This is a genomic window from Providencia sp. M-27 (assembly GCF_011077905.1).
Classification (GTDB): domain Bacteria; phylum Pseudomonadota; class Gammaproteobacteria; order Enterobacterales; family Enterobacteriaceae; genus Providencia; species Providencia huaxiensis.
Genome location: NZ_JAALBT010000005.1, coordinates 173,014 through 288,356 on the forward strand (window position 1 = coordinate 173,014; position 115,343 = coordinate 288,356).

At 39.4% G+C, this 115,343-nt stretch carries 99 protein-coding genes, 1 tRNA gene and 4 pseudogenes; 42 read left to right on the forward strand and 62 right to left on the reverse strand.

From position 1 onward, the window contains the following. Nucleotides 1-139 precede the first annotated feature (139 nt). Genes G6Q48_RS09530 through G6Q48_RS09555 form a run of 6 tightly spaced genes read right to left on the reverse strand, consistent with a single transcriptional unit; the run spans nucleotide 140 to nucleotide 5,942 of the window. Complete coding sequence (locus G6Q48_RS09530) at nucleotides 140-1,390, reverse strand: ATP-grasp domain-containing protein (protein WP_166266059.1); 1,251 nt, start codon at nucleotides 1,388-1,390, stop codon at nucleotides 140-142. A gap of 23 nt (nucleotides 1,391-1,413) precedes the next feature. After that, on the reverse strand, nucleotides 1,414-2,439 hold the full coding sequence (locus G6Q48_RS09535) for a 2Fe-2S iron-sulfur cluster-binding protein (protein WP_102138788.1): 1,026 nt from the start codon (nucleotides 2,437-2,439) through the stop codon (nucleotides 1,414-1,416). Between the two features lie 19 nt (nucleotides 2,440-2,458). Next, a complete protein-coding gene (locus G6Q48_RS09540; protein ID WP_102138787.1) occupies nucleotides 2,459-3,364 on the reverse strand; it encodes a diiron oxygenase in 906 nt (301 codons plus the stop codon). A 31-nt stretch (nucleotides 3,365-3,395) separates the two neighbouring features. Continuing rightward, nucleotides 3,396-4,577: an MFS transporter gene (locus G6Q48_RS09545; RefSeq protein ID WP_102138786.1), complete on the reverse strand. Its 1,182-nt coding sequence runs from the start codon at nucleotides 4,575-4,577 to the stop codon at nucleotides 3,396-3,398. After that, entirely contained in the window at nucleotides 4,570-5,142 is a 573-nt protein-coding gene (locus G6Q48_RS09550; RefSeq protein ID WP_102138785.1) for an RBBP9/YdeN family alpha/beta hydrolase, read from the reverse strand. Before G6Q48_RS09550 ends, G6Q48_RS09545 begins: the two co-directional genes overlap by 8 nt. Before the next feature lie 14 nt (nucleotides 5,143-5,156). Further along, nucleotides 5,157-5,942 (reverse strand): arylamine N-acetyltransferase family protein, encoded by a 786-nt coding sequence (locus tag G6Q48_RS09555; RefSeq protein ID WP_102138784.1) that lies wholly within the window; start codon nucleotides 5,940-5,942, stop codon nucleotides 5,157-5,159. 539 nt (nucleotides 5,943-6,481) lie between these two features. Here G6Q48_RS09555 and G6Q48_RS23185 point away from each other — a divergent pair. From G6Q48_RS23185 to paaY, 3 genes are all read left to right on the forward strand, one after another. Beyond that, a complete protein-coding gene (locus tag G6Q48_RS23185; RefSeq protein WP_114365406.1) occupies nucleotides 6,482-6,610 on the forward strand; it encodes an IS3 family transposase in 129 nt (42 codons plus the stop codon). A 103-nt stretch (nucleotides 6,611-6,713) separates the two neighbouring features. Then, nucleotides 6,714-7,652, forward strand: a complete 939-nt coding sequence (gene paaX / locus G6Q48_RS09565; RefSeq protein WP_102138783.1) for a phenylacetic acid degradation operon negative regulatory protein PaaX — start codon at nucleotides 6,714-6,716, stop codon at nucleotides 7,650-7,652. 22 nt (nucleotides 7,653-7,674) lie between these two features. Beyond that, nucleotides 7,675-8,268, forward strand: coding sequence for a phenylacetic acid degradation protein PaaY (gene paaY, locus G6Q48_RS09570; protein ID WP_166266062.1), 594 nt, complete (start codon nucleotides 7,675-7,677; stop codon nucleotides 8,266-8,268). 37 nt (nucleotides 8,269-8,305) lie between these two features. Here the strand turns inward: paaY and G6Q48_RS09575 are convergent, their stop codons facing one another. The 4 genes from G6Q48_RS09575 to G6Q48_RS09590 all read right to left on the reverse strand — a co-directional run bounded on the left by G6Q48_RS09575 (nucleotide 8,306) and on the right by G6Q48_RS09590 (nucleotide 15,687). Continuing rightward, nucleotides 8,306-9,829: a DHA2 family efflux MFS transporter permease subunit gene (locus G6Q48_RS09575; RefSeq protein ID WP_102138781.1), complete on the reverse strand. Its 1,524-nt coding sequence runs from the start codon at nucleotides 9,827-9,829 to the stop codon at nucleotides 8,306-8,308. A 16-nt stretch (nucleotides 9,830-9,845) separates the two neighbouring features. Further along, nucleotides 9,846-11,018, reverse strand: coding sequence for a multidrug efflux MFS transporter periplasmic adaptor subunit EmrA (emrA, locus tag G6Q48_RS09580; protein WP_166266065.1), 1,173 nt, complete (start codon nucleotides 11,016-11,018; stop codon nucleotides 9,846-9,848). 491 nt (nucleotides 11,019-11,509) lie between these two features. Beyond that, the gene (locus tag G6Q48_RS09585) at nucleotides 11,510-14,596 is read right to left on the reverse strand and encodes an efflux RND transporter permease subunit (RefSeq protein WP_166266068.1); all 3,087 of its coding nucleotides are present in this window, start codon (nucleotides 14,594-14,596) and stop codon (nucleotides 11,510-11,512) included. After that, a complete protein-coding gene (locus G6Q48_RS09590; RefSeq protein WP_166266071.1) occupies nucleotides 14,593-15,687 on the reverse strand; it encodes an efflux RND transporter periplasmic adaptor subunit in 1,095 nt (364 codons plus the stop codon). The genes G6Q48_RS09585 and G6Q48_RS09590 overlap by 4 nt, the downstream gene beginning before the upstream one ends. Nucleotides 15,688-15,950: 263 nt before the next feature. On the opposite strand from G6Q48_RS09590, the pseudogene G6Q48_RS09595 reads away from it, so the two are divergent. Together G6Q48_RS09595 and G6Q48_RS09600 are read left to right on the forward strand one after the other, a co-directional pair. Then, nucleotides 15,951-18,005 (forward strand): annotated as a pseudogene (locus G6Q48_RS09595) (TonB-dependent receptor domain-containing protein). Between the two features lie 101 nt (nucleotides 18,006-18,106). Continuing rightward, on the forward strand, nucleotides 18,107-18,964 hold the full coding sequence (locus tag G6Q48_RS09600; protein WP_232368215.1) for an alpha/beta hydrolase: 858 nt from the start codon (nucleotides 18,107-18,109) through the stop codon (nucleotides 18,962-18,964). Nucleotides 18,965-18,966: 2 nt separating this feature from the next. Here G6Q48_RS09600 and G6Q48_RS09605 read toward each other — a convergent pair whose 3' ends face one another. Then, nucleotides 18,967-19,899 (reverse strand): LysR substrate-binding domain-containing protein, encoded by a 933-nt coding sequence (locus G6Q48_RS09605; RefSeq protein ID WP_166266074.1) that lies wholly within the window; start codon nucleotides 19,897-19,899, stop codon nucleotides 18,967-18,969. Nucleotides 19,900-20,493: 594 nt separating this feature from the next. On the opposite strand from G6Q48_RS09605, the gene G6Q48_RS09610 reads away from it, so the two are divergent. From G6Q48_RS09610 to G6Q48_RS09640, 7 genes are all read left to right on the forward strand, one after another. Further along, nucleotides 20,494-21,099, forward strand: coding sequence for an ankyrin repeat domain-containing protein (locus G6Q48_RS09610; RefSeq protein WP_102138775.1), 606 nt, complete (start codon nucleotides 20,494-20,496; stop codon nucleotides 21,097-21,099). 35 nt (nucleotides 21,100-21,134) lie between these two features. After that, nucleotides 21,135-22,058: a DUF2877 domain-containing protein gene (locus G6Q48_RS09615; protein WP_166266077.1), complete on the forward strand. Its 924-nt coding sequence runs from the start codon at nucleotides 21,135-21,137 to the stop codon at nucleotides 22,056-22,058. Continuing rightward, nucleotides 22,048-23,598 carry an acyl-CoA synthetase FdrA gene (fdrA, locus tag G6Q48_RS09620; RefSeq protein ID WP_166266080.1) on the forward strand — a complete coding sequence of 517 codons (1,551 nt, stop codon included), beginning with the start codon at nucleotides 22,048-22,050 and terminating at the stop codon, nucleotides 23,596-23,598. The genes G6Q48_RS09615 and fdrA overlap by 11 nt, the downstream gene beginning before the upstream one ends. Beyond that, on the forward strand, nucleotides 23,598-25,013 hold the full coding sequence (locus G6Q48_RS09625) for a DUF1116 domain-containing protein (protein WP_166266083.1): 1,416 nt from the start codon (nucleotides 23,598-23,600) through the stop codon (nucleotides 25,011-25,013). The genes fdrA and G6Q48_RS09625 overlap by 1 nt, the downstream gene beginning before the upstream one ends. Before the next feature lie 269 nt (nucleotides 25,014-25,282). Beyond that, nucleotides 25,283-26,845, forward strand: coding sequence for a xanthine permease (locus tag G6Q48_RS09630; RefSeq protein WP_102138771.1), 1,563 nt, complete (start codon nucleotides 25,283-25,285; stop codon nucleotides 26,843-26,845). A gap of 81 nt (nucleotides 26,846-26,926) precedes the next feature. After that, nucleotides 26,927-27,877, forward strand: a complete 951-nt coding sequence (locus tag G6Q48_RS09635; RefSeq protein ID WP_102138770.1) for a carbamate kinase family protein — start codon at nucleotides 26,927-26,929, stop codon at nucleotides 27,875-27,877. A gap of 141 nt (nucleotides 27,878-28,018) precedes the next feature. Then, nucleotides 28,019-29,407 carry an amidohydrolase family protein gene (locus tag G6Q48_RS09640; RefSeq protein WP_102138769.1) on the forward strand — a complete coding sequence of 463 codons (1,389 nt, stop codon included), beginning with the start codon at nucleotides 28,019-28,021 and terminating at the stop codon, nucleotides 29,405-29,407. A 68-nt stretch (nucleotides 29,408-29,475) separates the two neighbouring features. Here the strand turns inward: G6Q48_RS09640 and G6Q48_RS22780 are convergent, their stop codons facing one another. From G6Q48_RS22780 to G6Q48_RS09735, 19 genes and pseudogenes are all read right to left on the reverse strand, one after another. Beyond that, a complete protein-coding gene (locus G6Q48_RS22780) occupies nucleotides 29,476-29,730 on the reverse strand; it encodes a phosphopantetheine-binding protein (protein ID WP_166266086.1) in 255 nt (84 codons plus the stop codon). An 8-nt stretch (nucleotides 29,731-29,738) separates the two neighbouring features. After that, entirely contained in the window at nucleotides 29,739-31,313 is a 1,575-nt protein-coding gene (locus G6Q48_RS09650) for a hypothetical protein (RefSeq protein WP_166266088.1), read from the reverse strand. A gap of 75 nt (nucleotides 31,314-31,388) precedes the next feature. Next, nucleotides 31,389-32,339, reverse strand: a complete 951-nt coding sequence (locus G6Q48_RS09655; RefSeq protein WP_166266091.1) for a hypothetical protein — start codon at nucleotides 32,337-32,339, stop codon at nucleotides 31,389-31,391. A gap of 56 nt (nucleotides 32,340-32,395) precedes the next feature. After that, a complete protein-coding gene (locus G6Q48_RS09660) occupies nucleotides 32,396-33,724 on the reverse strand; it encodes a type III secretion target, IpaC/SipC family protein (protein ID WP_166266093.1) in 1,329 nt (442 codons plus the stop codon). Nucleotides 33,725-33,744: 20 nt separating this feature from the next. Continuing rightward, on the reverse strand, nucleotides 33,745-35,658 hold the full coding sequence (gene sctE, locus G6Q48_RS09665; RefSeq protein ID WP_166266096.1) for a type III secretion system translocon subunit SctE: 1,914 nt from the start codon (nucleotides 35,656-35,658) through the stop codon (nucleotides 33,745-33,747). Between the two features lie 35 nt (nucleotides 35,659-35,693). Next, a complete protein-coding gene (gene sicA / locus G6Q48_RS09670; protein ID WP_102138765.1) occupies nucleotides 35,694-36,188 on the reverse strand; it encodes a type III secretion system translocator chaperone SicA in 495 nt (164 codons plus the stop codon). A 111-nt stretch (nucleotides 36,189-36,299) separates the two neighbouring features. Then, nucleotides 36,300-37,405, reverse strand: a pseudogene (locus tag G6Q48_RS23190) (EscU/YscU/HrcU family type III secretion system export apparatus switch protein). Nucleotides 37,406-37,422: 17 nt separating this feature from the next. Then, nucleotides 37,423-38,217, reverse strand: a complete 795-nt coding sequence (gene sctT / locus G6Q48_RS09680) for a type III secretion system export apparatus subunit SctT (protein ID WP_102138763.1) — start codon at nucleotides 38,215-38,217, stop codon at nucleotides 37,423-37,425. After that, nucleotides 38,214-38,486: a type III secretion system export apparatus subunit SctS gene (sctS, locus tag G6Q48_RS09685; RefSeq protein ID WP_004262998.1), complete on the reverse strand. Its 273-nt coding sequence runs from the start codon at nucleotides 38,484-38,486 to the stop codon at nucleotides 38,214-38,216. The genes sctT and sctS overlap by 4 nt, the downstream gene beginning before the upstream one ends. Before the next feature lie 13 nt (nucleotides 38,487-38,499). Next, nucleotides 38,500-39,156, reverse strand: a pseudogene (locus G6Q48_RS09690) (EscR/YscR/HrcR family type III secretion system export apparatus protein). A 10-nt stretch (nucleotides 39,157-39,166) separates the two neighbouring features. Then, nucleotides 39,167-40,099 carry a FliM/FliN family flagellar motor switch protein gene (locus G6Q48_RS09695; RefSeq protein ID WP_166266098.1) on the reverse strand — a complete coding sequence of 311 codons (933 nt, stop codon included), beginning with the start codon at nucleotides 40,097-40,099 and terminating at the stop codon, nucleotides 39,167-39,169. 2 nt (nucleotides 40,100-40,101) lie between these two features. Further along, nucleotides 40,102-41,451 (reverse strand): SpaN/EivJ family type III secretion system needle length determinant, encoded by a 1,350-nt coding sequence (locus G6Q48_RS09700; RefSeq protein ID WP_166266101.1) that lies wholly within the window; start codon nucleotides 41,449-41,451, stop codon nucleotides 40,102-40,104. Next, the gene (locus tag G6Q48_RS09705; protein ID WP_102138759.1) at nucleotides 41,423-41,878 is read right to left on the reverse strand and encodes a hypothetical protein; all 456 of its coding nucleotides are present in this window, start codon (nucleotides 41,876-41,878) and stop codon (nucleotides 41,423-41,425) included. The genes G6Q48_RS09700 and G6Q48_RS09705 overlap by 29 nt, the downstream gene beginning before the upstream one ends. After that, the gene (gene sctN, locus G6Q48_RS09710) at nucleotides 41,878-43,170 is read right to left on the reverse strand and encodes a type III secretion system ATPase SctN (protein ID WP_102138758.1); all 1,293 of its coding nucleotides are present in this window, start codon (nucleotides 43,168-43,170) and stop codon (nucleotides 41,878-41,880) included. Before sctN ends, G6Q48_RS09705 begins: the two co-directional genes overlap by 1 nt. A gap of 6 nt (nucleotides 43,171-43,176) precedes the next feature. Further along, nucleotides 43,177-43,581, reverse strand: coding sequence for a type III secretion system protein (locus G6Q48_RS09715; RefSeq protein ID WP_102138757.1), 405 nt, complete (start codon nucleotides 43,579-43,581; stop codon nucleotides 43,177-43,179). A 97-nt stretch (nucleotides 43,582-43,678) separates the two neighbouring features. Further along, nucleotides 43,679-45,745 (reverse strand): EscV/YscV/HrcV family type III secretion system export apparatus protein, encoded by a 2,067-nt coding sequence (locus G6Q48_RS09720; protein WP_166266104.1) that lies wholly within the window; start codon nucleotides 45,743-45,745, stop codon nucleotides 43,679-43,681. An 80-nt stretch (nucleotides 45,746-45,825) separates the two neighbouring features. Beyond that, a complete protein-coding gene (gene sctW / locus G6Q48_RS09725; protein ID WP_166266107.1) occupies nucleotides 45,826-46,863 on the reverse strand; it encodes a type III secretion system gatekeeper subunit SctW in 1,038 nt (345 codons plus the stop codon). Further along, nucleotides 46,854-48,557 (reverse strand): type III secretion system outer membrane ring subunit SctC, encoded by a 1,704-nt coding sequence (sctC, locus tag G6Q48_RS09730; RefSeq protein WP_166266110.1) that lies wholly within the window; start codon nucleotides 48,555-48,557, stop codon nucleotides 46,854-46,856. Before sctC ends, sctW begins: the two co-directional genes overlap by 10 nt. Further along, nucleotides 48,547-49,326 (reverse strand): helix-turn-helix domain-containing protein, encoded by a 780-nt coding sequence (locus G6Q48_RS09735; protein WP_166266113.1) that lies wholly within the window; start codon nucleotides 49,324-49,326, stop codon nucleotides 48,547-48,549. Before G6Q48_RS09735 ends, sctC begins: the two co-directional genes overlap by 11 nt. Nucleotides 49,327-49,551: 225 nt before the next feature. On the opposite strand from G6Q48_RS09735, the gene G6Q48_RS09740 reads away from it, so the two are divergent. The 9 genes from G6Q48_RS09740 to G6Q48_RS22785 all read left to right on the forward strand — a co-directional run bounded on the left by G6Q48_RS09740 (nucleotide 49,552) and on the right by G6Q48_RS22785 (nucleotide 55,069). Further along, nucleotides 49,552-50,760: a PrgH/EprH family type III secretion apparatus protein gene (locus G6Q48_RS09740; RefSeq protein WP_166266116.1), complete on the forward strand. Its 1,209-nt coding sequence runs from the start codon at nucleotides 49,552-49,554 to the stop codon at nucleotides 50,758-50,760. Nucleotides 50,761-50,809: 49 nt separating this feature from the next. Further along, entirely contained in the window at nucleotides 50,810-51,115 is a 306-nt protein-coding gene (locus G6Q48_RS09745; RefSeq protein WP_166266119.1) for an EscF/YscF/HrpA family type III secretion system needle major subunit, read from the forward strand. A gap of 52 nt (nucleotides 51,116-51,167) precedes the next feature. After that, on the forward strand, nucleotides 51,168-51,464 hold the full coding sequence (sctI, locus tag G6Q48_RS09750) for a type III secretion system inner rod subunit SctI (RefSeq protein WP_102138750.1): 297 nt from the start codon (nucleotides 51,168-51,170) through the stop codon (nucleotides 51,462-51,464). A 3-nt stretch (nucleotides 51,465-51,467) separates the two neighbouring features. Then, nucleotides 51,468-52,217, forward strand: coding sequence for a type III secretion system inner membrane ring lipoprotein SctJ (gene sctJ, locus G6Q48_RS09755; RefSeq protein ID WP_166266122.1), 750 nt, complete (start codon nucleotides 51,468-51,470; stop codon nucleotides 52,215-52,217). Continuing rightward, nucleotides 52,201-52,758: a hypothetical protein gene (locus G6Q48_RS09760; protein WP_102138748.1), complete on the forward strand. Its 558-nt coding sequence runs from the start codon at nucleotides 52,201-52,203 to the stop codon at nucleotides 52,756-52,758. The genes sctJ and G6Q48_RS09760 overlap by 17 nt, the downstream gene beginning before the upstream one ends. Next, nucleotides 52,730-53,380, forward strand: a complete 651-nt coding sequence (locus tag G6Q48_RS09765; RefSeq protein WP_166266125.1) for a hypothetical protein — start codon at nucleotides 52,730-52,732, stop codon at nucleotides 53,378-53,380. Before G6Q48_RS09760 ends, G6Q48_RS09765 begins: the two co-directional genes overlap by 29 nt. Continuing rightward, nucleotides 53,370-53,849: a hypothetical protein gene (locus G6Q48_RS09770; protein WP_102138746.1), complete on the forward strand. Its 480-nt coding sequence runs from the start codon at nucleotides 53,370-53,372 to the stop codon at nucleotides 53,847-53,849. The genes G6Q48_RS09765 and G6Q48_RS09770 overlap by 11 nt, the downstream gene beginning before the upstream one ends. Before the next feature lie 318 nt (nucleotides 53,850-54,167). Then, a complete protein-coding gene (locus G6Q48_RS09775; RefSeq protein WP_166266229.1) occupies nucleotides 54,168-54,596 on the forward strand; it encodes a winged helix-turn-helix domain-containing protein in 429 nt (142 codons plus the stop codon). Nucleotides 54,597-54,622: 26 nt separating this feature from the next. Beyond that, nucleotides 54,623-55,069 (forward strand): YbaY family lipoprotein, encoded by a 447-nt coding sequence (locus tag G6Q48_RS22785; protein WP_102138745.1) that lies wholly within the window; start codon nucleotides 54,623-54,625, stop codon nucleotides 55,067-55,069. Nucleotides 55,070-55,085: 16 nt separating this feature from the next. Here G6Q48_RS22785 and G6Q48_RS09785 read toward each other — a convergent pair whose 3' ends face one another. Continuing rightward, the gene (locus G6Q48_RS09785; RefSeq protein WP_166266128.1) at nucleotides 55,086-55,547 is read right to left on the reverse strand and encodes a MarR family winged helix-turn-helix transcriptional regulator; all 462 of its coding nucleotides are present in this window, start codon (nucleotides 55,545-55,547) and stop codon (nucleotides 55,086-55,088) included. 108 nt (nucleotides 55,548-55,655) lie between these two features. Here G6Q48_RS09785 and G6Q48_RS09790 point away from each other — a divergent pair, with 108 nt between their 5' ends. Next, entirely contained in the window at nucleotides 55,656-57,479 is a 1,824-nt protein-coding gene (locus G6Q48_RS09790; protein WP_166266131.1) for an FUSC family protein, read from the forward strand. Between the two features lie 44 nt (nucleotides 57,480-57,523). Here G6Q48_RS09790 and norR read toward each other — a convergent pair whose 3' ends face one another. Beyond that, nucleotides 57,524-59,038: a nitric oxide reductase transcriptional regulator NorR gene (gene norR, locus G6Q48_RS09795; protein ID WP_102138742.1), complete on the reverse strand. Its 1,515-nt coding sequence runs from the start codon at nucleotides 59,036-59,038 to the stop codon at nucleotides 57,524-57,526. Between the two features lie 180 nt (nucleotides 59,039-59,218). On the opposite strand from norR, the pseudogene norV reads away from it, so the two are divergent. Together norV and ytfE are read left to right on the forward strand one after the other, a co-directional pair. Continuing rightward, nucleotides 59,219-60,415: pseudogene (gene norV / locus G6Q48_RS09800) on the forward strand (anaerobic nitric oxide reductase flavorubredoxin); the annotation flags it as partial. A 59-nt stretch (nucleotides 60,416-60,474) separates the two neighbouring features. Continuing rightward, on the forward strand, nucleotides 60,475-61,137 hold the full coding sequence (gene ytfE / locus G6Q48_RS09805) for an iron-sulfur cluster repair protein YtfE (protein ID WP_102138741.1): 663 nt from the start codon (nucleotides 60,475-60,477) through the stop codon (nucleotides 61,135-61,137). A 70-nt stretch (nucleotides 61,138-61,207) separates the two neighbouring features. On the opposite strand, the gene G6Q48_RS09810 is transcribed toward ytfE, so the two are convergent. The 7 genes from G6Q48_RS09810 to G6Q48_RS09840 form a co-directional block, all read right to left on the reverse strand. Beyond that, nucleotides 61,208-62,578, reverse strand: a complete 1,371-nt coding sequence (locus tag G6Q48_RS09810; RefSeq protein ID WP_102138740.1) for a class-II fumarase/aspartase family protein — start codon at nucleotides 62,576-62,578, stop codon at nucleotides 61,208-61,210. A gap of 14 nt (nucleotides 62,579-62,592) precedes the next feature. Next, nucleotides 62,593-64,149 carry a PTS transporter subunit EIIC gene (locus G6Q48_RS09815; RefSeq protein WP_102138739.1) on the reverse strand — a complete coding sequence of 519 codons (1,557 nt, stop codon included), beginning with the start codon at nucleotides 64,147-64,149 and terminating at the stop codon, nucleotides 62,593-62,595. A 179-nt stretch (nucleotides 64,150-64,328) separates the two neighbouring features. Further along, nucleotides 64,329-65,069: a MurR/RpiR family transcriptional regulator gene (locus G6Q48_RS09820; RefSeq protein ID WP_102138738.1), complete on the reverse strand. Its 741-nt coding sequence runs from the start codon at nucleotides 65,067-65,069 to the stop codon at nucleotides 64,329-64,331. Nucleotides 65,070-65,366: 297 nt separating this feature from the next. Beyond that, entirely contained in the window at nucleotides 65,367-65,870 is a 504-nt protein-coding gene (locus G6Q48_RS09825; RefSeq protein WP_166266232.1) for a fimbria/pilus outer membrane usher protein, read from the reverse strand. Between the two features lie 8 nt (nucleotides 65,871-65,878). Continuing rightward, complete coding sequence (locus G6Q48_RS09830) at nucleotides 65,879-66,463, reverse strand: FimD/PapC N-terminal domain-containing protein (protein ID WP_166266134.1); 585 nt, start codon at nucleotides 66,461-66,463, stop codon at nucleotides 65,879-65,881. A 282-nt stretch (nucleotides 66,464-66,745) separates the two neighbouring features. Next, on the reverse strand, nucleotides 66,746-67,168 hold the full coding sequence (locus G6Q48_RS09835; protein ID WP_116068799.1) for a hypothetical protein: 423 nt from the start codon (nucleotides 67,166-67,168) through the stop codon (nucleotides 66,746-66,748). A 102-nt stretch (nucleotides 67,169-67,270) separates the two neighbouring features. Further along, nucleotides 67,271-67,753 carry a cold-shock protein gene (locus G6Q48_RS09840; RefSeq protein ID WP_102140602.1) on the reverse strand — a complete coding sequence of 161 codons (483 nt, stop codon included), beginning with the start codon at nucleotides 67,751-67,753 and terminating at the stop codon, nucleotides 67,271-67,273. Between the two features lie 183 nt (nucleotides 67,754-67,936). On the opposite strand from G6Q48_RS09840, the gene G6Q48_RS09845 reads away from it, so the two are divergent. Next, nucleotides 67,937-68,626 (forward strand): RluA family pseudouridine synthase, encoded by a 690-nt coding sequence (locus tag G6Q48_RS09845; protein ID WP_166266137.1) that lies wholly within the window; start codon nucleotides 67,937-67,939, stop codon nucleotides 68,624-68,626. 31 nt (nucleotides 68,627-68,657) lie between these two features. Here G6Q48_RS09845 and G6Q48_RS09850 read toward each other — a convergent pair whose 3' ends face one another. The 10 genes from G6Q48_RS09850 to G6Q48_RS09895 all read right to left on the reverse strand — a co-directional run bounded on the left by G6Q48_RS09850 (nucleotide 68,658) and on the right by G6Q48_RS09895 (nucleotide 78,140). After that, nucleotides 68,658-69,197 (reverse strand): DUF2058 domain-containing protein, encoded by a 540-nt coding sequence (locus G6Q48_RS09850; protein WP_102140600.1) that lies wholly within the window; start codon nucleotides 69,195-69,197, stop codon nucleotides 68,658-68,660. A gap of 228 nt (nucleotides 69,198-69,425) precedes the next feature. Continuing rightward, complete coding sequence (locus G6Q48_RS09855) at nucleotides 69,426-70,427, reverse strand: fimbrial protein (RefSeq protein ID WP_229597502.1); 1,002 nt, start codon at nucleotides 70,425-70,427, stop codon at nucleotides 69,426-69,428. 13 nt (nucleotides 70,428-70,440) lie between these two features. After that, on the reverse strand, nucleotides 70,441-71,007 hold the full coding sequence (locus G6Q48_RS09860) for a fimbrial protein (RefSeq protein ID WP_102140598.1): 567 nt from the start codon (nucleotides 71,005-71,007) through the stop codon (nucleotides 70,441-70,443). Nucleotides 71,008-71,046: 39 nt separating this feature from the next. After that, nucleotides 71,047-71,664, reverse strand: coding sequence for a fimbrial protein (locus G6Q48_RS09865; RefSeq protein WP_102140597.1), 618 nt, complete (start codon nucleotides 71,662-71,664; stop codon nucleotides 71,047-71,049). 8 nt (nucleotides 71,665-71,672) lie between these two features. Beyond that, complete coding sequence (locus G6Q48_RS09870) at nucleotides 71,673-72,422, reverse strand: fimbria/pilus periplasmic chaperone (protein ID WP_102140596.1); 750 nt, start codon at nucleotides 72,420-72,422, stop codon at nucleotides 71,673-71,675. Nucleotides 72,423-72,435: 13 nt separating this feature from the next. Next, nucleotides 72,436-74,967, reverse strand: coding sequence for an outer membrane usher protein (locus G6Q48_RS09875; protein ID WP_166266140.1), 2,532 nt, complete (start codon nucleotides 74,965-74,967; stop codon nucleotides 72,436-72,438). Nucleotides 74,968-74,996: 29 nt separating this feature from the next. Then, nucleotides 74,997-75,524, reverse strand: a complete 528-nt coding sequence (locus G6Q48_RS09880) for a fimbrial protein (RefSeq protein WP_229597500.1) — start codon at nucleotides 75,522-75,524, stop codon at nucleotides 74,997-74,999. 84 nt (nucleotides 75,525-75,608) lie between these two features. Further along, entirely contained in the window at nucleotides 75,609-76,172 is a 564-nt protein-coding gene (locus tag G6Q48_RS09885; RefSeq protein WP_102140594.1) for a fimbrial protein, read from the reverse strand. An 82-nt stretch (nucleotides 76,173-76,254) separates the two neighbouring features. Continuing rightward, nucleotides 76,255-76,644, reverse strand: a complete 390-nt coding sequence (locus tag G6Q48_RS09890) for a helix-turn-helix domain-containing protein (protein WP_102140593.1) — start codon at nucleotides 76,642-76,644, stop codon at nucleotides 76,255-76,257. 938 nt (nucleotides 76,645-77,582) lie between these two features. Then, nucleotides 77,583-78,140 (reverse strand): tyrosine-type DNA invertase, encoded by a 558-nt coding sequence (locus G6Q48_RS09895; RefSeq protein WP_102140592.1) that lies wholly within the window; start codon nucleotides 78,138-78,140, stop codon nucleotides 77,583-77,585. Between the two features lie 335 nt (nucleotides 78,141-78,475). Here G6Q48_RS09895 and G6Q48_RS09900 point away from each other — a divergent pair, with 335 nt between their 5' ends. After that, on the forward strand, nucleotides 78,476-78,838 hold the full coding sequence (locus tag G6Q48_RS09900; RefSeq protein WP_102140591.1) for a YibL family ribosome-associated protein: 363 nt from the start codon (nucleotides 78,476-78,478) through the stop codon (nucleotides 78,836-78,838). A 231-nt stretch (nucleotides 78,839-79,069) separates the two neighbouring features. Here G6Q48_RS09900 and G6Q48_RS09905 read toward each other — a convergent pair whose 3' ends face one another. After that, nucleotides 79,070-80,185, reverse strand: coding sequence for an alpha/beta hydrolase (locus G6Q48_RS09905; protein ID WP_166266143.1), 1,116 nt, complete (start codon nucleotides 80,183-80,185; stop codon nucleotides 79,070-79,072). A 67-nt stretch (nucleotides 80,186-80,252) separates the two neighbouring features. Then, nucleotides 80,253-81,455 carry an MFS transporter gene (locus G6Q48_RS09910; RefSeq protein ID WP_207393028.1) on the reverse strand — a complete coding sequence of 401 codons (1,203 nt, stop codon included), beginning with the start codon at nucleotides 81,453-81,455 and terminating at the stop codon, nucleotides 80,253-80,255. A gap of 111 nt (nucleotides 81,456-81,566) precedes the next feature. On the opposite strand from G6Q48_RS09910, the gene G6Q48_RS09915 reads away from it, so the two are divergent. Further along, the gene (locus tag G6Q48_RS09915) at nucleotides 81,567-82,481 is read left to right on the forward strand and encodes a LysR family transcriptional regulator (protein ID WP_166266146.1); all 915 of its coding nucleotides are present in this window, start codon (nucleotides 81,567-81,569) and stop codon (nucleotides 82,479-82,481) included. A 168-nt stretch (nucleotides 82,482-82,649) separates the two neighbouring features. Here G6Q48_RS09915 and G6Q48_RS09920 read toward each other — a convergent pair whose 3' ends face one another. The 5 genes from G6Q48_RS09920 to G6Q48_RS09940 form a co-directional block, all read right to left on the reverse strand. Beyond that, nucleotides 82,650-84,464 carry a hypothetical protein gene (locus G6Q48_RS09920; protein WP_166266148.1) on the reverse strand — a complete coding sequence of 605 codons (1,815 nt, stop codon included), beginning with the start codon at nucleotides 84,462-84,464 and terminating at the stop codon, nucleotides 82,650-82,652. A 137-nt stretch (nucleotides 84,465-84,601) separates the two neighbouring features. Continuing rightward, complete coding sequence (locus tag G6Q48_RS09925) at nucleotides 84,602-85,636, reverse strand: virulence RhuM family protein (RefSeq protein ID WP_166266151.1); 1,035 nt, start codon at nucleotides 85,634-85,636, stop codon at nucleotides 84,602-84,604. Between the two features lie 158 nt (nucleotides 85,637-85,794). Further along, entirely contained in the window at nucleotides 85,795-86,598 is an 804-nt protein-coding gene (locus G6Q48_RS09930; protein ID WP_229597499.1) for a nucleotidyl transferase AbiEii/AbiGii toxin family protein, read from the reverse strand. Next, complete coding sequence (locus G6Q48_RS09935) at nucleotides 86,567-86,986, reverse strand: DUF6088 family protein (protein ID WP_166266154.1); 420 nt, start codon at nucleotides 86,984-86,986, stop codon at nucleotides 86,567-86,569. Before G6Q48_RS09935 ends, G6Q48_RS09930 begins: the two co-directional genes overlap by 32 nt. Nucleotides 86,987-87,499: 513 nt before the next feature. Beyond that, nucleotides 87,500-87,594, reverse strand: a tRNA-Sec gene (locus G6Q48_RS09940). Between the two features lie 309 nt (nucleotides 87,595-87,903). On the opposite strand from G6Q48_RS09940, the gene prlC reads away from it, so the two are divergent. Then, nucleotides 87,904-89,946, forward strand: a complete 2,043-nt coding sequence (prlC, locus tag G6Q48_RS09945; protein ID WP_102140155.1) for an oligopeptidase A — start codon at nucleotides 87,904-87,906, stop codon at nucleotides 89,944-89,946. Then, a complete protein-coding gene (gene rsmJ, locus G6Q48_RS09950) occupies nucleotides 89,939-90,709 on the forward strand; it encodes a 16S rRNA (guanine(1516)-N(2))-methyltransferase RsmJ (protein WP_102140154.1) in 771 nt (256 codons plus the stop codon). The genes prlC and rsmJ overlap by 8 nt, the downstream gene beginning before the upstream one ends. 83 nt (nucleotides 90,710-90,792) lie before the next feature. On the opposite strand, the gene gdhA is transcribed toward rsmJ, so the two are convergent. Both gdhA and uspA read right to left on the reverse strand, forming a co-directional pair. Continuing rightward, on the reverse strand, nucleotides 90,793-92,127 hold the full coding sequence (gdhA, locus tag G6Q48_RS09955) for an NADP-specific glutamate dehydrogenase (RefSeq protein WP_004263145.1): 1,335 nt from the start codon (nucleotides 92,125-92,127) through the stop codon (nucleotides 90,793-90,795). Between the two features lie 267 nt (nucleotides 92,128-92,394). Then, entirely contained in the window at nucleotides 92,395-92,829 is a 435-nt protein-coding gene (uspA, locus tag G6Q48_RS09960) for a universal stress protein UspA (RefSeq protein ID WP_004263149.1), read from the reverse strand. A gap of 451 nt (nucleotides 92,830-93,280) precedes the next feature. Here uspA and uspB point away from each other — a divergent pair, with 451 nt between their 5' ends. After that, entirely contained in the window at nucleotides 93,281-93,616 is a 336-nt protein-coding gene (gene uspB / locus G6Q48_RS09965) for a universal stress protein UspB (RefSeq protein ID WP_102140153.1), read from the forward strand. Nucleotides 93,617-93,748: 132 nt separating this feature from the next. Here the strand turns inward: uspB and pitA are convergent, their stop codons facing one another. After that, on the reverse strand, nucleotides 93,749-95,239 hold the full coding sequence (gene pitA / locus G6Q48_RS09970) for an inorganic phosphate transporter PitA (protein WP_102140160.1): 1,491 nt from the start codon (nucleotides 95,237-95,239) through the stop codon (nucleotides 93,749-93,751). A 375-nt stretch (nucleotides 95,240-95,614) separates the two neighbouring features. Here pitA and G6Q48_RS09975 point away from each other — a divergent pair, with 375 nt between their 5' ends. The 5 genes from G6Q48_RS09975 (at nucleotide 95,615) to G6Q48_RS09995 (ending at nucleotide 102,768) form a co-directional block, all read left to right on the forward strand. Further along, on the forward strand, nucleotides 95,615-96,808 hold the full coding sequence (locus G6Q48_RS09975; RefSeq protein WP_166266157.1) for an NAD(P)/FAD-dependent oxidoreductase: 1,194 nt from the start codon (nucleotides 95,615-95,617) through the stop codon (nucleotides 96,806-96,808). Nucleotides 96,809-96,996: 188 nt separating this feature from the next. Continuing rightward, nucleotides 96,997-97,752, forward strand: coding sequence for a TnsA endonuclease N-terminal domain-containing protein (locus G6Q48_RS09980; RefSeq protein ID WP_226616996.1), 756 nt, complete (start codon nucleotides 96,997-96,999; stop codon nucleotides 97,750-97,752). Then, nucleotides 97,742-99,889: a DDE-type integrase/transposase/recombinase gene (locus G6Q48_RS09985; RefSeq protein ID WP_144138647.1), complete on the forward strand. Its 2,148-nt coding sequence runs from the start codon at nucleotides 97,742-97,744 to the stop codon at nucleotides 99,887-99,889. Before G6Q48_RS09980 ends, G6Q48_RS09985 begins: the two co-directional genes overlap by 11 nt. Then, complete coding sequence (locus tag G6Q48_RS09990) at nucleotides 99,886-101,346, forward strand: ATP-binding protein (RefSeq protein ID WP_166266163.1); 1,461 nt, start codon at nucleotides 99,886-99,888, stop codon at nucleotides 101,344-101,346. The genes G6Q48_RS09985 and G6Q48_RS09990 overlap by 4 nt, the downstream gene beginning before the upstream one ends. 12 nt (nucleotides 101,347-101,358) lie before the next feature. Next, a complete protein-coding gene (locus G6Q48_RS09995; RefSeq protein WP_166266166.1) occupies nucleotides 101,359-102,768 on the forward strand; it encodes a TnsD family Tn7-like transposition protein in 1,410 nt (469 codons plus the stop codon). A gap of 1 nt (nucleotide 102,769) precedes the next feature. Here the strand turns inward: G6Q48_RS09995 and G6Q48_RS10000 are convergent, their stop codons facing one another. Beyond that, nucleotides 102,770-103,714, reverse strand: a complete 945-nt coding sequence (locus G6Q48_RS10000; protein WP_144138642.1) for an S-4TM family putative pore-forming effector — start codon at nucleotides 103,712-103,714, stop codon at nucleotides 102,770-102,772. Beyond that, complete coding sequence (locus tag G6Q48_RS10005) at nucleotides 103,692-104,681, reverse strand: SMODS domain-containing nucleotidyltransferase (RefSeq protein ID WP_166266169.1); 990 nt, start codon at nucleotides 104,679-104,681, stop codon at nucleotides 103,692-103,694. Before G6Q48_RS10005 ends, G6Q48_RS10000 begins: the two co-directional genes overlap by 23 nt. Nucleotides 104,682-104,804: 123 nt before the next feature. Here G6Q48_RS10005 and G6Q48_RS10010 point away from each other — a divergent pair, with 123 nt between their 5' ends. From G6Q48_RS10010 to G6Q48_RS10040, 7 genes are read left to right on the forward strand one after another with little or no spacing between them, the layout of a single operon-like run. Further along, the gene (locus G6Q48_RS10010) at nucleotides 104,805-105,401 is read left to right on the forward strand and encodes a restriction endonuclease subunit S (RefSeq protein ID WP_226693557.1); all 597 of its coding nucleotides are present in this window, start codon (nucleotides 104,805-104,807) and stop codon (nucleotides 105,399-105,401) included. Nucleotides 105,402-105,411: 10 nt separating this feature from the next. Continuing rightward, a complete protein-coding gene (locus G6Q48_RS10015; RefSeq protein WP_166266175.1) occupies nucleotides 105,412-106,929 on the forward strand; it encodes a type I restriction-modification system subunit M in 1,518 nt (505 codons plus the stop codon). After that, entirely contained in the window at nucleotides 106,919-108,163 is a 1,245-nt protein-coding gene (locus tag G6Q48_RS10020) for a restriction endonuclease subunit S (protein WP_166266180.1), read from the forward strand. The genes G6Q48_RS10015 and G6Q48_RS10020 overlap by 11 nt, the downstream gene beginning before the upstream one ends. Nucleotides 108,164-108,219: 56 nt before the next feature. After that, nucleotides 108,220-109,317 carry a PDDEXK-like family protein gene (locus tag G6Q48_RS10025; RefSeq protein ID WP_166266183.1) on the forward strand — a complete coding sequence of 366 codons (1,098 nt, stop codon included), beginning with the start codon at nucleotides 108,220-108,222 and terminating at the stop codon, nucleotides 109,315-109,317. Beyond that, nucleotides 109,314-112,586: a type I restriction endonuclease subunit R gene (locus G6Q48_RS10030; protein WP_166266186.1), complete on the forward strand. Its 3,273-nt coding sequence runs from the start codon at nucleotides 109,314-109,316 to the stop codon at nucleotides 112,584-112,586. Before G6Q48_RS10025 ends, G6Q48_RS10030 begins: the two co-directional genes overlap by 4 nt. A 2-nt stretch (nucleotides 112,587-112,588) precedes the next feature. Then, nucleotides 112,589-113,380 carry a M48 family metallopeptidase gene (locus tag G6Q48_RS10035; protein WP_144138630.1) on the forward strand — a complete coding sequence of 264 codons (792 nt, stop codon included), beginning with the start codon at nucleotides 112,589-112,591 and terminating at the stop codon, nucleotides 113,378-113,380. Continuing rightward, on the forward strand, nucleotides 113,373-114,572 hold the full coding sequence (locus G6Q48_RS10040) for a hypothetical protein (RefSeq protein WP_166266189.1): 1,200 nt from the start codon (nucleotides 113,373-113,375) through the stop codon (nucleotides 114,570-114,572). The genes G6Q48_RS10035 and G6Q48_RS10040 overlap by 8 nt, the downstream gene beginning before the upstream one ends. A 74-nt stretch (nucleotides 114,573-114,646) precedes the next feature. Here the strand turns inward: G6Q48_RS10040 and G6Q48_RS22790 are convergent, their stop codons facing one another. Next, nucleotides 114,647-115,114, reverse strand: a complete 468-nt coding sequence (locus G6Q48_RS22790; protein WP_144138627.1) for a hypothetical protein — start codon at nucleotides 115,112-115,114, stop codon at nucleotides 114,647-114,649. Between the last annotated feature and the right edge of the window lie 229 nt (nucleotides 115,115-115,343).

The window sequence follows — 115,343 nt, forward strand, 5'->3', positions numbered from 1 at the left end:
ACTTTAGTTACGAAAACATAGCAAAATTTATCGAAGCGTTAGATCATTTAGTTGTATATTACTCTTTAAGAAGAGCATATTGAATTAGTTCCGCTGTTCCCATTGCAAGACGTTTTAATTAACTACATGTTTTCATTAACTACATAAAAGTAATTAATTTCCCAGTTTTCTCTAAATCAACAACAGTTTTAACATCAGATGATAAAATCTCACGGTCGTTATTAAAAAAAACTATTCTTCCGTAGGAAGTAATCAAATCAACCGTTTTCTCTAAATAGTCCTTAGTCTTTAATTTACAAATAGTTAAACCATAACTTTCTAAGGGTCCACAAAGATTTTCTATGTTTATTTCTTTTACATACCCTGCATTGGTTGAACTAAGAAAATACTCTATTCCATAGCAATGTAATGTAGGTGGTATACGTGTTTTCTCTATGAATTTAGCAGGGTCAATCCGTACAATTAAGCTAAGATCAATCAAAGAGTGAGTGTTACATCGTTCGACAATGGTTGGCCCTAACCCTCCATGCATTCTTGCTCCTGATTCAACTAATACAGGCCCCTCAGAAGACAGTATTATTTCATTATGTGATGTACCATTACATATACCAAGAGACGTGAGTATAGACTTTGTATAATTTACCAATTCAAGATGTTCTTCTATTGGTTCCGTTACCATCTGATGATAAATCGGTACACCTTGCACCTCTTGCTTTATATATCTAAATATGTTCACAATAAAGTGAACTCCATTACTTGTTACAGCATCCACTACATACTCAATACCCTCTATTTTTTGTTCAATTAATAATTCATTATTTTTATTACCAGAATAGTCATACGTATTAATTAACAAATTAAATGCTTTCTCAACTTCTTTTTTATCTTTACAGAAAAAAACACCATCAGTTCCAAAAGAGTAAATTGGTTTTACAACATATTCAGCAAAATTATTTTCATCGCACCATGCCAGCATATTTATTAATTTTCTGGCTCTGTAGTGTGGAATGTAACGTATTCCATCAAGCTTTAGTCGATTTTGCATCAAATACTTATTTCGCCTAGTTTGGCTAAGCTTAAATATATTAGGTAATAAGTTCCACCTGTTACTTAATTGATCAAAAATAAGTACACCAGGCTCAGAACCGCATACTATAAAATCAGGGGCTCGACCTAAATATAATTCTATTTGGCGTGCAGCATCATCATGAGAGGTGGAATAAAAAACGAATGAATAGTCCTCTTCCTTGAATGAATTCAAGATTACAGCAGGAAGCTCATTATTAGTTATTAATGCAATCACATCATAACCAAAGTATTTTTTAACTCGCCCAACAAAAGTTGCTCCACTGGAAAACGGATCTACAATCAATACACATTTATTGCTCATTGAATTTCCTTGTATTTGTAATCTCAGACGAGTTCAATATCAATATCAGTTTTAGGAAAAGAACAACAGGCAAGGTGAATATTCTCAGCCTTTTCTTTTTCTGTTAAACAAAAATCAGGATGGTTCAACACCGAACCTCTAATTAATCTATATTTACAGCTACCACAAATCCCCGAATAACAAATATATCTAATAGGGATATTATTCTGTAATAGGTTATCTAACACAGTTCTATTATTATCTATTAACAATGGCGTATCGAAGTCCTTTACTCTTACAATACTTTTATCTTTGTTGAGTTCTTCGGAGTTAGTAAGTTGAACCTGAGTTGAGCCAAAAAATTCCGTAAAAATAGATGCTTGTGGAAAGTTGCATCTAACACCTTTAATCATGGATTCCGTAAACATTCTGCTTCCACAAATAACCACTGTATCTGGAATTCCATTTGTTTTTTCAGTTGCTAAGTCTATTCTGCCCATATTAATAATATCACTGGTCTTTCTTAATTTAGAGCGCGTAATGTTAACGCACAATGTAAACCATTGATATTTCATATGAAAGTCAAGAAGCTCATTTAAATATGGAATATCTCTAAGACTGGGATAACTTATAACTAATTGGATGTTCTTACCTGACATTATGTGGCTATAATATTTAGCGCATTCATAAATTAGAGAAATAGGTAGCGTTATACCAATTCCTCCTGCAAGTAAAAGTACATTTCTACTATTTTTAATAGTATCAAATGTTATTTCACCTCCGATCCCAAAAATGCTAATGCCTACATTATCTAATAACAATTTCCATATTGTTGAAGATTCACTATCGCATCCTCTGTTCTCAATAATAAATTTATAGTGGTTATTTATATCCTGAGATACCAGTGTATAACTACGTTGTTTTAATCGTTTATCTCTTCCAATAAATTGGAAGTTGAAATGTTTTCCAGGAACTGCGTCAGTTAGAATATCTGAATCTAATGTCGGTTTAAGAAGAAACATCCTGATCTTGTCGGTTAACATATGTGACTCTACTAAAGTGAGTTTCATTGCATACTCTCTATTTAAGCTATAAGCCTATTCTGGTAATTACAGCTTCTGCCGATTCTAAATAAATCTGAATTTCATTTAAGTTATCAGTTTCTTCAATAATATCTCTTGCGTGAGGCATACCTGAAAGCTTAAAAGCCTCCTTCCAAGATCCAAGTTCATTATCAGCAAAAAGGTTAACAGTTCTCAGCATTATATCTCTCATATATTTACGCTCACTAAAACCTAAATCACGGACAATATCATAAGCAACATAACTGAAAACACTAGAATGGCTCCACTCATCATGAGCGTGAGTCTTTGTAACCTCATGACAAATATTTTGAATACTGCAATCTTCTGCCATAACCTTTAGATAGTCGGTTATCAAAGTTTCACTAGCGCACGCCACGGCAAAACAAGTTAGTCGTCTTTGCCACTCAGCTGTACAATCCGAAAGCATTACCTGACGAGCTTTAATCAAATTAAAATCAGTATAATTTAGATGCTCTAATTTTCTACGGTCATAAATATAATTACATGCCATAATCGACATTCTTGTATGCAAAGCTTCATCAAGAAGAGCTTCGGACATCACATCCTGTAATCTAGCTCTATTCTTAGAGTTAGTCGGTGGACATTTAATAATATCTTCACAAGCCGGAGTAACTACATCGCATTCTATATAGATTGTCTTTAAATTATAAATTCCCCATGCGTATGATAAGCATCGGCTTTTAACGATTTCAGGAGCTTCCTTCCACGCATCGTGGTTTCTAAATGGTAATAATGATTCACTGAAGTCACTCTTTGTAGCATCGAAAACAAGATCTGCGTAGTCTAAATGTTTATTATTAACTGCGGCTCTATTTGCCCAAAGCATCGAAAGTTTGGATAACATCAATTCAACGCTATGACTATCTGGTATTTCAAAAGCAGTTTTCATTTATACCCCCTACATATTAGATATAGAAATATTATTTGTTTTTTACATGAATAAGACTCATGAAGATAGCTCCGACAAATGCAAGAATAGAAGATATAACTAAAGCTCTCTCCCAATATCCCGCATCTAATAACTTCCCATAAGTTATGGCCGATAGGGCACTCCCTAAATAAAATGCAAGCTGTCGCACACTTGTAGATAAAAGCGTTCTTTCAGTAGAAAAACCGGTAATTGCTAGAGTATCTAAAAGCGGCATCAAACAATAATTTAGCAATAATCTGATAAAATATAGTAAAATAAAAATGACTACCGATATATGGAGTGACTGTAGATAAAGACATAAAGCGGTTAATATTCCAATTATCACTATAGTCGGCTTCAATGTAAGCCTATTAATAAGAAGTGGTGCAAATAACGCACCTACAATACTAATTATTTTATCAATGCTCATTATTAGAGATATTTCACTCACATTCATGGAATAAGCTAAATTAAATAAAACATTAACAAACCTAAATATTAATGTAATAGAAGCACCTAAAAATAAAGATGCTAAGAATAATTTAGAAAAATTCCCCCATTCCATTTTATTTCCCCAGGTAAATTTGCTTTCATCATTCTCAGGTTCAGAAAGCCCGCCAATAGATTTAAAACGAAAATAGATCATCAAAATTGAAGAAATAAAAGAAGTTACAAGAATTAGCTGAAAATTTATTAGAGCCATTGACTTTAGATAATAAGTTATAAAACTAACTATTAGCGAGCCTATCATTGCTGCACCTAAATAAGCAACAAAAAAACAACTGAATAGTGTTGTCCTACTTTCAGATTTAGTATTTGAGCCAGTCAATGAATTACCCAAAGATAATAATGCAATCATACCTGAAAGTATTAATCCAAGTGTAATTGCACTTACCCATACAGAGGAAACTATTGGCAATAGAATGAATGGCACTGCGTAAATGAATGAAAAAATAATAAGTAGTTTTTTTTGAGACATACGTCTGCTTAGATATATCAATGGAATTACAACACCAGCCATTATGCACATTGCAACCGCATAAATGTAACCAATTTCTGTTTTATCCACACCGCGAGCTTCTAGGTAAAAATTATAAACCGTATCAAACATTCCATTACTTAATCCCATTAAGAACGTTGCAATAAGGAAATGGCGCACAGCAGGAGAAAACTGTTTGATATCCTCAAACATCTTCAGCCCCTTCTCTCGAATCTAGTAATAAAAAACCTGTGAATTCTTCAAATAAAGTCTCACCTTCTGTCCATTCTCCGAATCCAGCATTGGTGTGAATATGACCAGCGTTATGAATAAAATGGGTCGTACAACCCCATAATTTTGCTAAATAAATTGCACGAGACTCACTTAAGTATTCATCATTATTGCTAAATATAAGTAACGATTTGGTATTTAGTGAACATAATGGTAATGGCCTCTGATTTTTAATCGGAGTAATCGCTATTTCAGAGTCAACATCTACTGGAGCAACAAGAATTAATGCCTTTATCTTCTCGCAAGCATTTAAGGCAGCCCATTGAGTAATGGCTACCGCTCCACAACTATGACCCAGAAGTACAATGTTTCCCTCAATATCATTAACTGCTTTATCTATTTTTTCGACCCATTCATACCGTGATGGATTATTCCAATCATCTTGTTGCACACGAATGACATTACTATATTTTCTTTCCATGTAGGATTGCCAATGACCCTTACCTGAATTTGTATATCCAGGTACAATGAGATATGTTGCATTCATGGATTTTTATTTCTCTAGTTAGTAAGGAGAGAGGAAGGGATATCAATCCCAAAACGTTCAAACAGCAAATCTGACATCATATGTTTATTCGTAATATTTATGTTTGATGCGCAATGTCCTTTTACTTCTGTAAATACATTATTACGTATGCTAATTCTTCCCATTTCTTTCGGTAAGCTCACTACTACATTTTTATTGAGAAGGCTGTTTGAAGAGTGTAGGATATAAAAATAAGCCATTTCCACATCTTGCTTGAGTACTTCAATATCATGAAAAGAATATATGTTTTCCCAATTTGCATTTGGTTGGCTATTTTCTTTTATTGAAACAATCCAACCATGCTCATTGTGTCTTTCAACTCTTGAGGATAAAAATGGATGCTCATGTAAATAACCATCAGATAATTTAAGTAAAGAGCGAGGACCTTTAGCTCCATAACCAACATCGAATATCCATTTATCTCCATCTATATTTACAATAAAAAATTGGTGTGTTGCGGGTGTTATTTTAGGCGTTAAAACTCTCCCTAATCTAATCCCGTAATTATAACCGAAATGCTTAAATACGAATTTTATTAAAATGGAAAGTTCAAAACACATTCCCCCTCGGTTACTATAAATAATTCTTTTCATAACATCCTGAGTAGATATAGATTCTAAAGCGTTCCGCTTCATATCTATATTTTCAAATGGAATTGAATAAAAGTGAGCATGATGAAGTCTGAATAAAAACTCAAGCTTTGACAATTTAGAGGGGGAAACTTTCACTCTTCTAAGATATTCATTCACGTCATTATTCATACCAGTAAAACTCCATTTTTTAATTGTTGGTAGTAACTAAAAACAAGAAAAAAGATATCTAATCTTATTAATAAACAATTAATATTGTTTTCTACTCTTAATGCAAACAAGATATGTTACAAATATTAATTCCCGCAACACTTTTGTTCATACAGTAAACATCTTTATTTCTAGCAATTAGTGCACTTATTTTTTCCTTTTAAGAACAAATAATTGAAATTGTTACCCATAAACTGAATAATTAGAATTCAAAGCTTAATTATAAATCAAACGAGTAATTGAGTATTTTCAACACTATAATTTATTTTTTCATCTGCCATTCGTCATTGGTACAGGTGGGTCAGTTTCATTATGATCATTTACTCACTTTCGTAGTTCCGATATACCTGCTACTCAGACTTAATAACAGGCTCAAAAGAAACTTACCTTTGAAGTCCTATCAGGCTTTGACATGGTGCTAACCAATATTAAGTACGTTGTTCCACACTATAAAGAGCGACAATATTGTGAATGTTCGATACGACTAGGAACGTGATCGCTTGATCATCCACACAGGTAAAAACAGCCTCAGCACTATTGAAGAGTATTGCAATACCAAATGGATAAAAATCAAATTAAAAGACCTGACTCCAGTTGAATACCGAAATCAGGCCTTACAAGCCATTTAACTAAAAGTATCAACTTTATAGGGTCACTTCAAAGACAACCTTTAAATTTATGTCTACTATTCAGTAAGCCTTCTGATACATAAATTTTATAGATGAAATATAAATGGAAAATAAACTTAACCAATTCATACAACATGCAATAGCAAGCCAACCTATTAGCGGCACCTCTTTAATTAGCTCACTATATGGTGATGCTTTGCACCATCGTGGTGGTGAAGTGTGGTTAGGAAGCTTAACTAAGCTGTTAGAGCCGATGGGTTTTACTGATCGTTTTGTCCGAACGTCTGTTTTCCGCTTACAAAAAGAAGGTTGGCTTGATACAGAAAAAATCGGCCGTCGCAGCTATTACCGTATTTCTGAGCGCGGGCAAAGCCGATTTCGCCGTGCAGAAAATAAAATTTATCTCGCAGAACAACCTGATTGGGATGGAAAGTGGGATTTACTCCTTCTTGAAACCGCTGAAAAAGATGAAAAAATCAGGCTAAAAAAGGAACTTAGTTGGCTCGGTTTCGGGCAATTTAATACCTCACTCATGGCGGCACCAAGCTGTGCACAAAGTGATGTAGCCACGCTACTCAATGAACTCAATGCGACTGAAAATACAATTTATTTTCACGCAGATTACCCCTATAGCCGCTCAGAAAAAAACCTCAAAGAACTGGTTTCCCATGCTTGGTCTTTGCAAGAAATTTCAGAACACTATCACCAGTTTATTTCATTATTTAGGCCACTCGCATTACTGCTTAAAGAAAATATTGATGCGCAAATTTCCCCGGAACACAGCTTTCAATTACGTTTATTGCTGATCCATTTCTATCGTCGTGTCACGTTAAAAGACCCATTATTGCCAGACGAGCTCCTTCCCACACAATGGGAAGGTCATATTGCACGCCACCTTTGCACCAATATTTATCAGCGTATCGACCAAGCCGCGACCCAATACGTTTCTGAACAGTGCGAAAGTACGGTTGGTGAACTTCCTCAACCATCCAGCGCTTACTATCGCCGCTTTGGTGGTGTACTCCGAGAGCTCGCGGCCTAAAACCTCTATTACAGGAGCCCATATGCCTTTTTATCAAATCGATGGCATTACGCCAGTCGTCAGCCCTGAAAGTTTTGTCCACCCTACTGCAGTAGTGATTGGAGATGTTATTATTGGTAAAAATGTCTATATTGGCCCAAATGCCAGTTTACGTGGCGATTTTGGCCGATTGATCATCAAAGATGGCGCAAACGTGCAAGATAATTGTGTCATGCACGGTTTCCCACAGTATGAAACGATCGTCGAGGAAAATGGGCATATTGGCCATGGGGCTATCTTACATGGCTGCCATATCAAGCGTAATGCTTTAGTCGGGATGAACAGTGTGATTATGGATGGAGCAGTAATTGGCGAAAACTCGATTGTCGGTGCTTGCGCCTTTATCAAAGCCGAGGCGATATTTGCTGATAATAGTCTTATCGTTGGTACGCCTGCAAAAGTACTTCGCACATTATCAGAAAAAGAAATTGCATGGAAAACCAGCGGAACTAAAGATTATCAAAACTTAGTCACGCGCTGCTTAAACACGTTTAAAGAAGTCGAGCCGCTCAAAGAAGTCGAAACAAACCGGCCAACCCTAAGTTTTGAGAATATTATTCCTAAATCCCAGCTATAAGCTAGATGGGGCTATAATACTTAGCCCCATCCATTAATTATTTCGCTTTACTGCCAAATGGTGGCTTAGCAAACCAAACGGTAATAATCAGCGCAATAAATACCCAACCGCATAACCAGAAGATCTCATTTGCAGCAATAATTAACCCTTGGCTAGTAATTTGCTGAGCAATAAAACCGGAAGTCTGTTCGGTACTCAGCCCATGAGCGGCCATTTCTTGATACATCCCTAAAGACTCAGGATTGTAATCGGTAATAAATTCCGTTAATTGGCTATGATGTACGGCTTCTCTATCGCTCCACAACGTTGTGGTAATGGAAGTCCCTATTGAACCCGCTAAGGTACGGAAAAAGTTGGCTAAACTCGACGCCGAAGCGAGTTTTTCGGGCGGTAGGCCAGAAAGGGTTAATGTGGTCAGTGGCATAAAGAAGCAAGCCACCGCCATCCCTTGCACCAATTGCGGCCAAACCACAGCAGAAAAGCCCATATCCGGTTCAAACGTATACGCGCGCCAGAAGAAACAAATTGCATAAAATACAAAGCTAAAGGTCACTATCCAGCGGATATCGAGAAAATCGGATAATTTTGCCACTGGAGCCGAGAACAACACAGGCAATAAACCAATGGGTGCCAATGCTAACCCTGCCCATGTTGCCGTATAGCCATACACTTCTTGTAAGAGCTGCGGCAACAATACAATAGCGCCGAAATAGGCCATATATGCCAAACTGACAGAAATCGTCCCGATGGTAAAATTGCGCGATTTAAATAACGATAATTCGACAATTGGGTTTTTGTCAGTAAGTTCCCAAATTACGAGGAAGACCAATGCAATCGCTGAAACAACGGCTAAGATAACAATTTCATTAGACGCCAACCATCCCAGCTCCTTACCTTTGTCGAGCAGAACTTGTAAGCAACCAACGCCCACCGAAAGTAGCGCCAAACCAATCACATTGAATGGGACTTTCACGATCTTCGACTCCATCCCTTTTAGGATAATAGAGCCAACAATAATGACGAAAATTCCCAAAGGCACATTCATAAAGAATATCCAGCCCCAATGGAAATTATCACTAATATAACCACCGAAAATAGGACCGAACACTGGAGCTAAAATGATGGTCATCGACCAAAATGCTAACGCCATATTTTGCATTTTCGGCGGGTAGCAACGCATAATAAGGCTTTGCGAAAGCGGGATCACCGGCCCTGCAACAGCCCCTTGCAATACGCGGTATAAAATCAGCATACCAAGGCTATCGGAAAACCCACAAAGTAATGAAAATAATGTGAAAAGTGCCGTTGCCCATAAGAAAACACGGATTTCACCAAAACGCTTCGCGAGGTAACCTGAAATCGCAATAGAAATCGCATTCGATACGCCAAACGAGGTAATGACCCATGTTCCTTGTGACATGGAAACCCCGAGATCACCGGCAATCGTCGGGATAGCCACGTTAGCAATCGTGGAATCAAGCACCTGCATGAAAGTTGCAAGGGACAACGCAATGGTTGCCCATACCAGTTTTGCACCCTTAAGTGGTTGAATATCTGCCACAACGGCTCCTTTCAAGCTAGTCTGCGTTATCGCTGATAATGGTGTCGATGATGTGGTCGACATCACTTAAGTTTAAGACCAACACATCACTTTCAAATGCCGGTACTGTACGCTGAACTTCCGCTAAAACAGGGCCATTTTGGTCTTTAATATCTATCGTGACATTCATGGACAACCCAATGCGCAGTGGGTGTTTCGCCACCTGCTCAGGGTCTAATTCAACACGTACAGGCAAACGCTGTACCACCTTAATCCAGTTCCCGGTTGCATTTTGAGCGGGTAATAATGAAAAAGCACTACCGGTTCCCATATCAAGCCCAACAACAGTGCCGTTATAAACAATATCCTCTCCGTAAAAATCACTATTGATAGTCACGGGTTGCCCAATACGGACTTTTTCCAGTTGGGTTTCTTTGAAGTTTGCATCTACCCAAACAGGCTGAACAGGCACAATGGCCATTAAAGAGCTCTGTGGGCTGACTTGAGAACCGACTTGAACATTACGCCGTGAAACATACCCCGTCATCGGGCTTTTAATTTCAGTACGTTGTAAGTTTATCCACGCACTGCGTACGCTATCAGCCGCTTGCTGAATTGCCGGTTGCTTTTTAAGCTCCGTGTTACGCAGCAATGCACGGTTGGCATTATATTGTTGAATAGAAATATCCAGAGCCGCCTGCGCAAGTTGTACGGCTTCTTGCGAATGCTGTAGGTCTTCCTTCGAAATAGTACCGCTACGCCCTAGCGCCACACGACGTTGATAATCTTTTTGCGCTTGCGCAAGTGTCACCCGGTTTTTTTGAATTTGCGCTTGATACTCATCACCATTGATATACAGCTCTTTGGTTTTGCGCACAGTTGTTGCTAAATCATGTTTGGCTTGTTCAAATGCCAATTGGGCATTAGTTTTATCCAATACAACCAATACGTCACCCGCTTTTACCAAGTCAGTATTTTCAAAGTTAACTTGAGTCACATTACCCGTTGTTTGCGCAACTATCGGGATCTGCAAACCGGATACATAAGCGTCATCGGTATATTCTTGAAAGCGTAAAACTAAAAACCAATAAACACCATAGGCTACAAATAATAGAACGATAATTATTGTGGCTACCACCATCCATATTGTTCTACGTTTTTCATTCGTCGTTTTTTGATTGTGTATTTCTGAATGGGTATCTTGACTCATAATAACTCTCAAGGTCTGAAATCAATATTAATTCTCCCTCTATATTCACGAAGTATATGTAATAAAGCAATAGCTAATAATTTACAATTAAATCAATTCCAACGAAAAACCATTAATGCATTGATATAAAACAAGTAATTATAAACAAACTGAGTTAGGTGTTAAATTGATTTTTATTATCAATTTAATCAAATCCGTTCCTAATTAGATTAATGATAAGAATTAAAAATAAAAAACATTAAATAACATTTATTTTTGATAGCAATTAGTCATTCAATTATTGATATTCTTTTTTTGATGTAATAACCCTATTTATTAGGCTATATTTATGATTCATTAACTTGAGACTTTAATTTTTGATCACGGGCTGCCGCTTGCTTTTTAATATAATTAATCGTCTCGATTTTCATTTTTGGCCTCATCAATACGATGCTTAACAGAGTAACAAAGTACGTGAGTCATTGCTGGCCTTTCGGCCAGCTTTTATCCCTTTACCAGTGCTTAATATTGCGGTCTTCTTTTGTCACTGAGGTTAATTTGGCGAGCTGAGGTAATAATTTACGTTTTAAATCATCCATCAAGCTATAAATCACAGGGACAAACAACAAGCTAAGGATCGTGGAGCTTAACAAGCCGCCAATCACAGCGATGGCCATAGGGGCTCGAAACCCTGCGTCTGCCCCACTTGTTAGTACTAGGGGGATCATCCCTGCAATCATGGCAAAGGTCGTCATAATAATGGGCCGAATACGCTCTTGTCCTGCCTCAATAATCGCTTTTTCTCGCGCCATACCTGAACGTTGTTTTTCAAGAATGAATTCCACCAGCAAAATCGAGTTTTTCGTCACAATCCCCATCAGCATTAAAATACCAATAATGACAGGTAAATCGATCATCGCACCGTATAACACTAAAGCTATAATTGCCCCGCCAATCGAAAAGGGTAAGGCAACCAGTATGGTAATCGGCTGAATAAAATCTTTAAACAATACGATTAAAATAGCGAAAACCAGTAACACACTGAATACCATCGTAGTGCCAAAGCGTTCGAACATATCAATCATATATTCCATATCACCGTATTCCACTTGGGAAATACTGTGTGGCAGTTGTTGATACTCAGGAAGTTGCGCCACAATATCTAACGCTTCCCCTAATGTGAGCCCTTCCAAATTGGCTTCTATCGACATCTGTCTTTGGCGATTAATTCGCTCAATCTGGGAAGGGCCATCACTGGAGTCAATATTAGCAACAGATTTAATCGGGACGTTTTGCCCATTTTGGCTTCTTACATATAAATTATTCAGCACATCAATATTATTTTGCTGGGACTCCGGTAAAATCACCTGTACGGCTAATTGCCTATCTGGCAGATTAAACTTAGCGCTACGTGAATTTGCCTCCCCCATAGTCGCAATGCGTAGTGTGTTTGCAATCTCTTCCACACTGATGCCTGTTCGGGCAACATCTACCACATTAGGTTTAACAATCAATTCTTTACGTAATAGCGGTTTCATAACTTGGACATTTTTAAACCCATCAATTTTTGCCATTGCCTCGCGCAATTTTTGCATCGATTTTTCGAGTTGTTCAGGGTCACTCCCTGTAAACATTAACGAAAATTCTTTTCCCCCATTACTGTTGCTGAAAGTGTAACGTGCATCCGTTTTTTGGCTTAACCACTCAGAGATAGCCAGCTCAAATTCTTTTTGTGATAATTCACGCTCACTGGGCTCAGTTAAGGTTAAAATCATTTCGCCTTTGTGCTGAGCAACGCCTTCTGAGTCATCCGCAATTCCGGCAATCGAGTAGGCCGATAAAATTTCCGGCCTATCTTTTAGCTGTTTGGCAATTTCATTAATTTTTTTCTGCGTTTGCTCAACAGGCGTTCCCGGTGGCAGCTCAATATTAATTTGGCTAACACTGATATCACCATCTGGCATGAACCCCACAGGCAAAAAACTGGTTATCGCCACTGAACCAAACAGAAACCCACCAGCTAGCATTGATGCGAACTTACGGTGTTTTAGTGTCATCGATAAAAAACGGGTATAACGCGCTATCCAATTTGCTGTTTTAACGCCTTCATGGGCACCTTTTTGTGGCAATAATACATAGGCTGCCATTAATGGCGTAACTAACCTTGCCACCAACAAGGAAGACAACACAGCGGCAGAAACGGTAATACCGAATGGTACAAAATATTGCCCCACAAAGCCGCCAATAAAACTAACGGGTAAAAATACCGCGACAATCGTTAGCGTAATGGCAACAATCGCAAAACCTATTGCATCAGAGGCTTTCAATGCAGCAAGATACGGCCGCTCACCGCGTTCAATATATTTTTGGATATTTTCAATTTCAACAATCGCATCATCCACTAAGATGCCAATCACTAACGTCAGGGCCAGTAATGTGATGCTATTTAAGCTGTAATCAAATAACATCAAAATAAAAAAGGTCGGTAATATCGATAGAGGCAATGCCACTGCTGCCACCAAAGTGGCTCGCCAGCTTTTCAAAAAGAAAAATACGATAACGATGGTTAAAAAGGCCCCTTCTAATAAGGTTTGAATCGTTAGCGTAAAGCTCGATTCCGTATATTTGACCGTCGATGAAACCAAGCTTATTTCAACATTTGGGTTGGCTTTTTGTAGCTTTTCCAGTGCTTGTGCAACGCCCTGAGCTACCTTGGTATCGCTAGAGCCTTTTGCACGATACACCGCAAACCCGACAACCTCTTTACCATCAAGTTGCGAAATAGATTTCACATTTTTATGGCCATCATAAATATTAGCGATTTCACCCAACTTGATAGATTTTTGGTTATCAATGGGTAGCATGATGTTTTTAATATCATCTACTGCCTGTTTTTCCCCTAAAACACGAATGGTATGCTGTAACCTATTGTATTTTGCATTTCCCCCAGCAGAATTCTGATGATTATTTTTCAATATTCCATTGATACTCGCTATCGATAACTGCATTGCAGCGAGTTTATCTGCGTCCGGCTCAATGCGAATTACTCGCTCTGTATCCCCTAACCGACTGACCTTTTGCACCCCTGGCACAGTAATCAACTGCTTACTCACGGTGTCATCGACAAACCAAGACAAATCGGCGATAGATTCGGTTTCAGATGAAACGGCATAACGTAAAATCGCCCCGCCTTCGACATCAATGCGGTTAATTAACGGTTCGTCGATAGTTTGCGGCAATTCCCCACGAATTTGCCCAATTTGTTCACGTACATCGTTAGTGGCGACATGGGCATCAACACTTAAATCAAATTCAATGGTTGTCGTTGATGCGCCTTCACTAATCGATGAGGTAATATGGCGGATACCGGGGATCCCAGAAACTGCGCGTTCAACTCGCTTTGTGACGGCATTTTCTAACTCTGTCGGTGATGAGCCATCCTGTGTGACAGTAACCGTAACAATCGGAAAGGTAATCACTGGGTTCGCAGTGATAGGTAATTGATTAAAAGAGAAAAGCCCAGCGATTGTCAGGGCTAAAAAAATCACAATAGTTGGGATTGGACGCGTTATCGCCCAAGACGATAGCTGTAGCTTCATTGCGGTGCCCTTACAGGAACAACTTTATCATCTTCAGATAAAAAGGCTTGAGCGTAAGTCACCACGTCAAGGTTAGCCGCTAACGGGCTTAATATTTCAACATGACCATGTTGAATTTTACCTATTTGGACGGGTTGTTTTTCTACGCGCCCATCATTTGCCACACTAAAAATAAAACGTTGACCATCAGGCTCCGTACGAATCGCACTATAAGGCAGTGATATGTATTCACGCGGTGAATTGGTATAGGTCATCGTACCGGTTTCCCCTAATCTCATCGATTGAACGGGTTCGGTTAGCGTCACTCTAATTTTTCCTAATTGGGTTAAAGCCTCTATTTTGGGTGATAAATAACGTAGTTTTCCCGAAATGACCGTATTGTTATTCACTTTCATCATAACGGGGTTATCCCCAAGGATGCGGGCTAATTCAGAGGGGTGTGCGAGGGCTTCAAACTCTAGCTCGTTATTTTCGATTAGTTTAAATAACAATGCGTTATCAGATAGCGTACCGCTCATTGCATGGCGCTCGCTGATCACACCTGCAACGGGCGCAATAATTTTTGCTTTATCTTCTTGGCTTTGCTCACGCCTTAGTTGGGCTTGTAATTGGCGTAATTCTGCCCGACTTGCTGTGAGAAGTGCATTTTGCGCTGCAGCTTCGTTTTTTGCTTTTCCAAAGTCATTTGCTGAAATAACTCCTGTTTTAGCCAGCGGAGACAAGCGCTGAAGCTCACTTTGTGACTGCCTACTGAGTGCTTCTTGCTGTTTGATATAAGCCGCGGCCTTATCAATTTCAGCTTTCAATTGTTGTACAGCAGCACTTTGGATTGGCGATTCTAAGGTGGCAAGCAATTGGCCTTTCTCCACCCACTCCCCTTCTTCCACAAATACTGCGGTGACGATTTGTTGCTGTAATGGCGAACCGATAGAAATTTCATTTCGCGCCACAAATTGGCCAGGAAGGCTAACCACATCCGCAACTTTAATTTTTTGCGGATGCGTCACACTTAAGCGTATTTCTTCCGCTTGTACCCCTTGAGCCACTGCCATAATAAAACAGCATAAAATGGCTAAAAATGTATGTTTCATATAATTCAAATTTTTCTAGTTAACGTTAGCACTAGAGTAAATTTGCGCATCCCCAAACACCATAAACCAAGGTTAAACCTTAATTTTTCGTTAAGCTTGGTAAAAATGATAAAAGGGGGAGAACACTATAGGTGAAAATTCTTAGCTGAGATCAAATATTGCTCATAAATTAGTTAGCCCATTATTTATTTTTGATATGTTTTAGTGATAATATTCGCAAACAATATAATTATCATTCTCATTTATATTTCCTAGGGATAACTATGACTTCGCAATATCACTACACCCTGATTGCCGCCGGTGTTTGTGCGGCTTTATCTTCATTTAGTGCTACAGCAGCAGACAGTAAAACAGATACCATGGTCGTCAGTGCGTCAGGCTTCTCGCAACAACTGCGTGATGCTCCTGCTAGCGTGACTGTGATCACGGCAGACCAGCTACAAAATAAACCTGTTCGTGACCTCGCCGATGCGGTTAAAGACGTGGAAGGGGTAAGTATCGTTGGTGCTGCCAACAAACAAGATATTAATATCCGTGGCTTACCCGGCGAATACACGTTGATATTGGTCGATGGGCGTCGTCAAAATAGCCGTGAATCACGTCCAAATGGGAGTGGTGGTTTTGAAGCGGACTTTATGCCACCTGTTGAAGCGATTGAACGCATCGAAGTGATCCGTGGACCTATGTCCTCCCTGTATGGTTCTGATGCGATGGGTGGTGTTATCAATATCATCACCAAAAAAGTGACCAATGAATGGCACGGTAGTGTGACAACAGGCGCGATTATCCAAGAAAATAGCGATAGCGGTAATTCAACCGACGGTAACTTCTACCTATCAGGCCCATTAATTCAAGATAAACTCGGCCTGCAATTATATGGTGGTGGTAACTACCGTCAGGAAGATAAAATCTTAGAAGGTCATCATCAACGTGATAACCGTAGCTTAACAGCCAAATTAACCTTTACACCACAAGAGAACCAAACTTTCTTATTAGAAGCAGGTCGTAGTACCCAAGAGAAAACATCGACACCAGGTAAATCTGGGTCTGAATATGAAATTCGTGGTGGGGACAAGCAATATAATTCCAAAGAAGAGTGGCATAATGACCGCAACCATGCAGCTCTGACTTATAAAGGTGAGTGGGATTCTTTTAATACTGAGCTCAGTGTTTACCAAGAAAAAACCAAACGTAAAATAAAATCCCAAGACCGTAATCAAACAACAGGACATTGGGAAGGCGGTTATGAAGACCGCGTACCCGAAATCACCAATACCGTTGTTGATGGAAAAGTGGTGGCTTTCCTGCCGGACAACATCTAAACAGTCGGCGGGCAATATCAGTACTCAAAACTCAAAGACAGCTCCTTGGTCTCAAAAGGCGTAATGGAAAAAACCAGTATGTCAGTCGATCAATCAGCACTGTTTGTCGAAAATGAATTTACCGCAACGGATGATCTGATCTTAACCGGTGGACTACGTTTAGATCACCACGAAACTTATGGTAACCATTGGAACCCAAGGGGTTATGCCGTTTATTATCTGACGGATGAGATCACCATTAAAGGGGGCGTTTCTTCTGCTTTCCGCGCACCTACATTACGTGAAATCAGTAAAGGCTATGGCACCTCTACCCAGGGGGGGAACGGGATTATCTACGGTAACCCAGACCTAAAACCGGAAAAAAGCGTTAGTGAAGAAATCAGTATTGCTTATAACCATGAGTCTGGCTTTAATGCGAGCTTAACGTTCTTTAATACCGACTTCAAAAACAAGCTAACTAGCTACTCACTTAACCAACCCGACCCTAACCACCCTAACCTCACGTTATATACCTACGATAATGTGGGTAAAGCGAACATCAAAGGTGTTGAAGTTGCAACAGGTATTCCTATCGCACAGGATTGGAATCTTAACCTAAATTATACATACACCGATTCCGAACGTAAAAGTGATGATGAGAAATTAGGTAACGGTATTTCCTTAAAAGGTTATCCATTGGATAAAACACCAAAACATATTGCTAATGCGAAATTAGATTGGAACTTCAATGAAGACCTCACTTTATACACACGTGCGCATTATGAAGGAAAACAGGTGTGGGCAGCACAACGTAATGGTTCTAAAGTGCCTCGCTATCGTAGTGGCTATACCACTATGGATGTCGGCGCAACCTATCAATTATTTAAAAATACCAAACTTAACTTTGCGGTATTAAATATTGGTAATGAAAAAGGACCTAAAATTGATAAAGTTGATGGAAACTGGGATGTTGAAGACGGACGCCGCTATTGGGCGAACGTTAACGTTAGTTTCTAATTAACGTTGAGGGTGTACCGGTTTCAGGTATGCCCTCAAAAGTATGTGATTCGGGTTGCTGAGCGTAGTCAACACCCCTGCAGCTTGAAGGATGACGAGTATTGAATAAATTATTAATTTCCAGCTTATTATTATGTATGGCAAGCAGTGCGTTCGCACGCCCTAGCCAGACTATCCCAAGTATGGACGAGCAAGTCAGCCAATTTTACGATATCCAACAAACGGATATGGCCTACGGTGACCGTGCGCTACGCATTTACAGTGCGGTACCCTATAATGTCACTGCACAACGCCCTGTCCTATATATGCTTGATGGTAATGGCTTATACCCCAAAGCGGTTAATCGCGCAGTTGAAAAGCTCCCTGCGGATAAACTACCGATTATTATTGGGATTGGTTACCCCATCGACGAAGCCTTTCCAAAAGCATGGCGAACGCTCGATTACACCCCACCGGTTACCGGTGACGAATTTAAACAAGGCGGAGGCTCCCCTGCGCTATACCAATTTTTAACTGACACTATTCGCCCATGGGCAGAACAGCGGCTTCCTATTGATAAAAACAAGCAAACCCTATTTGGCCATTCATTTGGTGGATTATTCACCTTAATGGCATATCAACAACAACCGGATGATTTTCAGTTTTATGTGTCTGCCAGCCCGTCATTATGGTGGGGTAAAGGAAGTATGGTGGATTTAGCGAAGCTAACAGCTAAACAAACGGCTTCCCCCCTATTTGTGACTTTAGGCGGTTTAGAAGAGAGCCCTGATTTATCCAAATTGAGCGCCGAACAAGTACAAAATTACCAAGCGCGCAAAAGTTGGATTAGCACACGCCAAGTTTGCACTGAGATTGCAAACCACCAAAGGCACTGTGAATTTACCTTATTCGATGGCAAAAACCACGGTTCAGTGATCCCTGATGCCATCGATAAAGCCCTTGATGTCGCTAGCCAATAATACTAATTGATGGGTTTTAGGAGGTCGCTGTAAAGGTCTGCTAAAACCCCCTTTTCGCCAAATTCTTTGCGGATCCACTGCGTCACAAGCCCAGTAGCCGAATGTTGTGTGGCTAATAGCATATGGGAGTCTTGTCGTGGGTTCTGAATGTGTTTTGTTACCAACAGGCCGTGTTTAACATGTTCTTTAATCATATAATCAGGTAAAAAGCCAATCACTTCACCGAGTATCTGACACTGGCATTTAGTATTAAAATCAGGAACTTGAATTGCTTCCTGCCCATGTAGTAGCCACCCCACCCGCTTATTAATGGTATGCGCGGTATCCTCTACCATAATATTTGGATAAAGACGCAATTGGCTCTCAGCGATGGGCTCTGGCATCAGCGCCAATGGATGAGTTGCCGCAATAGCAAATTGCCAATGGATCGCACCAATTTCAGTGTAATCAATCCCACCGCCATCCATCAACGTGCCTGGAGCACCAATCGCAATATCTGCATGATTATTAATAATGGCATCCCAAACCCCATTATATACCTCTGTTGTCACGGTGATGTGGCAGGTTGCAAACTGTTTTTTTAATATTTGCAGTAACTTAGCGGTATGATAAGGCGTATATAATAACTGATTAATACAAATACGCACCCGTGCTTCAATACCTTGCTCAATGGAATAAATACTTTTTTGAATGGAATGGAAACTATTAAGCAAATCGGTCGCTTTTCGATAAAAATAATAACCCGCTTCTGTGAGTTCAATATTACGGGTATTACGAATGAACAATGCGACATCTAAATAAGTTTCAATACGTTTGATGGTATAACTTACCGCGGAGGTGGTAACGCCTAATTCTTCCGCGGCTTTACTAAAACTCGCAAATTTCGCTGCTGTTGTGTAAGTCAGTAAGTTTTCTTCCGTAAAAATTGAGTTCATACCCACCACCAAAAGTGTTTAAATTTTAGACAAATCATCTTTTTATGTGAATAAAATTCAATAACGCAAAAATCAGATTATTTTTCGAGCATATTTTTATAGCTTAACAGAATTATTAACAACTGGAATAGATTAAATTTGATATATATTTTTCCCAAGTAAAAACCATACATTTAACGTCACTATTAATATTCGAAATACCTAATATTATTGAATTTAATAGGCAAACCAAGCATTAACATTCGATACAGATGAGATCAATAAAATTACAAATTTAACAAATTAAAAACTTTCAATTTGATGTCTATCACAGAACTGAGTAAATCATGATTTTCGATTTTAATTAACAAAAAAAATCACACAATTTGGGTCTAAAAATAGTCATAAACCATCAATAAACGATAAAAAAGGATGCTCATACGCACAAAAAAGCCAGATTATTGAATTTAATTCAACAATCAAACGCCTCATTGATGAATTAAATTTAAATGGATTCTTTTTATTAATGACAATTGCTATGCTCTACACATCATAAATAATCTTCAAATTGTCTTTATCTATGTTGGTAATAAAAACCAACCTAAGGGGAAAATGATGACCGCTAGTACTCTCGCTCACGATTTTTTAACCGCAGCTGAACAAGGACAATTAGAAATATTAAAAAGTTGTCTTGAAAAAGGTGTGGATATTAATACCACCAACCGCCAAGGCCGTACGGCGATTGTTAATGCAAGCCTGAATAAACATTATGAATGTGTTTCTTTCCTAATTAATGCAGGGGCCGATATTAATAAACAAGACCAAACATGTTTTAACCCTTTCTTATTAAGCTGCCTTAATGATGACCTCACGTTGTTGCGCATTGTCTTACCTGCAAAACCAAATTTAGATTTATTAACCCGTTTTGGTGGTGTGGGCATTACACCTGCAAGTGAAAAAGGCCACGTGGAAATTGTTCGTGAGTTACTTGAAAAAACCGATATTAATGTCAACCACACTAACTTTGTAGGCTGGACACCACTATTAGAAGCTATCGTGCTCAATGACGGTGGCGAAAAACAACAGCAAATCGTTAAATTGCTATTAGACCATGGTGCAAACCCACACATGACTGATAAGTATGGTAAAAAACCATTAGAGTTAGCGCGTGAAAAGGGTTACAACGAAATTGTGGAGCTACTGATTGCCGCAGGCGCATAGCGAAATCATAGACTCTAAATAGGATAAGGAGGCATGTGAACGCATCCATATCTCATCGGCAAAGGTTATACGGGCTAACGGCTGATACACATTTTCTCAATTTGTTGCATCAGCCACAACCTCAAGGAACAGTAGAACAAGTCTTTAATAAAGCCATTAATTTTTCTATTGATAATGTACTTTATACTTTGCTTTGTTCTCAATTAGATAATGCACCAAATAGTTGCCGATTAATCAATAAAGACTTTTCTCTTTTCGATATTAAAGAAGGAGAAACCATTTATTTATTTAATAAAGAAATATTGATTGGCAGTCATTATTTAATATCATTTTCTTTATGTAAAGAATGGCAGCAACCTGTTATCAACTTTAGTGATAACAAACTTAAAAACCCAAATTATTTATTATATATCGAAGAGCAAAGAAATAATTTGGATTTAATCTTAACTGAAAATAAAAATTCTCTATTTAAATATCAGGGGGATAACTTTTTTTATCTCTCTATGACAGAACAATTGCTTCAATTACGCTCTGAATTGATTGAATCAATAATTAAGAAAAATAAAGAAAATATGACTCATGTGATCCACCAGTTTGTTGGATTAGGTATCGGGCTAACACCTTCAGGAGATGATTACTTAGTTGGGTTAATGGCATTTTTATTATTAAACGGCCATCCAGTTGCCACTTTTTACCCTGATTTTTATCAAGGAGTAACCCACAGCCTAGGCCAGACGACACCAATCAGTGCCATCACATTAGAAAAAGCATTAAACCGAGAATTTCGAGAAAACATGCAGCAACTAATTCAATCATTAGTTGATGCGAAAGAAACAGATATTTATCCACAAATTTTAGAGATTTTAAATATCGGGTCGAGTTCTGGCAGCGACATGCTATTTGGCTTGCGAGATGCCCTGTATATCACCCATTATTTCGGAGAAAACTATGTCGACTAAAGTTGTCATAAAAAAGAATACCTATTTTGATTCCGTATCACTGATGTCTATTTCGACAAAAGCCAATCAACTCGACAATGTTGAGCAAGCGTTTGTCGCGATGGCTACAGAGATGAATAAAGGCGTTTTACGTAATTTAGGGTTACTAACCCCTGAATTAGAAGAGGCTAAAAATGGCGATTTAATGATTGTCATTAAAGGCCCAAGCGATGAAGCGAACGACGCCACATTAATTGCTATCGAAGACCTATTTAATAAGAAAAACCAGGGCGGTGGGCAACATGAAGCCAAATACGCCACCATTAATTCAGCAAAAACACATATCCCAGATGCCAACCTTGCTGTCATTTCAGTCAATGGCCAGTTTGCTGCTCGTGAAGCGCGCATTGCATTAGAAAATGACCTCAATGTCATGCTGTTTTCCGATAACGTCTCCATTGAAGATGAACTCGCACTTAAACAGCTGGCTAGCAAGAAAGGCTTGCTGATGATGGGCCCAGACTGCGGAACCGCCATTATCAACGGTACTGCGCTGTGCTTTGGTAACAATGTACGCCGTGGCAGCATTGGCATCATCGGTGCATCCGGCACCGGTAGCCAAGAACTCAGCGTCCGTATTCACGAATTTGGTGCAGGCGTTTCCCAATTAATTGGTACCGGTGGTCGCGATTTAAGCGAAAAAATTGGCGGTATCATGATGATTGACGCCCTGAAAATGCTCGATGCCGATGATGAAACCCAAGTTATCGCACTGATTTCTAAGCCACCAGCTCCTGCCGTTGCCAAGAAAGTGTTAGAACAAGCGGAAAAATGCCATAAACCTGTTGTCGTGTGTTTCTTAGGTAGCCAACCGCTACCAGAAGATAAGCCGGGTCTAACCTTTGCACAAAGCACCAAAGAAGCAGCACTGAAAGCGGTTCTATTAACCGGTATTCGCAAAGAAGATTTAGATTTACACCCTCTTAATTTACCACTTATTGATGAAGTCAGAGCAAAACTGAAACCTGAGCAGAAATATATTCGTGGCTTATTCTGTGGTGGAACGCTATGCGATGAAGCCATGTTTGCCGCCTTGGAAAAATACGATGATGTTTACAGCAATATTCAGCCAAACCCTGACTACCGCTTAAAAGACCTCAACAAAAGTATTGCACACACCTTCCTCGATTTTGGTGATGACGACTTTACCAACGGTAAACCGCACCCAATGATCGACCCTACCAACCGTATTGAACGCTTATTGCAAGAGGCTCGCGACCCTGAAGTTGGCGTCATTATGATGGACTTCGTTTTAGGTTTTGGTTCTCACGAAGACCCAGTCGGCGTGATGATAGACGCGATTAAAGAAGCGAAGAATATTGCCAAACAAGATGGGCGTGAACTAGAAATTTTAGGCTATGTGCTAGGGACTGACCAAGACACACCGTCGATGGATGCGCAGGTCAAAATGCTAACAGATGCCGGTGTTATCTGGGCAAGTAGCAGCACCAATACGGGTTTATTAGGGCGTGAGTTTGTATGGAAAGGGGAGAAAGCATAATGACTTCATTATTTAAGCAGCCATTAAATGTCATCAATATTGGCATCGAAATGTTCAGTGATGACCTGAAAAAACAGCATGTTCCGGTCACTCATTTAAATTGGACTCCTCCAGGACAAGGCAACGTTGCGGTTATTCGCGCCCTCGACCAAATTGAAGGTAATGCCACGCTACAAGAAAAAATTGCAGCGGCTAATGCCCAAGCACTTGAGCGTATTATTCAATCTCAGCCTGTGTTAATCGGTTACGACCAAGCGATTAACGTGGTTCCAGGCATGACCAAAAACACTATCCTGCACGCAGGCCCACCGGTTGCTTGGAAAGATATGTGTGGCGCGATGAAAGGTGCGGTGACGGGCGCGCTGGTTTTCGAAGGCTTGGCAAAAGATTTAGCCGATGCAGAGCGTGTTGCAGCCTCGGGGGAAATCATTTTCTCACCTTGCCATGAACACGATTGTGTTGGCTCAATGGCAGGTGTCACTTCAGCATCAATGTTTATGCATATTGTTGAAAATAAAACCTATGGCAACCGTGCGTTTACTAACCTCAGTGAGCAAATGGCTAAAATCCTGCGTATGGGCGCCAACGACCAAAGCGTGATTGACCGATTAAATTGGATGCGTGATGTCTTAGGTCCAATGCTGCGCGACGCAATGAAAATCGTTGGTGAAATCGACCTGCGCTTGATGCTTGCGCAAGCACTGCATATGGGTGATGAGTGCCATAACCGTAACAATGCAGGAACAACCTTACTTATCCAAGCGCTCACGACTGGGATCATTCAAACTGATTTCTCTGTCGCGCAGCAAAAAGAAGTCTTTGATTTTGTTGCAAGCAGCGATTACTTCTCCGGCCCAACGTGGATGGCGATGTGTAAAGCTTCGATGGATGCCGCTCACGGTATCGAATACAGCACCGTTGTCACCACTATGGCGCGTAATGGCTATGAGTTTGGCTTACGTATCAGTGGGTTACCGGGACAGTGGTTCACAGGACCTTCTCAGCAAGTTATCGGCCCGATGTTTGCAGGCTACAAACCTGAAGACTCTGGTTTAGATATCGGTGACTCTGCAATCACAGAAACCTACGGTATTGGCGGTTTTGCTATGGCAACAGCGCCAGCAATTGTGGCACTCGTTGGCGGTACGGTAGAAGAAGCGGTCGATTTCTCTCGCCAAATGCGTGAAATCACCTTAGGTGAGAACCCGAACGTGACTATTCCATTACTGGGCTTTATGGGTATCCCTACCGCTATTGATATTACGAAGGTTTCAGCCAGCGGTATTTTACCTGTTATCAACACAGCCATTGCCCATAAAGATGCGGGCATCGGTATGATTGGGGCAGGTATTGTTCACCCGCCGTTTGATTGCTTTGAAAAAGCCATGTTGGCCTACGCACAGAAATATGCTTAGTTTTCAATCATAAAAAAGACGCCCAACTCCGGTTGGGCAATAATAAAATATCAATACCCAAATTATTTACATACAGAAGTAAAACAAAAACTACTTTGTTGCGGCTTAAAATGAGTAAGCAGTTACCCAAAATAATTTAAGTTGCAGCAAGGCGGCAAACGAGGATATCTCAGGGAGCATACTTCAGTATGTGACCTGTGTAGCCGAGTGTAGCCAACACAGTTGCAGCTTAAAGTATGATGGGTAATGACGGGTATGGGAGAATACTTATGAGTATACTAAATATTAAATGGAAACGTGGGGATTTGGCCGCCTACTTCGGCTTAATGACCAATAACCTAACTAACCTACTCACCATGATGGGTCTCTTGATTTTCGTTGTCGGCATCCCATCAGAAATTGTTTACGGCCGTATCGCTCCTGCCTTTGGTTTCGCTGTTTTACTTGCCAGCGTAAGCTACGCTTACTTTGGCCAGCAAATGATAAAGCAAACTGGGCGCGATGACGTAACAGCTCTTCCATCAGGCCCGAGTGCCCCCTCTATCTTTACGGTGACGTTCTTAGTCATCATGCCTGTCTACCAGACAACACAGAATGCCGAATTTGCGATCCAAATCGCACTAGTTTGGTGTTTTGTCGAGTCAATGATCCTCGTCGGTGGTTCTTTCTTAGGTGAAACCATCCGTAAAATGATCCCACGCACCGTACTGTTATCCTGTTTGTCCGGTTTAGGATTACTGTTACTGGCGATGAACCCGATGCTGCAAGCGTTTGAAGCACCAACGGTTTCATTCATTGTGCTGTTATTAATTTTCATTAACTGGTTTGGTAAAAAACCGATTTTTGCTCGCATCCCAACAGGCTTATTACTGCTAATTGCTGGTACCGTACTGGCATGGGCTTCCGGCTTGCAAAGTGCAGAAGCAATCAAAGATTCAATGGCATCATTTGGCTTCAACCCACCAGGTATCCATATTGATAGCTTCTTTCAAGGCCTTCCTCACGCTCTGCCTTACTTAGCGTCTGCGGTGCCACTTGGCTTAGCAAACTATATCTTCGACCTTGAAAATATTGAAAGTGCGCATGCTGCTGGTGATGAATATAATACTCGTAAAGTCATGTTAGCTAACGGCTTATCATCTACTGTCGGTTGTTTTCTGGGTAACCCATTCCCAGTAACCGTTTATGTGGGTCACGCGGGTTGGAAAGCGATGGGCGCAAGCGTGGGTTATACCTTAGCATCCGGTATCACCATGTTTATCGTCCCACTATTCGGTATCGGTGCCTTTATGTTAGCGATTATTCCAATGACCGCTATCGTGCCAATACTGGTGTTTATCGGGGTTGTCACCGCCAACCAAGTGGTACGAGAAACGCCAAAAATTGAAGTCCCCGTTATCTTTATCTGTCTGTTCCCATGGATTGCTAACTGGGCATTGACGATGGTTAATAGTGTTATGGGCGCGGCAGGTACCTCTGCAAGTGCAATTGGTGTTGAAACCTTGTTACACAAAGGGGTTTATTACCAAGGTCTGGTTCATTTAGGTAACGGGGCACCTTTAGCCAGTATGTTGTGGGGCTGTATTGCTATCTTTGCTATCCTCAACCAGCCACTGCGTGGAGCTATTGCTGCTGCAGCGGGAGCAATATTAGTCTTCTTCGGAATTATTCACTCCCCAGCGGTCGGAATTGCCACCGGTTCGACCTTGATGTTTGTTTACGCATACCTCATGATGGCGGCTTTGTTTGTACTCAAGCACTTTTTAGATAGCCGAAAATCTGTGGAAGAGCAACAAGCTGAAAAATCTGAGAAACTCAGTAAGTCAGTGTAATCCAGCACACTTTACAGGGTCGATGTACTCAACTCAGTACACCGACCCTCAGTTAACTCTCTGTATCAGGATACATTAACAATGAAAGAACTCGTGGTTGTTGCCATCGGGGGCAACAGTATTATCAAAGATAACAACAGCCAGTCTATCGAAGCTCAAGAAAAAGCCGTTCAAGAAGTCGCACATCATATTAGTGACATGCTGGAAGGCGATTACAACATTGTTTTGACCCATGGAAATGGACCCCAAGTTGGATTAGATTTGCGCCGTGCTGAGATTGCACACGAAACCGAAGGTTTACCTTTAACACCACTGGCTAACTGTGTGGCGGATACGCAAGGTGGAATTGGCTATTTAGTTCAACAAGCGCTGACTAACGTCTTAGCAAAACGCCATAACCGCCAAGCGATTACGGTAGTGACACAAGTTGAAGTCGATAAAAACGACCCAAACTTTAGCGCGCCTACCAAGCCGATTGGGGCATTTTTCACTGAGCAACAAGCCCAGCAATTGCAGCAAGAAAACCCAAACTGGCATTTTGTTGAAGACTCTGGCCGCGGTTACCGCCGTGTGGTGGCCTCCCCCGAACCAAAACGAGTCATTGAATCACAAGCTATCCGCACCTTAACAGAACACAATTATGTGGTGGTTGCTGCAGGTGGTGGTGGTATTCCAGTCATTGACAACGGCAATGGTGGCTACAAAAGTGTTGACGCGGTGATTGATAAAGACCTCTCAACAACTTTACTGGCGAAAGAGCTCAATGCCGATATTTTAATTATCACCACAGGTGTCGAAAAAGTGTGTATTCACTTCGGCAAACCTGAACAAAAAGCACTCGGTGAAACCAGCACCCGCGACATGCAGCGTTATATGGAAGAAGGCCATTTCCCTGCGGGTAGCATGTTACCGAAGATTGAAGCCAGCCTATCGTTTATTGCCAATGGTGGTAAACGCGTGATCATCACCACCCCTGAAAAGCTACCAGAAGCCTTACGCGGTGAAACGGGAACCCATATTATTCAAGGGTAAGTTTCTATAATCTGGATCATGCGAATTTTTTGTTAATCGCAAATTGCAGTATCCCTCAGATCGTTTAATGACGATCTGAGTGGGTAAGTGTCGCTTAAAAACAGGAAATTCGACAGTAAATGGATATCACTAGGAGTTTCTATGAAAGCAGAAAAATCATCAGGCAGAAGAGAGTTCCTTTCCACCAGCGCTAAAGTCGCAGCCGCTTGCACTTTATTCGGCGCGGTATCGGGCTTTGCCTCCGCTCAAGGCCAAACTAGCCAAAAAGCAGGCCTATCCAGTATTACGGATAAACATTATTACCTCGATGACGTATTACTCGAAACTGGCTTTAATTATCAGGACTCAACGGTCGTCGGCACCCAAACCGCATTACATACGGTAGAAATCCGGGACGGTAAAATTGCAGCTGTTTTACCGAATAAACAGCATGCAGATGGCACATTAAATGCCTATAGTGCGCAAGGTAAACTGATGCTACCGGCCTTTCGTGACATGCATATCCACCTTGATAAAACCTTCTATGGCGGGCCATGGCAAGCACCACAGTCACGTGAAGGCAAAACCATCATGGATATGATCGCGTTAGAGCAAAAATTGTTACCTGAATTACAACCCTTCACGGAAGAAAGAGCAAATGCGCTGATCGCACTGATCCAATCCCAAGGATCAACGATTGCGCGTAGCCATTGTAATATAGAGCCCGTTTCCGGTTTAAAAAATTTAGAAGCCTTACAAAAAGTGCTTGGTGAACACCAACAAGACCTCACTTGCGAAATTGTCGCCTTTCCACAACATGGCTTATTACACTCCAAGTCAGAAGGTTTAATGCGTGAAGCCATGCAAGCAGGCGCTCATTACGTTGGCGGTTTAGACCCAACCAATGTAGATAGCGCGATGGAAAAGTCCCTCGATTCGATGTTCCAAATTGCGTTGGACTACAACAAAGGCGTGGATATTCATCTGCATGAAACGAGCCCAGCAGGCGTTGCCGCCATCAATTATATGATTAAAACAGTGGATGAAAACCGCAGTTTGCGCGGTAAAGTAACCATCAGCCATGCCTTTGCACTGGCAACACTCACCCCTGAACAAGCGGAAAAAACGGCAAAACAGTTAGCTGAGCAACAAATCACCATTGCCTCTACCGTCCCGATTGGCACACTGCATATGCCACTGAAAACCCTAAATAAAAATGGGGTATTTGTGATGACCGGAACGGACAGTGTGATTGACCATTGGTCGCCCTTTGGCCTAGGCGATATGCTAGAAAAAGCCAATTTGTACGCGCAGCTGTATACTCGCCCTGATGAGCTATCGCTATCCCGTTCACTTGCCATCGCAACAGGCAATATTCTGCCGTTAGATGAAAAAGGCCAACAAGTGTGGCCAGCTAAAGGGGATGATGCCAGCTTTGTGCTACTCGATGCATCTTGTTCTGCCGAAGCCGTCGCACGGATCTCACCAAGGTTCGCGACTTTCCATAAAGGCCATTTAGCCCACGGAATGATGCCAAAGTCTGCAGCATAATGATAAAAGAATAGCGCCTATAGGGGCTATTCTTTTATGCTTCGGTTAAATACCGTGGCCTTCTGTTTTTATTTGACACTCAATAGGTACTCGACAATGTCGAGTAAATTATGCCATTTCATCCAAACTGCATCGTGAATTGGCTGCTCTGTATACTGCTCGATAGCCGCTATCAACTCTAACATTTCCAGCGAATCAATATGGACATCACGGATCAACTCAGAATCTATCGTAAGGGCCTTTTCGATGCCCGAATAAGTCCGTATGAATTGAATTTGCTCTGAAAGCCATTGCCAGTGAATGTCTGTTTGTTCATTTTTCAATTGGTTTCTCACTCTGGTGTGGTGTAAGCGTCTTTCTTGCTTTGGTCACGCGTTAACGCACCTCTTTCAGTTAACGTCACTGGCTTACCCGTATTTGGAATATGTGAGTAAGTATCCACGACTGTTTTAACTGCTTCACGGTCGCCTTGGTAGATTGCCTTATCTGATAAATTACGGGTGAGTGCGCCATTTGCCGATAATGTCACCGCTTTTTGATCTTTTTGCTCTTTGAGTACCCAGCGGTTATTTTTGTCCTTTTGATAAGTATTAGGTGAAAACGTAGTTTCCTGCCTTGAAGGTGCTGAATAGTTCAGCTGCTCCTGAGCAATAGTATTTGATTTCCTCACTAATAAAGGCCGGGATTCCAAAAGGGCTTCTTGTCTTATTGGGTCTACATTAGGCTTTGTTTCTTTGGCTGCATCTTTTATCCCCAATAAAACATTAAAATCTATTGCTGGTTTTTTATTCATTCCATCCAGTGCCATATCATCTATCATTTGTTGATCAGCGACTTGACCATTTTCTTGATTGTTACCTTCAACCTGCTGCTCTTTAGGATCTACATGTTTATCATTTGTATTTGTATTTGTGTTTGCAGTCCCCTGCATCACATTATAGATATTGTTAAAGTTAACCGTTATAGGTTTAGTTGGCGGAGAGGGCGCTTCTTTGTTGTCATCAGAAATACTTTCGTTACCACCATCCACGCTATCCTCTGGTTTGATCTTTTTATCTGGATTTGGAGCTGCCGTATTTTCAGTCTCATCATCCGTTTTTATAGAAACAGTTAACTCCTTCATAGTTTCAAGATACTGTTCCACCCCCGAAAATATAATATCTAGCTGTAAGTGTTTATCAACTGATCCATCAGACTTATGTTTTTTCAGCTGATTTTTCGCTTCCATAATTAATTCATTTTTTGTGTTAAAAAGAAAATTAACAAATAATTTATCGATCGGGAATTCTTCGATGGTTTTTTCAGTTAACAAAGATGTTAATTTTTCTTTAGCTTTAGGCTTAACATATTTATTAAAAAGACGTTGAGACAAATCATAAATATTTCTTTCACTCCAGATATTATTAAAAGGCATTGCTTCAAACACTTCTTTCAATGATTTAACCATCTGCTTAGTGTCTTTACCACTACTATTATTAACTTTCTTAATTAACTTTGCCATACAGTCTAATATATTTGACTTTTTAATTTCCTCATCAGTTAACAATGTCAAAACAACAAATATATTTTTAGAAATATATTGCAACTCTTTTTCTTCTAAATAGCCATCAGCCCCTAAATTTTGGGTTTTGGTTATCATTTCCAAACTAATATCAGGGTATTTCTCGCTTAATAGCGATTTAACTATATTCGCCTGCAAATCCTGATTACTAGGATGCAACCCTTTATTATCACCTGGAATATCATATATTTTATTAATACCTTTTTCTTTGACAGGAAAAAGAGCTTCCTGACCTGTATTATTAACTGAATTTATATTTCTTGAAAATAGTTTATTATTTTCAGGTGCAGATAATGAATTATTAACAGGTGACATAGGTATATTATTACGTTCAATGTTCATCATCACCTCTCCTTATTGATTAATATAAAATTAAATAAAAATCAAATTTCACTCTATAGGCAAAATTCAATTCTGACATTACATATTGACGTAGCCATTATTATATTGCTGTAAATCTTTATAGAGTTGAATAAGTAACTGGATTAAGGTTTCAAAGTGGCTATTATCTTGTCGAAAGGTTTCTAATAAACGTGATACTGAGCTATTAATCGCATTTTTTTGACTATCAATGGCTGTTTGTAAGCTTTGGAATTCTTGTGACAAAATATCACTACCATGCCAAATACCAGAGGTTCTACGAACTATTTTATAAGTTTCCTGGATATATTCTAAATCCGGGTAAATTTGAATTTTTTGGTCGTGCTTCCTAACAACAAACCCCTGACCATCCAGTTTTTTTTTCCAAAAAGTGTACGCCTCAGGTGTGAAGTCAATACTTAATAACTCGTTAGTCTCTTTATATTTAACATCCCAATTATTAAAATACGAACCATACCCACCATCATCTGGATAATGCTTATTTGTATACTTTGATAAAATTTTATCGATCGAGGCCAGATATTCCCCTGGTTTAAAATGAATTTTATTATCATCCCCAGCGGAAATATGACGACTAATAGTACCCAATGCCATGTTCATATCTTGCATATATTGAGTTGATGCTTTCACTAATTCACCGTATTTTTTCTGATAATCCGTATGAATATTATCAATCAACCCAGTCAGCCCATTAATATGCGAGCGGCCATCTTCGAGAGTTTCCACTCTTCTTGTCGCTCTTAATGCCTTAGCCTCCGCATAAGTATCATTCACATATTTATTTTCGAGTTCCAGAGTATTCGCTCTAAGCTGAATCTCTTTAGGAGAATGATTTTTCTGTTGCTGCTGATAAGTCTCTTCTGGCACCGAATATTGAATTTGATTTAATTTATCAAGGATTTGTAGATAGAGTTGATGTAATTTATCAGACGCAGTTTTCTCCTCATGAATGGGAATTGGTTCTTGCTTTGTCGGAACCAATTCCGTCATCGGCTGATATTCAAAGAAACTATCTAGACTGCTACTATTACAGCAACCCATAGCTTTTAGCCTCTTACCATACTTTGCATTGTTCTTAGGCTACCTTCACGAATTTCACGTAAATGCTCTTGCATTTGTTTCGCAATATCCTGGCTCTTATCAATTTGTTTATCTTTATCGGAGTAAACTGAACGTGCAGTGTCTGCCACGGATTGTTCAATCATTTTATCCGCTTCTGCCGATTTCACATTAACTTGATTTGACGCTGTCGCTAATTGACCCGCGTTATCTGACATTCGAGAGGCTAGCTCTGCCACGCCCATTTGCACGCGAGATTTGTTCATGACTTGCTCGTGCTTTTCATGCTGTGACAGCCCCAAATCTTTCGTACGTTTGCTTGCTTCTTCAATTCTTTGGCTTGCAAGATTCTTTTGACTTTGTGTCGCTTGATTACTCAGCGTCACTGTTGAGCCATCTTTCCCCACTAAACTCAAGGTATTCGGTTTCGTTACATCGCTTCCCACGTTGCCATTTAACCCAGATAACTTACTTGCACCACTGATGTTTTGGTTTCCTGGTATTAAGTTATTTTTAATCGATTGGTGTTGTTGGCGCAGCCCTCTTGCTTGGAAAGCGCTGCCCGCAGCAGTAATCGCGAGAGAAGTAAAGAAGCCCATCATCGCGCCTTTAAATGTTTCTTTCCCTTCACGAATTGTTGAGTCTGCAGAAGCTTGTACCATTTTGGCATTTAATTGCAGAAATTCCGCACTAATACGCCGGTCTGAAATATTGATTTCTGCCATCACTTTGCGGATAATTTTCGACAGCTCCACCAGTAAATCATTACTAATAATTCCAACAAACGAGTTATTCTTAATACTATCAATAGGTTCTTGACCTTTATTACCACTATCAACCCGCCCTGAAGGTGAATCTTTGAAGAAACTACTGGCAATCAAAACTTGAACGGCTTGGGACATTTGTTTTAAATCAGCTTCATCTGGTAACTGAGCATCTCCAATAAGCTGTTCAATATGACTTTTTTCTTCTGTTAACACCTTGCCAATTGCCTGCTGAATATTTTCTGGCGTTAGTGTTCGGAAGGTATGAAGATCATCCAATGTGGCTAACTTATCGGAGTTCGTTAACGCAGAAATATCCGCAAGCATCTGGTCATCATGTATTGAAAATTGAGTTACTTTTAATAATGGCTTGTCCATCTGCATCTCAGGCCCTGATGCCACGGTGTGCACATCATTTAATTGCACTCCCTGCAGTAAAGGAGTGGCTACTGCTTTTGTATTACTGTTAGTTACTGGGGAAACGTCACCAAAATTAACAGGATTACGACGTAAAACGGGATTACTTAGTTCTGATTGAATATTAAGACTCATTTGATAAATTCCTATATTAATTATGCAAAGCGGGCGGTTTTCAGTGTATTGGCTTTCACTTGACCTGAATGATTTAATGACGTCAGCATTCCACTGAACATTTCCTCAGATATTTCATAATGTTGAGACATGGATTTCAATAAGCTTTTTAATAATTCATCCAGCGCTTGAATGGTTTCATTGTTAAGCATCATCCCTGCAAGCATTTCTTTCATATCTCTAATTTGGCCCGCCGCATGCAAATTTAGCCCTCCGGTTGTCGCCGCATTCGCAACCGTTAATGCCGCTCCGGTTCCCTTCATTCCTACTTCGAGGCGAGCCGCTGCAACACTTTGAGTTTTAACCGTGTTTACGGTTTTATCTGAGTTTTTAGTGATACCCGTGACATTGTCAGTTTGGTCTGCGACTTTATCTGCCGCTTTCGCAATATCTTTCATGTCATCGGCTTTTTTAGCGACCTTAGTGGTGGTTTTTACGGCTTGCTGTAAGTCATCAATGCTATCTGCCAACTTGCTAAACTTAGTAAGTACTACCATGTCATCTGCCGATTTCCCTACCTTTCCGGCTCCATTTGCGATATTACCTAAGGCACTCATCAAACTATTTGGCATCGACTTAATGATGCTTTTCAATAATGTCCCTGCATTTTTAGCCAGCATTTTTACTACCTTGCCAGCAACATTACCGATGTTTTTCACAAAAGATGACATAGAAGCTAATGAGAGGGCTAGGAATGCGATTGCGGCCAAAATCATTCCAACAATACTCCCAATTTGTTTCGCTTTTTCCTCAGGAACACCAAAAGCCATCAACATGTCGGTAACAGCACTAGAAATTTCCGTTGCTAGCATCTGCATAAGGCTACTTTGCCCCGTTTCTTCTAAAACGATATCAGCCACTGAAATAGCAATACCGATAGCAGCAACTGCAAGCGTTAATGGTGCAGCGGCGCCAAACGTCGCAACGGTGGCGATAACAGACACGGCAAGCATCACATAACTAAAAATTTTACTGGCACAAGAGGCCGCTTTGTTTGCTTCATCAGCTTTACGCTGGGCTTCTTCCGCTTCTTTGGCCTTTTTATCTGAGTCTTTTCGGGTAGCTTCATTGATAGTTGCCATCACTTCTTCTTGCTCTTTCATATTACGAATCGAATCTTCATTCATCGATTTTTTCAGCTGAGCTGTTAGCATCGTGAGCAATGCCAGAGTGTTTTCCCATTTTTCACCATCAACCTCAACGCGGCGTGGTGCTGTTTCTACAAATTGATTGAGTTTCTTGGCATCTTCATTCGCGTCTTTCGCATAATTACCAGCTAACTCAAGCAAGTTATCAATTTTAGTCCCTAAACTGGTAATCTTTGTATTTTCCGCCTTAATTTGCAGGCTAATCTCTTCTTGGTTGCCGCCTTGCTGAGACTGAAGACTCGCTAAACGCTCTTTACTTTCAACACGTTCTTGTTTTAGCGCATTAACTTCATTATTAAGTTCGCTGGCTTTATTCGTATTATTTGAAAAAGAATTTAATAAATCATTCCCTTTTTCTCGAAGTGAATTTGATTCTATATTCAACAATTGGAGACGATTAGCTAACTCACTAATATTTCCTTCATGTAATAATTGGCGTAATGTTGAAAGGCTCTCAACGAGTACTGAAGATGCGTTAAATCCTTTTTCCTTTAGTGATAGTTTTTCCTCTTTTGCCGCGGCTGCCTTGAACATAACGGATAAATTGTTTTTGGGTGCCGGTAACTGTGGTGCATTCTCAATGCGGCTACGCTTCATCTGCTCTGCTGACGTTAACTCCTCACACGCCATTTCCAAAACCAATACCGACTTGAGGCAATCATCCCCTAATCCAATAGGATTACTGCCTTGTAGAAATGTATGAATATTATTTATTCGTTCATTACTTGAATTGGTAATTTGAACCATATAATTTCCTCTACTTCATATTAGGTTTTTATTTTCTAAACTTGTTTTTCTAGTTTCTTTTCCAATGCGGTTAAATAAGCTTGAGATTTATTTTGTAAATCAACATCGGTACTACTTTTTACAACGCTCTCAAAACAATGAATTGCCGCACTACTTTTTTTCATCATTAAATTACATTGCCCTGCATGAAAAAGTGGGCGGTAATCATTTTTCGCCAATACAAATGCGAGAGCATATAATTCAGTTGCTTTGTCATATCGCTTCGTTAATTGATAGACAGCCGCCAGCCCCATCACATAGTCTGTATTATAGAAATCATAAATACTTAAAAATCTAAAAAAAGTTTCTGCTTCTTTTAATTTACCTTGCTGATAGAATTCGTATGCATAGGAATAAATGCCATCCATTGTGCTCTGTGGGATCCCGTGAATATCTTTATAAGTCGCCCCATCCATTAATGCAGACGTGATATTATCAAGTAACCCTTCCATGTCAGCGCTTTGAAAACACTCTGTTTCCGTATTATTCATATATTTACCTTATTGTTGATATGCAATACATAACGCACACTTTATGCTTGCATCATAATTAACCCATTTAGTTCTTTCTTTAAAAAAACGATTTAAGTAATAAATAAATTATTAATTAAGAGTGCTATTGTTTTGTGAATCCATCTCATTTTCAGCCATTTGTTCCAACGCTTTATCAATATCGATGCCCATTTTTACTAATTCTATACGCATCAACCATGATATTATTTGCATAACATCCTCTAAACCTTTTTCATCGATAAAGCTGTCATTCTTATATGACCGCCATATTTGCCTTGCTAGGACTATATCTCTAATAACTGGAACACCTTGTTGCTTTGCGTATTTAATAATTGCTTTTGCTTGCAGGCCTTTACTTTTAGAAAATAAAAAAGGTAATGGTGCAATACTGGAGTCATAATAGATAAGTAATGCAATATGCGTTGGATTTGCCATTACAAATGTTGAATTACGGACATTTGATTTAACCTCTTCCGACAGTAATTCTTGATGCATTCCTCGACGCGCACTTTTTATATGAGGATCTCCCTCATTATCTTTATATTCTTTTTTTACTTCTTGCTTCTCCATTTTTAAATTCTTAATATACAAAAAGAACTCAGCTATTGCGTCAACTAATATAATTATTAGGGCAACCGCAAGAAAAACCACAATAAATGTTACACACAGGTCAACCCATTGACTAATAACCCCATTTATCATAGTTCGGTAGAGCATAAAAATATCTTTCCGCCAAACAATAAAAAAGACAAGTGTTGACACAATAAAGACAATCAAATACAGAATAGCCTTAATTGATTCTTTCAATGAGTTTAATGAAAATATTTTTTTAAACCTGAAATTGGGTTTAATTTGGTAAAATCAATTTTTATTGCTTCGCTAGCCAATCTAAATCGACTTTGCAATAAAGAAATTATCGTACCAGATAAAAAACAAACAAATAGAACGGGTAAAACAATACTTAAAAATATTGTGAAAAATTGCCAAAGTAATGCATCAATTTTTATTTCCGTTGGAGATAAAAATATTTTACGCATTAACCCACCCAGTTCATATAAACTAGAGATGCCATCAATAACGAATGCACTTACTACTAATACAATTGCCGCAACACTATCTTTGCTCTTAAAACTTTGCCCTTTTTTAGCTGAATCTCTAATTTTTTTATCGGTAGGCTTTTCTGTTTTTTCAGCCATATTTATACTCGTAGCAATTAAGAGGAAATAAATACATCTCGTAGCGGTGAAATTGAAATCATATTCACTAATATGTCAGGGACTTCATTATGAAAATAAAGTAAAAACACACAAAATGCGATGATTGATTTTATTGCCAAAGATAACGAAAACGCATTTAATTGAGGGCAAAAACGCGAATATAACCCTAAAGCAACCTCTGTAATAAATAATGTCACTAATATTGGTGCAGTCAAAACAACGCCATTAACTACCATCTTATTTAACCACTCCCCTAAAGGGAGGCTATTAAATGAAGTAAATCCATGAGCAAAGGGTAATAACTGATAGCTTTGTGCGAATATATTAGCGAGTTGATACATTCCTCCCTGAGCTAAAAATACCATACAAGTGATATGACTCAATAAGACCGCCAGCTCTGATGCTTCTGAACCACTTGCCGGATCAACAATACTACTAATAGTTTCACCCCGCTGTGTATCGATTAACTCGCCAATCACATTGGCTATCATAAAAGGCAAAGCTAATATCAAAGCTAATACGAGTCCAATCGAAATTTCATAAATAAATACATCAACGAAGTTAATTTCATCCCATTGTATTTCATAAGAAGAAAAAAAGGGCCATAAACCTAACGCAATATAAGCCACTACGCAGTTTTTAATAATTCCACCATTGAGTAGTTTATTACTTAAGAAAGGCAATAAAAACATCACCGGTGCAATTCTTAACCAAGCTAACGCTATTTTTATCAACCCCTCTTGAAAGACAAAATAGAGTGAGGACATCAGCGATAGTATTTCTTGGTTCATCCGAATAGCCCAATAGCGGGGATCGCTGCACTTAAGGTTTCTAATGCAAAATTCATTACCTTATCGGATAACCAACCTGAGATCATAAATAGCGAACCAAAAACAGCTAATAATTTTATACCAAAAGGTAAGGTTTGCTCTTGAAGTTGTGTGACGGTTTGCAGCAACCCTACCAATAACCCCACCGCAGTCGCCACTATTACGGGTATTGCAGATAATATAACGATTAATAACATCGTTTTATTACTTAAATAAACAATTTGATCCATAATATTATTCGCTTTAGTGCTGCGCTAATTCAATGTACTGCATCACTAACCCTTTAGAAATTAGTGACCAACCATCAATTGCAACAAATAAAATTAATTTAACTGGAATAGAAATTGTCACTGGACTCATCATCATCATACCAAGTGCCAATAGAATACTGGAAATAACTCAATCAACCACCACAAAAGGTAAATAAATATAAAAACCAATTTCAAAGGCTGATTTAATCTCACTTAATGCATAAGCAGGTAATAAAGAAAACAGTGTAGCTTCGCCTTCATCAGCAGTCACATCCTCTTCACTTCGACCTTGTTGTATTGATTCAAAAAATGTTACTAACTGCGGATCTGAATATTTTTTCAAATAAGCTTTGTATCCCCCCAATCCATTATCAACAAAATTATCGATTGACTCGGCATTACTAAAATCAACATGCTCTTGTCGCATATGATTATTCACATCCTGTAATACTGGCATCATGACGAAAATAGAAAGCAGCAATGCAATGCCATTTAAAACCATGGTAGAAGGAACTTGTTGGACCCCCATTGCATTACGAACCATAATTAATACAATAGATATTTTTAAATAACAGGTTCCCGCAGCAATAATAAATGGTAGTAATGTAGAGAATGCGATAATCGCTAATAATGGAATTCCATCTGGTATTGTTGGCATATTAAACTCTTTTATCTCCCAAGCTTACAATATGCGTGATTTCTAAACCTAACTCATCACTATTGCCAATATAAATAAGCTCGCCTTCCGCAATCAGTTGTTTATTAGCATAGACTTTAACTTCACGCTCTTTATTCTCACCAATAGAATAAATATAACCAGGCTCCATTTTTGAAAGCTCATCGACAGTAATATCACTATGGCCTAAAACAAAGGTTAATTTGATATTCATTTCTTTTACATTAAAGGGACGTACAATTTCTTGCACTCCATCTTCTTCAGAAAATACTAACTCTTCTTCATCTTCTGGTGCCATCAATTCTTCAATCATAAATAGTCCTTCTTCTTGCTTTTGAAATTGTGCTAGTACCTGCCCTGTAACAGACATATTTAACTGTAATTGTTGGATACTCAACACATCACGTAATTCTATGGTTTGTAAAAGTTTGGCGCTGATATAGCTATATCCTAATATCCAATCAGCTTGCAGTTTTAAATGACCAAATATCTGATTGGTTCGCTGCTTTTTTTCGAGCCCTTCAATTGGCTCTGCTAATAATACTTCTCCAAGATTCGCTTCTTTCGCAATTAACCAAGGCTGATAGTTGATGCGTATATCATCAACTATCTCGACAGATTCACAACGGAAATACTGGGAGAAAAATGTCATTCCAATATATTCAGAAGCAAACAGTTCACATAACTGATTTGTTGATAATGAATTCCATGCATAATGAACCAATTTAGGCCAACGATATTGACACCAACTTTCAACAGCAACTAATGCATTTATTTTTTGTGTTTCACTTACTAGCGATAGTTGGAAATAACGAATACTGCGGTTAGCTTGTTTTATTTGTACATTAACTGGGTAACATTGCTGCCAAATTTTAAGTTGTTTTTCTTGAGAGCTGATCCGTCGAATCTTCAACATAATTAATCTTCTTCTTGCGGTTGGTCATGCTGCTGTCGGTTTCGATGCTGCTGGCGCTCATCTTCACGTTGAATATGCACACTAGTTTCATGGTTCAATAAATGCTTATTTTCATTCAATGCCAATTGAACTTCTTGACTCGCTGTCGAGGCAACGAACTCCCCTTTAGATGCTAATTCAAATGTCACTGATGGGCTACTTTGCCACTGGTTAAAGGTGTAAGTGAGACTACGGGATACCGCTTTCAGCTGTTTGCTTTCGCCTAAAAGTGGATTATTTTCTATCAGCTCTGGTATTCGGTGCACCTCTTGCTTCGGCTGTGTAGCTTGTACTGGCTCAGACGAGGACATCGCCCCATTAAAAACCGTTGCCATAAAATTGGTAGGCGACTCCATCTCTTCTACAGATGTAGTTTGTGGAGAAACCATCGTATCTTGCGTTGTGTCAGAGAAGTTATTTGTCGCGTTTTCAGGTAATGAAACCCGTTTCTTATCATATGAAGAAGAGGTTTCCGATGATGCAACTGGCTGTATAACTAGCTTATTTTCTGTAAAAGGCTGTTCGTCAATATGAGGATGGCTAGCAGGTTCAATTGCATGTTTAATATGCTCTTGCCCGGTTTTAATCTGCGGTTTTAACTCTTTTGATGTTGGCTCTAAAGCACTCTTAGATGCTAACTCCGCCAACGAATTTTCCATATTGAGCTGGATCTCATCACTTAATTGAAATTTACTTTTTCCGTATTGACCTGAATGGTCGTTAGCCTTCCCCTTTTCTCGCTGCTGAATGTCCTGTAATGGAAAGGCAACCATCATAGTGTTAAATAACGGAGTCTCATCTTCATCGACAATATTTTGTTCAACTGGAATAGTCGACGTCACCGACAGGTTATTATCAATGTCTGATTTATTTAATATATCGATAAGATCAACGGCAGGTGTGCTAGTAATGTGACTAATATTTTCACTATTATCCTCCGTAAATACATAGTGACTGATTAGTGACTCAACTCCTTTAGTGTTGAATTCTTTATTTTGACCTGCTGTCTGGATGCCTTCATCAATATATGTGCTCTCTTTATATGTAATAATCCCCTTAGCTAAATTACTTAATTGCGATGTTTGTTGCATAGAAGGAGGGGCTACAGTTAAGAACGGAGATACATCCTTTTGCTGATTCTTCTTTTTATGTTCGAAGAGCGCCAACATATTTTTGTCGTTCACTGCTTTTGTCATTTTTTTAGCTATGTTGTTATGGCTAAATTCAGTGGTGCTATATATTGATGATATGCCATTTTCTTCGGCCACCACACGATGTGTATTTTCATATGAGCTCGCTTTTGTTACTGACATGTACGAATAATTCCTCAATTTCATTTTGTTGCTGAAGCTCTGATTTTAACCTTCTTGCTATACGTTGTTGCTTGAGATAATTTCGGAATTTCTCGCACTTATTACGTAAAATAAAAACACGTTTAGCAATTTCAGACTGCAATATTTTATTTTTTGATATTTCGACTGATAGGGTTTCTATTTGAAATTCAAATTGGGCAATTTCCGCTAAAACCACCGCCTTCAATCGCTGCCTTTCCCAAAAAGCGGCTCGACTTAATTCTTCTGATTTTTCATAAGATGCGGCCTGTATAGCCAAAACTGAAATACGCTGGCGAATATCCATACATTGTTGTTGCTGTTGCTTTATTATTGAATTTAATTGCGATTGTTCTTGTAATGTCCGGTCAAAACGTCGCTCAGTTAAAACCAATAAATTAGAGATCATTAAGATGCCAATTCATTGAGAATACTTAACATGTTGTCGAAATTCATCGGCTCATCCATGGCTTGTTTTAAGAAGCCTTCAATTTGCTCTTTTTTATCTAAAGCTCGGTCATTTTCATGGCTTTCACCACGTTGATATTCCCCTAGCTCAAGATAAAGCTGAATTTGTTCAAGCCTTGAGATCATGTCACGCAAATCAATTGCACACCGGCGATGCTCTGGAGTCGTCACCTTTTGGAATACGCGGCTAATACTGTGTAAGATATCAATCGCAGGATAATGCCCACGTCCTGCCAATTTGTGGCTCAAATAAATATGACCATCCAGAATTGAGCGAATTTCATCACCTATCGGGTCAGCTTCTTCTTCGCTTTCTAATAACACCGTATAAAAAGCAGTAATCGAGCCATGCTTTAGTTGCCCTGGTCGCTCCAATAACATAGGAAGCTGTTCAAAAACAGACGCAGGATAACCACGCCTAGCGGGTAGTTCTCCGGTAGCCAAAGCCACGTCACGCAACGCTCGCGCATATCGAGTCATTGAATCGACGTATAACAATACATTACGGCCGCTATCACGAAAATATTCAGCAATCGTAGTCGCAAGCAACGCGGCATTACATCGCTCAATCGGTGGGCTGTCTGAAGTTGCATAAATTAAAATTGTCTGTCCTGCATGGGGTGACTCCTTTAACTCTTCAATAAATTCAATAACTTCCCTACCTCGCTCACCAATTAAAGCAACGACATGGATATCTGCATGAGCATGGTTGATGATCATGTTCATTAATGAGGTTTTACCGCTACCTGCGGCGGCAAAAATACCAATACGCTGGCCTAAGCCACATGTCAGTAGGCTATCAATCGCACGTACCCCTGTGACCATCGGCTCAGAAACAGGTCGTCTCTGTGTCACGCTCACAGGCGGACTATCAATGCGTAGTAATTTTGTATTCAGCAACATTGGCTCAGAAATGTCTTCACACAACGCACCAACCTGCTCTCCTGCCGCATTAAAAATTTTACCCGCTAAATGTTCACCCACTTCAAATACGAATGGGTAACCGCTCGGACGAATAACCACTTCTCGCGTTAAACCTTGTGCGCGACCGATTAAACTCAGTACTGTGAGCCCCTCTTTAAAACCAACAACCTGCGCTCTCGCAATAATATCGGGCTGCGTAAGAGAACGCTCAATAAAACAAATTTCACCGATAAAAACACCCTGTAAAGGCGCTTCAATTAGGCATCCATGAATGCGCGCAGGATGCGCGCAGAAATCGAATAACTTCATAATGGATTACGATAGCTGAGCACTAAGCTCATTTGCACGCTCAAAGAATTCTTCAAAACTATCTGCAAATAATTGTATATTATTTAAGGCTGATTCTTTTAAAACCGCAGAAAGAACATAAGCATCATTCACAATGTTCAATGCAGGTTGGCCTGGATAAAAATTATTTGGTGGGTATTCTAATAATGATTTTAATAAGAAGGAGCTAGTTGCATCTAAATGGCTATAGTTACAGTTTCCTAAACTACACCAAATAATAATATCGTCTGTAGATAGGTCAATATTAATTTCAGCAAAACCATTCATTTCAAACTGAATGTTAGAATGACAATCTAACTGAGAGTTAACTAGGTCGCTACGTCCCATAGTGTTTAAAAATTCATTAAGCATTTCTATAAATCTATATTTCATTGGGTGATCCTTATATTTTTAATATATTTTAATTATTCAATATCTTTAGTTATATTGAATTCAGTTGCTTTATTTGTTAATAACGTCAATTTTTTGATTATATGGTTTTAACCACATTGACCTTGACCATCTCAGAAACTTCATTAAAAGAAAGTACTTCTAACTCAGGAAAACGACCTTCTAAGATTTTTTTGACAAAACGACGAATGTCAACAGGCACTAAAATATTTACATCTCTGACTGATAGGTAACTGTTTTCTAAAGCGAGTTCCGCAGCTTGTATCAACTCATTGGTTTTTTCAGGCTCAAGATGTAAATACATGCCACCTGAAGCCTGCCTGATCCCTTGACGTATCGTGTCTTCTAGCTGTGAGTTAATCATGAGGACATTCAATCGCCCATCTACAGAAAAACGAGATGAAATATAACGCGCCATTGAACTTCTTACATGTTCGACTAACATCAAACTATCTTTTTCTTTTGGTACCCACTGCACTAAGGTTTCAATAATCAATTTCATATTACGAACTGATATTTTTTCCATTAATAAGCGTTGAAAAACTTCGGTGACTTTTTGTACCGTAGCATGGCGATAACACTCTTTTAGTAATTCAGGGTATTTTCTCTCAAGGTCATCAAGTAAATTTTTCGTTTCTTGAATACCAAAAAATTCATTAATAAATCTCAACAGCAAGGTACTGACACAATCAATAGCCTCTGTTACGTCATCACGAGCCATTAAACCGAGCTGTTCAATATTCGTGAGGTCTTTTTGTTCAAACCACGTGCTCACTGAGCCATATTCATCCGTAAACTTTGTCAATGTCATACCAAGATATTCAGGTTCATCATTGATAGTCAATAAACGATATCCATGAAAATAGATATCATATTCTCCTGCTTTGATTTCATTAATTAGTATCACTATTTTATTTTCAGGGATTATTGGTGAGTAATTAACAGCAATATCCGGTATCCTATATCCATAACGAATAAAAATATCTTTTTTCATTCTGGATAGAAATTTATTTTGCTCTAAATGTTGTTTATATTTTTGATTAACCGAAATAATAATTGGTAATGTTTCTGGAATATATTCATCTTCAATATCACTATTTTCTCTTTGAGTTTCACCTTCCGTCACATCTGGATTAATGATTTCAGCTTCACCCTTAACTGTTTTTTGCTTATCTTTTTGCTTTTTAAAATATCTGAAAGCAAATAACCCAATAAGAAGCCCTGATAACAGTAAAAATATAATGGTTGGGAAACCTGGTAAAAACCCCATGGAAAGTACAATAAGTGCTGTAATTAAAATCGTAAAGTCATTCGCAAATAGCTCCGAAACAATATTTTCACCTAAGTTCTTATCATTACCCCCCACTCGAGTGACAATAAAACCCGCACTGATAGAAATAAGTAGTGCAGGTATTTGTGCGACTAAACCATCACCAATCGTTAACAACGAAAAAGTATTCAGAGCAGTTGAAACATCCATTCCCTGCTGAGCTGTACCAACAGATATCCCACCAATTAAATTAACAAAAATGATGATAATACCCGCGATCGCATCCCCTTTAATGAATTTCATCGCACCATCGAAAGAACCAAATAGCTGGCTCTCTTTTTCGAGATCGCCTCGCTTCTCTTTAACTCCCGCCTCATCAATCATACCCGCCCGTAGGTCGGCATCAATACTCATTTGCTTTCCAGGCATTGCATCAAGGGAAAAGCGTGCAGCGACTTCAGCAATACGTTCAGACCCTTTAGTAATAACAATGAACTGTACAATGGTGACAATCGCAAATACCACCATACCAACGACTAAATTATCTTGAATAACAAATTCACCAAACGTTGCGATAATATCCCCAGCATCGGCTTCTAATAAAATTAAGCGGCTAGTACTAATTGATAAAGCAAGTCGAAATAGCGTACTAATAAGTAAAATAGATGGAAACGACTGAAAATTTAGGATCCGAGTGATATAAAAAGAACTCATAAAAATCAGTACTGAGATCATAATATTTAAGCCGATCAATAAATCGACCAATATTGTGGGTAATGGAATAATCAACATCGCAATAACCATAACCATGATGATTAATACCATTAGCTCTGGACGATTACGGACTTGTAATAAAAATCCGGTTATATTTTTCATGGAGTAATTTTCCTGTCGCACTATGGCTGTCGGTGTAGTATTTGCTCTTGCACCATAATTTGGTCCATGAGTATTTTTAATTATTCGATACATTGCTCTCTTGCTTCCATTGACCTAAATACAGTCGTAGGAATAACTGTAAAAGCCAGCAATAAGAGTTGTAAAAATCTGCCGCGCATATCTGAAGTCATGACTTTTAGCTCCTCAGAAATAAAAGTTATGACTGCTGTTTCAAAACCAACTTGGCTACGAATACCATGGGTAAATAATTGACTCAGCTCTTTTGCAAGTTTTGATTTATTTGAGTTTTCATTGAGCCGAAAAAAGCCGGATTGAAAGAATTGCTGGCAGAACACATAATCTAATGATTGCAGTTCTCGTAATCGGCCTATGCGATTAAAAAAAACACTAAATGCACTAATATTTAAATCACCCAAAGGTAACGTTTGTAAATCACAAGCAAGGGCACGACCAAGGTAACGCATTATATTTTCACGCTCTTGGATATCCATTTCTTCTACCCATTGTTCATATAAATAAACAACCGGCCCGTCATAACTGATAAATTCACGATATACCGTACGTAAATCACCAGAACTTAACTTAAATTTCTTAGCAAATGCTTTTGCGATTAACGCAATATTAATACCAGCTTGAGCACTCCGTTTAGTGTCTTCTGCCTGTAGTAATTCCACTAAAGCTTCAAGGTTATCAATTTGTTCTTTTTTTAATTTTTTCCGATTGATTAATGCGGCAAGAAGCATTAACAGGTCACTCGGGTCAGTAAAAAATTGTAGTAAAAATGCTCGTAACTGTTTTGGGGTCATTAACTGTTTATTAAGTAACCCTTCTATATGCAATACTTTGTCATCCGCATCTTTATCTAAGATGCGTTCAGAAAATTGCATCCACTCTTCTTCACTGCCCTTTTTAGAACTTCCTCGACGCACATGGCTTGCAGCCAACATCGACATTGATGCATATTCACTAGAGCTATCAATAACACCCGCACCACGAGCTACTTCATCAGAGTCATCATTACTACTCACTGGTGTACGACTTTTGTTTTGAGTATTAACTGAAAAACGGTTATTAAAACTCAGTGGGGTTATTGCCATGACTCACTCATGTATTGTTGAAGGAATTGAACAGTACCGTGCAGCTGACTATCATGGTTGCTGATCCGCGTCTTTTCGGAAAATTGTCGCCCATCCCATCCTTCATTTTCATCCAATAAACGCGGTTGGATTAGAAATAAACGAACCATCTTCTGCTGATTAGTTGATGAATGGGTAAATAATCCTCCCACATAAGGAAGATCGCTTAAAAAAGGAATTTTGCTTTCATTTTCAACATATTGTTCACGTGTATAACCGCCAATAAGCAAACTACTGTCTTTCGCAATACGCGCAACTGTGTTAATGCTAGTTCGATTAACGGCAGGTAACCCTTCTACGCTGGATGTTTTACCCATGCTGTCGCGATTTTCTGCGCCATCTTCAATATTGACTTCCATTTCAACGTTATTACCCGCAGAAATACGTGGCATCACACTCACCATGGTGCCATAAGTGACTTGTTCAAGAGTCGCAATGCGTTCACCTTGTAATTTGGCGTAAAAACTGGTGTTGTTATCAAATAAAGCGGGAATATTTTCTTGGGTTAATAGCACTGGACGAGAAACAATGTGTCCGTTACCTGTCTTATTTAATGCATCAATCTGTAATAGGAATTGCTGGCTGTTCGATAATGTACTGCGATTAAATGATACTGACCCCGTTCCCGTATTAAATGTGCCAACTTCCCAATTCACACCTAAATTATCTAATTCAGATCGCGTAATATCAATAATCCATAATGACAGCTCCACTTGGCGGCGACGCATATCCAATGTATTCACCAGCTGTCGAACATAACGAATTTGTTCTTGGCTTCCTTTAACAATCAAACTATTACTGTCAGGATGTGCCACCAGAGAAAATGCACTATTAGTGGACCTTTTCGTTACCAACTGGGACTTATTCGCAGAAGGTAGTGAGTCACCAATTGGCGCGTCCATCAATTCATCAATTGAATCGCCTGTTGAGTTAATAGCTACCGATGGAGGCTGGATAGTTAACGTTTCATCAATTGCGGCCCCATTTTTAAATAAGTTATTAATCACATTCAGCAAGCCGGGGATCGTAATATTTTGTCCACGTAATGAATAACTTCTATCAGTTACGGAGGCGTGCTTTAGTGGAATAACCGCAACTTCACCACTAGACAATTCCTCTTTCCTAATTTGTTCCGCAAGGTATAAAGAAGCCGCTTTAATTAATTCAATATACAGAGGTGGTCCAGAAACAAATAATAACCTTTCTCCTTCTTGTGAACGTACAGGAAAACGTGAGTCATAAATGCCGTTTCGTTGAATATAATTAAGCAGCTGATTGCTGCTAACATTATTCGTTGGAATAATCGCGCTACGCATTTCGCTATTATCGTAGACATAGATACTAGCACCATCGTCATACCACACTAGCGCAATTCTCCGAGCTAACGCTTTAAACATTTCATCTGCATTAGCCAAATTAAAATTACCCGTTACTTTTTTTTGAGAAGCTAATTTACTAAGAATAATCGGTTTATTTAAACGCTCAGCGACTGCATCAAACACCTTACCTACCGCAATGTTATTTGCGACAAATGTATCGTGATTTCTTGACTGCGTGACTGGCTCAGCCACAATAACTTCTGCTTGTGCCGAATAGTAATTCATACTCAGTAAAAAGAGTGTTAACCCTAACACTCGATTTTTTTTACTGCTCATATAATGTTGCTCCAATGTGCCTAATTTCTGATGGAGTTAGACCTAACTCTTTTTTAATATCATTAGTAAAATGAGATGCTGAGCAATAACCAGCTTCCAGCCCTACATCTAATATTGAGTCATCACTTTCTATTAGCTGTAGAATTGCATTAGCCATACGAACACTCATAATTTTTCGCTTTGCCGTTTTATTAAAGTTTTCTCGATAAAGCTGCCTAAAATAAGAGGCTGATATACCATAACGCACACATAACTGATTAATATTGGCATTCTTGTCATCTTGAGCAGAAGTAAGAAGAAATCGCATCATGCCATAGGCTTCATATCGTCTTAATATTTCACACCAATTATCAAATACAGGATGATTTCTAATAATCAAATCAATAACTATATTTTTAATCGAGATATTTAATGAAAAATCTTCAGGTAATACAATAAATTCGTTTTGGCAACTTTCATCCGTTTTTAGTTTCTCTTTTTTAGAGAGAAATGCTTGCCCTGTCGCTGTGTCAATAATTGCTAAAATTTCAACTAATTCTGACAAATCCATTTTGTACACATACCAATGTGATTTATCTATTGACTCCCACTCATTCTCTTGGCAGATAAATATAGACTGATTTTCGATTGAAATATTTAAATTTGAATATAGAGATTTATAAAAAAAAGGCGTTGCATTCTTATTGGGTATAGCCAAGACCAATTTATCCTGCAAAGAAAAGCAACAGCCTCTACTTTCTAATAATGTAGCAATATCTTTGTTTAACATTATATAGGCCTTATTAACGTAATTTTGTGTACACAGAATGAGCGATAAATAAGAATACCTCAAGGGAATACTCTGGAATCCTTCATACTTTTCATTTCAAATTAAAGGTGTGAATGAATAAGAACAATTCAACTGACAAAATAAATATTTCTTGTTTTACTTGCGGCCAATAACGACCCAATAAATCCATAACTAGAATGAAATTAATTCCATGAGATTATTTTTATGAGTGATACAAATAGCCAAACATGCATAATAAAGATTGCTAGTGGCCCTATGACTGGCCAAGAATTAATGGTTAATACAGATAACAATCTTATTATCATTGGTGACGGCTTAGAATACAAAACTGACATCAATGATGATGGATTTACAACTTACCAAATCCCTAGCGATGGTATTGCTTGTGAATTTTCAATTATTACAGCGAATCAACATACTGAAAGTGGTATGGCAATTCGGCTAAATGATAATGGGTTAAGTACTGAAATCCCTATCATTCTTCAGCAATTACTTTTGGCTGATATATTTCCTATTGCAATAAAAATGCAAGATACCGATTGGCAAAGCCCCCAAACGCTTGAAGACGTATTAATCTCGGAAGTGAAAGATCCATTACCTATCATCGAATCTAAAATAAAAAAATCGACCAAGGAAAAACAAAGTTTTTTTAATAAACAAACGATGTTGGTCTTTTTCTTTACTTTATTTTCAATATTTATTGCTTACGTTACTTTCCAATATATTCCTACCCAAAGTGCTGAGAAAAAAGTAAAAGCATTAGAATACATACTTCAAGGTAGCCATTATCCTATTACTGTAACTCAAAGTGTAAATAACGAAAGCCTCATTGTAGTCAAAACACAAAGAGATGCTGATTGGAGTATGCAACGCCTAGTCAAAGCTAAATACAATGAAAAATTCTCAATTAAAATAATAAATAAACTCGAAAAAGAAATTGAAAACAAAATCATTGAAGTATTTCCAGACACATTAAAAATAGATCTTAGCAATCCCTGCAACCCTAAAATAACCACTATAGCTAATAATATATCAACTGATACAGAGGAGAAAATAGACAAACTATTATCTAGCTACTTCCACTGCTACATTAAAAGTGAAATAAAACAGGTTATTTTTGGTGAATTATTACAAAAAGCAGAGTTGGGATTAACAGAAAGTAATGTTCAATGGCGTAAAATTACTAAAGATAATAAAGTTATCTTTATAATAAAAGACAGTTTAGATGACAACCAAACTGCCTCGCTGATTAACTTTACGAATTCATTTTATAAACAATGGGGAGAAAACCATATCCAATTCTCCATTTCCCTTGCAAATAATACTCTTGTGGGAAAATCATTTGTCACCAATGCCAATGGTTATATTTTACTAGGAAACAATCATTGGTTTTTAAATTCAATCAGTTTTTAACTTAACAAAATATTAATTAGTATAACTTTACAGATAAAGAGGAAACAAAATGGCAGATATAATTCCAGGCTTAGATAATGGCCGTTGGGCAAGCTCCAATTTAGAAATCGAAGGAAAAGATAAAAATGGCTTGGGTATGATCTATCGTACCTCAGCGAGTATTAGTGATAAAGCTAAACAGTTCGGAGATGAATTGAACACAATCCTTTCCTCGACAAGTTTAGAAGTCGATAACCCATTAGTATTGGCAAAAATCACCGCCATGAGTGGTAACTATAATATGGCACGCCAATTACAGAGTAACTTTATGAAATCAATTAAAGATACTGACCAAGCCATTATTCGTAACGTTTAATTTTTAAGAGCATTATTTAATATAATGCTCTGTTTTATTTAGGAAATAATTTATGTTAGCTATTACACCACATTTACTGCTTACCACCCCAACAGAAACAACATCCGTTCTCCCATCATCTCTTCCGATTGAAGACAAAGTCAAAAAGCTATTTGCTGAATACACCGCAACCGCCAGCCAAGAAAAAAAAGCATTAACTGAGAGTGTAAATAATATTGACCCAAGTAACCCTGCCGAATTACTACAATTTCAAAATCGTGTCGGTAATTACAGCCTGACGATGAACATGATTAGTACACTGACGCATAAAAGTGTCTCTGCGATTGATACAGTCTTAAAAGCCCAATAAACCATGAATATTTTAAAGAAATTTATCTTGATTGGGTTTATTAGCTTCTTAGTAGGTTGTGATAACCAGTTATTACTCAGTCAGTTAAGCCAACGACAAAGTAACGAAGTATTAGCCATACTACAAGAGCATGGTGTTGAGGCTACGCGTAAACAAGATAATAAAAGTGGGGATTCCATTCGCGTTCAACCTAGTGATTTTGTTATTGCAGTAGATTTACTGCGCCAATATAACTTACCATCAAAAGAACCAATAGAAATCATTCAAGCATTCCCCGGTGATTCTTTGGTGGCATCGCCACAAGCAGAACGTACTCGTTTACTTTCTTTAATTGAACAACGCCTTGAGCAATCACTGCTCACCATTCCCGATATTATTAATGCTCGAGTTCATGTCAGTTATCCATTGAATGGTAATAATCCGACCAAGCAAATACAAAATGTATCTAGCTTGGTTACCTATTCTGGAAGTGAAGATCCTCAGATGATGATGCATAAAATTAAACTGTTTCTAACAAACAGTTTTGCTGAAGCAAATTACGATAATGTCTCCGTTGTCGTCGTCAACCGGCCACCATTGCAATATCAAATTAAATCAGAACCGGAATATACTTTTAATCCAATCATAATCAGCTCAATTATCGCTGCGATTATCATTCTGTTGACTATTTTACTATTACTGTGGCGCCAGCTAAGTAACAAAAAACCGGCAACTAATCTAGTGGAGAAACCTGCTGATGACAGCGCTGAATAACCTACTCATTGCACAAGGAAACATTTTCCTCGCCCCAGGCTGCTATTTCCATAGCGAATTTAATGGGGTCGGATATAACGACTTTCCTCCTTTACTGCAACGTAAACATAACCAGCAATTGATTCTGCAATACTCATTGCCTTTACCCAATGAGAAAACCCCCTTATTACCCAAAATATTATCTGAACATTGGGCTTTACTACCGGAGGTGGCGTTAGGCTTAGGGGTTCTGTTACACGCCGAACCTCTCCCTTGGTGGGTTGAACTTTCCAAATACCGTGTATTACATACACGATTAAGTCGCCCACTTTGGCAGTCAGAAAATCAACCCACGACTTCACCACAGGTATTAACGGCCCTTGGAGCACAACAATTATTGATGTGTTTAGCCCCCTTTGGCGCCGCTTACACTCTTCGAGCTAAATATATGTTTAGCCTTGAAACTCAGCAACTTATACCTTCATCGGTAAAAACGATGCTACCTTGGAATACTATTGAAGAAACATGTCGATATGTCAGAGAAAACACCCCCAAATGTTAAACAGACGATGTCTGAGAAAGTCTTGATCAAATACCAAGCATTGAGTGCCGATAGATACCACAAAACTATCACTCAATATGCTCAAAAAAAGGCAAGTGAACATTACCAACAAGCAGAACAACAGCAAGAAGCGCTCTACCAGACGGCTTATCAACAAGGCTATAACGACGGTATCAAACAATTATTAACGGATTTTATTAATGCGATAGAGACCAGTGAAATTAAGTACCAAGAAAATACTAGTCAAAGCAAAGAGCAGCTGATGAAAATATTGAATGATATTTTTGGTGATAACCATCTACAAGAGGCGGTTGCAGCTTATTTTAAAAAGCAATACGCAAAAATAGCCAATACTACATTACACCTACCTGCAAAAATGCAAGCTCGTATTGCCAAAAGTGGTTCTGATATGAAAATTTCAACCACTGCTGATAACACAATTGCCTTAGAGGTTGATAATAAAATTACCTATTTCTCCCCTATTACTGCCTCTAAAAATATTATTCCTCATGTATTTTCTGTTCCAACACAATGCAACATTTTAAAAATGCATAGAAAGGCCTATCAAAACTTGGTAGCAACAATAAATTCAATACAGGAAGAACACAAAGATGCTGACTGATCTACAAGCTAAGGTTATCACTCCTCAACACAATGAATCTCAAATTCATCCTGAGAATACTCAAAGTAAAATGAATTCATTATGGCAAGGAAAAAACATGGAACGCCAAAACACGTATCAATCCAGTGAAAAAATAGATCTATCCCCTAAAGAAATAAATAAAATTAACAAATTTATTGATGAGCTTAAATCAAAAGGGGATGACAAAATATTTTTTTCTCATGTATTTAAGACTATGATTACATTGGGTAAAGATGAAAAACAAAACTTTATTGCGGGTGTTAGCCAAACATTACAGTCATCAAGTGATCCTGAACTCTCCTCACTGAATAAAAAATTTAAGCGCTCACTCAACCATTATATGTCTATCAGTTTGATGAGTATTCCTCTTAACAACCAAATTCGTCATAATATGACTAATATTAGTTTAGAAGGGAATGATGATGAGGAAGACGAATTACTAATCTGATAATCAGCTCCCCTACCATTCTCATCTTACATTTATTATCCCTCGACTAATATTTATAGGTTTAGTGTATTTTATTAATATTCTAAGCCTATTTATTTGGTAAAAATAAGAAAATATAAAAAATACAAATAAAAATTGATATATACAACCTCCGAATATAGTTTAAATTCACCTCATCAAAACATATGAGTCCAATATCAAAAAACGATTTTATTTTTTAAATATCTTATCCAGCTTCGCTTTTTGTATTGACATATATTTCATCGATAATCAGGATAGATATAAATTATGACCGATTTATCAACAGTACAAAATTTTATGAATAATATTGACTATAATGAAAAGGAATCAATGATCCTCTTATCTGGGAATGTCGTATATGACCCACTGAAACGAACTCTCTCTCGTGAAAAAAATGTCGTTAACCTTTCCGAAAATGAATCATGCCTACTTAAATTATTATTAATAAAAACAAATAGCAAAAGAGAAGTCATGTATGAAATCTGGGAAAAAAGAGGCACGATCGTGACTGAAAGTAGTTATTACAAGCTTGTCAGGCAACTGCGACAATCCTTTAAAAAAGTCGACCTTGATGAAAATTTAATTATGACTTTACCTCGTATTGGTATTTTATACACCGGAGAAAAATCAGAAATGCCGATACTCTCTAAATATGACACAAAAAAAAATATTTATTCCTATATACGATATTTCCTTCAAAAAATGTTTATTCGTTCATCACTATAATTAAATTTTGCTAAAGAGAAATTTTAATGTTAAATATTAACTCCGTTCTATCAAAAAAACATTTTTTTTCATTATTCATAATTTTTATGACCTTCATGCTATCTGCTTGCAGTAATACTTTAATGAATTACTTTACTCATACCCCCACTTACCATATCAGTGGTAATATTTATTCACACTCTTACGATATTCCTGAAAATGCTATAGTTACGCTGTCATTGACCTCAATACAACAAAATGAAAACAGTGCAAAGTCTAATCTGGATTACAGTTTCAAAACACAAAGCACAGGACGTAGTATCGCATTTACAGTCACTCTTCCTGAAGAATTTCAATCCAAACGATATACCTTAGGAATGAGTGCACGAATTGAAAAAGATGGTGAATTAATCATGATGAGTAATAAACTCAGCCCCATACCTGAGAATTTATCTGAAGTAGTATTACTTCCTGTATCCACGATTCAGCCATAACGTTGGTTACTCAACCTCACTCAGTTGGTTCTTCTAATAAACGCGGAAAATCTGCCACTGAGCTTTCAATGGCTCGCTTTGCCAAACTGTCTAATGCGTTAAATAACTGCTCAGCCTCCAGCTCTGGCAAGTCTGCTGATAAATAATCATTCCACTTATCTAGTTTACAATTTAGCTCATTCACAATCGTTCTGCCGAGGGGGGTCAACGAAACATGATAAACCCGTTTATCGACTAAGCTATTCGTTTTAGCAACCCACTCCTTAGCTAAAAATTTGCTCACACCTCGAGTTGTTACTGATTTATCCACAACCATCGCTTTGGTGATTTGCTCTAGGGTTGATGCATCATTTTGATGAATATGTAAAATCATCAAACACTCAATTGCATTGATACCGTAAGGCTCTCCCATCCATTTCATATAATGGTGAGCTGCCCGGCTAATCACCCCAAATACTCGAGCCTGTTCTGTACGCATAACGCCTCTTTAGTTGATTTTATCAACCAATTAGTGAATAATCACACTGACTTTAGTTGATTTTATCAACTAAATACCTTTTTAACACGCCAAATTCACTCATATTCTATGTCACAAATAATAAGTTTACTGAATTTCTTGGGATTTAACCCAGCACGCTTTCGCTTTGCTGCTATTACTGCTTGTGCATCAATTGCCGCGTTGTTTATCGCGCAATACTTAGAGTTGGTTCATCCTCAATGGGCAGCCATGACTGTCTGGGCTTCTGCCCAACCTTGGCGTGAAAATTTACTGGAAAAAAGTTGGTGGCGTTTTGCAGGAACGGTCTTTGGTGTACTTGCCGGCGTCGTTTTGATTCAACTTCACCTTATTCACCCATTACTATTTATTATAGGGCTCGCGAGTTGGTTAGGTATTTGCAGTGGTATTGGCCAATTACAAAAGGGCTTTGTCGCTTATGGCACTTTTCTAGCGGGTTACTCCGCTGTGATGGTGAGTATGTTGAGCGTTCACATTACTGACAATTTATTTATGGTCGCTTGGGATCGGCTATGGACGATTTTGGTTGGCGTTCTCTCAGCCGTGATTTTCAATTTTCTTTTTACGCCTAAGCGTGAGCAAGATAATGTCATTACTCTTAAAAATCAAACCAATACGCTCTTCTTCCAAATATTACATGACTCACTCGAGAAAAAGCGCCCAATTAAGCAACACGAGATCGACCACCTTTGGCAAACCATGGCAAGCTATGAAGAAATTTTAGAAACTCACCGTATTGGTTGGCGTTATCATCGTAAACAAGTCGCTAAAGCGCGTCAAAAACTCATGTTTCAGAGCCAAATATTATTACACTTAGATAAATACCAACCTATTGCTCCTTTCTATTTTCCTGCGCAAGAGCCAACAGATACTCAATGGAAACACATTTTGTCATTGTGCCCTAATGGGGTACTTAAAATGCTGTTAGTCCCGCTTTACTATGCTACTTTTGGTAAATCAATCAAGAAGATAAATAAAACCGACAAATTAAAACTCCATCAAGATAAAATTTCAGCGTGGCATGCCTTCTCTCGTTCTTTTATGGCTATCGCTGTAGTTGGCTTGTTATGGCTATGGACGCAGTGGCAAGTATTGGCTTATCTTACTCTCGGTCTTTCGGTAATGTTGGCTCTATTCGCCTCCCTCGATTACCCCGCTAAATTCATGAAAAATATTTTCACAGGCCAATTGTTTGGTGCTATTGCTGCGTTAATCTGTACATGGTACTTATGGCCTTTTGCCTCTTCATCATGGCAGATGACCTTTTTCATTGTTCCAGTGATTATTAGCGGTGTTGTTATTTTTTCCTATAACCGCCTAATTTTAATTGCTTTTGACTATATTATGGTTTCTTTAATTTTACTCCAACCAAGCTATCCTTTTTCTCTGTCACTCCCTCAAAGTATAGGTAATGCCATTGCAATAGTTTCAGGCCCATTAGTTGCAATGGCTGCTTTCGCGTGGATTTATCCAACCAACCCAACCAAACGTTACCAGCAATTAATTTATCTATCTGAGCAGCAATTTAAATTAGGGGTAACGGCTTTAATTCAAGGAAATAAACCTTCCACAACGCAATTTATGCACCGTTTATTTAGTGGATTATTGCTAGCAAAAAAAACAAATCTCCCTCACTCGCCTATATTTGATTTTTTTATAACTCGACAAAGTATTTGGTTGTATCTACTTATTTTGCACAAGCAATTTGCACACCACGCATCAAAGAAAAGAGCCCTTATTGCGCTTGAAAAACGTATTCAACAAAACCACGTTGATTTAAAGAAAATCTCTATATTATTTCGGCATTTACAGCGTAACGAAAATAATAATAAGGAACTTGAACAGCTTAAGAAATATGTAAAACTCTATATGGAAAAGAAACATTGCCAATAAGATAAGTATTCATGAGTACTCCTGATAAAACAGGTATTAATGTTTTATTTCAGACCTAACCGTTTAGCTAGTCGATGTAAGTTAGCAATATCTAAAGATAATTCTCTGGCACACGCAGACCAATTATGGTGGCTTTTTTCCAGTACCTGTGTAATAAGCGTACGCTGAAAGTCATCCGTTGCTTCACGTAAGTTTTTAGTTAGCGATACGGCTTTTTGTGACGCTTCCGTTAATTCATGTTCATTATCATCAAAAATAAAATATTGAGGCTGTAAGATAATTTCACCCGTATCACTTGAAGCACGAGCAAGAACAATGGCACGATGAATCGCATGCTCCAATTCACGCACATTGCCTGGCCATGAATAGTTGAGTAAGTACCGTTGTAATGATGAATTCAGTACCACACGGGATAAACTAAAACGCTGACGATATTGCTCACAAAAATACCCCGCTAATAAAATAATATCGTCTCCGCGCTCCTTTAATGGAGGAACAAATAGAGGAAATACGCTTAAACGATGAAATAAATCGGCCCTAAACCGACCTTCTAACACTTCTTCGCGTAGATCACGGTTAGTTGCCGCTAACACACGGACATTAACACGTAAACTACGGTCATCACCGACTCGTTGAATATCACCATATTGCAATACTCGCAGTAATTTTGCCTGTAACGCTAATGAGAGCTCACCGATTTCATCTAAAAATAAGGTACCATTATCCGCCATTTCAAATTTACCACTACGGTGGCTAATTGCCCCAGTGAAAGCACCTTTAACATGGCCAAATAATTCACTTTCCGCCACACTTTCAGGTAATGCCGCGCAGTTTAAATAAATAAGAGGGTGAGCCGCTCGAAGGGATTTCTCATGGATAGATTTAACAACTAACTCTTTTCCTGTTCCCGTTTCCCCGCCAACCAGAACATTTAATTCTGACGCTGCAACAATATCAATTTCCTTTTTTAATTGCTGCATACGAAGAGATAAACCAATAATTTCAGTTTCTCCTGAAGGTTTAAATAGTACGGGGTTATTCGGCAATATATTTTGGTTTTCAAGCTGTTCAATAAGCAATGCATTATTTAATGCACCTGCGGCTAATGCGGCAATTAATCTAAGTGACTCATCACTAAATGCATCAAATTGATCAGGCTCCATGCCATCTAATGTTAATGCGCCGATAAGATTTTGCCCCGCATATAAGGGTAAGCCGACACAAGCATGAACTTTTAGGTGCTGATGATGAGGAATTAACCCATCATATGGGTCAGGGAGCTGGCTATCAGCGGGAAAACGCACAACATCACCGGCTCTTGCAATGGCCTCTAGCCGGGGGTGCCCCGCCAAAGAGAAGCGGCGACCTAAAACATCAGCCATTAATCCGTCTATTGCTAAAGGAATAAATTGGCCTGATTCATAGCGTAATAACGCACAAGCATCGCACCCCAATGATTGCCTTAGCGTGGTAATCAAACGCTGAAAACGATCTGAATGCCCCATACCATCTTGTAATTCTATTGCAATCTTTGCTAGTGCCTCAACAGAAAAGCCCATGCCCATTCCTCATAGTCAATTTGACAACAATTATAGTCTTAATGACCATGATTAACATAGTCATTATGACCATAGATTATAATGATTTATTTTAATTTAATTAAAAATCAATATATTAAATATTGGCATGAATATTGATTATGTCTTCTTATACTTTAAAAAATACAGGACAAAATTAATATGGCGATTCATGTAAAAAATAACATTCATTGGGTGGGGCAACGTGATTGGGAAGTACGTGATTTTCATGGAACAGAATATAAAACGTTAAAGGGAAGTAGCTATAATAGCTATTTAATCCGTGAAGAAAAAAATGTCCTCATTGATACTGTCGATCATAAATTTAGCCGTGAGTTTGTTGAAAATTTACGCTCACAGATTGATTTAAGTGATATTGACTACATCGTTATTAACCATGCTGAAGAAGATCACGCTGGCGCATTAACTGAATTAATGCGCTTTATTCCGAATACCCCAATCTATTGCACCGCCAATGCCATTGACTCAATTAATGGTCACCACCACCATCCTGAATGGAATTTCAAGATCGTTAAAACAGGGGATACACTCGATATAGGTAATAATAAGCAATTGATCTTCATTGAAACGCCAATGCTACATTGGCCTGATAGCATGATGACTTATCTTACTGAAGATGCAGTACTTTTCAGTAATGATGCTTTCGGGCAGCACTATTGTGATGAGCGATTATTTAATGATGAAGTCGACCAAAATGAGTTATTCGAACAATGCCAACGATATTACGCGAATATTCTTACCCCATTTAGCCGCTTAGTAACTCCAAAAATAAATGAAATTTTAGGCTTTAACCTACCCGTCGATATGATAGCGACATCTCACGGAGTTGTATGGCGTGATAATCCAAATCAAATCATTGAATTGTATTTGAAATGGGCAGCAGATTACCAAGAAGATCGCATCACTATTTTCTACGATACCATGTCAAATAATACCCGTTTAATGGCAGATGCGATCGCTCAAGGCATCAATGAAGCCGACCCTAATGTCGCAGTTAAAATATTTAACGTTGCACGCAGTGATAAAAACGACATTATTACTCATGTTTTTCGCTCCAAAGCGGCTTTGGTCGGTACCTCAACCATGAATAATGTCATGATGCCCAAAATAGCAGGTATGCTTGAAGAAATTACAGGCTTACGTTTTTTAAATAAAAAAGCCGCTGCTTTCGGAAGTTTTGGTTGGAATGGTGGCGCCGTTGACCGTGTTCAAACACGTTTGATGGATGCCGGTTTTGATACCGCATTATCTTTAAAAGCAAAATGGAAGCCTGATTCAAAAACATTGGATGACTGCCGTGAATATGGGCGCAATATTGCTCGTCAATGGGCGCTATCTGCATAAATTTATTTAGAAAAAAGCGTCAGAATTTTATGATTTTTTAGAGGATAACTCATATGCAATTTAGAGATAAAACACTTGGGCAACTCGCATTATCTATTCCTAGAGCCTCATCGTTGTTCCGTCAATATAATATGGATTACTGCTGCGGTGGAAAACAAACACTCAGCCGAAGTGCAGAAAAATTAAACTTAGACATTGACCAGCTAGAAAGTCAATTACTTGAGTTATCAACAGAAACCTTAGAGAAAGATTGGCGAGAAGCGCCACTCAGTGACATTATTGATTTCATTATTGTTCGTTATCATGATAGGCACAGAGAGCAATTACCTGAACTTATTCTACAAGCACAAAAGGTTGAACGAGTTCATGCAAACAAACCAACCGTACCAACAGGGCTATCAAAATACTTAGAAGCATTACTGGAAGAATTGACTAGCCATATGATGAAAGAAGAACGTGTTTTGTTTCCTATGATAAAAAACGGAATGGGCAAAAACGCAGCCGGCCCAATCAGCGTTATGGAACAAGAACACGATGATGCAGGTGATATATTAGAGGCAATTAAAGGTATTACCAATAATGTTACACCGCCACCAGAAGCCTGCACCACCTGGCGTGTACTATATAATGGTATCAATGAATTGATTGATGATTTGATGAATCACATTAACCTAGAAAATAATTTATTATTCCCAAGAGCACTCGCTGGCAAATAAATAAACAAGGGGCTATCTATATAATAGACTGCCCCTTGTTTTAAACATTTTTAATAGATACTAAAAATACCTATTTGTACTGTTGTTTAATTTCTTGTGCCGTGGTTAGTCCACGTTTTGCTTCTTTTTCTGCAATTTCAACGGATAGCCCGATATAAGATCTCGGGTCAAGCATTGCCTTAATTTCTTCATGGCTGAATGCCGCTGATATCACACTGTTTTTGGTTAAATTAGTATAGAAATCTTCCCCATCCGCAGCCGTTTTAATGGCTTCTTCATACAGGAGGGAATGCGCTTTATCTTTACCCAATTTTTCCGCCATCTTCATCATGACATACTCGGTATTATCTAACCCTTTGTTTCTCAATACATTATGAAGCATTCTCTCTTCATGTGGCACAATCGTCCTCGAAAGCTCCTCGGTTCTTAATAAAATTTCCGTGGTCAATTCCAAAGCTTCTTCGATTAACCCATCAAATAACATATAAGAACTGCTATCACCTTCATAAGGCCTTACAGCGGAATACATACCAACACTCGGTAAGGAATATAATTTCTGCGAGTTAGCAATAATTCCTTTAGCCAATTTTGGATTTATTTTATGGGGCATAGTGCTACTACCCACAGTTCCTTTGGTAAATCCTTCAGAGACCTCTGCAATTTCTTCTAACGTTGTGCTATAGACTTCTTCACCAATTTTATGACAAATATTCGCCATCAACGCTAAATTTGCCATATATTCAAGCTTATGTGTGCTCAAGTTTCTGGATGGCACTTCCATGGCTTCCATCCCAACCAGTTCAGCGACACGTTTTTGTACTGCCATACCAACACCAGGCATTGAGTTAAATGCACCAACTGCACCACCCATCATGATAGTGAAAACGCGTTTTTCACACTCTTTCATGCGTTGATAGCAATCAATGAAATCGCTGATCCACACCGAAACTTTATAGCCGTAGGTGATAGGGATGGCATGACGTCCATGAGTTCTTCCCGGCATCACCATATGTTTAGTTCTTTCGGCTAAACCTGCTAAGTTTTCGATGATTTCACCCAGTAACAACATAAATTTATGGTGTACAGTTTTCATCATATAGAGCTGTGAACTTTGCTGAATATTTTGCGTGGTAATTCCATAATGGATATATTTACCGCTTTCTTCAGAACACGCATTCACTAAAACTTTCAAGAAAGGTACAAAGCCATGGCCTATTTTTTGGTAAATACGGCTCATTTCTTCAAAATCGATATTTTCGATTACGGCCTTTTCTTTAATTTCATCTGCCGCTGATTGAGGAATAAATCCCAGTTCCGCTTGAGCTTGAGCCAACATGGATTCAAACATTAACCAAGTAGAATATTTTGCCTCATCAGACAATAAGTTTTTAATTCCACGGTCATCAATAGTTTTACTTTTAGAATCGTATAATGCTCTCATTTCGTATCCCTTCTTTATTTCTTCATAGCTTCATCAACAGCATTGCGAACGAACTCAACCTTCGGTCCATATACAACATGGACGTGGTTTGCCGATGGAAAGAAGAATGCGGTACATCCTGATTCCAACATTAAATCTTTATCAATTTGGTTCACTTCTCCGACATCAATACGCATACGGGTAATACAGTTATCTACGTTACGAATGTTTTGTTTGCCGCCTAACGCTTGGACTAAAATTTCTGCGATTTCACCATAACGTTTTTCTTTAATTAAGGTATTTTTCAGATTGCTCGATTCTTCGCGACCTGGTGTTTTTATATCAAACTTAATAATGGCCCAGTAGAAAATAAAGTAAGTGACGACAGCTAAACAGCTACCGATAATAACCAAGAAGATCCAGTTAGTATTTTCGTACAGTAAACCAAAAATAGTGAAATCAAATACGGTTCCACGAATATAACCAATACCGACCTCAGCTAAAGAAAGTAATACCGCACCGATACCAACAATAATGGCGTAAATTAAGTACAGTAATGGCGCAATAAATACGAAGGTAAACTCGAGTGGCTCCGTGACGTTACCAAGCATGGCTGTTAATACCATGGTAACCAGCATGGATTTCACTTCTGCGCGGTTTTCTTTCTTCGATGTTTTATAAATAGCAAGGGCAATTGCAGGGAATAGGAATAGTGTGACTAACATTTGTTGCTGTGCCATAAAGCGAGTCAAACTTGGCATCATCGCCCAATATTCACTATCCGGGCCTTGGTTAAATAGCACCTCAGTTAATGCAGGAACAACACCAACAAAGGTTTGTCCGTCAATAACATAAGTACCACCCGCTTCAGTAAATCTAAATAAAACGTTCCATACATGGTGTAAACCAAATGGAATAAATAAACGTTCACCACCTGCGGTAAAAAATGGCCCTACAGGACTTAAAAATACTGAAGAGAGTTTCATTAAACCTTGGACCAATACTTCCCAAATAAATGGTAATAACGCCCCCACCCCAATCATTAATCCTATCATTATAATAGAAACGGATTTTTTCCCGGAAAAGAAAGCAAATGCGGTAGGTAGTTCAAGGTTATAAAACTTATCCGTCGCCCAGGCCGCAATCAAACCGGTAATAATTCCCCCTGCGGCACTGATGTTTAAGGTTTGTATACCAAGAACTTTAATTTGCCCCACTTGGCCCATCATTGCAGGGTCTGCAAGCTTACCAGTAAGCACTAACCAAATGTTCATGGTGATGATCAGCGATAAATAGCCGACAACCGACGCGAAGACGGCAATCCCCTTATCTCGATGACTCATACCATAGGCCACCCCCATTGCAAACAGCAAGGGAATATTATCGAAAATTACACCTGCAATTGAACGAATGCTGACAAGTAATGCGTTAACCGTTTCATTACCGAGAAAAGGAAAACGTGCAATCATATAAGTTTGCACTAACGCACCACTGATACCCAATATCATACCTATCGGTGCTAATACACCGATAGGAAGGAGTAATGTTCTCCCAAAGCGTTGAATTGATTCACCAAACTTTCTTCTGGCCATACTATTTCCTTATGACTTCTATTATTAGAATTAAGGGCATACTAGCTTGGGGGTTTTATAAAAGAAATGATGTCGCGGTTTTAAAAATTATCTTAGGTCAGAAATTATGACCTAAGTCATTTCTTATAGCGCATGAATGAATCTAACAATAAAAATAGATCAAATAATAAAACAATAATTTAAAGTAGATTTTCTAATTCATTGATAAGTAAATCAACTAATATAAAAAATCCGATTCTGGATTTTGTATCATCCCGTTTGGTATCAAAATTATCAGCAAAACAAAACAGAGTATTATCTGTATAACTGGTTAATTCATTAGTATTAAACGCAGTCATACTAATGATATTTGCCCCTTTTAATTGCACAATTTTTGCTGTTTCAATGATTTTTTTAGTACCGCCAGACAGTGAGATAAAAATGACAGTATCATCTTTGCTAACTAGCCGTGTGAAGGAATCAGATAAGTTATAGTCATTAATGAAAAAGCAATGCAGGCCTAATGCAAATAACAAATGCTCAAGGTAATAACCAACCGCTTTACTCGTTCCTCTTGCCACAATAAAAATATTTCTCGATTTATGCAATATTTTAGCGCAATCATTAATTTGCGCTTCATTAATTAATGTAAAACTTTTATTAATGTTTTTTTCGAGCTGTTTCTTATATGATGAGGGAAGTGTTTTTTCGGTTTTATTTTTCGTTAAAATATAATTATTAATCTGAAACTTAAGCTCTTTAAAGCCACTAAAGCCTAGTTTTTGAGATAAGTTAATGATAACTGTTTTAGACACGAAAGTTTTAGCAACGAGTTCATTAATATTTAAGTAGGGGATATCCGCAATATTATCGGTCAGGTATTTTAAGACTTTTTTTTCACTAATAGTTAAATTGTCGTAGTTTTTTAAAAAATCTAACATATCCCCTCCAATGAACTTACCCAGCCTATAAACGATTATTTTTTATGATAATAAAGTTAATACAGCCATTCAATTGGTTGATTATACGTCAAATTATTATTCTGCGCTGAGTTTAAGAAGAAATTTTGTGAAATGCTAAAGATACTTATCACGAAAGGTGACTTCGATGAGATCTGCGCTCATCCACTTTAAGTGAGTGAGCGCTTGTATATTGCCGCGATAGCTGCCTGCTTTGATTGTTTCAAAATGGTCGTTGTGACCGTTTTATGAAGGGCCGAAACGGAACCGAGTCATCCCCTAGCGCCCTGTAGAAACCTCGTAATTGTACGAGCCTTGGCGCTCCATCATCGGCAGTGAGGAATAGGCTTGGGTAAAGACCGTTTGTTTGCCATCTTCTTCTTCCACCGTCACTTCCATGTCCCCCGCCAACCCGCTGGCAGGGATATCACGAATAATAAAACGGCCCGGTGCTACGAACGTTTGGTAAACCACGCTGCCGTTTTGGCGCACGGTGACAGTGGCATTGGTGTTAGCAAACCCTTCCACCACAGGGGCAAACCCTTGCATACTGCTGGGGTCGAGTTGAGGGTTGGATTTTAGCGTTGCCCCTTTCATGGGAATGGAGTCAAAAATATTGCCCCCCGTTGAAATCTCACCGGCACGCAAGGTGGATTTAATCGCGTTAATGGTACGATAAACATAAGTATTGGTGAAGTTGGAATCACTGTTGCTTGAGTTTCCGCTACTTTTACTGTAGTTGTACAGGTAGCTGGTTCTCAGGCGCCATGCACCGACGTTGATCCCCGCGTTTAAGTTAGCTCACTGGTACTGGATTGTTGGTGATGTTGAGCTAACTGACGGTTATTACTGTAGTTAAAGACGTAGTCCATCACTAATGCGGTCACGCCGTCATCACGCAATTCTGGTGGCACATAACCCGCGAAATTAGGCACAATGGCAATTTGTGGCACGGATAAATTCACAGTCAATGTTTGGGCATCGAACGTGGTAGTTGCATCGGCAATATAGTCAGACAGTTTTTCGATCTTAGCCTCTTCGCCAAGATCTCTTAATTTAGGTAATGCAGAGGTATTCACCCCCAGTTTTTTTAGCTCACCTACGGTAAATACAGGGATAATTTGGCCATCGGGCTGTTTATCAAATGCAATATTGAATTCCCCAGAAGGGATCAAATTGACATTGACCATGACATCGTATTCGCCGGGGGTTAAGGTGTTGCTACTGGCGAAGTCATTTAAATCGAGTAGAGAAACATCAATCCCGCTCCCATGCATTAATAAGCCAGGGTCAAAATATGATTCGGCATGCGAGAAAGAGGGTGCCATTGCATAGCAGCAAAGAAAAATCTCTAATGCAATTATATTTAATTTCATCCCTTTCACTGCATCACCTTTTGTTATTTATTGTTGTGAGTTATTTTTCAACCGGAATATATTTTATTAACGCAGTAGCCCAATGTTAGTAGTTGAAGAGGAGTTAATATTATTTTAACGTTGTCATTTCTATTAAAATAATTTGGCTCATTTAAGATAATCAAACATCAAAAAACGATATAATTATTTATCTATATAGGTTATTTTTGAACAAAGTGAATTATTTAACTTTTTATTTGTTATCGCTTTATAATCATTATTAATCGGCGTAATAGCCAATCGTTAAGGTTGCTGAAAAATCACCTTTATCGGGTTCACAATCTGTTTTGGCGCAACGCAATTGAGCATTGACCATTTTTTTTCATTCGTGCTTTTTATATTATCCCAAATAATTGAAGATGCATCTGGTTTGGCTAATGGTGTTTGATTGATACTAATAACTCGAGTCCCATCTAATAATTGGACACCAATCACTCCGTTAGGGTCATCATTAAAGAAATTATTACTGCCTGTTAAGGTATTTCCAGATGCTAAATAAACGACAGCGGTTGTTTGATCCGTGCTGGTACAGTTTCTTAAGCCAATAGGAAAACTTTTTGAGACTATATCATTCTTAATTTCACTGACTGTTGTCACACCCGATGCATTACCCAATATAATTTCATTAGGAACATCAATTTCACACGTTTTAGCTAAAAATATCATCCTCGTTGGTATCGAGAAATGCTAAAAAAAGAAATGAAAGATGGGATCAAAAATAGACAAGCAAACAGCGCCCAAAGGTGACGCTGTTTACCTTACAAGAAATCACTTAAATTTAAGTTGTTTCACAGCCTCATCGATATCAATTTCATCTTCCGAAAATGTCAACGATGCTCCATGTAACGTGCTAATTTCTAATTTTTTCAATGAACGCATTTGGTTAGGTTTATCTGATTTTGGTTTAATACTATTCATTAATGCACCAATTGATAACACGGTATTTTCTTTATCAATATGCGTATCCGCAGGTACTTCTACCGAATAAACACGATAGGATTTGATTGATGTAATCTTAATCCGTTCACCTGCAATATAAATGTACTTACTTTCAGGTATGACTTTGACCGCAAAAGCAGATAACCCTTTATTATTTGTCGTCGGTTCAAAAGTGACTGCGGCATTTTTTTTAATCAAATCTGGGTTGGCAACCTTAACCACATGAAAATAACGGTTATCGCCATTCTCATCTTTGATAAATCCAAAACCTTTATCTTCGAACCATGTTGTGATCGTTCCATTCATTGCCATTACCGCCTAATTAATCTTTTATTGACTCAGTTTTTACAACGCGCAGTATAGAGCACAATGCGTGCGCAGACTACGGCTTTGCTTTTAGTCTGAGTGATAAATTTATCCGATGCAAGCGGCAAGCATTCGCCTGCCTAATAAAAATTGGTTATTATCAACAACCATTTTTTGTTGGAAAGGCTAATGACTGAAATCATCGACACCTTTATTGCTCCGCCTTGTCACGATGAGATAGAAATTATCTATCAAGATGAGTATCTGGTTCTTATTAATAAGCCAAGCGGCCTACTCAGCCTTTCTGGAAAAAACCCACAAAACCTAGACTCCGTCCATCACCGATTAGTACAAATATTCCCAGAATGTACTCTTGTTCATCGTCTCGATTTTGGTACATCAGGGTTGATGGTAGTTGCTCGCAATAAAGCAATTAATGCCGCACTGAGCCAGCAATTTAGCCAACGTACCGTAACAAAAATATATCAAGCGCTACTTTGTGGCCACTTAACTGATGATAAAGGTATCATTGATGCGGCAATAGCAAAAGACCCTGCACAGTTTCCCCGCATGTCTCTTTGTGAAATTAATGGCAAACCTGCCCGCTCTCACTATCAAGTAATTGAGCGCCTATATCACCCATTAGATAATGGCACATTGCTTCCAGTAACCCGAGTCCAATTAATTCCAGAAACAGGTCGAACGCATCAGCTTCGTATTCATTGCCAACAATTAGGCCACCCTATATTAGGCTGTGACTTATATGGAGGCCAAATACCAGAGCATGCATCTCGGCTCATGTTACATGCCAGCGAACTGCATTTTGTTCATCCCATTAGCCAAGAAAGAGTTAATACTCACTGTGCGAGCCCGTTTTAACGCCAAAGCTACGGCTTAAATTTGACGAGTATTACCACATCAGGTCGTCAGGGATCTTAAAGTCCGCATACGGGTCATCTTCATCCTGTTCTTCTTGGCTGAGCGCATTGTTGAGTACGATGCTATCTGCATCTCTTTGCGTTATTTTATCCGCGACGCTTGCTGGGATAATCACATACTCGTTAATATCACTGTTATCAATCGCTAAACGAGCAATAGCCAGACGCCCACTGATCAGTTGCGTTTGTGTTATCTTGTCTACAACAACTTGCTTGATAACGTTGTTATCGGTGAAATTAAAACTAATATCTCCCTTTGAAATATCAACTTTATTCATTTCAATAAGTTGTTTGACTTGCGCTTTGAACTCTTTGGATTGCACCATTTGTTTATGCTGCTCACTCAATTGCTTATCACGCTCAAGCTGTGCTTTTTTATTCTCTTCTACGGCTTCCCTTGCTTCACGCGCTTGAACGCGTGATTTTTTAGCCGTTCTTTGCACTTTCGCCATTTTCTTACTGGTGACTAATCCTGCTTTTAGCATTTGCTCTTGTAAGGTGAGTTTTGCCATCTTCGCCTCTAAATCTATCGGATAATTATGTGATTATACCTGTAGCAATTGAGGCCGGATAGGCTTTGAGCTTCATTGATGGAGAAATTATGTGATGTTATTTAAGAAAATATGCTAACGATGATAATTTAAAATTCGGCGTGTTTAACTTATTTTGTCTAATCTAAAATGTGCTTATGCGAAAAAATAGAGGCTTTCATCCACATAAAAACCTCTCTACTTCAATAGCTACGGAGTGGACATAATAATGGTAGCTGCTGAACTAAACTGGCCTTCTATCAATTCATTTGGAGATAAATTAGGTTTTTTAACTAGCGTGAACATTAGTGTATCTCTACCATGCCCATTTTCTATTTTTGAATCGAAATGCCCATTCATAGGGGAAACTCTTTGCCCTTGATGATAAATCTCAACACCTAATCCCGGCATAATAGGACCTTGACTACCAATATCTCCAGTTCTAACAAGTAAAGCATCAGATGAAAAAGTCGAAGTTTCTCCACTAATAATCATCTTTATTGGCGCTGTCAGATTATTATCTTCACAACTATAAGTGATTTCTGCGTTACGTTGAAAACGACTTGCACTTCCCACCGTTGAAATACCCGATGCATTTACTGTTTCAAAATCAACAATGATGATTTGGTTATCATTGATATCACACGTACCCGTTCCAACAACCACGTCATTACCTGCATAGAAATTCCATTTAAAATAAGCATGGTCAATATGCTGATTGCTATTTACAAATGTCGCATATTTATGGAGATCTAACGTCATCAGCAAATCGCCTTTTCTTACCAAAACTGATGGCGTTGGTTTAACATTTACCTGTAAATATAATTTAATTTGTAAAGGTTCACTTGCTGTGGTTAAACGAAATACTTGAATTTCTTTACCACTAAATGGTGCTAAATAGTAAGCGCCACGTACGACCACACCCGCTTTTAATTCTGGGTTATTCTTAAATGTAGGACCAAGGTCAGCACCCGTCACATTTAAATAATCAACGTAAGCACTAGGTGCTTCATTACGGCAGGTCATAAAATCACTCACATCCGCGAATTCATTTATACGATTAGGTACAGCAAAAATATCATTATCGAGAGGAACATCATAAATACTTTGTGTTCCCCCACCAACTTCTTGTCCTCCATTAGTTTTACATTGGAACGCAAAAATAGTTGGGGAAAATAATAAGGTTGCGAGAAGTAATATTAATATCTTCATTGTTGCTGATACCTTAATCATAAATTAAACTAAAAATAGCGGTTGCAGTAAAATGACCAAATGCAATACTTTTATTTTTTATTGCATCAGGTTCCCCTTGCACATTCGCATTAAAACTTAAAATATTCGTGCCATTCTCTAGATTGTATGCAGGTGTCGTACTATTAATGGGAATTTTTTTACCACTATACTCTAAGATTTCAATTCCGATACCTGAAGCCATGCTGCCAGAATCTAATGCAAGAAGGCCAGGTAAGTTGATATTCTCATTTCCTGTAAACTTAACGGTCACCGTTCTAAAGATACTATTATCACAGTCATCTAAATGAATATTAAAATTTTCAAGTGGCGTTTTTTGGTTAATATAGAGGTACTTATTAACAATAGTACCAAAGTCCACAATGATATTTTCATCACCCGGTCTTACTGTACAAGCTTCAGCGACAAGCTGTCCTCGTATCTTAATTTCACCGATTTGACCATTTTTTGCCTGACTCTGTAACGAAAAAAATAACAAACTTAATAGCATCGAGAGTATTATTTTTTTAAATTTATAAAAATTGAAATTTAAGTTATTCATATAAATACCTTCAATGCTATATCAGAAAACCTATTAAGATTATTCATACGTTATTTGAAAAGAAATAACACTTCGATAAGCTCCAGCCTGTAATTTTTCTGCAATTCTTACGGGAGCTACATAATAAGTTAAAATATTTTGCCCCGTAGAAATAAGCTCAGGTTCACTGTACTCACCAAAAGCAATTTCTTTTCCTTTAGGATTAGTTATCTGTAATCCAAGCCCATTCACACCTTCAACTCTCGCGATATTCGGTCTAAAAGGGACAACTGGCGTAATAAACCTAATTTTCATGCCAGGCTGAGAAATACTCCATGTAACATTACCTGATTTATTGTTTCTCAAAACCGTTGGGGTTTCGATACAATCCAATAACTCGATGTTTATCGGCGTCTTGTGGCCTTGGGCACCAATTGTTTTTAATGATGCAGTTTCAATATTTCCTAAATCAACGGATTGAAATGCAGAATCCATCGATAAATGGCATGCACTCTCCGTTAATGAGCCATAAACGAAAATTTTGCCATTTGCACCTTCAACATCCCAATTACCTGTTGTATTATAAAAGGCATTATTTGATGTCGCATATATCACAGATGAATGAAATATAAGAGATAATCCAAAGAGTAAGGAAAAGCTTTTTTGATTAATCATCATTTTCCTCTCTATTTATTTTCAGGAACAACCTGACATGTATTTGCTTGACATTTAAATTGAAGTTTTGGACGGCCACCATAGTCATTTATATAGGTCAATACTGGGTTTGCCCCTACAGTAGAGCTTGGAACCCCTAATTTTTCTTCACTAAATGGTGCAACCATAACTGCCTTAAAATTCTGGTTTACGGGTGAATTTTTTCGCTCGGCCGCACCAATAATCGTAATATAAAAAGGAGTTGGGTTTTTAATGATATATTGGTCGCCTTGTTTAATAAGCTGTGTTTTTTCTTGCCAAGGATTATTCAACATTTCAGTTTCGCTTAGCATGATACTTTTAGGGCGATAAAATAATTTAATTTTGCTTTGTAACGCTAATTGCAAAACATTCGGTTTATCACTTTTTGGCGGGATCTCCCTTAAATTAAAGTAATAAACACTTTCTCTATCCTGAGGTAACTGGTTAATTTCAGGAAGTGCCTCAATACGGACTTGGCTTGATTTTTCGGGCTCAACTCTCTGCACCGGAGGTAATACCGCAAACGGTGAAGTAATTTTTACCCCTTGAATATTTTCAACCCACCCTTGGGCCAAATAAGGTAGCTGGTTATTTTTATTCGTGATAGTAATTGAAACGCTTTTTTGATCGCCATTAAAAATAACTCGGGTTCTATCTAAAGCAATTGCCGAGAACGCACTTCCGCTAACTAAACTGCTTAATAAAATAGTACTGATATATAAATTAGTTAATTTTTTCATAGCAATCACTCATTTACAGATTATTATCTGCTTCATTACGTTTATTTGATAATGGTTTACAAGGAATGAATAATCCTTGGTTAATTGTTTCTAAGTTTTCAGGAAAATTAATTTCACATTGTGCTTCACCACCCCAATGAATAATCATGACTTCATTTGGATTGATACCACTAACATAGGCATATCCATTATCAGTAACTATTCCCGTTTCTTTTCCTTTCAAATTCGTGATCTGAGCGCCAAATGGCGGTGCAGAACCGTCAGACATACGCATTGAAAGCATCATCTTTTCACCAGACAATACATTAAATTTGCGATAGCCAATCGCGCCTTCTGTTAATGTCGCTTGAACAATAGAATCCGTTACCTCGGCATTATTCGGTAATGCATTTAAATCGACTTTAACTTTACTGCGGTAGTAGCTATTTAAGTCAGGAACAACCACTTTACCAAATGCATTTGATGCAATAGGGATCCCTCGGTCTGATACGGGAATTTTAGCCACACCATCAGTGTCGATCAGCAAACGAGTTCCGCCAATATTTGAGACTCGGTGAGCATCCGCACCATTTAAAGTCATGGTAAATCCACCTTGTGCCCCTACCCCAAATGACGTGTAATTATTATGAATATAGCTAGCATTCGCAGTTAACTTAGTATTATCACCATAATGGGTAATATAGGTGCTTGCGGTTCCACCTTTGTTGGTTGAGCCTGCACTGACTTGATAATTGGTTCTATCTGACAATTTGTCATAATAGGTTGCTCGATTAACGGTATCATCCCGTGTTGCTTGTAATGAATAACCAATATTTGCACCATTTCCCCAAGGCATTGAAGCTGAGATATACAGGCCATCATCATTTGTTTCGTTATATTTATTACGATAGGCCGATAACGAAATATTAATATTCTTCAGGCTTCCCCAATCTAAGGTTTTTGTCACCATTAAATTGTAGCGATTACTTTCTGGCTTATCCCAATAGGTTTGGTGCGAGTAGTTTAAATACGCTGTAATTCTCGATTCTCTAAAGTTTTTATTTAAAGAAATCACATACATTTCTTTATTACTACCTTGACGCTCACCAGAATCTTTAGCCGTTAAAAAATCGGTTACAGTCATAAAACTGCGTTCTGAGAATCGGTAACCTGCGAACTGAACTTGGCTATCATAGTCATCAAAACGTTTTGAATAGTTTATTCGATAAGAATTACCTGTGAGTTTTTTATCATTAGGAATATTTGCAATAGAATGCGTAATATCGAAAGATAAGGCACCAAATGCCAATAAGTCACGACCGACACCCACGTTAAATGCATTATAGTCTTGGCTATTTAGTGAACCTGAAAGTAATGACCAACCATTAGTGACACCCCAGGACATTTCACCACTCGCAAATGTATCTCCATTAACATGATGACTCATATCCGTTGGGCGACCCATCGCTAATTTATATCGAATACTACCTGGTCGAGTTAAATAAGGGATATTGGCTGTTTCAACCTGATATTCTTGAACCGAACCATCCTGCTCTTCAATTCGAACATCCAGTTTTCCCGTCGTCGCATCACTTAAATTTTGGATACGGAAAGGACCCGCGGCGACTTGTTCTTGATAAATAATTCGCCCTTGTTGGCTAACAATCACCGTCGCATTTGTCGTCGCAACACCTGTTATTTCAGGTGCATACCCACGTAAATTAGGTGGTAACATTAAGATATCAGAGCGTAAGCTAACACCTGTAAATCGAAAACTATCGAATAAATCGGTGTTAAAATAGTCCTCACCCAAGGTCAATTTTGCTTTAATACTAGTTAACGCTTTGTAGGCGTATAATCGGCTCCATTGAAAGTCATGCTCATTTTTACTATTCGAGCCAGTTTCTCGTTGAGCACGCCCCTGCCAATCCCCCCTAAAGCGCCATGCACCAAGGTTCACACCTGCGACACCATTTGCTGTCACATTATAGTTACTATTGTTATCATGAGGCTTATTCGCTCTTGCGTTGATATTGTAGTCTAAAATAGCCCCTGAGATTCCTTCATCCCACAGAGAAGGCGGATCCCAGTTAGCTGTTCTATATTCAAGGTAGGCTTGAGGTATACTCAGATACAACGTTGAGTCCGATAAATCCCCTCGTGCTTGAAAGCCGGGTAAGCTGCGTAAATCAAGGCACTCATTATTATGCCACCACGTAATTTGCTTCAACGAACTGGCTGTTAATCCTAGCTGCTGGACTTGCTCTGGTGTGATACAAACGAGGCTATCTTCAGGGTCATTTTCTGGCGCATAGAATGAAAACCGTTGCTCAGGTAAAGTTTCTTTATTTACTTGTACTTTGAGAGGATAAGTGCCAGGCATAATATAGCCTGCCCGTGAGAATTGTTTAATATCAATGTTTTTTTTGTCTTCTAAATCAAATAATGCCGTATTAAATTGTATGGTATCGGCAGCATATAACTGAGCGGATAATGCCCCAAATGTAATCATTATCGTTGTCGTTATTATATTTATTTTGTGTTGTTTAAAAAACATAAAAAACATCCCTAAAACACCAATATAATTTCTTAGAATTAATAATAATCGACCTTGAACCTTAATAAGGTTTGGTAATTACCCGCTTTAACAGGATGATAATTGGTGACTAATTGCATTTGATATTTCAGGATCATTGTCCCTGGTGTAATTCCTAATGCAGGTAATGGCTTTCCTGGTGTAATGGAATATCCCGATATATCATGCAATGCCAATTGCACTCCTTTTGCTTCACCCGAGAGTGTGAAAAAATCACCTTCTGATGGACCATCAAAAGTGACTTCGAGTGAATTCCATTCGTTATTATCTTTCGAATATTTTTCCCAACGACAATCAATGAGCTTAATATCGAATTCTTTTATGGGGCCTTTCCCAACTTCACGAATATAGCTTGTTGGAAGTACCCCCATATTAATGGTCTGATCCCTAGACCCAATATCTATTGCGCAGGCAGTATCGACTATTTCGCCATTCATCGTAACTTTTCCCCATCCATGAGATGATGCAGCCATTTGTGGCGAAAGAAATAATGTTAGAAGAAATAGGGAAGATACTTTTCTTCGCAAATAGATAAATCCTTTCACTTTAACCTCTGACTTAATTTGGTGATTAATAGAGGAACACAAAGGTATTCCTCTTAAACTAATCAATTAGTTATAAGTTAAGGTAAAGTTAGTTACGCCTTCGAATTTACCTAATGGAATTTTATCAACCGCAACGTTTGCACCTTGTACATAAGCGCTATAACGTAATGTATTATCACCCGCTTGTAATTGATGTTCTTGAGCTGTTGCAACTCCCATATCTAACGCTGCGCCATTAGTATCCGTTAATTGAATACCCACGTTGCCAGCAATAGTTGTATCTGTTGCGTCTAAGCCTGTTACTCCAAGTAATTTAGAGTTGAAAGCAGCGCTAGAACCAGAGAATGTGATACTCACTTTATCGTTGTACACTTTATCATCTGCATCTTTCGGGAATACACAGTCTTCCAATTCAATATTGAATTGCTTCGCGCTAGAAGTACCGCCATTCGCTAAAACAGAGTTAGCGATTTGGCCTAACCATACTGTTTGGTCAATAGAATCTGAACTAATTGAGCAAGGTGCATCGATGATTTCACCTTTAAATGTGACTTTACCATGCCCTTGATCAGCGAGTGCTGGAGATGCAATAGCGGCAGAAACTAGTGCGGCTAAAAATACTTTTTTCATTTGAACCTCATTTATATATAACAACGTGATGATTACCCAACATGATGTAGGGCATAGTTAGAATTTATTATTTTTAAAATAACTATTTGCTGTATAAAGAATTTAAAATAATTTCTGTTTGTCGATTAAAAATATAATGGTAGTTATCCTTTTCATCGGATAAACATGCACTATTATGAATAAATGAATTAGCACTAGGGTTTTTTTCATTTATTTTCAATGATACACTGTCAAAAAATGCACTTGGGCTAATTTCTAGATAGAATAAAATTGAAAATAGCATTCCACAGTTAATGCTACATATTCCTCTTTCATAACGAGATATTTGTTGTTGTGATATATTTAATTTTTTAGCTAGATCACTACCACTAAGTCCTTTCTCTTTTCTAAGATGCGATAATTCCATGCCAATTTGTTCAGTTAGTATTTTCTGAAAGCTATCTATACTGGTCTTTAATTTATTACTTTTCATATCTCACCAATAAAGCCTTATGTAATGTGGCAAAACAATCAGAACCGCTCGCAAAATAAACAATTTATTTTTTGAAATGCAAAAAAAACGCAACAAAATAAATCAAAATGTTGCGTTAAATGAGTTTTAGGTAAATTGTTTTATATATAAGAATCGTCAGGATTAAAATCTTTAATTTATACTTTATACTGGATAAATTAGATAATTTAACTAGTGGGTTTTATTTCAAAAAAAATCATAAATGATAACTTTTTGTTGTTAATGACAAATTTTTACATTAATTAATAATTACCTCTAAAATGCATTGCAGCAACAGAGTTTTATGCTGTTTGATTTTAGTTAGTCTGATAATTATACTTATTAGGTAATTTGAACATTTTGATTTATTATGTTGCATTATGCATTGATTTTCATAGGTATTTTATTTATCCAATTGATTATTATTGATAATTGATTAATTTTTTGTTATATTTTATATTGCTGTATTTTAAAACATCAATTAAAGGTTTTTAACTTACAAAAACCAAAAATATGAATTTATCATCTAAATGATTTCACTTACATCGTGCCGTTTCACAGAGCGGCTTTATTGGATAATCAAAAATAGACTATTATTGTGAAGAAAATGATTAAAATATGATAATAATTAGTTAACCACGAAAGTGATTTGCTGACACTCTTAATTTGAGTAATTAAATCATGATAATTCAAAAAAAAAGAATAAATAAAATTATTAACTAATTTTGTTTTTAGTGACTGGAAAATAAATTATTTGAGTATGCTATTTATGGGTTTAAAAATAATCATTGCCCTTAATATGCATAAGAATACCTCAGTTTTATAAAATCAATCACCTAAATAACCGAGGTATTCTTGATGTTTAGTTCATATTATTATGTTTAGCGTTAGCTTTATGTTGACACAACTCATTAAATTACTTATTGATTCGACCAAATACCACTAAATCTTTTTTCATTACTAGCAGTATAAATTACAGTATGGGCGATATTTCGATGTCCTAAATAATCTTGGATTAATCGAGTGTCCCTACCCAAATCAGCTAAAGCATAGCCGCATGCATGCCTTAGCATATGAGGATGAAGCTTTACAGGAAGCCCTGCAATTTTCCCATACTGCTCAAATAAGCGATAAATTTGATAACGAGAAATTTGGCTTCCCTTTTGTGAAATGAATAAACAATCTGACCCTGCTGTTTTCCAAGAATCTCTTTCAACTAGCCATTTTTCAATCGCATTAAACTCTTCGGGGATTATAGGCTGTACGGTAGACAGCCCTCCTTTTAGTCTCCTAATAAATATCACTTTCTGCGCCAAATCAATATCAGCCATTGTGATATGAGTGAGCTCACTAACTCTTAATCCATGCAGAAAGCTCATTAATAACAAGCAATAGTCTCGATTAGGATAGCGACCTTGCTTTGTAGCATCCAATAAAGAATTAACTTCTGTACGTGTAATAAATTTACGTTTAGTCATTATGATCTCATCTATACCTCATTATATTTCGCTATATACCAACGATAAATTAACTAAAAATAATAATTTCCAGAAAATTAAATATAATATGTCAGAAAAGTCAGTGATGATACCGAAATGCAACAACTTAATCATGATGTCACTAGGATATAAAAAACGAAATATGATGAATAGTTGAGTGGAAATTGATTTATAAGGTAGTTATATTGTTTTCATTGCATGAACGATGAACGATAAAGGTAACCTCACATGGGCATTAGCCTGTATCCCTTTTCCCCCCTTATCTAGAATAGTGTATACTTGCCAGCAAGAAATTTATCCACGGTTAATGAACAATGAAAGAAATTGAAAAAACACAAATTAAACTTCTTAGCGACCGTTTAGACCTTATTCGTCACCAGATGGCAAGTATGCAGCTGACGAGTGAAGTAGAAAAACATTCAGAGCTAGAGAAAGAAAAAGCGACACTGGAAATTGAAATCGCTCGCCTGAAAGCGCTGCGTAACAAAAAACTAAGCAAAGAAGCGCAAAAGCTTGTAGATATGCCATTCAAGCGCCCCATCACTAAGAAAGAACAAGCCGACCTTGGCAAACTGAAAAAGTCAGTGCGAGGCTTAATAATCGTCCATCCAATGACGGCATTAGGCCGTGAAATGGAACTGGATGTTATGACGGGTTTTGCTAAAACTGATTTTTAGTTAAAAATCATCCCAATTAAAGTCTGCAATACCTAACGAATACTGGAAGGTTCTTAATACACTTTTCGTGATTATGAACCGCTAGCCAGTAATTCAACCGTTAATCATCCCCCCTTTGATCAGATACTGTTTCTGTATTACCTACTGGCGAAATTGAGTGCCACCAACAGATCGAACGCGGTAACTGACAGCAAGCACATTATTTTACTAAAAAATAATGCGCTACTATATTTATAAATTCTGTTGAAAGAAAACAGTGAGTTTATCGAAAGGGATCTTGCTTGGATTATCATATAAATCAACATGATCAGAATTTGGAATAATCAAGAGTTCTTTAGGTTCTGAAGCCACTTTGTACACATCTTCTGAATAATAACGAGAATGTGCATTTTCCCCCGCAATCAGCAAAATTGGTCTTGGTGATATCATTTCAATATTGGTATGCATTGGAAAATTAAAAAAAGATATAGGCGTTGTTGCTGTCCACGCGGTTGTTGAATTAATTGAACGAGGATGAAAACCTCGAGGAGTACGGTAATAATCAAAAAATGCGGCTAATACAGGCGGTGCATTCTCTGGCAAAGTCTCCGGTAAAACACGTTGCCCCTCGATAATATTGCCATCCTCATCGAATGGCACCTCATGGTAACCTAAAGCATAGTGTCCATTTTTTGCATCTTTCCAGCGCTGCTGGCTAAGATAATCAATCACTTTATGTCGTTTTTCAATGGTGTAACTATCTTGGTACCCGCGGCTAATACTGCGAGACATATCGTACATTGATGCCGTCGCTACGGCTTTAATACGTGAATCGCTACTCGCTGCGGTTAAAGCCATACCACTTAATCCACAAATAGCTAGCACCCCAATACGATTACGGTCAACATTTGGCTGTAGACCTAAAAAATCAACAGCCGCACTAAAATCTTCCGTATTGATATCCGCAGAAGCAACATTTCGAGGCTCACCACCACTTTCCCCCGTAAAAGAGGGATCAAATGCGAGAGTAATAAAACCACGCTCTGCTAATGTTTGCGCATACAACCCCGAAGACTGCTCTTTTACTGCGCCAAATGGACCACTCAATACAATCGCAGAAAATAATCCACCACTATGTTTAGGTTGATATAAATCTCCGACTAAGGCTAAACCATAACGATTTTTGAATGTGACTTTTTTATGTTCAACCTTATCACTTTTTACAAAGGTTTTATCCCATAGCTCACTGAAATTTGTACTTGGTTGCGCTAATACTGGCGCTGTAATTATCGATGCCATACCTGCAACAGCAATACTTGCCCCCGTTAATTTCAATAAATCTCTACGTTCATGATCCATAATGTACATCCTCTTTTAGTCATTTCTTTGGAAAAGCTCTATCACCGCTTGTTTTGGTGATATTCCAGCCCATGGGTTATGTTTCCTTTTCAGTCTTTGCTGTGCACTGAACAAGTATTGCTGCAACTACAAGAAATAACGCACTGATTGCAAAAGTACTTTCATAGCCCATCAAATCAAATACTATGCCTCCCACCGAAGCACCTGAGGCAATGGAAAGTTGGATCACTGCGACCATCAACCCCCCTCCTGCTTCTGTGTTATTTGAAAATATTCGAGGTATCCAGCTCCACCAACCAACAGGCGCGGCAGTCGCGATAAACCCCCAAAGACTCAATAATACGGTGGCAGCAAGAGTGGAATAGCCAAAGAAAATAAGTGATACAGCAATACTGGCCATCAATAATGGAATCGTGATTAATATTTGATAGAACCCTATTTTTAATACACGATTAATCAGTAAAGTTCCGATAAATCCAGTAATACCAATAAGTAACAAGATAAATGTCACCATCGAGATATCGACTTTTACCACGGTCTCAAGAAAAGGGCGCACATAGGTAAATAAGGTAAATTGCCCCATAAAAAATAGACCGATAGCAAGCATACCCAGTGTGACAACCCGGTATTTAAAAAAGCTAAAAATACTGAGAATCTGAGGCGTATTTTGATGGCTATTCGGAGCAGTTGGCATTGAGGGTAAACTCACCCATAACCACACAATAGTTGCAATCGCGATAGGTACTAAGCCTAAAAATGCCCCTCTCCACCCAATAGTTGAGCCTAAATAAGCCCCTAAAGGTGCAGCAATAACCGTTGCTAGTGCATTGCCGCTATTGAAAATAGCCAGTGCCTTAGGAACTTGATCTATCGGTACAAGGCGCATTGCTATCGCGGCAGACATAGACCAAAAACCGCCAACAACAACACCGATTAGCGCACGGCCAACCATATAAACATAATAATTAGGAGCCAAAGCAATCATTGCACCTGACAGCCCCATTAAGAACGCGAGCCCGAGCAATAAAGTTTTACGATTTAAATGACGAGTCAGCGCAGAAATAAATAAACTCGTTATGACAGCAAATATTCCTGAGATCGTAATACCTTGTCCTGCCATGCCTTCAGTTACCTGAAAATCAAGCGCTAACGGCGTTAACAAGCTCACAGGCATAAATTCTGAGGCAATCAATACAAAAACACATAGCGTCATGGCAAAAACTGCACTCCAATTCGCTCTTTCAGGAAAATTTCGCTTTTGAAAAATGACATTATCCATCAGTTATATTCGCCTATGTACCTACGATATTTAATGGACATCATCATGTCATACAGGTAATAATTTAATTAGTGGGTATAATCTTCATAAACTTGTGAGAAAAATTCATTAATGATGAAAGGTAAAATGAATGACTTGCACGCTTTTCTTATCATTGCTCAAGAGCAAAGTTTTACAAAAGCGGCCGCAAGACTGGGTGTGACGCCTTCAGCATTGAGCCATACAATACGACTTTTGGAAGAACGCTTAGGGATCCGGCTTCTCGCAAGAACAACCCGAAATGTTTCAGTGACAGAGGCTGGCGCACAGCTAATGAATGCCATCCACCCATTATTTGAACAGATTGATATTGAACTTAATGCATTAAGTGAGTTACGAGACAGCCCTAGAGGAACTATTCGCTTAAGTTGTACCGATGACCAAATAGAAATTTATATTCGACCAATATTGAATAATTTTTTACAAAAATATCCTGATATCACAATAGAAATATATGTGGACTATGGTTTTACAAACATTGTTGAAGAGCGTTTCGATGCAGGAATTCGAATTGGCGATGATATCAATAAAGACATGATAGCAGTTCGCATTGGGCCAGATTGGCGCTTAATTGCTGTCGCTTCACCGGACTATTTTAAACAGCACCCTAAGCCTTTATTTCCTAACGACTTATCTGAACATCAATGTATCAATATTCGCCATCGTGCTGCGGGGGCTATTTATGCATGGGAATTTAAACAAGATGGCCGTACAACGAGTATAAAGGTGGATGGGCAACTCGTTTTCAATAGTACACTACACCAGTTAAATGCAGCACTTGATGGAATGGGAATAGCCTATATTCCTGAACATTTAGCAGAGCCTTATATTGCCGAGGATAAGTTACAGGCTGTATTAATCGATTATAGCCCTTACTTTGAAGGTTTCCATCTGTATTACCCAAACCGTCGCCAATCCTCACCCGCTTTTATGGCTTTTGTAGAAGCAATAAGGTATCGGAACAAAGGAGTCGCACTATGTGGGTAATGGCGTTGATATTAAATGAGTTTATGGAGTTGGCTAAATAGCAGTACCCCCATTAATGCTCCCAGATTGGTTTTTTAGATGAGGATGTAAGAAATAATTACTAAAGGCCTAATTCATCAAAAAACCAAGTCAAACGAGCATTGGAAATAAAATTATTTATTGTATGTCCTACTCCAAACATATTATTTTAACTTCGGTTCCTTGCTCTTTACAGGAAGAAATTAATGAGGAAATAAACCACAGTATTTGAACTATTTCATTACGATTCTCCACCTTTCCTCCTGTAGACAAAGCTATAAGATTATTTTCAAGTCTTGATCTTGATATAAAGTTAACGACTAAATAAACAATTTTTCTGAGGTTTGGTTTACGCGTTTGCTCCTTGTAGAACTCAATACCATTATCTAGCGAGCAACCTTCAGGTGCTCTACGTAATCGTTGAATATTAGTCGCCACACTACCATCTCCAACTTTTGCTATATATTTTCTATTCCACAGTGTTTTCTTAGCATCAATTCTGTGATGTGGAGGAACTAAATTGCCTAAATTTTTCTGTGCTTGCCCTACTACATCTTGAAATTTTGATGCCGAAAGCCCCTCATCACCAGATTTAGAATGATAAAATTCAATTAACCCATCTGATACTGAAATATGGTCAGCCCATTCATTCCCTAAATCATCCAAAAAAAGATAAGTAGATGAAGTGTTAATTACTTTTTCAACCTTATCAAATATAGAACAAGGACTAAAGTTAACGCTAGCAGTATCAAAAATACCTTTCTCAGTCCTAGCGTTACTCAACTCATCACAAGACTCAAAAACTGTCATAAATGAACTAATATTTGATAAAAGCTGAGGATTTTCAAAAAGTTTTTTTGAGTGATATGCAATCTGAGGGTCATCAAATGTAATGATGAAACAATTATTTTTGTTAATGTATTCTTCAAGAGATTGAGTTTCACCGCTAGAAAATTCAAGGTGTATTTTTCTAAAAATCTGTGACTGTATTTTTATCGATTTTTTTAAAATTTTCACTTCTGCATTAATATAATTAAAAAGATATTTATTTTTTCTTGAAGAAGCAATGTATGAATTTGCATCGATATTTAGAACTTGATCATATTTTGTGATATACCTATCTAGAGAAAACTCCACCTGTTTGGCATCTACTTCGATATAAGTTCGAATTAATTTTTTTTCGTCAATTGCTTCAATGAGCGAAGATAATTTAAATAAAAGGCCATTCGGAGTTAATGTATTAATTTTATCTTCAAAACTGATAGGAAGTGCAAAACTATCAATAAAACTATTTGTTGTAGAAAAACCTTCGATATCATCACATACCTTCGCCATCCACTCTCTAAATCGTTGAATACTAACTTTTCCATTATGCCTGTTAATTCGAGCAGTACTCAACGCAAAACTATATAATTGTCCTTTGTGAGTTACACTCATGTTTTTAACAGCATAATTATTAGCACCAAATGTAGAATATGAGTCCTCCAATGCTCGCGCTTCAACTGATTTACTTCTTATTGCAGAATCTGAAACATCAAGGTTATCAAGTGCCAACTTATGAAAATTAGAATTACTATCAGCATACAATCTTGAGAGTATCGAGTAATCAACATCATCAAGGTATGTATCAAGAACGGTTGAGGATGATATGTTCTTTTTACTTATTACTATATAATCTCTGTATTCGAAAATCAGAATATAGCAGAACTTTATCTCGTATTCATTGCCAACATTATTTTTAAAAAAACTTGGCTTTGACTTTTTCTTAAATATACATATGGATAAATTTGAAGAATGTCCATTTATGACAACTTCATTCCTTATATCTTGAAACGTAACACTTCTTGTCATTCTTTCCATTGATAAGGCTTTAAATATAGTCAATACCGAGGTTTTTGAAAGCTGTTTATTTGAATTTTTTCTATAAAAATAAGCACCTTCAGATAATTCTATCTCATTTATCACTACTATTTCCTTATAATTAATTATTTAATTGTAATAACTACCAGAATTAATCAGTATTTCTAAAGGAAGGCATCCCATAAGTCAAACTTTACTATCAATGTCATTAATTTTAAAAAGTAGTAAACACACTACTTATTTTACTTGCCTTTTTTTAGTAAGTCTTTCAACGCCGCAATATTCGCCCTTGCCCCTTCAGCTTCTTTTAATTGGCGACGCTTTTGAGCATAAATATCAAACATTTCTTTGGCTTTTTCGTCAGCAATTTTCTTACTAATCCCACCAGCACCCTGCAAAACTTCACGCTCATTGAAACTTAAAAACTGATCCAGCTTGGTATCCCAATCCTGTAAGAAAACCTGCTTACGGCGCAGTGCTTGGTCTTCGGCAAAATCCAGCCACATATTGACGATACGGTTTAATTCTTTGAGCTCATTTTCACGTAGATAATTCTTCGCAATCGTCACATCCGTTTTACGAACTTCGTCCGACTTATAGCTGGTTAAGCCCATATCCGGCTGGCTAGCATCTGCACGACTGGCTATAAGCTCAGCAGCAGTCATGCCAGTACAAGCAAAATGCAGTTTGTTTTGAATGGTTTGGAAGAAACGATTGGTTTCTTTATTGGAAGGCTCGTAATCCGCTGCCATAGTGAATATATCTTTCACCCGTAAATACACACGTCGCTCACTGGCGCGAATATCACGGATGCGTTCGAGCATCTCATCAAAGTAATCAGGCACGACTGACTGACCGACAGGCGGGTTCTTCAGTCGTTCATCATCCATCACAAACCCTTTGACCAGATACTGCTCCAGTGTTTGCGTTGCCCATTGACGAAACTGTGTGCCGCGAACCGAACGGACACGGTAACCAACAGCAAGAATGGCAGGTAAGCTATAATGGTCGATCTCTCTGGAGACCTGACGATTTCCCTCTAATCGAACTATCCGGAATTTCCGGATGGTTGCGTTTTGAGCAAGTTCCCCTTCAGAAAAAATATTAACAAGATGTTCGTTAATTGTACGAACATCTTTTCCATACAGTTCAGCAATGGATGCCTGAGATAACCACAGCGTATCAGACTCAAAGCGGCATTCAACGTGAGTTTGGCCATCTTCACTGCGGAACAAAACAAATTCGCCCTGTGGTGCTTCAGGAAGATTGTCGCTCATCAAATTGCCTCCGCTCTCTATACGTTATGCATAAACTATGTCTATACGTTATGCATAAAATATGAACAACAATATAGCATATTTAACAAAAAAATAAGGCCACCAGCAAATAGGTAGCAAGCACATTATTTTATGAAAAAACAATATACTACTATTATCTATATTCTTTCTTTGCAAGAAAAATATTCATGCATTTTTTCAGTCATTACCCACGGCGCTTTATTCAGTTTAATATCATCACAATACATTGCAAATCGTCTTAAAAGTGATAACACTTTTTCAGCAAGCGTTTCTGCAATATTAATACACTCGATATCAAAATCAGGGTAATTATTGCCTTTTATTAATTGCTGATAGAGATAATTAATCTTTAATTTTTTAGTCTCTAAATTAATGGGGCGATTTATCAGTTCAACCTTAATGCAGCTACGCAAAGGGTTAGCTCCCCCGCTACTGAAGTGCCCTTTATAGCTTAAATCAACATTATAATGGCGATGTTTATCATTAATTTCTGGATTTCCACCAGCTTTATCTGTGAGGTAGAAGCCAAGAACCTCAAGGTTTTTAGTAAGTTGATGATGGATATCTTTTAGCCGTGCTTTATCTGAAGGGAATTCTCTTTTTAATTTATAATTAGAAGGGACTTCTTGAAGAATAACTTTTATATCAATATCTTCTGACATTCGGTTAATTAAATTATAAGCCTTCGATAAGCAAGTACCACCAGCGAAAACAAACCTAACTGGTAAATCAATATTGATGGGTTCATTTGGTACTTTCTTACTTCTAGGATCAAATCCTTTCAACTGAGCTTCATGTACAATATGCAAGCTTGCCAAAACACGCAGAGCATCTGTTACATGGACATCTTTTTCTGCAACAAATGCAGGTAGCCCATTCAATAACCCTGCAGCCTCTGCATCTTGAATATCAGCAATTTGGTCTTCCGTAATTTTTTTCATATTGAACATTTCTACCTGAAACAGTGATGTTTCGAGATATTTTCCTTCCTGGAGTTCGAATTTGTAGCTGCATTGGGATTTGAGTCGTTTTACCTGCGTTATAATCCTTTAAAGCCTGTCCTTGAGTTACTTGAACATTAAGCTTTTGAAAGGTTTCCTCCACAACTGACTCAAATGGTGCTGCTACCGTCCTTTTACCTGCAAACCGATTAAAACGAGTTTTCGCATAAACACCTAAACTCACTCGAATGATAATACCCTCTTCAACAAGTGCCGCTAGCACTTTGCCAATTTGTGATTTACTGCCTAGATGCTCTAATTCTGAACGTAAAATCACAGTACCTTTTCTGTTGGCAATGGAGCGCAACAGCTTCTGTTTTAAAAACATAGTCGACTCCTTTTAAAAATAGGTAAACATAGTTTTATGTTAGCAAGTTTTTCATTAAAAACAATACATTATTTTTATATAATAAGATAATAAATGAGCCTTAATATCCATGTATTTATCAGTTAGCTAGTCAGCGTCTTATCTGATTTTATTCAGCAAAAATACAACTGCTTAAGGCACCTTTCGGTTGTAGTGGTCAACAAAAATTGGTCACCGTTTTAGAGTTTTCCCAATATAATCGTTCTGATCCATTGGTGTTAACCTCGAGATATAACCCCCCTCCATCGGTCATTTTATAGGGGGTTACCATTGGCCTTGAGGCCGCTACCTGGCGGGCGTAAGACTTCATTGTGGGGGCATCCAAAAAATAGGGAAAAATTATGCCCCCAATTTTGCCCCCAAACAGGGGTATAAACCAGTAAACATGGGGAGAATCAGACAGACTCCGAGATGATTAATCTTATTGATTTAAAAGGAAAATATAGACTTTGAGAGAAATTCAGAAACTGCGTTTGGCGGAAGATCACAGGAGTCGAACCTGCCCGGGACTGCTGGCAGCCCCAACTGGATTTGAAATCCAGCCGCCTCACCGGAGACGACGATCTTCCTCTATAGGTTGGAAAACGATTATAGACTGAATTCATTATTTTCCAAAGCATTGAAACTACAACTATTGCCTTTATTGATAAAAGCCAATAAAAACCCCATTTATTGATAAGCGTTAATAAGAAAAAACGTTAGATTGATATTGAGGTTTGTACATTTGCCCCCATATACTTTCTTATATTCGCAATGGCGTGCTAGTTCTATCACCCATAACATTGACCATATTTGGGTTTAAGTTCGCCATTTAACTTTTATTGTCAACACAGTAAGCCTTGGCCTACGAGCACAAGCCTGCAATCACAGGATGTTTTATGACAAATTCATTATTAGCCGATTCCGCACTACCCCGTTTTTCTACTATAGAGCCCGCGGATATTTTCCCCGCAGTCCAACACGTACTCAATGAATATCGCCAAACAGTAGAAAACCTGCTGAGCGCAGCGGATCAATATACTTGGGACAACCTGTGCCAACCTTTAGAAGAAGCCAGTGATAAGCTTTCTCGTGTTTGGTCGCCAGTCAGCCATTTACACTCCGTGAAAAACAGTCCAGAACTGCGCGAAGAGTATGAAAAATGTTTGCCATTACTGTCCGAGTTCAGTACTTGGATGGGGCAACATGAGCCTTTATATCAAGCATATAAATCATTAAAAGAAGGGGCTGAATTTAATTCCCTTAACCAGGCCCAACGTAAATCCATCGAAAATACTTTACGTGATTTTGAATTATCTGGAATTGGCTTACCTGCTGAAAAACAGCAACGTTATGGTGAAATTGTTGCACGTTTGTCGGAAATAGCGTCTAAGTTTAGCAATAACGTCCTTGATGCGACTATGGGCTGGAGTAAGCTCATTAAAGACGAAAAAGAATTAGCAGGCATGCCAGAAAGTGCAATTGCCGCAGCAAAAGCCATGGCTGAATCAAAAGGCGAAGAAGGCTACTTACTCACCCTCGATATGCCAAGCTACTTACCTGTTATGACCTATGCTGATAACGCAGAATTGCGTCGTGAGATGAGCCATGCATATAGCACCCGTGCGTCTGACCAAGGCCCAAATGCCGGTAAATGGGATAACAGCGAATTAATTGATGAACTGATGGCGTTACGCCACGAACTGGCGCAATTATTAGGTTTTAAAAACTACGCAGAGAAATCCCTTGCCACCAAAATGGCCGAATCACCAGAACAAGTGCTGAATTTCCTCAATGATTTAGCTGACCGAGCTCATCAGCAAGGGGAAAATGAGCTGGCTGAACTGACGGCTTTTGCTAAAGAGCATTATGGTGTCGATACGCTTGAATCATGGGATTTAGCCTATTACAGCGAAAAACAAAAACAGCATAAATTCTCATTAAATGATGAACAATTGCGTCCATATTTCCCTGAACAACGTGTCCTAAATGGGTTATTCGAAGTTGTTCATCGTATCTATGGCTTAACCGCCAAAGAGCGTCATGATGTGGAAACATGGCATAAAGATGTGCGTTTCTTCGAGCTCTATGACGAAACCAACACTCTGCGTGGTAGCTTCTACCTAGACCTCTACGCCCGCGAACACAAACGCGGCGGTGCTTGGATGGATGACTGTGTTGGCCGCATGGTGCATAAAGACGGTTCATTACAAAATCCTGTTGCTTACTTAACTTGTAACTTCAACAAGCCACTCGGTGATAAACCCGCACTGTTTACCCATAATGAAGTCACGACCTTATTCCACGAATTTGGTCACGGCTTACACCATATGTTAACGCAAATTGATGTTGCTGATGTTGCTGGGATTAACGGTGTACCATGGGATGCCGTCGAATTGCCAAGTCAGTTTATGGAAAACTGGTGCTGGGAGCCTGAAGCCCTCGAATTTATTTCTGGCCATTATGAGACAGGCGAACCATTACCAACAGAAATGCTCAATAGCATGTTAGCAGCAAAAAACTACCAATCAGCCATGTTTGTTCTGCGCCAGTTGGAGTTTGGCCTGTTTGATTTCACCTTGCATGCTGAATATGACCCAGCGAAAGGCGCGCAAGTCATGCCAACGTTATATGCAATTAAAGATAAAGTCGCTGTGGTCCCTTCACCAACATGGTCTCGCTTCCCACATGCTTTTAGCCATATTTTCGCAGGTGGCTATGCCGCTGGCTATTACAGCTACTTATGGGCAGATGTGCTTGCGGCAGATGCATACTCACGTTTCAGTGAAGAAGGCATCTTTAACCGCCAAACAGGCCAGTCTTTCCTCGACAATATCTTAAGTCGTGGTGGCTCAGAAGAGCCAATGGCACTGTTTGAGCGTTTCCGTGGTCGCAAACCAGAATTAGATGCCATGTTGAAGAGCTATGGTATTCATGGCTAATCGTATTGAGATCCAATTGATCTGTGAAGAGGGTGCCGATCCCGGCACTCTTTCTCAACTTTCTGAAAAATGGCAGCTTTCTCACACCCCTGATGCCGTTATGGCTGTTGTACTTACGCCTGAAAACTTACAACTACGTAAGCTAGATGAGCCTAAGTTAGGGGGGATCTTTGTCGACTTCGTCTCTGGGGCGATGGCCCATCGTCGTAAATTTGGTGGAGGCCGCGGTGAAGCTGTTGCCAAAGCTGTCGGGATCAAAAAAGATTACCTTCCCGATGTGATTGATGCCACTGCTGGCCTAGGGCGTGATGCCTTTGTTCTAGCCGCTCTCGGTTGCCATGTCCGTATGTTGGAGCGCCACCCTGTGGTTGCTGCCCTATTGGATGATGGTTTACAACGAGGCTACCAAGATGCAGAAATTGGCCCATGGTTACAAGAGCGAATGTCATTGATTCATGCATCCAGTATTACAGCACTGAGCGAGATAACCCACGCGCCTGATGTTATCTATCTTGACCCGATGTACCCTCATCGGCAAAAAAGTGCTTTAGTGAAGAAAGAAATGCGAGTATTTCAGTCATTAGTGGGAGCAGATGATGATGCAGATTCATTGTTAGCCCCTGCGATTGCTTTGGCTAAACGTAGAGTGGTTGTTAAGCGCCCTGATTACGCAGAACCCCTTGCGGGACAAAAAGCGCCATCAGCGGTTACCACTAAAAACCATCGGTTTGATATCTATCCATGTATTAAAAGTAGCGAATAAACGTAACGGCGAAGGGCGTATGTACAGGTGAAATTATCAGTATGATACAGCCGCCCTTTCGCGTACGTTTTGAGGTCAGAGAATTACAACACACCCTGCCCAAGCATTGCATCAGCGACTTTTACAAAGCCTGCGATGTTAGCACCTTGAACATAGTTTGTTTGTTTCTCTTCGCCACCGAATTCCACACAGTGCTGGTGGATATCCAACATGATGTGGTGCAGACGAGCGTCAACTTTCTCTGCTTTCCAACCTAGGCGAGCTGCATTCTGTGCCATTTCTAGACCAGAGGTCGCAACACCACCTGCGTTAGCCGCTTTACCTGGTGCAAACAGCACTCCCGCTTCAAGGAACAGCTCCGTTGCAGGAATAGTCGTTGGCATATTAGCCCCTTCAGCCACCGCTTTAACACCATTTTTGATTAACACTTTTGCTGCATCCACATCCAGCTCATTTTGTGTTGCACATGGCAGAGCGATATCGACAGGCACATTCCATGGTTGCTGGCCTGCTAAGTAAGTCAAGCCAAACTCTTTTGCATACTCTTCAATGCGACCATAGTTGTTTTTGATCTCTTCCAAACGTGCGAGTTTTTCTGTTGTAAAACCATCTTCATCAACGACAGTACCGCTTGAATCAGATGCAGTAACCACTTTCGCACCTAGTTCCATACATTTTTCAATGGTGTACTGTGCAACGTTACCTGAACCAGAAACTGCGACACGCATTCCTTCAAAACCTAGGCCATGGCGTTTTAACATCGCATTGGTGAAATAAACCAAACCGTAACCAGTTGCTTCAGGGCGAATTAAACTGCCACCAAAGGACAATCCTTTACCAGTAAATACACAAGAAGTGTCATTAGACAGTTTTTTCATCATACCCGTCATAAAGCCCACTTCACGGCCACCCACACCAATATCCCCTGCTGGGACGTCAGTATTAGAACCAATATGGCGATAAAGCTCAGTCATCAATGCTTGGCAGAAACGCATCACTTCACCATGACTTTTACCTTTAGGATCAAAGTCAGAGCCACCTTTACCACCACCCATTGGTAATGTGGTCAGGGCATTTTTCAGTGTTTGTTCGAAGCCTAAGAATTTCAGAATGGATAAATTCACAGACGGATGAAAACGCATACCACCTTTGAATGGACCGATTGCAGAGCTAAATTGTACACGCCATGCACGGTTGACTTGAACTTTACCTTGGTCGTCTACCCAACACACACGGAATTGAATTACACGCTCAGGTTCAACAAAACGTTCAAGTAATGCTTGGTCACGATACTTAGCATTTTGCTCTAAGAACGGCCAAAGGGAAGTGAATACTTCACGCACCGCTTGTAGAAATTCAGGTTGAGAAGGGTCTCTTTTTTGGACAGACTCCAAGAACGAAGATAGTGATTGTGTCATCTATGTCTTCCTTTTTAACATTGTAGTTGTTGTGATGTGCCTCACTCTTTCTTTTCATTATTTTTAGGAAATGTGAGGTTGATTTGCGTTTGCCTATTGAATATATCATTAGTTTGTATTCTAAATTCAAGGTTTTTTTTCACTCAATAGCAAAATAAATTGCTTGACCTGCCAATAACTCCCTCAAGATACATATTTTGAAACAAAAAAAACGCCTGCATAAGCAAGCGTTTTTAGTGAATAATATTTCAAATATAGTGATATGGATTATTCTTCATCATCATTTAGTGGCACAATCAACATATCCACATGAACGGTATTGATTAACTGGCGAGCAGAAGACATGAGCTTGCTCCAGAAATCTTGGTGGTGTCCACAGACGACTAAATCCATATTGTATTTTTTAATGGCATCGACCAGTACTTGGCCTAAGTCACCACTGCCACTGAGTGTTTCTTGAATTTCATAACCTGCACCCGCAGACAAATCCTTCAGAGCATTACGTGTTTCATCAGTAATACGTTGCTGCATGTCTCCAAGATTGACATCAATAAGACCGGTATAGAGGTCTGAATAGTTAACATCAACATGGATCATAGATACTTTGGCCCCGTAAGGTTTTGCCATAGAGACAGCCTTATCCAGTAATACTTTACTTTCAGGTGATAAATCTACCGCAACAAGAATATGTTTGTAAGCCATAAGTAAACTCCTTCCGAATGCTGATTATCTGGTGGTTATGCCTTCACCACATCTTTATGAATACTATACCTGCTAATTGTGATTATTAAGTGTTGCTTTGATCACATCTAAGCAGATTAACCTTAAAATCATCACTACATATAACATTTTATAAAACAATAACATCATTCATACAATATTAATATATTGCCCTAAAAAATTCGAGTTATGGGAAATATTTTAGCTTAGAAAAACAACAAAGTTGCACCGCAAACTGTGATACTAAAGTTCAACCATTCAGTTTTATTTTCTTCAATGAAAACAAAAAGTCATCACAAATTTGCGCTAACTGCACTTTTTTTAAACAGTAATTTATCCTACAATAAAATAACTGAGTATAAGTACAATTTTTCTGCTGTATTTCCTTTGCGACAATTGCTGTGAGCTTGAGCTAGGTTCTAAGGAGAGGATTATGTTCAGTATGATTGCATTGTTTTGGGCATTATGCATTTTGTGCATCTTAAATATGATGCGGTATTTTTCTTCCGTTCGTGTTTTATTGTCTATTTTAAGGGATTCAGACCCTCTGCTTTATCAATCCGTTGATGGTAATGGCTTTTTTACTACACACGGTCAACTGAACAAACAACTACGGTTAGTTCGATACATAAATAACAAACAGTACCTTGAACATTATGACCCTGAAGTTATTTTGCGTTGTGAGCGGATCCGCAAGCAATTCATGATGATAAGCAGGCTCAGCATTCTTGTTGTCGTGAGTTTAGTCTATTTATTGATAACGGGTTAATTGTAATTAGTGACTGACTAATGAAAAAATAGTGATGACCTTACGATCATCACTATTTTGTATATGTAGATTACTGTGTTCATGTAACTGTTAAAGGCTCCATACTCATGTATGAAGCCCAAATTAGTGCGACTAGATAAACAGCAGCGATAGCCAGTACAAACCACCCGATAACACAATGGACACTGGTAAAGTTAATAACCATGCTAACGCAATGCTTTTAATGGTTTTTGTTTGTACACCGCCACCATCGACAACCATCGTCCCCGCAACGGCAGAAGATAAAACCTGCGTTGTTGAAACGGGCATACCAGTATAACTTGCCACGCCGATAGACACTGCTGCAGTCACCTGAGCAGATACGCCTTGCGCATAAGTCATGCCTTTCTTACCAATTTTCTCACCAATGGTCACAGCAACACGCTGCCAACCAAACATGGTGCCTAATGATAATGCTAAAGCAACCGCAATAATGATCCACAGAGGTGCATACTCAACGGTATACAGCAAATCATTACTGAGTTTTTTCAGTAAGCTGGCATCTTTCGAGCTTGTTTCTGGTAATTTCGCAACCGCATTAGCAGTATCAGAGATACACATCAGCAAACGGCGTGCGTGGTTACGTTGGTCTGGCGTCAGCTCTTCATAGCTTTGAATGCCATTTAGCATCGTTTGAGCTTGATTTAAAATAGCGCCAGTACGCGTGCTATCACAATGGAATTCGCCACCTGGTTCATCACTACTTTCTGCAACGACAGGCGCATTTTCTATTGCATGGTTTAACGCTGGTTTATGTGTTTCATAGTATTGTTGCAGGTGGACAACCGCATCATGCGTTTTTGCGATGTCATAACCGTTAGAATTCATATTCATAACGAAACCTGCTGGAGCAACACCAATTAGCACTAACATGATAAGACCGATGCCTTTCTGGCCATCGTTCGCACCATGGGAGAAACTTACCCCAACTGCTGACAAAATCAATGCAGTACGGGTCCAGAATGGTGGCTTACGCTTACCATCTTTTTTCTCACGTTCCGCTGGTGTTAAGTGAATGCGTCGACGTTTCTTTGTGCCACTCCAATAACGGCGCAAAAAGAAAATCATCAAACCGGCAATCACAAAACCGATAGCGGGAGACAAAATTAATGACATGAAAATACTGATCATTTTCGGTATATTCAAGGCATCAACGACAGACGAATCAGTCACAATCGCGTTGGTTAAACCCACCCCGATTATCGCCCCGATCAGCGTGTGCGAACTGGAAGCAGGGATACCAAAGTACCAAGTTCCAAGGTTCCAAATAATTGCAGCCAAGAGCAATGAAAAAACCATTGCAAGGCCGTGAGCTGAGCTCACATTAAGCAAGAGGTCTGTTGGTAAGAGATGGACAATTGCATATGCGACGCTCAACCCTCCCAGCAAAACACCAAAAAAGTTAAAAACCCCTGCCATGACAACTGCGAACTGAGCCCGCATTGCTCTGGTATAAATAACCGTAGCTACCGCGTTAGCGGTGTCATGGAAGCCATTTATAGCCTCATAGACCAGCACAAATAACAGTGCCAGAACTAATAATAGACCTGTATGAAATTCTAAACCTGTAAAAAGATGTAGCATAGACGTTAAGCCATTATATGTTGGACATGAACGCGGCGCATTATCAGTGACAAACGCTGGCGGTGGAAGCAAAATCTAACCTTTTTTTGATTTAACTACTCATCAAAAAAGTACCTCATGGCAATTACCCCATATTTTTCAATAAATTAAAGCAATCAAACTTATTCTGAATTTTTGAAACTTTTTAACGATATTTCCAGAAAATAATCGTTGTTTGCTTTTTTTAGACGAATTTCTCTAATTATAATACGTCCTGTATAGTTTTCATCAGTTCTTCCTCAAAGCTTTACATTACAATCCCGATGAGATGACGTAAAATATCCCGGTTATCAATGTAATTATACTAAAAATCAAACATATATAGAGATACTTACTGTGAAAAATTTCGACGTTATTATTTTAGGTGCTGGCGCTGCGGGTTTATTTTGTGCCTCACACTCTGGCAAACGCGGTTTAAAGACGCTAGTAGTTGATAACGGGAAAAAATTAGGCAGAAAAATATTGATGTCCGGTGGTGGGCGCTGTAATTTCACTAATATGTACGCAGAACACAGCAATTACATTTCAACAAATCCACACTTTTGTAAGTCAGCACTTGCTCGCTATACACAGTGGGATTTTATCGCCTTAGTCGCTAAATATAATATTCCATACCATGAAAAAACCCTAGGGCAGCTTTTTTGTGATAATAGTGCACAAGATATCGTCGATATGCTGCAAAATGAGTGTAATTTACCGAATATAACAATAAAACTTCGCAGTGAAGTCACTGGTGTCGAAAAAACACCAGAGGGCTTTCTAGTCACGGTGAATGGGAGCCAAGTAAGTGCTCGCTCACTGGTTGTCGCAACGGGTGGGTTATCTATGCCAGGTTTAGGTGCCACACCATTTGGCTACCGCGTCGCAGAACAATTTGGCCACTCGATTATTCCAACTCGTGCTGGCCTTGTCCCATTTACACTGCATAAGCCGCTTTTAGAAGCGCTGCAAGTCCTTTCAGGGATCTCGGTCGCGGCAAGCGTGACAGCTGCGGATGGGACGTTGTTTAAAGAAAATATTCTCTTTACCCATCGGGGCCTCTCTGGCCCTGCTATTTTGCAGATTTCTAGCTATTGGAACCCCGGAGAGTATGTGAGCATTAACTTACTTCCTAACCTTTCACTGAGCGACTTTTTAGCGGTAGAAAAGCAAAATCACCCAAATCAATCCTTAAAAAATACCCTTGCAAAATTATTGCCTAAACGACTAATTGAAATCATGCAAGCGCAAGGGCAAATCCCTGAGTGTGCCCTAAAGCAATTGAACCATCCGCAAATTGAAGCACTGCATAGCACGTTACATGCTTGGCAAGTTCAACCCAACGGGACAGAAGGCTACCGCACCGCAGAGGTGACTTTAGGGGGTGTTGATACCCATGAGATATCATCGAAAACAATGGGGTCACTGAAAACTGAGGGGCTATATTTTATTGGTGAAGTCGTCGATGTCACCGGCTGGTTAGGTGGTTATAACTTCCAATGGGCTTGGAGCTCTGCGGCAGCATGTGCAGAAAGCCTGCCTATTGTTTAGGAACAATAAAGTTTGTACACAAGCCGGAGAGTTTGTACATAAAGGCGATTTTGGAATAATAAAGTTTGACACTAAGCTATAATGACCTTTAAAACATGTGATGGATCGAGGTCATTTTGGCTGGGCGCAGAAAACTAGATTCGCTATCAGATTTCCAGCGAGCATTGAAACAGAGGTATGGATTGGGAGTGCGAGAGGCCTACAAGCCATGGCTTCGCGTCCAAGATGTAAGTTCATATGGTCACAGTGCCAAGATTCAAGGCATAAAAACTGGGCGTATTCATCACACCCTTTCTGAACATGAATCTTCGTTTTTTTATCTCGCTGAATTTTGCGACACCATCATTGATATCCGAGAACAGTTCCCTCTAATTCCTTTAGATCTATCTACCAAAATTGCTCAGGCACTGGGTGTCGACCATCCTGTCATCCCTTACTCAAAGCAAAATGAGTGGAACGTGGTGACAACAGACTTCTTATTGACCCGATCGGATGGTGCTAAACAATGGTATGAGGCTGTAAGCGTTAAACCAACTGCTAATCTCGTCAACAAGAGAACGGCTCAAAAGCTCGATATCGAGAGAGTCTGGTGGCAATTGCTCGGTATCCCCTTTCATGTTTATGTCATGTCTGAAGATAATCAGATTCAGTCAAAAAACATCCAGTGGTTCACCTCTCCTATTCGGCAAGGGTGTATACATCCAAGAGCACTGATGCATAAAGCAAAGTCGTTAGTTGGTACAGGCACATATTTAGTAGAGGACGTTTGTGAGGGGTTTATTGAGGCGCTAGATATCGATTCAGACGAATCATTGATGTTGTTGAAGAGCCTTTTAGCCACAAAACTAGTAACCGTTGACCTTAACAATTCGATTGAGGAAACAGGCTTAATCAAAGTCACACGGGTAGATATGGGTGATTCGGAGCAGAACTATGCAGGTTGAGATCAATAGCGTTTGGAGATTAGCAGGTATAGATGGTTTTGATGATGGCCTTTACCGAGTATTGGCTTGCTATCCTGATTATGCCACGGTGGTCCTCTTTCAAATTGTGGAAGGCTCAAAACTACAAAGACCAGCTGCTGTCGATTTGCCATTTTTTCTAAGACAGGCTGAAGAAGGGGCGATCAGCCCTGAAAAATACCCGAAGCCGCATTACCAATTGTCTGATGATAGAAACGTACCGTCTGATCATCTGCAAAAACGTGATAACCGCCTAGAGCAAATCAAAGGTTTGATATTGGATCCTTGGTTTCTTTTGAAGCTTGTTACGGACTCACGTTCAAGAATAGTAGCTGAACATGCCAAAAAACAGGGTGTTTATGTTCAGGCGTTATACCGTTCTCTCAACCTCTACTGGAAATATGGTCAGGAATACAATGCGCTTCTACCGGCTTATACTAACTCTGGAGGAGCTGGAAAAACGCGAGTCGCGGGTAAAGTAAAGCGCGGAGCACCAATAAGACTATCTACACCAAGCCTTGCCGCCCCGCCAAGTGTTAACACTAGCGAGAAAGATAAAACCATATTCCTAAAGGCTATGAAGCGGTTCGGAATGAAGGGTAAGAAAGTGACATTCCGGAAGGTTTATGACCAGATGTTAACGGAGTTCTATGCAAAGGAACTAATTGCCGCTGATTTGGAAGGTAGGGTAGCGCTCGTTCCTCAATATCGAGCATTTTTATATTGGATTAAAAGGCTTATTCCTCAGCAGGAGTTGATTCGGAAGCAAACATCACCTGGTGATTTTGATCGTAATCGCCGTGGTCTTCGCGGTGCAGCTACTGATCATACGGCTGTTCCTGGCAGCTGTTTTGAACTAGATGCGACTGTTTTGGATGTACATGTGGTTTCTGAGTTCCGTCGTAATCATGTGCTTGGTAGGCCAACTGTTTACTGTGTAGTTGATAAAGAAAGCCGAATGATTGTCGGCATTCATGTGTCTCTCGAGTATGCATCTTGGCGAGCTGGCCGTCAGGCGTTGGTCAACGCGTTCACATCTAAAAAGGAATACTGTGCTCGATATGGTATTGAGATTAAGGACAGCGAATGGCCATGTCATCACATACCTCAGAGACTTCTATGCGATCGTGGTGAATTTATTTGTCAGGATGCAGAAAATCTTGCAGTTCCTTTGATTGGACACCTGAGCATAGCTCCACCTTATCGAGCTGAACTCAAAGGCATAGTGGAGCATCGTTTTAACATATTAAACGAAAAGCTTATCCATGATTTGATGGGGACAACCCGAGGCCGTCACTATATTCGCGGTGATAAAGATCCAAGAATGGAAGCGGTATTAACTCTTGATGAGGTTAATGCGTTGTTGATTGATGCGGTTCTTGAACACAACAGTCAAGTTTTTGAGAGCTTAGCGGGTCAATGCAGTCTACTCATCGAGAAAGAGTTAGCACCCACTCCTATTAATTATTGGAATATCCATCTTCAAAAGCATCAACATGCCTTGAGTACACTGGACGAGGCAACCATTAGAGCGCGCCTCCTACCTGCAGATTGGGTTTCGATGACAAGCAAAGGGGTGAGGTTAAATGACGATATGTACTATGAGTCTGATCGCCCCGATTTTGAAGACTGGAAAGTCATTGCTCGCAGTGGCAGTAGTTGGCGTTTAGAAGCAAGAATAGATCAGGACAACTCTTCCTTTATCTTCGTTCGATTTAAGCCAGATGAGGGTTTCTCCCAATGTTGGCTCCGTAAAGCATCAAAATCATTTGATGAGCGTCATCACGCAGATATTTTATTTTTTGAGGACTGGAAAAAACTGGAAAAGCATCGTGCCAAGCCTACCGCCAAGTCTGTTGAGCGCCATCAACGCCGAAAAGAAATCACTCAAAATGCTCAAAATGAATCAGCTAAAGCGCCCCCTTTAGAATCAAAAGCTGAAAAGATAAAGGGCATGAAAGAGCGCCGCAGGCAGTCTGTCCTTGAGGCACGAGTAACGGCAAAACCGGCGGATGATATGGGTCATGCCCCCGATATGCCTGAGTTTGACAAACGCAATGACGAAAAAAGAAAGAATGTCGTCTCTCTGTTAAAGCGCAAGAAAGGTGAGTCTAAATGAATAGAGCAGCTGCCGTTTATCAAAGAGCAATTCTGCCTGAGCATTGTGGTAACCCTCTAATCGAGGCTCTTCCTCCTAAATTATGTGATAGCGAGTTGGCAGAAAAACTGAGCTACTACCCCTCTTGTCACTATGAAGAGACACAGTTGGATCCGTTAGAAAGGGTTGAATATGTATCTCGCCTCAGAGAATTAAGACAGCCATTGCCTGTTTACTTAGAGGTTTTTCGGGCTGTTGAAATGGCGATAAAGGAGGGTTATTCAGCGAAGAATCCTTTGTCGCCAACCACGATGAACTTTCTACATTATTCGGGAGAGGAACGTCCAGACATAGAACCTGTCACGGGATACTTTAAGCCAAAAGGCTCTGGCATTACCGTGATTGGAGAAAGTGGAGTGGGAAAAACCTGTATGCTGGAGCAAGTTCTGGGGTGCTTTCCAGATACAGTGGAGCATTCATATTACGAAAACAAACTGCTTCCCCTGCGTCAAGTTGTATGGATAAAGGTCGACTGTCCTGATGACTCAAGTGTAAAGGGACTTTGCTATCGGATACTTGAAGAACTTGACCGAAAACTGGGCATACCACAGACGAAACCAGCAAGCACCATCGCAGCTTTGATCAGTCAAATTGAAGCAAAGATGAAATCGAGCTTTTTGGGTATTCTCGTCATTGATGAGATGCAAAACCTCAATCTAGCAAAAGCGGGAGGCGCAGATAGATTAATTGGTTTTTTGCACAATCTCGTCAATAACCTCGGTATTCCCCTTCTGTTCTGTGCCAACCCTCCGTTCAACAACCTGCTAAGCAAAACACTCAAAGCAGCGCGTCGTGCAGAAAGCAGTGGATACTTTGATGTCGAGTTGATGAAAAATGATGAAGAATGGGAGCTGTTTATCGAGGAGCTTTGGCAGTTGCAATGGACAAATGTTCCCACACCTTTGACTGATGAGCTAAGCGATACATTGTTTGATTTGTCAGTCGGCAATATGGATTTAGCGGTAAGGATATATCAGGCGACGCAACGGGCGCTAATAGGCAGTGATGATGAGGTGTTGACTCCAAGTGCTTTGAGATATGGCGCAAGTATTGTTATCCGCTTATCGAAACCAGCAGTAGATAAAATCAAACGAGACAGCAAAATTTCGGTGCTCAAACGGCGCAGTGAGTCTTCAAAACCAAAGGCTCCTGTAACGTCAGCTAACGAAAGTGCAGGTAAACCTAAGCCTCAGTTGACAACCTCAAAAGGAAAACTAGTCACCATTCCAGGCGATTTAACCAAAGCACATCACCCTGAATTTTCTGAGCGAGTAATTGAGCTAAAGAATCTGGATAACCTTTATGAGGAGATTAAAGACTTTGACCTTTTCCAGAGAGCATCGGATGCGAAGAACCCGCTTGAAATACTGAAAAAAGCAGGCGTTCTATGTGATGACCCTCTGGAGATATTCAAGTAAGTTTCGTGGAATATGAAACTGCCATCGGCTTTTCCAGATGAGCTCCTTCTAGGGCGCTTGATGCGCCACATCATATTGACAGGCGAGCCGGCGTGTTCGTTTAGTTCACGGGTATTCGGCTCCAGTCGTTTGTCTATGCATCCTTTCCTGACAGCAGGCATATCGCGAATCGCTGAAATGTCCGGTGAAAATGCGGATAACCTGTTGGTCAGACAAACCCTTGCACCTCTGTTCTTCTTTTACTTACCTAAACATGCGAACGCACTCAAAGAGAACTTGCTCCGAGGAGATGGCGCCAAAGCCCTTCGCCATAGTCAGTTACCTTCTTTTGGCTGTGGCGGATCTTTACACTTAAAATGGTGCCCACGTTGCGTTGAGCTAGACATCCATGAACGAGGTGTTGCCTATTGGCATCGAGCACATCAAGTTCCCGGTGTAACAGCATGTTGGTTGCACCAAATACGACTTATGTCTACTGAGTTAAAAGCAAGGCAGCGGTTAAATGAAGGGTTGCCGACAGTGGTGCATTGTGATGCTCAAGCAGCGTCTGCGATGGAGATCGAGGTTGCGATATTCGGTTTCGGCCTTCTAGCCCAACTAGAGAGAACGAAACCTGGCTTTGATTTGGAGGAGAGATACCGCTCACGACTCAATGAGCTTGGGTTTATCACTCCCAATGGGAGCGTTCGAAGGAAGGCACTAATGAAGGTGTTTTCATCTGATTTGGCTATGTACCCCATGAAGGGGTCTCTGTTTCCTCGTCACCAAACTGATTATCACTACATTTCAGAATTGCTAGCAGCAGGAAAAAACTGCCACCCGTTTAGGCATCTCTTACTCGGAGCATGGTTGTTTAACTCTGCGAATAAGATGTTTCAACACACTGCACCGATTGAAGAGGTTAGCCTACATCAACCAAAAGGTTCAACGAAGGGAGCGGTTGAGCAGCGTTGCTTGAGTCTACTCAGAGAAGGTGACTCTCTTGCTGCGGTTTACAGAAAGACAGGTAAAAGCCGATGCTATTTAAAGCGTTTGGCAACAATGCATGGAATCAAACTAAATTTGAGACCAAAACAGTTAAATGAGAAGCTCAAACAGAGAATCATCAGGCTCGCTCGATTAGGTGTGCACCGACGGAAAATCTCTCAAGTTTGCCGGATCGGAATTGGTTCAATTGAACAAGTGATCGCCAGTGTTTCTGGGTTAGTTGAATGGCGAAAACAATGTCATTGGGAGTCGAAAAGGCGTTGCTGTCGAGTTCAGATTCAACGATACAGGCAAAGATATCCTGATGCTCTACGTAGTGATATTAAGGCTGACTGTAATGCGGCGTTTTTCTGGCTTTATGCAAATGACAGGGAATGGTTAGAGAATTCGCTTCCCAGACCTACCAGACCTTGTGGGCCCAGTAGGTTGGTATAGACTACTGCTTTTTGAATTCGGCTATAAGCGCATCCGTATCGACCAGCATATTCCCTTCCATGCGCTCTCTGGATGCCTTGTAAAGCCATTCAAAGATTGGCGTTGCTGACTGTCTGAAATTTTGCCAGTACCTCATGTGCTGCTCGGTGAATAGCTCCACCTCTGTGAAGTTTAGCTTGTCAGATAGAAGGTTTAACCATGTGTTATGACTGTCATTTGTTAACTGCTCGGCAATTTTCATACTCTGTTTGTTCATAAGCAATTCGTCGATAACAACCGCAATGATGGGTGTGAAAGGCCCAATTACAAAGACAACGGACTCCGGTATGGTTTGTTCTAGAAAGATCGAAACGCTAAAAGGAGCTAGGACACAAGTGAATAAACAAACCCATAGCAAATACTGGTAGCGTTTTCGAAGCTCACTTTCCCAAGCAAAGGTTGAGTAGGTCGCTACTAACTTAGCCACAGGATATGGCACACTGCTCAAGTTTGATGACCACCAAGTCTCCAGTTGCCCTCGATCTTGAGGGGCTTGTCTCTCTCGATTCGTACTTAATTCAGCAACTCGACTTTTCGGAAGCTCTAAGAGTGATGGCTTTGTACCTACCTCCATGGTTAGATGATCATGCAAACGTTGGATAGTGCATCCAAGAGATTGCCATTTTGAGACAATGTACTTGCCAAAGGTGCTTATCAGAACGAATGCCAGTAGAGGCGCAGCCGTCAAATATGAGGGGTCAAATGGTGTTTTGTGACCAGAAAAAACATAGATAGAAACGCCAGTCTGAACAACTGCCAGTAGCAGTGCTAAAGCCCAAATACAAGCCTTCCAGAACTTTGCACGATCGTAGGCGTATCGGAATGCCAATCCTGCCTCAACAGCAGGGATTGTTTTTTGATTTGCTACAACACAACTCATAGGGTTATCCATATTGTGGGAAGTCATTACCAAATACCTTACGCCACTCTCCAATTGCTTTTTTGTGATCGCCTGTGACCTCAAACTCTCGAGCTGCTAGTGCTGTATTGAAATCTGATTCCGCTTTTTGCGAAATTTTCGTCTTTTCGTCCCAAGAGAGTGTATTCAGGTTTCCCTGGATTTCTTTAGGGTCATTGACGTCCCACCAAATGTTGCTTTTTATGTACTGAAGAATGTCAATGACATTGAGATCGACGAACGGGCTTGCTTCACCTTTTTCCTCAAAGTAATTAAGCACTAAATTCTCTAGAAGATAAGATGACATTGACGGCATCGTAGCTCTGCGTTGCCAATACTTTATTGCTCGGATCGCGTTAAGGACATGGCCACCACATTGCTGATTGATGTCGGAGACGCGTTGGCGATCTAGTCTAGGGTCTGTTTTTATCCAGTTTCCCGCCCCATCAGGAATGATATAGAAGGTCTTTCCTTGGGCATCCTCGGAAGTGAAAAACGCCGGAACAATATCAAAGTTCCAGTCATAGCTAGAGAGCTTGAGAGTCGCTGCATTCTGGTTGCGATGTGTCTCTGCCTTGTCGTACTGGCTCAGATCAGCCAATTTGCTAACAAAGTGATTGATGATCTTACGCGAATTGAGTCGATATGAACTGTCATGGCGAAAGTTCTTATACTCAGGGGATTCAGTCGGCGTATTGATATACACAGTGCCGTCCAAGCTCTCTTCCCAAGTACATCCATTCGCTGACAGAGTGAAAATCATATCAATATCATCCAAGGGACGAATTTTGGTTCTTCTCGCAAAAGAACCAAAATTGACGTCTTTGTCGCTGTATAGCGGAAAGAAATCAGTTAATCCTTTTACTTGTCTTTTCAAATAATCTCGACTAGACCGCGCAGTGATCGTTTTCTTACTATCAAGATTGACGCTGTCGGCCATAAACTGGTTAAACGCAGAATTTACAGTTGTTGGCATATTCCCTCCATATTTTTAATGCATCAAATATAATGATGCGTTCTTTTTTCTAGATTACGTTGACTTTTCGAAAGGTGTCAATCATTATTTGTTGCATCATTCACTGTGATGCAATTTGCCATGATGGTTAAGTTAGAAGAAATCGCCACAATCAGAGCGGGTCATCCTTTTAGGGGAGCGATCCAGGAAGTTGATAACGGAAATGGCTATGTTATCCAGACACGTGATCTCGCTGATGACGGCCAAATTGCCTGGGAAAAGTTGGTTCAGACCAACGTCTCTGGACGAAAAGAGCCGGAATGGTTGAAAGCGGGTGACGTAATTTTTGCTGCCCGAGGTATCAAGAATCTTGCATCAGCGATATCTGGAGAAATGCTAGACCAGCTTGAGCTACCAGCCGTTTGTTCGCCACACTATTTTCAGATCCGTCTCGCTCAGAACGTGAAACTACTGCCAGAGTTTCTGGCTTGGCAACTCAATCAGTTGCCTGCACAGCGTCATTTTCAGCAGTCTGCGGAAGGTTCAGCACAAGTGAGTATTCGACGAACTGTTCTAGAGCAAACACCTGTGATGATTCCCTCGCCTGAGACGCAACGCAGAGTGCTTGCGCTTAGCCAAAGCGCGACCAGAGAAGAGCAGATATATCAGCAATTAATCGAGCTAAGGCGTGCAGAAATGCAGGCTATCGCGAATCAAGTTTTAACCGGAAAAATAAAATAAGAGATAAACAATGCCAAATACCCCAATCAACCAAGATGAAATCAACAAAGCCGTCTGGTCGGCGTGCGATACCTTCCGTGGCACCGTAGATCCATCCATCTACAAAGACTTCATCTTGACCATGCTGTTCTTAAAATACATCTCAGATGTACGCCAAGACAAAGTAGAAGAACTCACCACTCAGTTCGGTGACAACAAAGATATGGTTGAAGCCATGCTTGCCAGCCAATCATTCAAAATTCCAGCAGGTTCAACCTTTTGGGATTTGTATGATGTACGTAATACCGCAGGTAACGGTACTCGTATTGACCAAGCGCTGCACGCGATTGAAGAAGCCAACGGCACAAAGCTAAAAGGCGTGTTCCAAGACATTAGCTTCAACACCGATAAACTGGGTGATGAAAAGCAAAAGAACGACATTCTACGCCACCTATTGGAAGACTTTGGCAAGCCAACCCTAAACCTACGACCTAGTCGTGTTGGTTCGCTGGATGTGATTGGTAACGCCTACGAATACCTGATCAAACACTTTGCGGCTGGTAGTGGAAAATCGGCAGGTGAATTCTATACCCCGCCAGAGGTATCGGATCTGCTTTCTATCATCCTTGAGCCACAACAAGGTGACAGCATTTGCGACCCAGCGTGTGGTTCAGGCTCGCTATTGATGAAATGTGGTAAGCAAGTTCAAAAGAACTTTGGCGGCTCTAAGCAATACGCGCTATTTGGCCAAGAAGCGATTGGCTCTACATGGTCATTGGCAAAAATGAACATGTTCCTACACGGTGAAGACAACCACCGCATTGAATGGGGCGACACTATTCGTAACCCTAAACTGCAAGATACCAACGGTGGCTTACTGCACTTTGACGTAGTAACCGCAAACCCGCCATTCTCGCTAGATAAATGGGGGCATGAAGATGCAGAAAGCGATCACTTTGGTCGTTTCCGCCGTGGCGTGCCACCAAAAACCAAAGGTGATTACGCGTTCATCTCGCACATGATTGAAACCCTAAAACCAGAAACTGGTCGTATGGGTGTAGTTGTGCCTCACGGTGTGCTATTCCGTGCATCAAGCGAGGGGAAAATCCGCCAACAACTGATTGAAGAAAACTTGCTAGATACCGTGATTGGCCTGCCAGAAAAATTGTTCTTTGGCACAGGTATTCCAGCAGCTATCTTGATATTCAAAAAACACAAGACCGACAAAAACGTATTGTTTATCGATGCGTCTCGTGAATTTAAATCGGGCAAAAACCAGAACGTATTGACTGAAGAAAATATCCAGAAGATTGTCGATACCTACAAAGCGCGTGAAAGCGTGGATAAATATGCTTACCTAGCGACGTTAGAAGAAATTGCTGAAAACGACTTTAACCTTAATATTCCGCGTTATGTTGATACCTTTGAGGAAGAAGAAGAGATCGACTTGATGGCAGTTCGCAGTGAACGTTTGGCGTTGCAAAATGAACTGGCTGATCTGGAAGCGGAAATGGCGGGTTATCTGGAGGAGTTGGGTTATGGTGCCTAATGGTTGGGAGGAAACTCGCCTTAAACACATTGCTCGAATTAAGTCAGGTTCAACACCTCTTAGAGCTAAGCAGGATTTGTATTATTCACAAGATGGTACACCTTGGGTCAAAACCTTAGACTTAAACAATGCTGAAATTTTTGAGACCGATGAGCGCATAACGGAGCTAGCACTGAAGGAAACTTCGTGTTCTATCTTTCCTGTTAATACCGTTCTCGTTGCTATGTACGGTGGTTTTAATCAAATTGGCCGAACAGGATTGTTAACAGTTCCATCTGCGATAAACCAAGCACTCTCGGGGTTAATGCTGGATGGTACTAAAGCGGATTCTAAGTACATTTTGAATTACCTTAACGGTAATGTTCGACAATGGAAGAAGTTTGCAGCTAGTAGCCGAAAAGACCCCAATATCACACGCGAAGATGTGTGCAATTTTGAGGTGTTACTCCCCCCCCTCCCAGAACAACGCAAAATCGCCAAAATCCTCTCCACTTGGGATAACGCGATTGCAACCACCGAAAAGCTCATTGCAACCAGCCAGCAGCAGAAAAAAGCTCTGATGCAGCAGCTGTTGACGGGTAAAAAACGTTTGGTTGATCCTGATACTGGGAAGGTGTTTGAGGGGAAATGGGAAGAGGTTAAGTTGGACGACCTTGCTTTATATCGTCGAGGAAGCTTTCCGCAGCCATATGGCAACCCTGAATGGGTTGATGAGGTTAATGGTTATCCTTTTATTCAAGTATTCGATATTGATAAAAATATGAAACTGAAAAAGGCTACTAAAACCAAAATTAGTGATGCTGCAATAGATAAAAGTGTTTTCATTGAAGCAGGTACAGTGATCGTTTCCTTGCAAGGCTCGATTGGGCGTGTCGCTATTACACAATATGATGCTTACGTTGATAGAACAGTTTTATTGTTCCAATCATTTAAGCGAAAGATGGATACCATTTATTTCGCTTACGCAATTCAAGAGCTTTTTGAAATTGAGAAAGAGAAAGCACCTGGCGGTACAATTAAGACAATCACGAAACAAGTATTAAGTAACTTCACTATAAAAGTTCCTACTCATTACGAGCAACAAAAAATCGCCTCAGTCCTTACCGCTGCCGATAAAGAAATCGAGCTTTTACAAGCCAAACTCGCTCACCTTAAAGATGAGAAAAAGGCGTTAATGCAGCAGTTGTTGACGGGTAAGCGCAGAGTCAAAGTGGATGAAAACGTCGCCGCATAATAATTAGCAAATACCGCCCGAATAACGGGCGGTCAAATAATAAATAAAGGCTAGGCATGGATACAAACGCATTGGAACGAATGCAGCAACTGTTAGCGGAGTTTAAAAAACTAGAGCCAGTTGAAGTTGCAGAGCCCACCATTTTTAGTATTGGGAGTAAGGGGTATTACGAAAATCCCACTACCGATATTTTGGCATTCTTTTGTGACAGCAACGGTCAACATCAACTCGGTGATACTGCACTAAGGGCACTACTGACTTGTTTACCTGAAGACTATCGTTCTCTAGATTGCGCATTAACCGAAGTGCCCGAGCGAGAAGTCAAAACTCAAGCAGGCAAACGTATTGATTTACTGCTAGAAAGTGCTGATTGGGTGATGGTGTTAGAGAATAAAATCTACCATCAGCAAAATAATCCGTTTGATGACTATGAACGTTTTGTTCGAGAAGAGCAAAATCAAACTCGCTTTGCAGGTAAACAGGTTATTTTTGTAGTGCTTTCTCCAACAGGTGAAGCGTTACCAAGTGGCTGGCATGGCATCAGCTATCCCTCGTTAATTTCTGCTTTAAAAACTCAGCTAGCGGAACACTTTCTTTCCCAACCTATCCATAAATGGACGCTATTGCTGCGTGAATTCATCTTACATTTGGAGAGCCTTATGTCTCAGCCATCGGTTAATCAACAAACCCTCGATTTTGTCTTAGATAACCTCTCTACTATTAAAGAGCTTCAGGAAACTAAACAGCAAGCGATAAACGACTATCATCAAAGGCTGAAAACGGCACTTCAGTCCAAACTAGGAAAAGAGATTGCGACTCGGTTACATCATTGGAGCGGATATCCTGCTTTGCGATTTGCTTTAGCGAGCTGGAAAGATACCAATTCGGATGTTGTGCTATTTCTTTCTGGTGAAAAAGGTGAATCTTCAATTAATGTTTACGCCCACCTAGAGGGAGATTCTGATGAAAGTAAAGCAGACTCGTTGATTCTCACTGCTTGTAATGTTGAACGTTGGATTGAAGGGAATGGTACTTATCGCGGGTATAGAATCAAACTTGCCACCATGCCTGAAGATGACATTATTCAATTTATTGGTGAACGCCTTCAAGAACTGGATACGTTTGAACGTGAGTATTGGGGAGATGAGTCATGAGTTCACCTTTGCCTAATTTTCGCGAAGAGCACAGTGCCAAAATACCCGCACTAACGCTGCTCACCAACCTTGGCTACCAATTTATTCCGCCTGCTGAATGCTTGGCGATGCGTGGCCGCTTATCATCAGTGATTCTACCCAATGTGCTGCGCAGCGTGCTGAAACACAAAACCCATACCTTTATGGGTAAAGCCTATCCGCTTTCAGATTCGGCTATCGATAAAATCATTCAAGAGCTGGCGACCCCAGCGATGAATGCAGGCTTAAGAGCCGCGAATGAAAAGCTCTACAACGCCCTAACCTATGGCATCAGTGTGACTGAGTTTGTCGATGGTAAAAAAGCCAACCCAACCATTCAAATCATTGATTGGGACACGCCTGAAAACAACCAATTTCATTTCACCGAAGAGATGGAAGTTGATAACGCCCGTGGTACAGGTAAACGCATTCCTGATGTGGTCTGCTTCGTCAATGGCTTGCCGTGGGTGGTAATAGAAGCAAAACGCCCTGATAGTAGCATCAATGGCAAACCCACCATCACAGAAGGTATTTCGCAAAACATTCGCAACCAAAAAGTGGATGAAATTCCTCATCTGTTTGCTTACAGCCAACTGTTGTTGTCCATCAATGGGCATGATGGCTTGTACGGTACGTGCGGCACACCTGAAAAGTTCTGGGCGAAATGGAAAGAAGAAGAAATTACTGAAAACACCTTTGAGCGCCTTAAGAACACCTTACTGAATGACGCGCAACTGAATGCGATTTTCAGCCATCGCACGCTATCAATCAAAGACGAATATCTATCACTGATTGCAGGCGGTGATTTGGTGGTGACAGACCAAGACCGCTTATTGGTATCCTTGTTGCGCCATGACCGCCTACTAGAGTTAACCCGTCTATTTACTCTGTTTGATAAAAAAGCAGGCAAGATCGTTGCGCGTTATCAGCAAGTATTTGGCATTAAAGCTTTAGTGGAACGCATCACCTCTTTTGATGACAAAGGCGCACGTAACGGCGGTGTGATCTGGCATACCACAGGTTCGGGTAAGTCTTTCACGATGGTGTTTTTGTCAAAAGCCCTGATTTGGCTTAAAGCGTTAGCGAAATGCCGCGTTGTGGTTGTGACCGACCGTGTGGATCTAGAAGATCAGCTTGCTCGTACCTTTGCTTCTGGTGGCGCACTGTCAGATAAAGACAAAAAAGAGGCAATGGCAACCACAGGTAAACGCCTTGCAGAGCAAATCGGTAAAGGCAATGAGCGTATCATCTTCTCGATCATCAACAAGTTTGGTACAGCGATTAACCTACCGGAATGCTACAACGATAGCCCAGACATTATCGTATTAGTGGACGAGGGGCACCGTAGCCAAAACGGTGAGAACAACATTCGAATGCAGCAAGCCTTGCCGAAAGCCGCTTACATCGGTTTCACAGGTACACCACTGCTGCAAGACGATAAAACCGAGAACAAGTTCGGTAAAATCATTCACTCTTACACCATGCAGCAAGCCGTCGAAGATGGCACCGTTACCCCTTTGCTTTATGAAGAACGTATTCCCGATCTGAGCACCAACGACAAAGCCATTGATGCATGGTTTGACCGCATTACCGATATCCTATCAGAAAAGCAACGCGCAGACTTAAAACGCAAATTCGCTCAAAAAGGTCAGATTTACCAAACCGAAGGGCGTTTAGAGTTAATTGCGCACGATATTTCGGATCACTTCCAAAACTTCAAGCAGCAAGGTTTGAAAGGTCAACTGGCGTGTGATTCTAAAGCCTCTGCAATCCGTTATAAGAAGCTACTCGATCAAATCGGCAAAGTCACTTCAGTGGTTGCGATGTCGCCACCCGATACCCGCGAGGGACACGATAACGTCGATAATGAAAGTACCGATCTGGTGCAAAACTGGTGGAAAGAGAACGTCGCACAAAAAGGTTGGGCAGACGAGAAAGCTTACACTAAACACATCATTCAAGAGTTTGAAAAAGATGAAGGCCCCGACATTATGATCGTGGTCGATAAGCTGTTAACGGGCTTTGATGAGCCTAAAAACACCGTGCTCTATATCGACAAGCCGTTAAAGCAGCACAACCTGATTCAAGCTATTGCACGGGTTAACCGCCTGCACAGCAAAAAGCAGTTCGGTTATTTGATTGATTATCGTGGCATCCTCAAAGAGCTGGACATCACCATTGAGAAGTACCAAGACTTGGCTGAACGTACCCAAGGCGGCTTTGATATCGACGATCTCAAAGGCTTGTATAACCGCATGGATACCGAGTACAAGAAGTTGCCAGGTTTGTATGATGACCTTTGGGCCATTTTTTCTGATGTGAAGAACAAGCAAGACGGACAAGCACTTCGTCAGGCTTTGGCACCAAAAATTGATACCATTGATGGTCAATTAACCGATACCAACTTAAAGCTGCGTAATGATTTTTATGGTGCGCTGACCACGTTTGCTAACTGCCTAAAGGTTGCCCTGCAATCGGCGACGTACTTTGAAGATAAGAGCTTCGACAATAAGCGAGAACTATATAAGAGTACGCTGAAATCCATGAGTCAACTGCGCCAACAAGTACGCGCAGATGCAGAAGAAACCGTGGACTACGACGAGTATTCGGAAAATATTCGCGCCATGTTAGACAAGCACATTGCGGGGGTCTCGATTGAAGAACCCGAAGGCGCTTATCTGGTTGGTAACATGGGTAAAGATGCCAAACCAGAGCAAATGACCGATGATGAGGCTAAAAACAAAAAGGATGTCATCACAGGTCGTGTAACCAAGATGATTGAGCAAGATTTGGCAGATGATCCGTATGCCCAAGAGTATTTCTCAAACTTGTTAAAGCAAGCTATCGAGAAAACCAAGGAGATGTTTGATAGCCCAGTTAAACAGTATCTTCTATTCGCGGACTTTGAGCAGCAGGTTAAAGACCGTGATGTGGCAGGTTTACCAACGGATCGCTTTGCAGAGCTTGACCCTAAAATAAAACGCCATGTTCAAGCTTACTATGGACTGTTCTTAAAAGTGTTGGGAGAGACGTTGCCTCTGAGTGAAGAGCAATGCTTTCAGTATGCGTTAGACATTGATGGTATTGTGCGTAAAGCCGTTGCTGAGTTTTCAATTAACCCATCGGAGATTGAAAACCAAATTCGTTTAGGACTGCTGCCACTGCTGTTTAATGATGTTGGTATCGACAAAGCGCAAGCCATTATTACGGATGTTATTCAAATCACTCGCCTTGGCTTATCAGGTCACTAAGTATGACTTCTGTTAACCATAATGAAGGCAATGTCGAGGAATACAGCTTCATCTATGGTGATGAAGCTGTTACCTATGAAGTGATCCGCAAGGTATTTGCTTTAGATAAAAACGGTGAAGCTAAGAAAAAGAAAATCACCATTCGAGTGCATCCAGATTGCCGAGTGGCTGTTACTGCGCCTCAAGATGCTGAAAAATCAGCAATCCATGAGGCGGTCATGCAACGCGCTCAATGGATTTGGAATGCACTGGTCGAGTTTCGATCTCACTTAGAATATGTGCAAACCAAACACTATGTGAGTGGTGAGATGCAGTTCTATCTAGGCCGTCGCTATGTGTTAAAGGTGGTAGAAGACAGAGATGCCATTTCCAACGTGAAGATGGAACGAGGCAAGTTGTTAGTTACACTCAACCGCTTTAACGAAGATAAGCCAAAGCTAGTTAAAGCGCTGCTATCTGGTTGGTATGGCGTTCGTGCAGAGCGCATATTCCATGAACGTTTAGCTGAGCTTCTGCCACAAGCAACGTGGGTAGAGGGCATCCCATCATTTCGCATTATGCCGATGCAAAAACAATGGGGAAGCTGCTCAGCCAAAGGTACGTTGATGCTCAACCCTCACCTGATCAAAGCACCCAAAGAGTGCATTGATTACGTAATATTGCATGAGCTCTGCCATATTGCGGAATACAACCATAGTGAACGCTTCTGGCGATTGTTAACCAGCGTGATGCCGAACTGGAAAGAAGTGAAAAGTAAGCTCGATGGAATGGCGGAGTTGTATTTGAATGAGTGATTTTCATCATGGTTTTGGTCCTATGCCTGATGAATCGTTAAATAGTTTTATTTATAGAGTTCTACGGAGAAGTGGCCATAGGTGTTTTCACTCAATTCTAATGGCTGGAGGATGGGGGGATAAGCCAAGTGTACCCTTATCAGCAAAGCATGAATTTAAGTTCCTTGACCGATATCTTAAACTCGATCTATATGAGAGGACGTTTAGGCAGGAAAAGAACCAAGTTTCGATCTTTTCTAATCCAATCAGTCATGTGAATAATCTTAATAAGACATTTTCTCCAACAAAATATGTGAAATCTTGTGGGAATACTATTCAAATTAAATTCTGCCGAAAGTGTATTGATGTGCAAATAAAAGAATCTGGGTTCTCATACTTTAAATATGAGTGGCTATATGAAGATTTTTGCAAAGTCCATCAAAGTATTCTTCATGCTATTGACTCAAGAGTAAGCAGGAAGGAAATATTTGAGGTCGTACAATATATATTGTCTGGAAACTGCGTCGATAGGTTTCTTTGCAAAACATTGGATGGTTTTTATGCATATACAAGTTGGCCTCTGAGCAAATCCGAAATAAAGTTTGCGCCATGCGTTAAACCATTACTTATCAATCACTTTAAGTCAAAAAGCACTTGCTATCATAATGGTTATACAGAATTGGTGGATTATGGTTATCTAACGAATAAAGAGCGTCAGGCTACTATCAAACATAAGCGATCTGAAGAAATAAAATTTTCATTGGAAGAGTACTTGGATTTCTATTTAGAATTTGATTATGAATCAATTATTGAGTTTCTGAAAGAGCAATTAAAATTACAGTCATTCTCCTTAGCTAAAGCTAATCTTCATAAGAGAATATATAAAGTTTGGAAAGATCGAAAATCTAACTGCTCACTCTGTAAAATTAATATAAACTTTGGTGAAATGTGTCCAGTGGCTGAGCAGTCTCAAGTTTACTTCAAAAAAGCAGTTTCTATTTTAGATGTACATATACCACCAAGAAATATTTGTGAAGATAAACTATCTGAGATGATTGATAAAGTTTATTCACATCAAGAGAATATAGGTGTTAGAGATGGTGAGATTCTAGTAAGGAAAAATATTGAAAAATATGAATTACACTCTTCTTATGGAGGAGAGAAAGCATATAATGAATACGTATCAAAGGTTTTGAGAGATTTAAAGTTTTGAATATTTCCTCTTTTGATAATGTAAGCGATGTTTTTTATGTAATTACAAGTTGTAAACAACCCAAATATATAGCGTCAATTGGTCATAAGTTTAGTAGTGGACTTGTAAAGAGGTGCTGAATAATCTTGGAATATAAGATTGTATTGGTCTTGGCTATCAAGAAGAAAAGTAACTCGAATATGCTCCACGTTGCCAGTAGTAAGAATAGATCTTAGCCATCCAGCTATCGACGTATTCAGCAGCGCTCCACAATTAATGAACCAAATCCAAGCTGGCCGCTTATCGTTTTGAATAATATTTAGTAAGTGAGTTGTATACTGGTCTTCATCTAACTTTAGAAGATCAATATAGGCCGTATCTGCACCCAGTTTGTGATTAATCCGATTGTATCTGTCTTGAAAATCTTTACTACAGTTCATAGACAGTGTGTGCAATCTCATCATACCCAACTGCCAATATCCATGGACTAAGCGCTCAGTCGAGCCTACAGGCCAATTTTCAAAGTTTGGCGCGAACGGTAATGAAGTTGTTTCGTATTTCATATGTAACTACTCAATGTCTATAAGCTACCACTGTAATGACTTTTCTTTGAGAGTAGCAAAAGTAGGTGTCGGCCCTTCATAAAACAATGTATTTAGGCTAACAATCTCAATTTATTATGATATCAGTTGAACTGTGGTAGTGTGATTCGCTGGTCAATGGGGACCATGAGCAGAGCTAGCCTACATCTACAAACTTAATACGAGTAGTGTATAAACTTTATTGTTCCAA

Bases quoted from the DNA above. Each gene is read 5' to 3' on its own strand.
- G6Q48_RS09815 (WP_102138739.1), bottom strand. From the start codon at position 64,149: ATGGCCAGAAGAAAGTTTGGTGAATCAATTCAACGCTTTGGGAGAACA.
- paaY (WP_166266062.1), top strand. From the start codon at position 7,675: ATGCCTTTTTATCAAATCGATGGCATTACGCCAGTCGTCAGCCCTGAA.
- G6Q48_RS10005 (WP_166266169.1), bottom strand. From the start codon at position 104,681: ATGCCAACAACTGTAAATTCTGCGTTTAACCAGTTTATGGCCGACAGC.
- G6Q48_RS09695 (WP_166266098.1), bottom strand. From the start codon at position 40,099: ATGTTGAAGATTCGACGGATCAGCTCTCAAGAAAAACAACTTAAAATT.
- G6Q48_RS09550 (WP_102138785.1), bottom strand. From the start codon at position 5,142: ATGAATGCAACATATCTCATTGTACCTGGATATACAAATTCAGGTAAG.
- G6Q48_RS09700 (WP_166266101.1), bottom strand. From the start codon at position 41,451: ATGTCAGTAACAAAAGCGAGCTCATATGAAAATACACATCGTGTGGTG.
- G6Q48_RS09820 (WP_102138738.1), bottom strand. From the start codon at position 65,069: ATGTTAGATTTTTTAAAAAACTACGACAATTTAACTATTAGTGAAAAA.
- ytfE (WP_102138741.1), top strand. From the start codon at position 60,475: ATGCAATTTAGAGATAAAACACTTGGGCAACTCGCATTATCTATTCCT.
- sctN (WP_102138758.1), bottom strand. From the start codon at position 43,170: ATGAAGTTATTCGATTTCTGCGCGCATCCTGCGCGCATTCATGGATGC.
- prlC (WP_102140155.1), top strand. From the start codon at position 87,904: ATGACAAATTCATTATTAGCCGATTCCGCACTACCCCGTTTTTCTACT.
- G6Q48_RS09900 (WP_102140591.1), top strand. From the start codon at position 78,476: ATGAAAGAAATTGAAAAAACACAAATTAAACTTCTTAGCGACCGTTTA.
- G6Q48_RS09895 (WP_102140592.1), bottom strand. From the start codon at position 78,140: ATGACTAAACGTAAATTTATTACACGTACAGAAGTTAATTCTTTATTG.
- G6Q48_RS09625 (WP_166266083.1), top strand. From the start codon at position 23,598: ATGACTTCATTATTTAAGCAGCCATTAAATGTCATCAATATTGGCATC.
- sctS (WP_004262998.1), bottom strand. From the start codon at position 38,486: ATGGATCAAATTGTTTATTTAAGTAATAAAACGATGTTATTAATCGTT.
- sctT (WP_102138763.1), bottom strand. From the start codon at position 38,217: ATGAACCAAGAAATACTATCGCTGATGTCCTCACTCTATTTTGTCTTT.
- G6Q48_RS09715 (WP_102138757.1), bottom strand. From the start codon at position 43,581: ATGAAATATAGATTTATAGAAATGCTTAATGAATTTTTAAACACTATG.
- G6Q48_RS10020 (WP_166266180.1), top strand. From the start codon at position 106,919: ATGGTGCCTAATGGTTGGGAGGAAACTCGCCTTAAACACATTGCTCGA.
- G6Q48_RS09735 (WP_166266113.1), bottom strand. From the start codon at position 49,326: ATGTTAAACAAAGATATTGCTACATTATTAGAAAGTAGAGGCTGTTGC.
- G6Q48_RS09530 (WP_166266059.1), bottom strand. From the start codon at position 1,390: ATGAGCAATAAATGTGTATTGATTGTAGATCCGTTTTCCAGTGGAGCA.
- G6Q48_RS10035 (WP_144138630.1), top strand. From the start codon at position 112,589: ATGACTTCTGTTAACCATAATGAAGGCAATGTCGAGGAATACAGCTTC.
- G6Q48_RS09930 (WP_229597499.1), bottom strand. From the start codon at position 86,598: ATGAAAAAAATTACGGAAGACCAAATTGCTGATATTCAAGATGCAGAG.
- G6Q48_RS09885 (WP_102140594.1), bottom strand. From the start codon at position 76,172: ATGAAAAAAGTATTTTTAGCCGCACTAGTTTCTGCCGCTATTGCATCT.
- uspA (WP_004263149.1), bottom strand. From the start codon at position 92,829: ATGGCTTACAAACATATTCTTGTTGCGGTAGATTTATCACCTGAAAGT.
- G6Q48_RS10040 (WP_166266189.1), top strand. From the start codon at position 113,373: ATGAGTGATTTTCATCATGGTTTTGGTCCTATGCCTGATGAATCGTTA.
- G6Q48_RS09635 (WP_102138770.1), top strand. From the start codon at position 26,927: ATGAAAGAACTCGTGGTTGTTGCCATCGGGGGCAACAGTATTATCAAA.
- G6Q48_RS09860 (WP_102140598.1), bottom strand. From the start codon at position 71,007: ATGAATAACTTAAATTTCAATTTTTATAAATTTAAAAAAATAATACTC.
- gdhA (WP_004263145.1), bottom strand. From the start codon at position 92,127: ATGACACAATCACTATCTTCGTTCTTGGAGTCTGTCCAAAAAAGAGAC.
- fdrA (WP_166266080.1), top strand. From the start codon at position 22,048: ATGTCGACTAAAGTTGTCATAAAAAAGAATACCTATTTTGATTCCGTA.
- sctE (WP_166266096.1), bottom strand. From the start codon at position 35,658: ATGGTTCAAATTACCAATTCAAGTAATGAACGAATAAATAATATTCAT.
- G6Q48_RS09915 (WP_166266146.1), top strand. From the start codon at position 81,567: ATGATGAAAGGTAAAATGAATGACTTGCACGCTTTTCTTATCATTGCT.
- G6Q48_RS09925 (WP_166266151.1), bottom strand. From the start codon at position 85,636: ATGAGCGACAATCTTCCTGAAGCACCACAGGGCGAATTTGTTTTGTTC.
- G6Q48_RS09590 (WP_166266071.1), bottom strand. From the start codon at position 15,687: ATGAAACATACATTTTTAGCCATTTTATGCTGTTTTATTATGGCAGTG.
- G6Q48_RS09995 (WP_166266166.1), top strand. From the start codon at position 101,359: ATGAAACTGCCATCGGCTTTTCCAGATGAGCTCCTTCTAGGGCGCTTG.
- G6Q48_RS09840 (WP_102140602.1), bottom strand. From the start codon at position 67,753: ATGGCAATGAATGGAACGATCACAACATGGTTCGAAGATAAAGGTTTT.
- G6Q48_RS22790 (WP_144138627.1), bottom strand. From the start codon at position 115,114: ATGAAATACGAAACAACTTCATTACCGTTCGCGCCAAACTTTGAAAAT.
- G6Q48_RS09845 (WP_166266137.1), top strand. From the start codon at position 67,937: ATGACTGAAATCATCGACACCTTTATTGCTCCGCCTTGTCACGATGAG.
- G6Q48_RS09610 (WP_102138775.1), top strand. From the start codon at position 20,494: ATGACCGCTAGTACTCTCGCTCACGATTTTTTAACCGCAGCTGAACAA.
- G6Q48_RS22785 (WP_102138745.1), top strand. From the start codon at position 54,623: ATGTTAAATATTAACTCCGTTCTATCAAAAAAACATTTTTTTTCATTA.
- G6Q48_RS09770 (WP_102138746.1), top strand. From the start codon at position 53,370: ATGCTGACTGATCTACAAGCTAAGGTTATCACTCCTCAACACAATGAA.
- G6Q48_RS09535 (WP_102138788.1), bottom strand. From the start codon at position 2,439: ATGAAACTCACTTTAGTAGAGTCACATATGTTAACCGACAAGATCAGG.
- G6Q48_RS10000 (WP_144138642.1), bottom strand. From the start codon at position 103,714: ATGACTTCCCACAATATGGATAACCCTATGAGTTGTGTTGTAGCAAAT.
- G6Q48_RS09655 (WP_166266091.1), bottom strand. From the start codon at position 32,339: ATGACGGAATTGGTTCCGACAAAGCAAGAACCAATTCCCATTCATGAG.
- G6Q48_RS09985 (WP_144138647.1), top strand. From the start codon at position 97,742: ATGCAGGTTGAGATCAATAGCGTTTGGAGATTAGCAGGTATAGATGGT.
- emrA (WP_166266065.1), bottom strand. From the start codon at position 11,018: ATGAGTCAAGATACCCATTCAGAAATACACAATCAAAAAACGACGAAT.
- sctI (WP_102138750.1), top strand. From the start codon at position 51,168: ATGTTAGCTATTACACCACATTTACTGCTTACCACCCCAACAGAAACA.
- uspB (WP_102140153.1), top strand. From the start codon at position 93,281: ATGTTCAGTATGATTGCATTGTTTTGGGCATTATGCATTTTGTGCATC.
- G6Q48_RS09810 (WP_102138740.1), bottom strand. From the start codon at position 62,578: ATGAGAGCATTATACGATTCTAAAAGTAAAACTATTGATGACCGTGGA.
- sctW (WP_166266107.1), bottom strand. From the start codon at position 46,863: ATGGCAATAACCCCACTGAGTTTTAATAACCGTTTTTCAGTTAATACT.
- sicA (WP_102138765.1), bottom strand. From the start codon at position 36,188: ATGAATAATACGGAAACAGAGTGTTTTCAAAGCGCTGACATGGAAGGG.
- G6Q48_RS09705 (WP_102138759.1), bottom strand. From the start codon at position 41,878: ATGATCTCTAATTTATTGGTTTTAACTGAGCGACGTTTTGACCGGACA.
- G6Q48_RS09585 (WP_166266068.1), bottom strand. From the start codon at position 14,596: ATGAAGCTACAGCTATCGTCTTGGGCGATAACGCGTCCAATCCCAACT.
- sctC (WP_166266110.1), bottom strand. From the start codon at position 48,557: ATGAGCAGTAAAAAAAATCGAGTGTTAGGGTTAACACTCTTTTTACTG.
- G6Q48_RS09785 (WP_166266128.1), bottom strand. From the start codon at position 55,547: ATGCGTACAGAACAGGCTCGAGTATTTGGGGTGATTAGCCGGGCAGCT.
- G6Q48_RS09855 (WP_229597502.1), bottom strand. From the start codon at position 70,427: ATGAAGATATTAATATTACTTCTCGCAACCTTATTATTTTCCCCAACT.
- paaX (WP_102138783.1), top strand. From the start codon at position 6,714: ATGGAAAATAAACTTAACCAATTCATACAACATGCAATAGCAAGCCAA.
- G6Q48_RS09630 (WP_102138771.1), top strand. From the start codon at position 25,283: ATGAGTATACTAAATATTAAATGGAAACGTGGGGATTTGGCCGCCTAC.
- G6Q48_RS09910 (WP_207393028.1), bottom strand. From the start codon at position 81,455: ATGGATAATGTCATTTTTCAAAAGCGAAATTTTCCTGAAAGAGCGAAT.
- G6Q48_RS09605 (WP_166266074.1), bottom strand. From the start codon at position 19,899: ATGAACTCAATTTTTACGGAAGAAAACTTACTGACTTACACAACAGCA.
- G6Q48_RS10010 (WP_226693557.1), top strand. From the start codon at position 104,805: ATGGTTAAGTTAGAAGAAATCGCCACAATCAGAGCGGGTCATCCTTTT.
- G6Q48_RS09720 (WP_166266104.1), bottom strand. From the start codon at position 45,745: ATGAAAAATATAACCGGATTTTTATTACAAGTCCGTAATCGTCCAGAG.
- G6Q48_RS09640 (WP_102138769.1), top strand. From the start codon at position 28,019: ATGAAAGCAGAAAAATCATCAGGCAGAAGAGAGTTCCTTTCCACCAGC.
- sctJ (WP_166266122.1), top strand. From the start codon at position 51,468: ATGAATATTTTAAAGAAATTTATCTTGATTGGGTTTATTAGCTTCTTA.
- G6Q48_RS09650 (WP_166266088.1), bottom strand. From the start codon at position 31,313: ATGATGAACATTGAACGTAATAATATACCTATGTCACCTGTTAATAAT.
- G6Q48_RS09875 (WP_166266140.1), bottom strand. From the start codon at position 74,967: ATGTTTTTTATGTTTTTTAAACAACACAAAATAAATATAATAACGACA.
- G6Q48_RS10025 (WP_166266183.1), top strand. From the start codon at position 108,220: ATGGATACAAACGCATTGGAACGAATGCAGCAACTGTTAGCGGAGTTT.
- G6Q48_RS09555 (WP_102138784.1), bottom strand. From the start codon at position 5,942: ATGAATAATGACGTGAATGAATATCTTAGAAGAGTGAAAGTTTCCCCC.
- G6Q48_RS09935 (WP_166266154.1), bottom strand. From the start codon at position 86,986: ATGTTTTTAAAACAGAAGCTGTTGCGCTCCATTGCCAACAGAAAAGGT.
- G6Q48_RS09890 (WP_102140593.1), bottom strand. From the start codon at position 76,644: ATGAAAAGTAATAAATTAAAGACCAGTATAGATAGCTTTCAGAAAATA.
- G6Q48_RS09775 (WP_166266229.1), top strand. From the start codon at position 54,168: ATGAATAATATTGACTATAATGAAAAGGAATCAATGATCCTCTTATCT.
- G6Q48_RS10030 (WP_166266186.1), top strand. From the start codon at position 109,314: ATGAGTTCACCTTTGCCTAATTTTCGCGAAGAGCACAGTGCCAAAATA.
- G6Q48_RS09740 (WP_166266116.1), top strand. From the start codon at position 49,552: ATGAGTGATACAAATAGCCAAACATGCATAATAAAGATTGCTAGTGGC.
- G6Q48_RS09850 (WP_102140600.1), bottom strand. From the start codon at position 69,197: ATGGCAAAACTCACCTTACAAGAGCAAATGCTAAAAGCAGGATTAGTC.
- rsmJ (WP_102140154.1), top strand. From the start codon at position 89,939: ATGGCTAATCGTATTGAGATCCAATTGATCTGTGAAGAGGGTGCCGAT.
- G6Q48_RS09905 (WP_166266143.1), bottom strand. From the start codon at position 80,185: ATGTACATTATGGATCATGAACGTAGAGATTTATTGAAATTAACGGGG.
- G6Q48_RS09865 (WP_102140597.1), bottom strand. From the start codon at position 71,664: ATGATGATTAATCAAAAAAGCTTTTCCTTACTCTTTGGATTATCTCTT.
- pitA (WP_102140160.1), bottom strand. From the start codon at position 95,239: ATGCTACATCTTTTTACAGGTTTAGAATTTCATACAGGTCTATTATTA.
- G6Q48_RS09790 (WP_166266131.1), top strand. From the start codon at position 55,656: ATGTCACAAATAATAAGTTTACTGAATTTCTTGGGATTTAACCCAGCA.
- G6Q48_RS09835 (WP_116068799.1), bottom strand. From the start codon at position 67,168: ATGATATTTTTAGCTAAAACGTGTGAAATTGATGTTCCTAATGAAATT.
- G6Q48_RS09760 (WP_102138748.1), top strand. From the start codon at position 52,201: ATGACAGCGCTGAATAACCTACTCATTGCACAAGGAAACATTTTCCTC.
- G6Q48_RS09990 (WP_166266163.1), top strand. From the start codon at position 99,886: ATGAATAGAGCAGCTGCCGTTTATCAAAGAGCAATTCTGCCTGAGCAT.
- G6Q48_RS09870 (WP_102140596.1), bottom strand. From the start codon at position 72,422: ATGAAAAAATTAACTAATTTATATATCAGTACTATTTTATTAAGCAGT.
- norR (WP_102138742.1), bottom strand. From the start codon at position 59,038: ATGGGCTTTTCTGTTGAGGCACTAGCAAAGATTGCAATAGAATTACAA.
- G6Q48_RS09765 (WP_166266125.1), top strand. From the start codon at position 52,730: ATGTCAGAGAAAACACCCCCAAATGTTAAACAGACGATGTCTGAGAAA.
- G6Q48_RS09660 (WP_166266093.1), bottom strand. From the start codon at position 33,724: ATGAGTCTTAATATTCAATCAGAACTAAGTAATCCCGTTTTACGTCGT.
- G6Q48_RS09745 (WP_166266119.1), top strand. From the start codon at position 50,810: ATGGCAGATATAATTCCAGGCTTAGATAATGGCCGTTGGGCAAGCTCC.
- G6Q48_RS09830 (WP_166266134.1), bottom strand. From the start codon at position 66,463: ATGAAATTAAATATAATTGCATTAGAGATTTTTCTTTGCTGCTATGCA.
- G6Q48_RS10015 (WP_166266175.1), top strand. From the start codon at position 105,412: ATGCCAAATACCCCAATCAACCAAGATGAAATCAACAAAGCCGTCTGG.
- G6Q48_RS09540 (WP_102138787.1), bottom strand. From the start codon at position 3,364: ATGAAAACTGCTTTTGAAATACCAGATAGTCATAGCGTTGAATTGATG.
- G6Q48_RS09545 (WP_102138786.1), bottom strand. From the start codon at position 4,577: ATGTTTGAGGATATCAAACAGTTTTCTCCTGCTGTGCGCCATTTCCTT.